At 72.3% G+C, this 114,692-nt stretch carries 100 protein-coding genes, 2 pseudogenes and 1 riboswitch (2 of these 103 cut by a window edge); of the genes and pseudogenes, 38 read left to right on the top strand and 64 right to left on the bottom strand.

Annotated elements, in window-relative coordinates:
- From IF88_RS0113400 to IF88_RS0113380, 6 genes and pseudogenes are all read right to left on the bottom strand, one after another.
- On the bottom strand, positions 1–308 hold the beginning of the coding sequence (locus IF88_RS0113400) for a BMP family lipoprotein (RefSeq protein WP_030710589.1). The gene continues 751 nt to the left of window position 1, outside the view; only the first 308 of its 1,059 coding nucleotides appear in the window; its start codon is at positions 306–308; its stop codon lies off the left edge, out of view.
- Between the two features lie 230 nt (positions 309–538).
- The gene (locus IF88_RS0113395; protein WP_030710587.1) at positions 539–1,783 is read right to left on the bottom strand and encodes an amidohydrolase; all 1,245 of its coding nucleotides are present in this window, start codon (positions 1,781–1,783) and stop codon (positions 539–541) included.
- Between the two features lie 136 nt (positions 1,784–1,919).
- Positions 1,920–3,143 (bottom strand): hypothetical protein, encoded by a 1,224-nt coding sequence (locus IF88_RS0113390; protein ID WP_107050530.1) that lies wholly within the window; start codon positions 3,141–3,143, stop codon positions 1,920–1,922.
- A 49-nt stretch (positions 3,144–3,192) separates the two neighbouring features.
- Positions 3,193–4,101, bottom strand: coding sequence for an N-acetylneuraminate synthase family protein (locus IF88_RS47765; RefSeq protein WP_030710584.1), 909 nt, complete (start codon positions 4,099–4,101; stop codon positions 3,193–3,195).
- A 411-nt stretch (positions 4,102–4,512) separates the two neighbouring features.
- Positions 4,513–4,875: pseudogene (locus IF88_RS47760) on the bottom strand (cytidylyltransferase domain-containing protein); the annotation flags it as partial.
- A complete protein-coding gene (locus IF88_RS0113380) occupies positions 4,872–6,326 on the bottom strand; it encodes a DUF6716 putative glycosyltransferase (RefSeq protein ID WP_037805812.1) in 1,455 nt (484 codons plus the stop codon). The pseudogene IF88_RS47760 and the gene IF88_RS0113380, both read right to left, overlap by 4 nt.
- Positions 6,327–6,502: 176 nt before the next feature.
- On the opposite strand from IF88_RS0113380, the gene IF88_RS0113375 reads away from it, so the two are divergent.
- On the top strand, positions 6,503–7,483 hold the full coding sequence (locus IF88_RS0113375) for a glycosyltransferase family 2 protein (RefSeq protein WP_030710580.1): 981 nt from the start codon (positions 6,503–6,505) through the stop codon (positions 7,481–7,483).
- Positions 7,483–8,838, top strand: coding sequence for a polysialyltransferase family glycosyltransferase (locus IF88_RS0113370; protein ID WP_030710578.1), 1,356 nt, complete (start codon positions 7,483–7,485; stop codon positions 8,836–8,838). Before IF88_RS0113375 ends, IF88_RS0113370 begins: the two co-directional genes overlap by 1 nt.
- Here the strand turns inward: IF88_RS0113370 and leuE are convergent.
- Both leuE and IF88_RS0113360 read right to left on the bottom strand, forming a co-directional pair.
- A complete protein-coding gene (leuE, locus tag IF88_RS0113365) occupies positions 8,831–9,481 on the bottom strand; it encodes a leucine efflux protein LeuE (protein ID WP_030710576.1) in 651 nt (216 codons plus the stop codon). The two genes, IF88_RS0113370 and leuE, sit on opposite strands and share 8 nt — an antisense overlap.
- 45 nt (positions 9,482–9,526) lie before the next feature.
- Positions 9,527–11,107, bottom strand: a complete 1,581-nt coding sequence (locus tag IF88_RS0113360; protein ID WP_030710574.1) for an acyl-CoA mutase large subunit family protein — start codon at positions 11,105–11,107, stop codon at positions 9,527–9,529.
- A gap of 179 nt (positions 11,108–11,286) precedes the next feature.
- On the opposite strand from IF88_RS0113360, the gene IF88_RS0113350 reads away from it, so the two are divergent.
- Positions 11,287–12,165 (top strand): L,D-transpeptidase family protein, encoded by an 879-nt coding sequence (locus IF88_RS0113350; RefSeq protein ID WP_078892870.1) that lies wholly within the window; start codon positions 11,287–11,289, stop codon positions 12,163–12,165.
- A 263-nt stretch (positions 12,166–12,428) separates the two neighbouring features.
- Here IF88_RS0113350 and IF88_RS46475 read toward each other — a convergent pair whose 3' ends face one another.
- Positions 12,429–13,478, bottom strand: a complete 1,050-nt coding sequence (locus tag IF88_RS46475) for a hypothetical protein (RefSeq protein ID WP_030710568.1) — start codon at positions 13,476–13,478, stop codon at positions 12,429–12,431.
- Positions 13,478–14,230 (bottom strand): RNA polymerase sigma factor, encoded by a 753-nt coding sequence (locus IF88_RS0113340; protein WP_030710567.1) that lies wholly within the window; start codon positions 14,228–14,230, stop codon positions 13,478–13,480. Before IF88_RS0113340 ends, IF88_RS46475 begins: the two co-directional genes overlap by 1 nt.
- Before the next feature lie 340 nt (positions 14,231–14,570).
- Here IF88_RS0113340 and IF88_RS40275 point away from each other — a divergent pair, with 340 nt between their 5' ends.
- The 7 genes from IF88_RS40275 (at position 14,571) to IF88_RS0113305 (ending at position 20,639) form a co-directional block, all read left to right on the top strand.
- Positions 14,571–15,176, top strand: coding sequence for a 2-oxo-4-hydroxy-4-carboxy-5-ureidoimidazoline decarboxylase (locus IF88_RS40275; RefSeq protein ID WP_078892869.1), 606 nt, complete (start codon positions 14,571–14,573; stop codon positions 15,174–15,176).
- Between the two features lie 152 nt (positions 15,177–15,328).
- Positions 15,329–15,709, top strand: a complete 381-nt coding sequence (sdhC, locus tag IF88_RS0113330) for a succinate dehydrogenase, cytochrome b556 subunit (RefSeq protein ID WP_078892868.1) — start codon at positions 15,329–15,331, stop codon at positions 15,707–15,709.
- 5 nt (positions 15,710–15,714) lie between these two features.
- On the top strand, positions 15,715–16,215 hold the full coding sequence (locus IF88_RS0113325; protein ID WP_030710561.1) for a succinate dehydrogenase hydrophobic membrane anchor subunit: 501 nt from the start codon (positions 15,715–15,717) through the stop codon (positions 16,213–16,215).
- Positions 16,216–16,238: 23 nt separating this feature from the next.
- Complete coding sequence (gene sdhA, locus IF88_RS0113320) at positions 16,239–17,993, top strand: succinate dehydrogenase flavoprotein subunit (protein ID WP_030710559.1); 1,755 nt, start codon at positions 16,239–16,241, stop codon at positions 17,991–17,993.
- On the top strand, positions 17,993–18,760 hold the full coding sequence (locus IF88_RS0113315) for a succinate dehydrogenase iron-sulfur subunit (RefSeq protein WP_030710558.1): 768 nt from the start codon (positions 17,993–17,995) through the stop codon (positions 18,758–18,760). Before sdhA ends, IF88_RS0113315 begins: the two co-directional genes overlap by 1 nt.
- Positions 18,761–18,914: 154 nt before the next feature.
- A complete protein-coding gene (locus IF88_RS40270) occupies positions 18,915–20,045 on the top strand; it encodes a serine hydrolase domain-containing protein (RefSeq protein WP_051836798.1) in 1,131 nt (376 codons plus the stop codon).
- A 42-nt stretch (positions 20,046–20,087) separates the two neighbouring features.
- Positions 20,088–20,639 (top strand): hypothetical protein, encoded by a 552-nt coding sequence (locus tag IF88_RS0113305; protein WP_030710553.1) that lies wholly within the window; start codon positions 20,088–20,090, stop codon positions 20,637–20,639.
- 45 nt (positions 20,640–20,684) lie between these two features.
- On the opposite strand, the pseudogene IF88_RS47755 reads toward IF88_RS0113305, so the two are convergent.
- Positions 20,685–21,306 (bottom strand): annotated as a pseudogene (locus IF88_RS47755) (Crp/Fnr family transcriptional regulator); the annotation flags it as partial.
- A 157-nt stretch (positions 21,307–21,463) separates the two neighbouring features.
- Between IF88_RS47755 and IF88_RS0113290 the strand changes: the two are divergent.
- Genes IF88_RS0113290 through IF88_RS0113280 form a run of 3 tightly spaced genes read left to right on the top strand, consistent with a single transcriptional unit; the run spans position 21,464 to position 23,055 of the window.
- Entirely contained in the window at positions 21,464–21,868 is a 405-nt protein-coding gene (locus IF88_RS0113290; protein ID WP_030710546.1) for a hypothetical protein, read from the top strand.
- A gap of 21 nt (positions 21,869–21,889) precedes the next feature.
- Positions 21,890–22,297 carry a thiol-disulfide oxidoreductase DCC family protein gene (locus tag IF88_RS0113285; RefSeq protein WP_030710544.1) on the top strand — a complete coding sequence of 136 codons (408 nt, stop codon included), beginning with the start codon at positions 21,890–21,892 and terminating at the stop codon, positions 22,295–22,297.
- An 11-nt stretch (positions 22,298–22,308) separates the two neighbouring features.
- Positions 22,309–23,055 (top strand): TetR family transcriptional regulator, encoded by a 747-nt coding sequence (locus tag IF88_RS0113280; RefSeq protein WP_030710542.1) that lies wholly within the window; start codon positions 22,309–22,311, stop codon positions 23,053–23,055.
- Between the two features lie 182 nt (positions 23,056–23,237).
- Here IF88_RS0113280 and IF88_RS0113275 read toward each other — a convergent pair whose 3' ends face one another.
- Both IF88_RS0113275 and IF88_RS0113270 read right to left on the bottom strand, forming a co-directional pair.
- Positions 23,238–24,395, bottom strand: coding sequence for a metallophosphoesterase (locus tag IF88_RS0113275; RefSeq protein WP_030710540.1), 1,158 nt, complete (start codon positions 24,393–24,395; stop codon positions 23,238–23,240).
- Complete coding sequence (locus tag IF88_RS0113270) at positions 24,392–24,706, bottom strand: SCO4848 family membrane protein (protein ID WP_030710538.1); 315 nt, start codon at positions 24,704–24,706, stop codon at positions 24,392–24,394. Before IF88_RS0113270 ends, IF88_RS0113275 begins: the two co-directional genes overlap by 4 nt.
- A gap of 142 nt (positions 24,707–24,848) precedes the next feature.
- Here IF88_RS0113270 and IF88_RS0113265 point away from each other — a divergent pair, with 142 nt between their 5' ends.
- On the top strand, positions 24,849–26,069 hold the full coding sequence (locus IF88_RS0113265; RefSeq protein ID WP_234323513.1) for a D-alanyl-D-alanine carboxypeptidase: 1,221 nt from the start codon (positions 24,849–24,851) through the stop codon (positions 26,067–26,069).
- Positions 26,070–26,155: 86 nt separating this feature from the next.
- On the opposite strand, the gene IF88_RS0113260 is transcribed toward IF88_RS0113265, so the two are convergent.
- From IF88_RS0113260 to glyA, 4 genes are all read right to left on the bottom strand, one after another.
- Complete coding sequence (locus IF88_RS0113260; RefSeq protein WP_051836796.1) at positions 26,156–27,055, bottom strand: YihY/virulence factor BrkB family protein; 900 nt, start codon at positions 27,053–27,055, stop codon at positions 26,156–26,158.
- 178 nt (positions 27,056–27,233) lie between these two features.
- The gene (locus IF88_RS0113255) at positions 27,234–27,839 is read right to left on the bottom strand and encodes a 2'-5' RNA ligase family protein (protein ID WP_030710531.1); all 606 of its coding nucleotides are present in this window, start codon (positions 27,837–27,839) and stop codon (positions 27,234–27,236) included.
- 97 nt (positions 27,840–27,936) lie between these two features.
- Positions 27,937–28,950 (bottom strand): tryptophan--tRNA ligase, encoded by a 1,014-nt coding sequence (gene trpS / locus IF88_RS0113250; protein WP_030710529.1) that lies wholly within the window; start codon positions 28,948–28,950, stop codon positions 27,937–27,939.
- 254 nt (positions 28,951–29,204) lie between these two features.
- Complete coding sequence (gene glyA, locus IF88_RS0113245) at positions 29,205–30,473, bottom strand: serine hydroxymethyltransferase (RefSeq protein WP_030710527.1); 1,269 nt, start codon at positions 30,471–30,473, stop codon at positions 29,205–29,207.
- A gap of 34 nt (positions 30,474–30,507) precedes the next feature.
- Positions 30,508–30,598, bottom strand: a riboswitch (ZMP/ZTP riboswitch).
- A 134-nt stretch (positions 30,599–30,732) separates the two neighbouring features.
- Between glyA and rocD the strand changes: the two genes are divergently transcribed.
- On the top strand, positions 30,733–31,935 hold the full coding sequence (rocD, locus tag IF88_RS0113240; protein WP_030710525.1) for an ornithine--oxo-acid transaminase: 1,203 nt from the start codon (positions 30,733–30,735) through the stop codon (positions 31,933–31,935).
- Positions 31,936–31,950: 15 nt separating this feature from the next.
- Here rocD and IF88_RS0113235 read toward each other — a convergent pair whose 3' ends face one another.
- Complete coding sequence (locus IF88_RS0113235; RefSeq protein ID WP_030710523.1) at positions 31,951–33,153, bottom strand: glutathionylspermidine synthase family protein; 1,203 nt, start codon at positions 33,151–33,153, stop codon at positions 31,951–31,953.
- 14 nt (positions 33,154–33,167) lie between these two features.
- On the bottom strand, positions 33,168–33,470 hold the full coding sequence (locus IF88_RS0113230; RefSeq protein WP_030710521.1) for a hypothetical protein: 303 nt from the start codon (positions 33,468–33,470) through the stop codon (positions 33,168–33,170).
- Positions 33,471–33,574: 104 nt separating this feature from the next.
- Between IF88_RS0113230 and IF88_RS0113225 the strand changes: the two genes are divergently transcribed.
- Entirely contained in the window at positions 33,575–34,411 is an 837-nt protein-coding gene (locus tag IF88_RS0113225) for a hypothetical protein (RefSeq protein ID WP_234323507.1), read from the top strand.
- A 299-nt stretch (positions 34,412–34,710) separates the two neighbouring features.
- Here IF88_RS0113225 and IF88_RS0113220 read toward each other — a convergent pair whose 3' ends face one another.
- Positions 34,711–36,111 (bottom strand): PLP-dependent aminotransferase family protein, encoded by a 1,401-nt coding sequence (locus tag IF88_RS0113220; protein ID WP_030710517.1) that lies wholly within the window; start codon positions 36,109–36,111, stop codon positions 34,711–34,713.
- Positions 36,112–36,158: 47 nt separating this feature from the next.
- On the opposite strand from IF88_RS0113220, the gene IF88_RS0113215 reads away from it, so the two are divergent.
- Positions 36,159–36,653 carry a carboxymuconolactone decarboxylase family protein gene (locus IF88_RS0113215; protein ID WP_030710515.1) on the top strand — a complete coding sequence of 165 codons (495 nt, stop codon included), beginning with the start codon at positions 36,159–36,161 and terminating at the stop codon, positions 36,651–36,653.
- A gap of 69 nt (positions 36,654–36,722) precedes the next feature.
- Here the strand turns inward: IF88_RS0113215 and IF88_RS42040 are convergent, their stop codons facing one another.
- The 7 genes from IF88_RS42040 to IF88_RS0113180 all read right to left on the bottom strand — a co-directional run bounded on the left by IF88_RS42040 (position 36,723) and on the right by IF88_RS0113180 (position 43,411).
- Positions 36,723–37,727, bottom strand: coding sequence for a hypothetical protein (locus IF88_RS42040; RefSeq protein ID WP_051836795.1), 1,005 nt, complete (start codon positions 37,725–37,727; stop codon positions 36,723–36,725).
- A 3-nt stretch (positions 37,728–37,730) separates the two neighbouring features.
- A complete protein-coding gene (locus IF88_RS0113205) occupies positions 37,731–38,123 on the bottom strand; it encodes a hypothetical protein (RefSeq protein ID WP_158754366.1) in 393 nt (130 codons plus the stop codon).
- The gene (locus tag IF88_RS0113200) at positions 38,110–39,819 is read right to left on the bottom strand and encodes a hypothetical protein (RefSeq protein ID WP_051836793.1); all 1,710 of its coding nucleotides are present in this window, start codon (positions 39,817–39,819) and stop codon (positions 38,110–38,112) included. Before IF88_RS0113200 ends, IF88_RS0113205 begins: the two co-directional genes overlap by 14 nt.
- A 133-nt stretch (positions 39,820–39,952) precedes the next feature.
- Positions 39,953–40,942, bottom strand: a complete 990-nt coding sequence (locus IF88_RS0113195) for a malate dehydrogenase (protein WP_030710506.1) — start codon at positions 40,940–40,942, stop codon at positions 39,953–39,955.
- Positions 40,943–41,295: 353 nt separating this feature from the next.
- Positions 41,296–41,877 carry a hypothetical protein gene (locus IF88_RS43445; RefSeq protein ID WP_234323506.1) on the bottom strand — a complete coding sequence of 194 codons (582 nt, stop codon included), beginning with the start codon at positions 41,875–41,877 and terminating at the stop codon, positions 41,296–41,298.
- Between the two features lie 147 nt (positions 41,878–42,024).
- Complete coding sequence (locus IF88_RS43440; RefSeq protein WP_234323505.1) at positions 42,025–42,561, bottom strand: DUF3017 domain-containing protein; 537 nt, start codon at positions 42,559–42,561, stop codon at positions 42,025–42,027.
- Positions 42,551–43,411, bottom strand: coding sequence for a bifunctional methylenetetrahydrofolate dehydrogenase/methenyltetrahydrofolate cyclohydrolase (locus IF88_RS0113180; protein ID WP_030710500.1), 861 nt, complete (start codon positions 43,409–43,411; stop codon positions 42,551–42,553). The genes IF88_RS43440 and IF88_RS0113180 overlap by 11 nt, the downstream gene beginning before the upstream one ends.
- 245 nt (positions 43,412–43,656) lie before the next feature.
- Between IF88_RS0113180 and IF88_RS0113175 the strand changes: the two genes are divergently transcribed.
- Positions 43,657–44,319 (top strand): hypothetical protein, encoded by a 663-nt coding sequence (locus IF88_RS0113175; protein WP_030710498.1) that lies wholly within the window; start codon positions 43,657–43,659, stop codon positions 44,317–44,319.
- Positions 44,320–44,398: 79 nt separating this feature from the next.
- On the opposite strand, the gene purH is transcribed toward IF88_RS0113175, so the two are convergent.
- Positions 44,399–45,991, bottom strand: coding sequence for a bifunctional phosphoribosylaminoimidazolecarboxamide formyltransferase/IMP cyclohydrolase (gene purH, locus IF88_RS0113170; RefSeq protein ID WP_051836791.1), 1,593 nt, complete (start codon positions 45,989–45,991; stop codon positions 44,399–44,401).
- On the bottom strand, positions 45,988–46,611 hold the full coding sequence (gene purN, locus IF88_RS0113165; RefSeq protein WP_030710495.1) for a phosphoribosylglycinamide formyltransferase: 624 nt from the start codon (positions 46,609–46,611) through the stop codon (positions 45,988–45,990). The genes purH and purN overlap by 4 nt, the downstream gene beginning before the upstream one ends.
- 245 nt (positions 46,612–46,856) lie before the next feature.
- On the opposite strand from purN, the gene IF88_RS0113160 reads away from it, so the two are divergent.
- Entirely contained in the window at positions 46,857–47,435 is a 579-nt protein-coding gene (locus tag IF88_RS0113160; RefSeq protein ID WP_030710493.1) for a hypothetical protein, read from the top strand.
- A 150-nt stretch (positions 47,436–47,585) separates the two neighbouring features.
- On the opposite strand, the gene IF88_RS0113155 is transcribed toward IF88_RS0113160, so the two are convergent.
- The gene (locus IF88_RS0113155) at positions 47,586–49,262 is read right to left on the bottom strand and encodes a DUF6350 family protein (protein ID WP_158754364.1); all 1,677 of its coding nucleotides are present in this window, start codon (positions 49,260–49,262) and stop codon (positions 47,586–47,588) included.
- Between the two features lie 119 nt (positions 49,263–49,381).
- On the opposite strand from IF88_RS0113155, the gene IF88_RS0113150 reads away from it, so the two are divergent.
- Positions 49,382–50,635 carry a helix-turn-helix domain-containing protein gene (locus IF88_RS0113150; RefSeq protein ID WP_030710488.1) on the top strand — a complete coding sequence of 418 codons (1,254 nt, stop codon included), beginning with the start codon at positions 49,382–49,384 and terminating at the stop codon, positions 50,633–50,635.
- A gap of 85 nt (positions 50,636–50,720) precedes the next feature.
- On the opposite strand, the gene sucD is transcribed toward IF88_RS0113150, so the two are convergent.
- From sucD to IF88_RS0113125, 5 genes are all read right to left on the bottom strand, one after another.
- A complete protein-coding gene (gene sucD, locus IF88_RS0113145) occupies positions 50,721–51,611 on the bottom strand; it encodes a succinate--CoA ligase subunit alpha (RefSeq protein ID WP_030710487.1) in 891 nt (296 codons plus the stop codon).
- A gap of 21 nt (positions 51,612–51,632) precedes the next feature.
- A complete protein-coding gene (sucC, locus tag IF88_RS0113140; RefSeq protein ID WP_030710485.1) occupies positions 51,633–52,811 on the bottom strand; it encodes an ADP-forming succinate--CoA ligase subunit beta in 1,179 nt (392 codons plus the stop codon).
- Positions 52,812–53,092: 281 nt separating this feature from the next.
- Positions 53,093–54,280 (bottom strand): VWA domain-containing protein, encoded by a 1,188-nt coding sequence (locus IF88_RS0113135; protein ID WP_051836786.1) that lies wholly within the window; start codon positions 54,278–54,280, stop codon positions 53,093–53,095.
- Positions 54,281–54,422: 142 nt separating this feature from the next.
- Positions 54,423–56,693 carry a DUF5682 family protein gene (locus tag IF88_RS0113130; RefSeq protein WP_051836784.1) on the bottom strand — a complete coding sequence of 757 codons (2,271 nt, stop codon included), beginning with the start codon at positions 56,691–56,693 and terminating at the stop codon, positions 54,423–54,425.
- Positions 56,690–57,802, bottom strand: coding sequence for an ATP-binding protein (locus IF88_RS0113125; protein ID WP_030710474.1), 1,113 nt, complete (start codon positions 57,800–57,802; stop codon positions 56,690–56,692). Before IF88_RS0113125 ends, IF88_RS0113130 begins: the two co-directional genes overlap by 4 nt.
- 134 nt (positions 57,803–57,936) lie before the next feature.
- Here IF88_RS0113125 and IF88_RS0113120 point away from each other — a divergent pair, with 134 nt between their 5' ends.
- Both IF88_RS0113120 and IF88_RS0113115 read left to right on the top strand, forming a co-directional pair.
- A complete protein-coding gene (locus tag IF88_RS0113120; protein ID WP_030710471.1) occupies positions 57,937–59,280 on the top strand; it encodes an SWIM zinc finger family protein in 1,344 nt (447 codons plus the stop codon).
- A gap of 291 nt (positions 59,281–59,571) precedes the next feature.
- Complete coding sequence (locus IF88_RS0113115; protein ID WP_030710470.1) at positions 59,572–61,158, top strand: DUF5691 domain-containing protein; 1,587 nt, start codon at positions 59,572–59,574, stop codon at positions 61,156–61,158.
- Positions 61,159–61,276: 118 nt separating this feature from the next.
- On the opposite strand, the gene IF88_RS0113110 is transcribed toward IF88_RS0113115, so the two are convergent.
- The gene (locus tag IF88_RS0113110) at positions 61,277–61,678 is read right to left on the bottom strand and encodes a cobalamin B12-binding domain-containing protein (protein ID WP_030710468.1); all 402 of its coding nucleotides are present in this window, start codon (positions 61,676–61,678) and stop codon (positions 61,277–61,279) included.
- A 174-nt stretch (positions 61,679–61,852) separates the two neighbouring features.
- On the opposite strand from IF88_RS0113110, the gene IF88_RS0113105 reads away from it, so the two are divergent.
- Entirely contained in the window at positions 61,853–62,635 is a 783-nt protein-coding gene (locus tag IF88_RS0113105; RefSeq protein ID WP_030710466.1) for an esterase/lipase family protein, read from the top strand.
- A gap of 220 nt (positions 62,636–62,855) precedes the next feature.
- The gene (locus IF88_RS0113100) at positions 62,856–64,571 is read left to right on the top strand and encodes a M23 family metallopeptidase (RefSeq protein WP_063754791.1); all 1,716 of its coding nucleotides are present in this window, start codon (positions 62,856–62,858) and stop codon (positions 64,569–64,571) included.
- Here IF88_RS0113100 and pcrA read toward each other — a convergent pair.
- Both pcrA and IF88_RS0113090 read right to left on the bottom strand, forming a co-directional pair.
- On the bottom strand, positions 64,474–66,990 hold the full coding sequence (gene pcrA, locus IF88_RS0113095) for a DNA helicase PcrA (protein WP_030710458.1): 2,517 nt from the start codon (positions 66,988–66,990) through the stop codon (positions 64,474–64,476). The two genes, IF88_RS0113100 and pcrA, sit on opposite strands and share 98 nt — an antisense overlap.
- A complete protein-coding gene (locus IF88_RS0113090; RefSeq protein WP_037805806.1) occupies positions 66,974–67,321 on the bottom strand; it encodes an ArsR/SmtB family transcription factor in 348 nt (115 codons plus the stop codon). Before IF88_RS0113090 ends, pcrA begins: the two co-directional genes overlap by 17 nt.
- A gap of 221 nt (positions 67,322–67,542) precedes the next feature.
- Here IF88_RS0113090 and IF88_RS0113085 point away from each other — a divergent pair, with 221 nt between their 5' ends.
- On the top strand, positions 67,543–67,896 hold the full coding sequence (locus IF88_RS0113085) for a hypothetical protein (protein WP_030710454.1): 354 nt from the start codon (positions 67,543–67,545) through the stop codon (positions 67,894–67,896).
- A 122-nt stretch (positions 67,897–68,018) separates the two neighbouring features.
- Entirely contained in the window at positions 68,019–69,095 is a 1,077-nt protein-coding gene (locus IF88_RS0113080; RefSeq protein WP_030710452.1) for a C40 family peptidase, read from the top strand.
- Between the two features lie 21 nt (positions 69,096–69,116).
- Here IF88_RS0113080 and IF88_RS0113075 read toward each other — a convergent pair whose 3' ends face one another.
- The 3 genes from IF88_RS0113075 to IF88_RS0113065 form a co-directional block, all read right to left on the bottom strand.
- Positions 69,117–70,220 carry an alpha/beta hydrolase gene (locus tag IF88_RS0113075; RefSeq protein WP_030710450.1) on the bottom strand — a complete coding sequence of 368 codons (1,104 nt, stop codon included), beginning with the start codon at positions 70,218–70,220 and terminating at the stop codon, positions 69,117–69,119.
- Positions 70,221–70,310: 90 nt separating this feature from the next.
- A complete protein-coding gene (locus tag IF88_RS0113070; protein ID WP_030710448.1) occupies positions 70,311–71,000 on the bottom strand; it encodes a LuxR C-terminal-related transcriptional regulator in 690 nt (229 codons plus the stop codon).
- Entirely contained in the window at positions 70,997–72,292 is a 1,296-nt protein-coding gene (locus tag IF88_RS0113065; RefSeq protein ID WP_030710446.1) for an ATP-binding protein, read from the bottom strand. Before IF88_RS0113065 ends, IF88_RS0113070 begins: the two co-directional genes overlap by 4 nt.
- 131 nt (positions 72,293–72,423) lie before the next feature.
- On the opposite strand from IF88_RS0113065, the gene IF88_RS0113060 reads away from it, so the two are divergent.
- On the top strand, positions 72,424–73,725 hold the full coding sequence (locus tag IF88_RS0113060) for a PspC domain-containing protein (RefSeq protein ID WP_030710444.1): 1,302 nt from the start codon (positions 72,424–72,426) through the stop codon (positions 73,723–73,725).
- Positions 73,712–73,936, top strand: a complete 225-nt coding sequence (locus tag IF88_RS0113055) for a hypothetical protein (RefSeq protein ID WP_037805804.1) — start codon at positions 73,712–73,714, stop codon at positions 73,934–73,936. Before IF88_RS0113060 ends, IF88_RS0113055 begins: the two co-directional genes overlap by 14 nt.
- On the opposite strand, the gene IF88_RS0113050 is transcribed toward IF88_RS0113055, so the two are convergent.
- The 4 genes from IF88_RS0113050 to guaA all read right to left on the bottom strand — a co-directional run bounded on the left by IF88_RS0113050 (position 73,882) and on the right by guaA (position 78,305).
- Positions 73,882–74,397 carry a TQO small subunit DoxD gene (locus IF88_RS0113050; RefSeq protein WP_030710440.1) on the bottom strand — a complete coding sequence of 172 codons (516 nt, stop codon included), beginning with the start codon at positions 74,395–74,397 and terminating at the stop codon, positions 73,882–73,884. The two genes, IF88_RS0113055 and IF88_RS0113050, sit on opposite strands and share 55 nt — an antisense overlap.
- 18 nt (positions 74,398–74,415) lie before the next feature.
- The gene (locus IF88_RS0113045; protein WP_030710438.1) at positions 74,416–75,672 is read right to left on the bottom strand and encodes a hypothetical protein; all 1,257 of its coding nucleotides are present in this window, start codon (positions 75,670–75,672) and stop codon (positions 74,416–74,418) included.
- A gap of 102 nt (positions 75,673–75,774) precedes the next feature.
- Positions 75,775–76,548 carry a class II aldolase/adducin family protein gene (locus IF88_RS0113040; protein WP_030710436.1) on the bottom strand — a complete coding sequence of 258 codons (774 nt, stop codon included), beginning with the start codon at positions 76,546–76,548 and terminating at the stop codon, positions 75,775–75,777.
- A 170-nt stretch (positions 76,549–76,718) separates the two neighbouring features.
- Positions 76,719–78,305 (bottom strand): glutamine-hydrolyzing GMP synthase, encoded by a 1,587-nt coding sequence (gene guaA / locus IF88_RS0113035; protein ID WP_030710434.1) that lies wholly within the window; start codon positions 78,303–78,305, stop codon positions 76,719–76,721.
- 298 nt (positions 78,306–78,603) lie between these two features.
- Between guaA and IF88_RS0113030 the strand changes: the two genes are divergently transcribed.
- The gene (locus IF88_RS0113030; RefSeq protein ID WP_030710433.1) at positions 78,604–78,867 is read left to right on the top strand and encodes a chorismate mutase; all 264 of its coding nucleotides are present in this window, start codon (positions 78,604–78,606) and stop codon (positions 78,865–78,867) included.
- A gap of 265 nt (positions 78,868–79,132) precedes the next feature.
- On the opposite strand, the gene IF88_RS0113025 is transcribed toward IF88_RS0113030, so the two are convergent.
- From IF88_RS0113025 to IF88_RS0112995, 7 genes are all read right to left on the bottom strand, one after another.
- Entirely contained in the window at positions 79,133–80,776 is a 1,644-nt protein-coding gene (locus IF88_RS0113025; RefSeq protein ID WP_030710432.1) for an LPXTG cell wall anchor domain-containing protein, read from the bottom strand.
- 166 nt (positions 80,777–80,942) lie between these two features.
- Positions 80,943–82,748, bottom strand: a complete 1,806-nt coding sequence (locus IF88_RS0113020; protein ID WP_030710431.1) for a GMC oxidoreductase — start codon at positions 82,746–82,748, stop codon at positions 80,943–80,945.
- Positions 82,749–82,757: 9 nt separating this feature from the next.
- Entirely contained in the window at positions 82,758–84,386 is a 1,629-nt protein-coding gene (locus IF88_RS0113015; protein WP_030710430.1) for a succinic semialdehyde dehydrogenase, read from the bottom strand.
- 93 nt (positions 84,387–84,479) lie between these two features.
- Entirely contained in the window at positions 84,480–86,147 is a 1,668-nt protein-coding gene (locus tag IF88_RS0113010; protein ID WP_030710428.1) for a serine/threonine-protein kinase, read from the bottom strand.
- 125 nt (positions 86,148–86,272) lie between these two features.
- Positions 86,273–88,903: a protein kinase gene (locus tag IF88_RS0113005; RefSeq protein WP_030710425.1), complete on the bottom strand. Its 2,631-nt coding sequence runs from the start codon at positions 88,901–88,903 to the stop codon at positions 86,273–86,275.
- A 78-nt stretch (positions 88,904–88,981) separates the two neighbouring features.
- The gene (locus IF88_RS0113000) at positions 88,982–91,480 is read right to left on the bottom strand and encodes a protein kinase domain-containing protein (RefSeq protein WP_107050526.1); all 2,499 of its coding nucleotides are present in this window, start codon (positions 91,478–91,480) and stop codon (positions 88,982–88,984) included.
- A 161-nt stretch (positions 91,481–91,641) separates the two neighbouring features.
- Positions 91,642–93,348 carry a glycerol-3-phosphate dehydrogenase/oxidase gene (locus tag IF88_RS0112995; RefSeq protein ID WP_030710419.1) on the bottom strand — a complete coding sequence of 569 codons (1,707 nt, stop codon included), beginning with the start codon at positions 93,346–93,348 and terminating at the stop codon, positions 91,642–91,644.
- A gap of 230 nt (positions 93,349–93,578) precedes the next feature.
- Here IF88_RS0112995 and IF88_RS0112990 point away from each other — a divergent pair, with 230 nt between their 5' ends.
- Positions 93,579–94,808: a nucleotide sugar dehydrogenase gene (locus IF88_RS0112990; protein WP_030710418.1), complete on the top strand. Its 1,230-nt coding sequence runs from the start codon at positions 93,579–93,581 to the stop codon at positions 94,806–94,808.
- A 119-nt stretch (positions 94,809–94,927) separates the two neighbouring features.
- Entirely contained in the window at positions 94,928–95,401 is a 474-nt protein-coding gene (locus tag IF88_RS0112985; protein WP_030710417.1) for a hypothetical protein, read from the top strand.
- Between the two features lie 75 nt (positions 95,402–95,476).
- Here the strand turns inward: IF88_RS0112985 and IF88_RS0112980 are convergent, their stop codons facing one another.
- The 4 genes from IF88_RS0112980 to IF88_RS0112965 form a co-directional block, all read right to left on the bottom strand.
- The gene (locus IF88_RS0112980) at positions 95,477–96,601 is read right to left on the bottom strand and encodes a GuaB3 family IMP dehydrogenase-related protein (protein ID WP_030710415.1); all 1,125 of its coding nucleotides are present in this window, start codon (positions 96,599–96,601) and stop codon (positions 95,477–95,479) included.
- Positions 96,602–96,745: 144 nt separating this feature from the next.
- Entirely contained in the window at positions 96,746–98,245 is a 1,500-nt protein-coding gene (gene guaB / locus IF88_RS0112975) for an IMP dehydrogenase (RefSeq protein ID WP_030710413.1), read from the bottom strand.
- Positions 98,246–98,357: 112 nt separating this feature from the next.
- Entirely contained in the window at positions 98,358–98,987 is a 630-nt protein-coding gene (locus IF88_RS0112970; RefSeq protein ID WP_030389108.1) for a sigma-70 family RNA polymerase sigma factor, read from the bottom strand.
- Positions 98,988–99,335: 348 nt separating this feature from the next.
- On the bottom strand, positions 99,336–99,947 hold the full coding sequence (locus tag IF88_RS0112965; RefSeq protein ID WP_003948568.1) for a response regulator transcription factor: 612 nt from the start codon (positions 99,945–99,947) through the stop codon (positions 99,336–99,338).
- Positions 99,948–100,336: 389 nt separating this feature from the next.
- Between IF88_RS0112965 and IF88_RS0112955 the strand changes: the two genes are divergently transcribed.
- Positions 100,337–100,663: a WhiB family transcriptional regulator gene (locus IF88_RS0112955; RefSeq protein WP_030710411.1), complete on the top strand. Its 327-nt coding sequence runs from the start codon at positions 100,337–100,339 to the stop codon at positions 100,661–100,663.
- 185 nt (positions 100,664–100,848) lie between these two features.
- Here IF88_RS0112955 and IF88_RS0112950 read toward each other — a convergent pair whose 3' ends face one another.
- On the bottom strand, positions 100,849–101,748 hold the full coding sequence (locus IF88_RS0112950; protein ID WP_030710408.1) for a LysR family transcriptional regulator: 900 nt from the start codon (positions 101,746–101,748) through the stop codon (positions 100,849–100,851).
- A gap of 91 nt (positions 101,749–101,839) precedes the next feature.
- On the opposite strand from IF88_RS0112950, the gene IF88_RS0112945 reads away from it, so the two are divergent.
- From IF88_RS0112945 to IF88_RS0112935, 3 genes are all read left to right on the top strand, one after another.
- The gene (locus IF88_RS0112945) at positions 101,840–102,526 is read left to right on the top strand and encodes an MOSC domain-containing protein (RefSeq protein ID WP_030710407.1); all 687 of its coding nucleotides are present in this window, start codon (positions 101,840–101,842) and stop codon (positions 102,524–102,526) included.
- A 31-nt stretch (positions 102,527–102,557) separates the two neighbouring features.
- Positions 102,558–103,331 carry an SDR family NAD(P)-dependent oxidoreductase gene (locus IF88_RS0112940; RefSeq protein WP_030710405.1) on the top strand — a complete coding sequence of 258 codons (774 nt, stop codon included), beginning with the start codon at positions 102,558–102,560 and terminating at the stop codon, positions 103,329–103,331.
- A gap of 112 nt (positions 103,332–103,443) precedes the next feature.
- Positions 103,444–104,154, top strand: a complete 711-nt coding sequence (locus IF88_RS0112935) for an ester cyclase (RefSeq protein ID WP_030710399.1) — start codon at positions 103,444–103,446, stop codon at positions 104,152–104,154.
- Between the two features lie 73 nt (positions 104,155–104,227).
- Here IF88_RS0112935 and groL read toward each other — a convergent pair whose 3' ends face one another.
- Complete coding sequence (gene groL, locus IF88_RS0112930) at positions 104,228–105,856, bottom strand: chaperonin GroEL (RefSeq protein ID WP_030710397.1); 1,629 nt, start codon at positions 105,854–105,856, stop codon at positions 104,228–104,230.
- Between the two features lie 112 nt (positions 105,857–105,968).
- A complete protein-coding gene (groES, locus tag IF88_RS0112925; protein WP_030011064.1) occupies positions 105,969–106,277 on the bottom strand; it encodes a co-chaperone GroES in 309 nt (102 codons plus the stop codon).
- An 862-nt stretch (positions 106,278–107,139) separates the two neighbouring features.
- Here groES and IF88_RS43435 point away from each other — a divergent pair.
- The gene (locus tag IF88_RS43435; protein WP_199808068.1) at positions 107,140–107,733 is read left to right on the top strand and encodes a hypothetical protein; all 594 of its coding nucleotides are present in this window, start codon (positions 107,140–107,142) and stop codon (positions 107,731–107,733) included.
- Positions 107,721–109,115 carry an FtsW/RodA/SpoVE family cell cycle protein gene (locus IF88_RS0112920; protein WP_030710396.1) on the top strand — a complete coding sequence of 465 codons (1,395 nt, stop codon included), beginning with the start codon at positions 107,721–107,723 and terminating at the stop codon, positions 109,113–109,115. Before IF88_RS43435 ends, IF88_RS0112920 begins: the two co-directional genes overlap by 13 nt.
- Positions 109,116–109,152: 37 nt before the next feature.
- Here the strand turns inward: IF88_RS0112920 and IF88_RS0112915 are convergent, their stop codons facing one another.
- Both IF88_RS0112915 and IF88_RS0112910 read right to left on the bottom strand, forming a co-directional pair.
- Positions 109,153–110,067: a polysaccharide deacetylase family protein gene (locus IF88_RS0112915; protein WP_030710394.1), complete on the bottom strand. Its 915-nt coding sequence runs from the start codon at positions 110,065–110,067 to the stop codon at positions 109,153–109,155.
- Positions 110,064–111,014 (bottom strand): polysaccharide deacetylase family protein, encoded by a 951-nt coding sequence (locus IF88_RS0112910; RefSeq protein ID WP_037805799.1) that lies wholly within the window; start codon positions 111,012–111,014, stop codon positions 110,064–110,066. Before IF88_RS0112910 ends, IF88_RS0112915 begins: the two co-directional genes overlap by 4 nt.
- 117 nt (positions 111,015–111,131) lie before the next feature.
- Between IF88_RS0112910 and IF88_RS0112905 the strand changes: the two genes are divergently transcribed.
- The gene (locus IF88_RS0112905) at positions 111,132–112,328 is read left to right on the top strand and encodes a THUMP-like domain-containing protein (RefSeq protein WP_030710391.1); all 1,197 of its coding nucleotides are present in this window, start codon (positions 111,132–111,134) and stop codon (positions 112,326–112,328) included.
- A 509-nt stretch (positions 112,329–112,837) separates the two neighbouring features.
- Here the strand turns inward: IF88_RS0112905 and IF88_RS0112900 are convergent.
- From IF88_RS0112900 to tsaD, 3 genes are all read right to left on the bottom strand, one after another.
- Positions 112,838–113,461, bottom strand: a complete 624-nt coding sequence (locus IF88_RS0112900) for a hypothetical protein (RefSeq protein ID WP_037805852.1) — start codon at positions 113,459–113,461, stop codon at positions 112,838–112,840.
- A gap of 62 nt (positions 113,462–113,523) precedes the next feature.
- Entirely contained in the window at positions 113,524–113,796 is a 273-nt protein-coding gene (locus IF88_RS0112895) for a hypothetical protein (protein ID WP_030710389.1), read from the bottom strand.
- A protein-coding gene (gene tsaD, locus IF88_RS0112890) for a tRNA (adenosine(37)-N6)-threonylcarbamoyltransferase complex transferase subunit TsaD (RefSeq protein ID WP_030710388.1) crosses the window boundary here: on the bottom strand, positions 113,793–114,692 show its 3' portion. Its footprint extends 270 nt past the window's final position; 900 of the gene's 1,170 nt are visible here — the last part of the coding sequence; its start codon lies beyond the right edge, outside the window; it ends in the stop codon at positions 113,793–113,795. Before tsaD ends, IF88_RS0112895 begins: the two co-directional genes overlap by 4 nt.

The following is a 114,692-nucleotide window of genomic DNA, read 5'->3' as shown; positions in this document are numbered from 1 at the left end:
TTGCCCTTGCGGGCAAGCTCGGTGAGGCGCTGGACCTTGTCGGCCTCGCCCTCGCCGTCGGTGGGCTCCGCCTCGGCGCCCTTGATCTTGAGATCGGTTTCGGCCTTCTTCAGGCCGGCGTAGGCGGCGTCGTTGAACGACTGGTCGCCGCGGCCGCCGATGTCGTACGCGATGGCAGCGGACTTCTGACCCGACTCCGAGGGGGAGGAGGAGGCGTCAGAGGACTTCTTACCGCCACAGGCGGTAGCAGAGAGGGCCAGCGCCGCGGACGCGATGCCCACGGTGGCGATCCTGGTGATCCGGCGCAAGGGGAGGCTCCTTCAAAACCTGACCGAAGCGCCACGACCGGCGCTGGTTTCGCGGCGATCGTAACGCGCGTAGATGTCAGTTAAAGGCCCGTTCATGAGTCGTTATCGGATCGTCGTGAACCGGACAGTGACCGATTGGTGACTCCTCACGTGTCCAGCCCTTGTGTACCAAGGGCTGGACACGCCCGACGGGAGAATCGTCGATGTTGTAAGGAACGTCGCTCCGGCCGCTACCGGGCGGAGACGGCGCGACGCCCGTCGAGCAGCGCGGCGGCCGTGAAGAACTCCACTCCGACCGCGATCGCGTCCTCGTCCACGTCGAAGTCACCGCGGTGCAGATCGTGCTTGGCGGTGTCCCCCGGAGCGCGGACCCCCAGGCGGGCCATGGCGCCGGGGACGTGCTCCAGGTACCAGGAGAAGTCCTCCCCGCCCAGGCTCTGCTCGGTGTCCTCGACCGACTCGGCGCCGCAGCGGGCCGTCATCGCCTCGCGCAGCAACTCGGTGATCACCGGATCGTTGACCACCGGCGGCACCCCGCGCACGTGGTCGATCTCGAACTTGGCCCCGTGCATGGTCGCGATCTCGTCGATCGCCGCGTAGAGCATGTCCGGCGCCTCGTGCCAGGCGTTCAGGTCCAGGCACCGGACGGTTCCGGACAACTCGGCGTGCATCGGGATGACGTTGCAGGCGTGCCCCGCCTCGATCCGGCCCCAGGTGACCGACATCCCCGAGCGGGCGTCCATCCGGCGGGCCAGCAGGGCCGGGGCGTCCACCGCCACCCGGGCGGCGGCCGTGACCAGGTCGGTGGTCAGGTGCGGCCGCGCGGTGTGCCCGCCGGAGCCGGAGAGGGTGACCTCCAGCCGGTCGCAGGCCGAGGTGATGGGGCCGGCCCGCAGCCCGATCCGCCCCGCGTCGACCCGGGGGTCGCAGTGCACGGCGACGATCCGGCCCACGCCGTCCAGCACCCCGGAGTCGATGGCGTCGGTGGCCCCGCCCGGCAGCACCTCCTCGGCCGGCTGGAAGAGCAGCCGTACGGGGCGGGGCAGCAGCCCCTGCCGGTCGAGCTCGGCGAGCACCAGGCCGGCGCCGAGGACGACGGCGGTGTGCACGTCGTGGCCGCAGGCGTGGGCGCGGTCCGGGAAGGTCGAGCGGTACGAGACGTGCGTCTTGGCATCCGGGATGGGCAGGGCGTCGATGTCCGCGCGCAGGGCCAGCATCGGCCGGCCCCCGTCCCAGGTGCCGACGTCACAGATCAGGCCCGTGCCGGACGTCAGCACCCGTGGTCGCAGGCCGGCTTTCTCCAGCCGGGCCTTGATCGCCGCGGTGGTACGGAATTCCTGGTGTCCGAGCTCCGGGTGCATGTGCAAGTCCCGGCGGAAGGCGATCAGTTCGGTACGCAGGTGGTCCGGAAGTGTGCCGGGCAGCTCGGGCCGGTCGGACGCGGCGGGCTGGGCGGTCTGGGACTCGCGGGACATCAACTGGTTCACCCGTTGAAGGGTAGGCGCACGGACGGGTCAACTGGCCGGGGATCCACAAAAGTTCATGCCGTTAGGGGAAAGAAACACGGCCTCTGGCGCATGACCGGGTGCCCGTGGGGGTAAACTCGCGCGCTCATCCGGCCGTGGGGGCCGCCTGGGCAGGGAGTCTGCGCACATCACGGGCGGTGTCGGTGACCCCGGCGAGGAAGCTGCGGGCGCGCGCGGACGCGGTGCCGGTGAGCCAGGCGGGGTCCACATCGCATACGGCGACGGTCACACCGGTGCCGGTCAGGGCGTACGGCAGCGTGTGGACGACGGTGGACGGAAAGCTGACGATCGTCCGGCCGACGGGACCGCGCCGCGCGATCAGCTCCAGCGGCAGGTCCGGGCGCACGATCTCCAGCCCGGTCGCCCGGCTCAGCGCGCGCAGCTTCTCCGGGGACTCGCGGCGGTGCGCGAAGTAGCGGGTGGCGCCGTGCTCCAGGGTGAGGGCGCGCACCGCCTCCAGGTAGCGGGCCGGGTCCACCACACCGGTCTCCACCAGCGAGGTGCCGACCAGGTCGGTGCCCTTGGTCAGGCGGGGCGGGCCGAAGCGGGCGCGGGTCCAGGCGAAGTCGTTGACCCGCAGGGTCATGGCGCCGTGGGCGGTGACGGGCATCGAGCTGAACACCTCGACGCGGTGGCCGCGGCCCCGGACGGGGGTGAAGCGGCGGCGCGCGGTCGCCGAGACGGGTGCGTACGCCAGCCCGCGGACCCGGCCGGGCAGTCCCCCACCGCCGACCCGGTGCCAGCGTACGAGGCGTTCGCCGCGGGCGGTCTGGGCGACGAACTCCATGGTGGCGGTGCCGTCGTCGACCACCACGAGCTCTTCGGCGCGTACGAGGGTGAGCAGCAGCTGCACGTAGCGCGAGAAGGGGTCGCCGATGACGACCGTGCGCGCCGCGCGGACGTCGCGCGCCAGCGCGGCGAGCGCCTTCAGCGGCGCGAACCGGCTGCCGCGCGCCTCCTGCCAGCACACCTCGTACCCCTCGTCCCGCGCCAGCGCGGCCATCCGGCGCAGCTGGCCCCGGGACATGGGGTCGGTGGGCGGCAGGACGACGATCCTGACGCAGGGCCCCGCGCCCGCCGGAGCGGGTGCGGCGGCCGGCCCGGCCCCGCCGTCCCCGTGCGCCCGGGCCCGGTCCGGGCCGGGTTCCGCCCCGCCGGAGCGGGGCCCGCGCTGGCGCGGGACCCCGTCCAGCTGCGACTGCTGCGGCCCGGGGCCCGCCGGGGCGCTGCGCGCGTACGCCCACTCCAGCACGTTGAGGAGTTGGACCGGGCTCTCGACGAACGCCAGGGTGGAGGCGGAGGGGGTCACCACGTACTCCTTGTCGGGGGGCGGAACTCGTACGCGCCGGACCTGGGGGTCAGACGGCTGCCAGCTCGCCCCGGACTCGGCGGAGCTTCTTCATGGGGCCGAGCTCGGACTCGTAGACCCGCTTGACCCCGTCGCCGAGGGCGGCCTCGATGGTGCGGATGTCGCGGACCAGGCGGGTCAGGCCGCCCGGCTCGACGGAGGCGGCCTGGTCGGAGCCCCACATCGCGCGGTCGAGGGTGATGTGGCGCTCGACGAAGGTGGCGCCGAGGGCGACGGCGGCGAGGGTGGTCTGCAGGCCCGTCTCGTGGCCGGAGTAGCCGATCGGGACGTTGGGGTACTCGTCCCGCAGGGTGTTGATGACCCGCAGGTTGAGCTCCTCGGCCTTGGCCGGGTAGGTGGAAGTGGCGTGGCAGAGGAGGATGTTGGCGCTGCCGAGCACCTCCACCGCGTGGCGGATCTGCTGCGGGGTGGACATGCCGGTGGACAGCACGACGGTGCGGCCGGTGGCGCGCACGGCGCGCAGCAGCTCGTCGTCGGTGAGGGAGGCGGAGGCCACCTTGTGGGCGGGGACGTCGAACTTCTCCAGGAAGGCGACCGCCTCGGTGTCCCACGGGGAGGCGAACCAGTCGATGCCGCGCTTGGCGCAGTGCTCGTCGACGGCGCGGTACTCGTCCTCGCCGAACTCGACCTTGTGGCGGTAGTCGATGTAGGTCATCCGGCCCCAGGGGGTGTCGCGTTCGATGTCCCACTGGTCGCGCGGGGTGCAGATCTCCGGGGTGCGCTTCTGGAACTTCACGGCGTCGCAGCCGGCTTCGGCGGCGGCGTCGATGAGGGCGAAGGCGTTGCCGAGGTCGCCGTTGTGGTTGATGCCGATCTCGCCGACGACGTAGACGGGGCGGCCGGGGCCCGCGGTACGCGCTCCGAAGGTGCGCAGGCGGGGGTCCGGGGTGGAGGTCATGGCAGGGGGCGTCCTTCGGTGCGGGGGTGTGCGGGGTGTGGGCTGCGGGTCGAGGCGTGGCTCGGGGTGTGGAGGCGGTGCGGGGTGCGGGTCGAGCAGGGGCGCGAGCAGGCGGGCGCGTTCCAGGTCGTGCGGGTCGTCGATCTCCAGGACCCGGGAGGGGTCGGTGGCGACGGGCAGGGTGCGGCCGAAGAAGCGGTGGCGGGCGGCGCGGAAGCCGTCGGCGTCCATCGCGTAGGCGGCGCCGGTCTCCAGCAGGTCCTGCGGCCGGTCCTGGCGCCGGGGGCGGTACGCCTGGTCGTGGTTGACCCCGGCTCCGGAGCCGTCGGCCCCGCAGCGCCAGAGGAAACCGTGGAAGGGGGCCACGGTCAGGGCCGAGTCGGCCGCGCCGGAGGTGACGGCCACGGCGACCGACTCGACGTCGGAGGTGGTGAGGAACGGGCTCGTGCACTGGACGAGGAGGACCACGTCCACGCTGACGGAGTGGAGTTCCTCGAAGGCGGCGAGCGCGTGCAGGAGGGCGGCCTCGCTGCTCGCGGTGTCGCCGGAGAGCGCGGTCGGGCGGGCGATCACGTCGGCTCCGGCGGCGCGGGCGGCCGCGGCGATCGCGTCGGAGTCCGTGGAGACCACCACGTCGGTGACGGTCGGCGCGGAGCGGCAGGCCCGGACGGCGCGGGCGACGAGCGGGATGCCGGCCACCTCGGCGAGGTTCTTGCCGGGAACTCCCTTGGAGCCGCCGCGGGCCGGGATGACGGCGAGGACGCGGGGGCTCACAGCTCCCCCAGCCTGCGGATCACCGGGGCGACGCGCTGCACGCCGTGCCGGTACGCGCCGCGGGCGGCCTCGCGCAGGTGGGCGCGGAGCCGGCGGCGCAGCCGGGACTCGCCCGCCGTCGGGCGCACCGCGCCGGGCAGCGGGGTGCCGTCGGGGGCGAGGTGGTGCCGGGCCAGGATCCCGGGCAGGTACCGGGGGGCGGTGGTGAGCGTGTAGTACGGCGCGAGGGCGGGCAGCCGGGTCGCGGCCACCAGCCCGGCGACCTTCGCCCGGGCGACGGCGTAGGGGTCGTGCGCCACGCCGGCGGCGGGCCCGGCGGGCGGACGCGGCGCGGCCGGGTCCGGCGTGCCCGGGGCGAGGCCCCCGGCACGGCCGAGGGCCTCGGGCCACGGTGCGGCCGGGGTCGCGGCGGGCGTGCTCGCCGCGGACGCGCCCGGCGCCGCGGCCCCCGGGAGTACGCCCTGGGCCGCCAGCCAGACCGGATCGCCCTCCGGGAGGAGCCCGGAGTCGAGCTGGTCCCAGGACGCCAGGCAGCCGGAGCCGAGGAAGTGGTGGTTGCCGAGGGTCTCGCGGATGCCGAGGTCGGTCAGGATCGCCGTCGGGATGGACCGGTGCAGGGACTCCAGGGCGGCGGTGGAGGAGACGGTGACCAGCAGGTCGGTGCCGTCCAGCACCTCGCCCATGTTCCCGTACACCAGGCGGCAGTTGGCGGGCAGTCCGCCCGGGATCTTCTCCGCGAGCCGCTGGTACGGCTGCTCCTCCAGGTGCGTGGTGTGCTCCCCGGGCTTGCTGCGCAGCTTGATCAGCACCTCTCGGTCGGGGTGCAGCCGTGCGTGCGCGGCGGCCCGTTCCAGCAGGTAGGCGCGGTCGGCGCGGCTGTCGGGCACGGAGGGCTGGACGGCGAAGACCACCGTGTGGGCCCTGCTCCCGGCCGGCTCGTACGGCGCCCCGCCCAGGAAGGGCAGCGCGGTCTCGGTGACGGCTCCGGCGTCCGCGCCGACCCCCTCGTACACGGCCTGGAAACGCTCCGCGTCGTGACGGGAGTTGGCGAGGACGAGGTCGGCCCCGTGCCGCAGCAGCAGCCCGTCGGCGAGCTTCTCGTATACGACGCCCACGTATCCGGTGACGAAGACGGGCCGCTTCGCGGGGTTCGGCCACAGGGCGCGGGCCCCGTGCAGGACGGCCTGGACTGCTCCGCCGACGAGGGCGAGGACGACCACGTCGTAGCGCTCCCGCTCGATCTCGGCGAGGAACTCCGCGCAGGTCACCTCGGACAGCCGGTCGGCCCGCACCCCCACCTCACCGAGCTGGCGCGCGGTGGGTGTGGCGCGGCCGCGCAGCAGGTATCCGGTGAGCTGGGGGTCGGGGACGAGACGGCGGGCGGTGAGTGCGCCCCATTTCCATCGCGTATCGGAATCGGCGAGTACGGCGACGCTTTTGCGTTCTGGCACGCGGCAGAAGCTATTCCGCAATTTCGGTGATCGGCCCAACGAACGCACAACAGCGGGTTAACAACGCGTCGACGAAATGCGAAAGCGCACGGGTTAACTCGCCCGCCCCGCGCCGTTCACGTGGAATCCGCATCCGGGCCACAGTGAATGCCAGGCGGCGCCCTAATGTCTCGCGAGTGCCCAAGCTCTCTGTTGTCGTGCCGTTCTACAACGTGCAGACGTACGCACCGGATGCCCTCAAGAGTCTCGAACTCAACGCCCGGGAGGATTTCGAGTTCCTGCTCGTCGACGACTGCTCGACGGACGGGACGCCCGGCCTGCTGGAGCGGGCGGCGCGCGAGCTGCCCGGGGCGGTGCACCTCAGACACGAGCGGAACGGCGGTCTGGCCACCGCGCGGAACACCGGCCTGGACGCGGCCCACGGCGAGTACGTCACCTTCCTGGACGGGGACGACTGGCTGGCCCCCGGCCACCTGGCCCGCACGTTGGCCGCCATAGAGGCGCTGAGCTGCGATTTCGTCCGCACCGACCATGTGCGGTGCACGGGCAGGACGCGGAGCGTGCAGCGCGTCCCCCACGGCCCGCAGTCGGTCGTCGCCGATCCGCGCACCGCGATCCTGCCCGTCGACCGGGCCACCTCGGTGGACTATCCGTACGCCTGGGCCGGCATGTACCACCGGCGGCTGCTGGAGCGCGGGGTGCTGCACTTCACGGACGGGCTGCGGACGGCCGAGGACCGGCCGTGGATCTGGCGGCTGCACCGGGAGGCGGAGTCCTTCGCCGCGGTGGGCCTGCCCGGGATCTTCTACCGGCGCGGGGTTTCCACGTCCCTGACTCAGATCGGGGACGAACGGCAGCTCGATTTCATCCGGGCATTTGATCAAGTGCTGGCGGATGTCATCGCGGACCGGGAATCCGGCCTGCTGCTCCCGAAAGCCGTCCGAACGTATTGCGCGATTATCGCGCACCATTTCGGATCCATCGAAAGGTTCGAACCGGCCGTGGCCAAGAAACTCCGTTCGATGAGCGCGGCCGCGCTCGGCCGCATGCCCCAGGACGTATTGGACCAGGTCCTGGACTCGATGGACATCGAACGCTCCACCCTGCTGCGGCGCGTGCGCGGCAGCCGCCGCACACCGTCGGGAGCGGCCACCTGATGCCCACCCAGATCTTCCTGGCCTCCACCCTCTACGGCGCGGCCACGCTCGCGGCGGGCATCGACGCGGGCGCCTTCCCGCCCGCCGGCCGCCGGATCCTGCTGACCAGCAACCACGCCGTCACCGCCGAGGTCACCCCCGGGGTCGCGGACATGCCGGGCTTCGCCGCCCTGCGCACCCGCTTCGACGAGGTGCTCGACTGGAACCGGGTCATCGAGCCGCAGCACCCGAGCACCTGGGCCCCGCGCGCGGAGGACGTCCCGATCTGGGAACGGCAGCTGCGCTCCCTGTGGGGCCTCGGCGAGGACCGCGTCGAACTGGTCGTGGAGTCCCTGCAGGTGCCGCCGGCCCAGACCCTGTGCCGGCTGTTCCCCGGCGCGGCGGTCGACGTCTACGCCGACGGGCTGATGAGCTACGGGCCCACCCGCTTCCGGCTCGACCCGCAGCTCGGGATGCGGGTGCGGCGGGTGCTGCACGTGGACCTGGTGCCGGGGCTGAAGCCGCTGCTGCTGACGGAGTTCGGGGCGCGGGAGGAGCTGGTGCCGACGGAGTCCTTCCTCAAGGTCCTCGCCGAGCTCGCCGAGGCCACCGAAACCCCCGAGGCGCCCGAGGCCCCCAGGGCGGAGCCCCCGGCGCTGCTCCTGGGCCAGTACCTGTCGGCGCTCGACCTGATGACCCTGGCCGAGGAGGAGGAGCTCCACGTGTCGATGGTCCGGGGCGCGCACGCCCTGGGCCACCGCGAGCTGGTCTTCAAACCGCACCCCGGCGCCCCGGCCGCGTACTCCCGCCGGGCCGAGGAGGAGGCCGAGCGGCTCGGCGCGCGGCTGACCGTGATCGCCGCGCCGGTGCTGGCCGAGACCCTCTACCAGCGGCTGCGTCCGGCGCTGGTCGTCGGCTGCTTCTCCACCGGCCTGCTGACCGCCGCCACCCTGTACGGGCTGCCGGTGGCGCGGACCGGCACGGATGCGGTCCTGGCCCGCCTGACCCCGTACCCGAACAGCAACCGGGTCCCGCTGGCGCTGGTGGACGCGCTGCTCCCGGACCTCGCCGACGCGGAGGCCGTGCGCGCCTGGACGCCCCCGACGCCGGAGCAGGTCCGGGCGGAGCCGGCCGCGCTGCTGACGGCCGTCGGGTTCACCATGCAGCCGCAGATCCTGGCCGCGCGCCGGCCGGCGGCCGAGGCCTACCTGGCCCAGCACCTGGACGCGCGCACCCGGCGGTACTTCACCCGGCGCCGGCTGACCTCGCTGGGGCTGCCGGGCGGCATCCCGGCGCAGCTCTCGTTCCTGCCGCGCAGCCGCGCGGTGCGCCGGGCCGTACGGCGGCTCGGCCGGGTGCGCCGCGCTCTCAGCTGACGGCGAGCTTGGCCGCGAAGCCGAGGAAGAGCACGCCCGCCGCCGAGGTGGCCCCGGCCGACAGCCGCTTGCGCCGGCGGAAGGCCTCCGAGAGCCGGGTGCCGCCGAAGATCAGCAGCGTCAGGTACGCGAAGCTGCCGGTCTGCAGCAGGCCGCCGAGGACCAGGAACGACAGCGCCGGGTAGGCGTAGGACGGGTCCACGAACTGCACGAAGAAGGACATCAGGAAGAGGATGGCCTTCGGGTTGAGGAGGCTGATCAGCAGCGCCCGCCGGTAGGGCCGCTCGTTCTCGCCCGGTTCGGCGGGGGCGGCGGCCCGCGCCTCGTCCCGCTCCCGGCGCGTGCGCCACAGCGCCCAGGCGCCGCGCATCATCCCCACGGCCAGCCAGGCCAGGTACCCGGCGCCGAGGAACTTCACCACGGTGAACACGACCGGGCTCGCCCGCAGCAGCGCTCCGGCGCCCACGGCGGTCAGCAGCATCAGCACGGCGTCGCCGGTGAACACGCCGGCGGCGGCCTTGTATCCGGTGCGCACCCCGCGCCGGGCGGCGACGGAGAGCACGTACAGCGAGTTCGGACCCGGCAGGAGAATGATCAGTACGAGGCCGGCGAGGTACGTCGGCAGATCGGTGACACCCAGCATGTGCAGGAGTGTCCCACGAGGACACACCTGACAGTCCAGTGGGTTTCACCATGTGGAATCCGTCGGCTCGTACGTCCCCCACACCTCCCGCAGCGCCCCGCACACCTCCCCCACCGTGGCCCGCGCCCGCAGCGCCTCCTTCATCGGGTACAGCACGTTCTCCGTTCCCGCGGCCGCCTCCCGCAGGGCCCCGAGCGCCGCCGTCACCGCCGCCGCGTCCCGCTCCGCCCGCAGCCGCGCCAGTGCCGCGCACTGCCGCGCCTCGATGGCCGGGTCCACGCGCAGCGGCTCGTACGGCTCCTCCCGGTCCAGCGCGAAACGGTTGACGCCGACCACCACCCGCTCCCCGCCGTCGGTCTCCTGCGCGATGCGGTAGGCGTTGCGCTCGATCTCGCCCTTCTGGAAGCCGTTCTCGATCGCGGCCACCGCCCCGCCCTGGTCCTCGACCCGCCGCATCAGCGCGAGCGCGGCCGCCTCCAGCTCGTCGGTCATCCGCTCCACGGCGTACGACCCGGCGAAGGGGTCCACGGTGTGCGGCACGTCCGTCTCGTACGCGAGGACCTGCTGGGTGCGCAGCGCGAGGCGGGCGGACTTCTCGGTCGGCAGCGCGATGGCCTCGTCGAAGGAGTTGGTGTGCAGGGACTGGGTGCCGCCCAGAACGGCGGCGAGCGCCTGCACGGCCACCCGTACGAGGTTCAGTTCGGGCTGCTGCGCGGTCAGCTGGACCCCGGCCGTCTGGGTGTGGAAGCGCAGCATCAGCGACTTCGGATCCCGCGCCCCGAACTCCTCGCGCATGACGCGGGCCCAGATCCGCCGGGCGGCGCGGAACTTCGCGACCTCCTCCAGGAGGGTGGTGCGGGAGACGAAGAAGAAGGAGAGCCGGGGCGCGAACTCGTCGACCGCCATGCCGGCGGCCAGGGCCGTACGGACGTAGGCGATGCCGTCGGCGAGGGTGAAGGCCACCTCCTGCGCGGGCGAGGCCCCCGCTTCGGCCATGTGGTAGCCGGAGATGGAGATGGTGTTCCACTTGGGGATCTCGGCCCGGCAGTAGCGGAAGGTGTCGGCCGTCAGCCGGAGCGAGGGCTCGGGCGGGAAGATGTACGTGCCGCGCGCGATGTACTCCTTCAGGACGTCGTTCTGGACCGTGCCCGTCAGCCGCTCGCCCGGAATGCCCTGTTCCTCCGCGACCAGTTGGTAGAGCAGCAGGAGCAGCGCGGCGGGCGCGTTGATGGTCATCGAGGTGGAGACGCGGTCGAGCGGGATCCCGTCGAACAGCGTCCGCATGTCGTCGAGCGAGTCGACGGCGACCCCGACCTTGCCGACCTCCCCGTGCGCGAGCGGGGCGTCGGAGTCGTGTCCCATCTGGGTCGGCAGGTCGAAGGCGACGGACAGTCCGGTGCCGCCGCCCGCGATGAGCTGCCGATAGCGGGCGTTGGACTCGGCGGCGGTGCCGAAACCGGCGTACTGCCGCATCGTCCACGAGCGGCCGGTGTACATGTTCGGATAAATCCCCCTGGTGTAGGGGAATTCACCCGGTTCGCCTAGGGCGGCCGCGGGGTCCCACCCCGTCAGGTCGCCGGGCCCGTAGACGGGTTCGATCGGGAGTCCGCTCTCGGTGCGTGCCATGTGACGAAGACCTCCGTAGAGCTACCGGGCCCGGGGCTGGTACAAACTTGCCCGCACATCGCTTCGTAAGGCCGCGGACGGCTGCTGGTCACAATGGCGCAACATCCCGTGGCCCGGTGCAACTCTCCGCGCGCGCCAGGCATCACCTAGATACACGACGTAGAAACCGGGGGACTGCAATGCAGCGCCAGAGATTCATAATCCGCACGATCGGGGTGGCCGCCGCCGTCGCGCTCGCCGCGACCGCCTGCGGGCCGCAGAAGTCGGAGTCCGCCGGCTCCACTCCCTCGGCTCCGTCCTCGCCCACGGCGGGCGCCACTCCCGAAGCCTCCCCGACCACCGACAACAAGCCCGGCGAGGCCTCGCCGTCGCCGTCGCCGTCGGCCTCCGCGTCGGCCTCCCCGTCGGCCTCTCCTTCGCCCACGGTGAAGCAGATCATGGCCAACGGCGACGACACCGACCAGGTGCGCGAGCTCCAGGCCCGCCTGCGGCAGCTCAAGCTGATGTCGGTGGCGCCGACCGGTTTCTACGGCTCGAAGACCACGGCCGCGGTCAAGTCCTTCCAGTCGAAGAACGGTCTGACCGCGACCGGCTCGGTCGACGAGGCCACCTGGAAGAAGATCCAGAGCGCCAGCAAGAAGCCCACCGCCGACGAGCTGCGCCCGCCGACCGTCAACGAGGTCGACGCGCCGGACCCGCGCTGCATGGAGGGCCGGGTCATGTGCATCAGCAAGGAGAGCCGGACCCTCGCCTGGATGATCGACGGCAAGGTCATCTCCACCATGGACGTGCGCTTCGGTTCGGAGAACACCCCGACCCGCGAGGGCGTCTTCAAGGTGGACCGCAAGGAGAAGGAGTGGACGTCCACGCTCTACCACACGTCCATGCCGTACGCGATGTTCTTCAGCGGCGGCCAGGCCGTGCACTACTCGGCCGACTTCGCGGCCCGCGGCTACGCCGGCGCCTCGCACGGCTGCGTGAACGTCCGCGACAAGGGCAAGCTGTCGACGCTCTTCGGCCAGGTGAACGTGGGCGACAAGGTCGTCGTCTACTGGTGATGCGCGCGGCCCCACGAGCCCACGCAGAAGGCCTTCGACCGGGATCCGGTCGAAGGCCTTGTTGTTTCGCGTGCCGTGGGCCGGCCGCCGGGGTCGAGGTAAAGGGCGCGGGCAGGGCCGGGGGAACGTGCCCCGCCCGCGCCGGTTGCGCAGAGCCCAGGGGTACGGGGGGAACCCCGGCTCATGCGCGGCCGATGACCAGTCGGCTCGATATGTACTGCGCCGCCGGTTCGAAAAGTGTTACAGGCGGGTCAGCACATGTGTCAGAGGCCGGTGCGCAGGCCCGTCGAGCCCCGCGGAAGCGCCGGGGCCAGGGTCGGGGCCTTGAGCGTCCCGTCCCCGAGCGGGGTGTCGCGGCGCTTGCCGCCGGAGTCCCCGTCCAGCACCGACTTGCAGTAGTCCGGAATCCGGGTGAGCCCGTCGGCCAGGCGCGAGAGCCGCTCGCGGCGGTCGTCGTCGAGACGTCCCGACCGGTAGTCCTGGCAGAGGTCGAGCGCCTTGAGCAGGGTCTCCCGCTCGCGCCGCTCACGGTCCTTGCCGGTGTCCCCGCTGCCGAAGGTGTCCCGGCCCCGGTCCTCGTCGCCCGTGCCGCCCGCGGCGCTCCGGTCGCTCCCGGTGTCCTTGCCCGCGCCGCCGGTGCCCGATGTGCCCGACGAGGTGCCCGCGCCGGCCGCGGTGCCCGGCACCGTGCGTCCGTCCGGGCCCGGGGACAGTGTGGGACCCGGGGTGACCGTCGAATTCGAGCCGTTGGGCAGCGGGGTGGGCAGCAGCTTCGGGGTGAGCGTCGGGGCTCCGCTGCCGATGCCCGGCTCCGCGTTCTCGCCGGCGCTGACGGACATCGCCGGTCCGGGTCCCGCGGTGTCGTGCCGGCCGCGGTCCAGCAGCCCGGCGCCCGCCGCGGCGGCGAGGCCGCCGACGGCGACGCTCGCCAGAGCGGCCGCCAGGCCGAAGCTCACGGTCCGGGCGCGCCGGGGCGCGGGGGCGAAGGAGGGGACGAGACGGCCGAGATCGACCACGGGCTCGCCGGATCCGGCCGTCGCGGTGCGGTCCGACCGCTGTGCGGAGGGTCCGGCGGCACGCGCCGTGCGGAAGGCGGCCACGGCCGCGGCCTCGCCGGGCAGTTCCGTGCCCGCGGGCGGCAGCTCGCCGCCCGCGCCCAGGGCTTCCAGGGCGTCCAGCGCGGCGCGCAGGCGCGCGGCCTCGATGCGGGCACGCGGTTCGGCGCCGGCCCGCCCCACAGGTTCCGCCGGTTCGCCGCGCAGCAGTCTGTCCGCCGCGGCCTGGTCCAGCCACCTGTTGCGCTCGTCGGCCATCACATGTCCTTCTGCGTCCGCCAACGTGAATGCGTCACACCGGTTTGTTCCACGAAGCCCCCACCTCGGCCGCGTTGTGCGGGTACGGCGTCGAGATCCCTCCCGCCCCCGCCGTCCCACGGCTGGCCACCGGCATTATGGCCGACCGCCGCGCCCGGCTCCGCGCCGGTGCCCGGGTCCGGCCCGAAGCCGCCGTCCGAGCCCTCTTCGCGGAGCAGCTCGGCCAGCTTCTTCAGGCCCCGGTGCGCTGCGGTGCGTACGGCGCCGGGGCGCTTGCCGAGGGTCTCGGCCGCGCTCTTGGCGTCGAGCCCGACCACGACCCGCAGGACGACGGCCTCGGCCTGGTCCTGCGGGAGCCGGGCGATGAGCGCCATGGTCCGGCCGGTGGAGAGGGACTCCATCGCCGCACCTGCGGTGTCGCAGTCGGCGGCCCAGGCGGCCAGCTCGGTGTCGTCGCCGCCGATGGCGGGACGGCGCCCGCGCATGCGGATGTGGTCGAGGGCCCGGTTGCGGGCGATGCGGGCGGCCCAGCCGCGGAAGCGGTCGGCGTCGCCGGTGAAGGAGTCGAGGTCGCGGGCGATCTGCAGCCAGGCCTCGGAGGTCACGTCCTCCGCGTCGCCGTCTCCGACGAGCGTGCGTACGTATCCGAGCAGGCGTGGGTGCACGGCGCGGTACACAGCACGGAACGCGTTCTCGTCGCCGTCCTGTGCCGCGAGCACCGCGGCGGTCAGCTCCGCGTCGTCCCCCAGCAAAGTCCCCAACCCGTTCACTGTCCTGTACGTGTGGCGCAAATCAGCACGTTACGGCTTTCCAGCACCTCCCGTCCACGAGTGATACAACGCGCAACCAACCCTGTGCGGAGCGAGGTGTGACACAAAACGCACTCAGGGCGCTGACAGGGGTACGGGCTTGTCGCACGAGTCCGTGACGGATGGCGGCCGGGGCCTCTCCTGTGGGGGGTGGCGGCCTCGGTCGCCCTCCCCCTCCCGGACGACTTCCCGGGCCTGGCTGTGGCGCTCACGTCATCCTTTCGGCTCACTTCCGGGTGAAATCCCCATATGGGTACGACACACCCTGCCTCCCGTCGCTAGCGTGGCGGTACACCCGCGCCGCGCCCCGAGGAGCCCCCCGCTGTCCAGCCACCTTCCGGCACAGGCCCGCGGCTGCCCCGATCCTTCTCACGGCTCAGGACTGGCGCGGTTCAACGCCCTGTCCCCCGAAGCCGCCCACGCCGTCCTGCTGCAGTGCTGCGGGAGCCGGCGCTGGGCGCACCGGATGGCCACCCACCGCCCCTACCCGGATCCGGACGCCCTGCTCGCCGCCGCGGACGAGGCCTCGTACGACCTCTCGCAGGCCGACCTGACCGAGGCGCTGGCCGCGGAGTCCTCGGCGGAGCTGGACCACGGCGCGCCGTACGCCGCCCTGCTGGCCCTGGACGCGGCGCACGCGGAGTACGAACGGAAGTTCGGCCACGCCTTCGTGATCAGCCTCGCCGGGCATCCGCGGGAGGAGCAGGCGGACCAGCTGCTGGGGGCGATCCGCCGCAGGATGACGCACGAGGTGGACGAGGAGCGCTCGATCTCCGCGGACGAGCTGCGCTGCGTCGCCCAGGACCGGCTCTGGGATCTGACACGCTGGCTGACCTCGACGGATGGGCCGAGTGCCACGGAAATCGGGCTATTCGCCCCTGTGGGATAGTCCGTACGTGCCTGTTTGATCACACCGATGGCCCCCGCGCAAGGGAACCGACAAAGCGTCGCTACGATGTCCGGGGCCGGAGGACCGTACCCGGCCGGGCCCGACCGACAAAGAAGCCGGCTGGCCCCCGCCCCGCTTCCGGAGGGTTTTCCGTGCCGGCTGGAACGTTGTACCGCGGCCGGGAAGGAATGTGGTCCTGGGTGGCTCATCGAGTCACCGGCGTCCTCATCTTCTTCTTCCTGTTCGTACACGTCCTCGACACCGCACTCGTCCGCGTCTCCCCCGAGGCGTACGACGACGTGGTGGCTACCTACAAGACTCCGATCGTCGCGCTGCTGGAGTACGGCCTCGTCGCCGCCATCCTGTTCCACGCGCTCAACGGTCTCCGTGTGATCGCCGTGGACTTCTGGTCCAAGGGCCCCCGCTACCAGAAGCAGATGCTCTGGACCGTCGTGGGCATCTGGATCGTGCTGATGGTCGGGGCCCTGTACCCCGTACTGGGCCACGCCTACCTTGAACTGTTCGGGAAGTGACACGCATGTCTTCTGACACTTCTTCCGTCGACATGACCAAGGGCGCCGGCGACGGCGGCTCCGTGACCGGCGTCTCGCTCTACGACGTCGACAACCCGGCGCCGTACATCGAGGCCCCGCGCAAGCGCACGGGCAAGACCCCGCGCTCGACCCGCGGCAACTTCGAGATGGCCGCGTGGCTCTTCATGCGCCTCTCGGGCATCGTGCTCGTCGTCCTGGTCATCGGGCACCTCCTGATCCAGCTGGTGCTCGACGGCGGCGTCTCCAAGATCGGCTTCGCCTTCGTGGCCGGCCGGTGGGCTTCCCCGTTCTGGCAGGTCTGGGACCTGCTGATGCTGTGGCTGGCGATGCTGCACGGCGCCAACGGTCTGCGTACCGTCATCAACGACTACGCGGAGCGCGCCGGCACGCGGCTGTGGCTGAAGGGCCTGCTCTACACCGCCACGGTGTTCACCATCCTTCTGGGCACGCTGGTGATCTTCACCTTCGACCCGAACATCCGCTAGGCAACGGGGCTGAGGCGAAACCAATGAAGATCCACAAGTACGACACCGTCATCGTCGGCGCAGGTGGCGCGGGCATGCGCGCCGCCATCGAGTCGACGAAGCGCAGCCGCACCGCGGTGCTGACGAAGCTCTACCCCACCCGCTCCCACACGGGCGCCGCGCAGGGCGGCATGGCCGCCGCGCTGGCCAACGTGGAAGAGGACAACTGGGAGTGGCACACCTTCGACACGGTCAAGGGCGGTGACTACCTGGTCGACCAGGACGCCGCCGAGATCCTGGCGAAGGAGGCCATCGACGCGGTCCTCGACCTGGAGAAGATGGGCCTGCCGTTCAACCGCACCCCGGACGGCACCATCGACCAGCGCCGCTTCGGCGGCCACTCGCGCAACCACGGCGAGGCCCCGGTCCGCCGGTCCTGCTACGCCGCGGACCGCACCGGTCACATGATCCTCCAGACGCTGTACCAGAACTGCGTCAAGGAGGGCGTGGAGTTCTTCAACGAGTTCTACGTCCTGGACCAGCTCCTGGTCGAGGAGGACGGCGTCAAGAAGTCGGCCGGTGTGGTCGCGTACGAGCTCGCCACCGGCGAGATCCACGTGTTCCAGGCCAAGGCCGTCATCTACGCCTCCGGCGGCACCGGCAAGTTCTTCAAGGTGACCTCCAACGCGCACACCCTCACGGGTGACGGCCAGGCGGCCTGCTACCGCCGCGGCCTGCCGCTGGAGGACATGGAGTTCTTCCAGTTCCACCCGACGGGCATCTGGCGCATGGGCATCCTGCTGACGGAGGGCGCTCGCGGTGAGGGCGGCATCCTCCGCAACAAGGACGGCGAGCGCTTCATGGAGAAGTACGCGCCGGTCATGAAGGACCTCGCGTCCCGTGACGTCGTCTCGCGCTCCATCTACACCGAGATCCGTGAGGGCCGCGGCTGCGGTCCGGCCGGTGACCACGTGTACCTGGACCTGACGCACCTCCCGCCGGAGCAGCTCGACGCGAAGCTCCCGGACATCACCGAGTTCGCGCGCACCTACCTGGGCATCGAGCCGTACACGGACCCGATCCCGATCCAGCCCACCGCGCACTACGCCATGGGCGGCATCCCGACCAACGTCGAGGGTGAGGTCCTGGCGGACAACACCACCGTCGTCCCGGGCCTGTACGCGGCCGGCGAGGTCGCGTGCGTGTCGGTGCACGGCGCGAACCGCCTGGGCACCAACTCGCTGCTGGACATCAACGTCTTCGGCAAGCGCTCCGGCATCGCCGCGGCCAGGTACTCGCAGGAGAACGACTACGTCGAGCTCCCGGAGAACCCGGCGCAGCAGGTCGTCGACCTCGTCGAGCGCCTGCGCAACTCCACGGGCAACGAGCGGGTCGCCGACCTGCGTCTGGAGCTCCAGGAGACGATGGACGCGTGCGTGATGGTGTTCCGTACGGAGCAGACCATCAAGACCGCGGTCGAGAAGATCGCGGAGCTGCGCGAGCGCTACAAGAACGTGTCCGTCCAGGACAAGGGCAAGCGCTTCAACACGGACCTGCTGGAGGCCATCGAGCTGGGCAACCTGCTCGACCTGGCCGAGGTCATGGCCGTGTCCGCGCTGGCGCGCAAGGAATCCCGCGGCGGTCACTACCGCGAGGACTACCCGAACCGCGACGACGTCAACTTCATGCGCCACACCATGGCGTACCGCGAGGTCGGCGACGACGGCAAGGACTCCGTCCGGCTGGACTACAAGCCCGTCGTCGTCACCCGCTACCAGCCGATGGAGCGTAAGTACTGATGGCCACCCCGACCCTGTCCAAGACGGACGAGATGGAGGCGGCGGCCGCCGCCTCGCCCTTCATCACGGTCACCTTCCGGATCCGCCGCTTCAACCCGGAGATCTCGGAGGAGTCGACCTGGCAGGACTTCCAGGTCGAGATCGACCCGAAGGAGCGCGTGCTCGACGGTCTCCACAAGATCAAGTGGGACCTCGACGGCACGCTGACCTTCCGCCGCTCGTGCGCGCACGGCATCTGCGGCTCCGACGCGATGCGGATCAACGGCAAGAACAGGCTCGCCTGCAAGACGCTGATCAAGGACATCAACCCGGAGAAGCCGATCACCGTCGAGGCCATCAAGGGCCTCACGGTGATGAAGGACCTCGTCGTCGACATGGAGCCCTTCTTCCAGGCGTACCGCGACGTCATGCCGTTCCTGGTCACCAAGGGCAACGAGCCGACGCGCGAGCGCCTGCAGTCCGCCGAGGACCGCGAGCGCTTCGACGACACCACCAAGTGCATCCTGTGCGCCGCGTGCACGTCCTCGTGCCCGGTGTTCTGGAACGACGGCCAGTACTTCGGCCCGGCGGCGATCGTCAACGCGCACCGCTTCATCTTCGACTCGCGTGACGAGGCCGGCGAGCAGCGGCTGGAGATCCTGAACGACAAGGACGGCGTGTGGCGCTGCCGCACGACCTTCAACTGCACCGACGCGTGCCCCCGTGGCATCGAGGTCACGAAGGCGATCCAGGAAGTCAAGCGTGCCCTGATCACGCGCCGCTTCTAGCCTTCTTGACGCGCCTCGACTGAGGCCGGCACCCGCCGTGAGGCCCGTACCCCTTCTCGGGGTACGGGCCTCACGTCTGCTCGGGGGCTCGTCAGGGTCGAGTGGGGGACGTCCCCCATGGCTGGCCGATCATGCTCACGGCAGGCTTACGGCCATGACGACGAACTCCGCGAAGTCCGCTTTCCGCAAGGCCCGTTGGATCACCCTGGTAGCCGCCGGCGCGGCCGTGGCATCGCTCGCGATCAGCGCCCTGCCGGCCTCGGCCCAGTCGCACCCGGCCCCCGCGTCGGGCACCGGCACGGGCACGGTTTTCGGCCACCGCCCGTCGGTCGACGAGGAGGCCCTGGCCAAGGCGATGGCCCCCGGCGGTGTCGCGGCGGGCACGATGGTGCGGGTGTCCGGGCCGGGCGTGCGCTGGACGAAGGCGACAGGTCCGCTCTCCCAGGACCCCGCCGCCTCCTTCCGGATCGGCAGCATGACCAAGGTGTTCACCTCCACCGTGGTGCTCCAGCTGGTCGCGGAGGGCCGGTTCACCCTGGACACCCCGATCCGCGAGGTCCTCCCCGACACCGTCCCCGCGCACTGGAAGCCGATCACCATCGGCCAGCTGCTCAGCCACACCAGCGGCCTGGGCATGCCCTGCGGGACGCTCCAGGACGGGATGGGCCTGACCCCGGACCGGGTCGTGGCCGCCTGGACCCGGGAGGGCTGCCCCGCACCCGAATACCCCGTCACCAGGCAGCAGTACAACGGCGGCAACTACTTCATCCTCGGCCTGGCCATCGAGAAGGTCACCGGCCGCTCGTACGCCGAGGAGGTCCAGCGGCGCATCGCGCGCCCGCTCGGCCTGCGCCACACGTACGTCCCGCAGGCGGGGGACGCCTCCATGCCCACCCCCTCCCTCGCCGCACCGACCCCGAAGGAGCCGTGGGCCTGGGCGGAAGGGGGGATGATCTCCAACGCCCCCGACATGGAACGCTTCATGAAGGCCCTGCTCGGCGGCCGCCTGCTGCCCCCGGCCCAACAGCGACAGCTCTTCGTCAAGCCCGAACTGTCCAAGGCCGCCAAGGAACAGCCGTACAGCCAGGGCGGGTTGACGTTCCACACCCTCTCGGACGGGACCGAGATCTGGGGGAAGACGGGCAGCATGGCCCAGTACTCCAACGGCGTCTTCGGCACGCGGCACGGCGCACGGATCGCCACCTGGTCCTTCCTCCCCACCCCCGAGGCGGCCAAGGAGGACGTCATCGACCGGGTGACCAAGATCCTCGAAGCGGCACTCTGAGCGGCGTACGGGGAGGGGGGTCGTTGTGGAAGGATCGGCCATATGAGCGAGCAGCAGCCGAATCCGTACGCGAACGACCCCAGCGGCCAGGGCGGCCAGCCCGGTACTCCCGGCCAGGGCGACTACAAGTGGGGCCCGGGCGAGGCCAGTTACGGCTACCCGCAGCCCTATCCGGCGCCCCCGGCCTACCAGCCGACCATCGGCGGCGCGGGCCTGCCGGCCCCCGGCTACCCCGCCGCCGCCCCGGCCGGCGGCGCCGGCCTGTCCCTCGGTGACATCACCATCGCCGGGGACCAGATCATCACCCCGTCGGGTCCGATGCCGCTCAAGGGCGCGATGTGGAACGCGACCGACTTCTCGCGCACCGAGGAGAAGATCCCGGCGCACGCGGTCGTGCTCGCGATCGTCTTCTTCATCTTCTGCCTGCTCGGCCTGCTCTTCCTCCTGATGAAGGAGAAGACCACCACCGGCTACATCCAGGTCACGGTGACCAGCGGCGGCCGCCACCACTCCACGATGATTCCGGCGACGAACGCGGGCTCCTACCAGTGGGTGATGTCCCAGGTGAACTACGCCCGCTCGCTGAGCTTCTGACGGGACGGAGCGGGCCGGGGCCCCGGCCGGCGGGCTCCCCCGCCCTCACGCGCGCGGACGGACCTCGACGTTCTCCAGGGACGCCGACGGCGTCCGGGACCAGGACGGCCGCCGAGTAGTAGGCGGTGACGAGCCACGAGATGACCGCCCGCTCGTCGATGCCCATGACGGACGCTGAGCCCCGGCTCGCACTCGTCCGGCAGGCCGGTCTGGCAGAGGGCGATCACGCCGTCGTTGTCCTCGCCCGTGCGCACCGCGATGATCGAGGAAGTGTGCTGCCCGGTGAGCGGGATCTTCCCGCGGGGCAGGATCGGCACCCCCCGCCAGGCGGGGATGTGGTGGCCGTCGACCTCGACAGTGCCGAGGCCGATGCCGCACTTGTTGCACTCGTTGCCGAAGGCGGCGATGTGGAGCAGCACGAACTCCGGGTTGTTGACGAGCTCGTCCTCCTGCCGCTCCCGCAGCTCCTGGAAGGTGAGGCGCAGCTGCTGGTGCGGGTCTGGTTCATCGGCTGGTCGTAGAGGTCGGCGACGCGGGAGTGCACCCTCAGCACGGCCTGGGCCACGCTCAGCTCGTGGTGGCCAGCGCTCAGTTCGACGGCCTTCTCGCCGGCCCGGTCGGTCCCGAAGCCGTTGCGGCCGCCGTTCAGGCCCGCGACGTGCGCGCGCCGGGGGGCGTACTGACCTTGGAGCCGTTCTTGACGAAGGTGACGCGGGCGTCGCCGAGCGTGCAGGAGAGCCTCCGACCGTTCGCTTGAACTTGTTCAAAAAAGGCCCTACAGTCAACGACGTAAGCATTTGAACGCGTTCAAGGGGGCTGGGTCCATGGACCTCACCGTGGTCACGTACGTCATCTACCTGCTGGTCAGCATCGGTCTCACCGTCTGGGTGGCCCGCACGCTCAGCCGCAACGGCCGGGTCTTCATCGGCGACGTCCTCCAGGGGAACGAGAAGCTCGCGGACGCCGTCAACCAACTCCTCGTGGTCGGCTTCTACCTGGTGAACATCGGCTTCGTGACGCTCTACCTGAGGTCGAACGAGGAGATCGACACCGCCCGCGGCCTCTTCGAGGCCCTCTCGGTCAAGCTCGGCGTCGTCCTGCTGGTCCTCGGGGTCATGCACCTCGGGAACGTGTGGGTGCTGAACAAGATGCGCCGCCGGGGCGTCATGGAGCGCCAGCAGACCCCGCCCGTCGCCCCGCAGGGGTGGACCGTGCCGACCGGGGCCTGAGCCGTGGCCCCGACGGGAGCGGTGCGGAAACTGACCGTCCTGTACGACGCGAACTGCCCGCTCTGCGTCCACATCCGGCACTGGCTGCTCGCGCAGCGCTGGCTGGTCCCGCTCGCCCTGGTCCCCGCGGCCTCATGGGAGGCGCACCGCCGGTACCCGCGGCTCGACCACGCGTCGACGCTGAAGGAGATCACCGTGATCGGCGATTCGGGGCAGGTGTGGACCGGGACCGACGCCTTCATCGTGTGCCTGTGGGCGCTGGCGGAACACCGGCCGAAGGCCAACTGGCTGGCCACCGCGGCCGGCCGGCCCTTCGCCCGGGCGGCCATGTACACCGCCTCCGCCTGGCGGCAGGCGGTACGGACCGAAGGAGCGCCCGAAGGTGTGGAGGGACCGGCCTGTGACGACCACTGCTCCGTCCCCCGATAGGCTCATCCACCGTGACTGATCAGAAGGCTCCCAAGAGCGAGCAGACCCGCACGCTCATCCTCGAAACCGCGCTCCGTCTCTTCCAGGAGCGCGGCTTCGACAAGACGACGATGCGGGGTATCGCGAAGGAGGCCGGTGTCTCGGTCGGCAACGCCTACTACTACTTCGAATCGAAGGAACACCTGGTCCAGGGGTTCTACGACCGGATCGGCGCGGCACACCAGGCAGCGGTCCGGCCCATCCTGGACAACGAGACCGATCTCCAGAAGCGGCTCGCGGGCGTACTGACCAGCTGGATGGACATCGCGGCCCCGTACCACGAGTTCGCCTCGCAGTTCTTCAAGAACGCGGCCGACCCCGAGAGTCCGCTGAGCCCGTTCTCGCCGGAATCCGAGACGGCGCGGCAGGCGGCGATCGACATCCACCGCGAGGTGCTGGCGGGCGCGAAGACCAAGGTGCCGGCCGAGCTGGCCGACGTACTGCCCGAGCTCATGTGGCTCTCGCAGATGGGCCTGGTCCTGTACTGGGTCTTCGACCGCTCCCCGAACAGCGAGAAGACGCGGCGGCTCGCCGAGCGCGGCGCGCAGCTGACGACGCGGGGCATCGTCCTGGCCCGGTTCCGGGTGCTGCGGCCGCTGGTGCGGGAAGTGCACGAACTCTTCGCGGACTTCCTGCCGGGCATGGCGCAGACGGCCACGGCCGGGGCCCGGCGCAAGGCGTCGGACCCGGACCCGGACCCGAAGCCGGACCCCGCGTAGGCCCGGGACGCCGTGCTCAGAGCCAGTCGAGTTCCCACAGGCGCCAGACCCCGGTGCCGGCAGAGAGGCACTGGGCACCAGCGACTGCCTCGCAGGCCCTCGTTTTTTCAAGTAGTCCTTCTTCTGCCGGAATCCAGCTTCGGGAACGCCGATTTGCCGCGGGTCATTGCCGGTTCGGGCGGTCAGGCCTGATATGAGGCGAGTTCCACGACCGTGATGTCGGACGGCGCGCCCACCCGGACCGGGGGTCCCCAGGCGCCGGCCCCGCGGGACACGTAGAGCTGGGTGTCCCCGTAGCGCTCCAGCCCGGCGACGGTGGGGTTGGCGAGCTCGGCGAGGTAGTTGCCGGGCCAGAGCTGGCCGCCGTGGGTGTGGCCGGAGAGCTGGAGGTCGACGCCGTGGCGGACGGCGTCGTGGATGACCACGGGCTGGTGGGCGAGGAGTACGGCCGCCCGCGACCGGTCCCGGTCACCGAGGGCCGCCTGGAAGTCGGGGCCCTTCCCCTCCGTCTCCCCCTGGATGTCGTTGACGCCGGCGAGGTCGAAGTGGGGCAGGGCGCGGCGGGCGTTCTCCAGCGGGGTCAGCCCGAGTTCGCGGACGTGGTCGATCCACTGCTGCGCCCCGGAGAAGTACTCGTGGTTCCCGGTCACGAAGTACGAGCCGTGGCGGGCGCTGAGCCGGCGCAGCGGCTCAGCGGCGGGCCCGAGGTCGGGGACGCTGCCGTCGACGAGGTCGCCGACGATCGCGATGAGGTCGGGCTGGGTGCGGTTGACGGTGTCGACGATGCGCTGGGTGTGGGCGCGGCCGAGCACCGGACCGAGGTGGACGTCGCTGACGACGGCGATGCGGAATCCGTGGGCCGCGCGCGGCAGTTTGGCGAGGGGGACCTGCACCCGCCGCACGCTCGGCCCGCGCAGCACACCGTAGGTCCCGGTGGCGACGGTGCCGACGGCCACGGCGGCGGCCCGGGGAACGGTCTGCGGCGCGGGAGGTCCGGCGACCGCCCCGGAGGGGACCCGGTGGGCCAGACGGCGGAGCAACAGCGCGCGGATCGGCTCCGCGACCAGCATCGTCAGGGTCAGGTACAGGAGCACCGCGAGCCAGAGGTACCCCGGCCAGGCCACCGTCTGCTGCAGCCAGAAGGGGGCTCCGGCACGACCCGTGGTCAGGGCGGCCACAGAGAGGAGGGGCAGGGCGATGGTCAGAGCCGTGCCGATGCGGCGGGTGCGGGCGCCGGGCGCCGTGGTGTCGCGGACCAGCCGGATCCACAGCCAGCGGTGCACCAGCACCAGCAGGGCGCAGACCGCGAGCGCGACGAGCGCGAAGACGAGGATCGTCACGCCGGATCACCCGTGCCGGCGGCCGTGCCCGCGCCGGTGCCCGCGCCCGTGCCCGCGCCCGTGCCCGTGCGTGATTCACGCCGCAGGGCCCGGACCCCGCGCAACCCGATCACACCGACCGCCGTCCCCAGGAGAAAGGACGTCACCGCGAGCGTCAGGTGCACCCAGAAGTAGGAAGTGGGATCGCCCGCCGCATCGAAGGCCTGGCCACTGCCGTTCCTCCACAGGTTCCGGACGAAAGACACCCAGATGAACCAGCTCCACACTCCGAAGGCGAGCAGGAACCAGGAGGCGGCACGGCTGAGTTTCATGCCCTCAGTATCGGATTCGTCCCCAGGACGGACGCGCCGGGGTGGGCTGTCCCGGGGGTGGTTGCACCGAAATGGCCGGTCCGCGACGCCGGGCAGCTCATCGGGAGGTACTTTCACCTGCGTGTCTGCCAAGACGACCGCGCTGACGGTCCTTTCCGCCGCGTTGCTGGTGCCCTCCCTTCTGGTGGCCCCCGCCCACGCCGCGCCGACCCCGCCGGCCGACGGGAAGGGCGGCCCCGCCAAGGCACCGCAGGCGCCCGCGCCGCCCGCGTCGATGTCCACGGTCGGCGGATCCCTGCTCGGCCAGCCGGGGACCCAGGTGAACCTGCTGCCCGGTGCTCCCGCCCTGCCGACGAACCTCACCGGGCGGTCCTGGATCGTGGCGGACGCCGAGTCGGGCGAGGTCCTGGCGGCGTACAACGCCCACTGGCGGCTTCCCCCGGCCTCCACCATGAAGATGCTCTTCGCGGACACCGTGCTGCCGAGCCTGCCCAAGGAACAGGTCCACAAGGTCACCGAGCAGGACATGGAGGGCGTGGGCCAGGGCAGCAGCCTGGTCGGCGTCAAGGAGGACCTCGAGTACTCGGTCCACGACCTGTGGCTCGGGGTGTTCCTGCGGTCGGGGAACGACGCCGTGCACGTGCTTTCGGCCATGAACGGCGGCATCGACAAGACGGTCAAGGACATGCAGGCGCACGCCGAGGAGCTCCAGGCACTGGACACCCATGTCGTGTCCCCCGACGGGTACGACGCCCCCGACCAGGTGTCGAGCGCGTACGACCTGACGCTCATCGCCCGCTCCGGCCTGCAGAAGCAGGACTTCCGCGAGTACTGCGGAACGGCCGAGGCGAAGTTCCCCGGCCGCCAGGAGCCCGGGAAGCCGCGTGAGTTCTTCGAGATCCAGAACACCAACCGGCTGATGACGGGCGCGGGCGGGCTCTCCCCCTACAAGGGCATCGCCGGGGTGAAGAACGGCAACACCACCATGGCCGGCGCCACCTTCACCGGCGCCGCCCAGCAGGGCTCCAGGAAGCTGCTGGTCACGGTGATGAACCCGGGCGCGGGCGGTGCGAACTCGGTCTACGAGGAGACCGCGGCGCTGCTCGACTGGGGTTTCGCGGCCGCCGGGAAGGTCAGGCCGGTGGGTGAGCTGGTGCCGCCGAAGAGCGCGGACACCTCCTCCCACGGATCCCCGGCCCAGTCGCACGAGAACAACCCGTCGGCGGCCGGGAAGGGCTCGGGCAGCGTGGGCGCCGCGCTGGGCATCGCGGGCGGCGTGCTGGCCGTACTGGCGGGCGGCGCCTTCGTGGTAAACCGCCGCTGGCCCCGCGGCCGCCGCGGGCGGGGCGAGGACCTGGTGTGACCGCGGTCCGGGCCGGCCCCGCGAGGGGCCCGGCCCGGACCCCTCGGTCAGAACGGCCCGACGCCCGCCGGAGCCGGGCCCGGGATTCACCCGGACGAGTCTGCGTCGGCCCTCACCTGGGGATTCTGGTTTTCGTCCGCGTCTCGGGTGGCCGTCCAGGACGCGACGTACAGCAGCAGCTTCGCCGTGAAGTTGATCCAGAGCAGCAGGGCGATCGGCACGCCGAAGGCCCCGTACATGCTCTTCGCGGCGACCTCCCGCATGTAGCCGCTGAGCAGCAGCTTCAGCAGCTCGAAGCCCGCCGCGCCGATGAGCGCCGCCTCGATCAGGCGGCGGCGCGGCGGTTCCACCCCGGGGAGCAGCGTCAGGAGGTAGAGCAGCAGCAGGAAGGCGGCCACGACGCCGACGAGGAAGGCGGCCGCGCGCAGCCCCACGCCGCCCGCGCCCTCCTCCGGGATGCCCAGCCAGTCGGCGGACTTCCCGACCGCCGAGGCGCCGAAGATCGAGGCGGCGGCCGAGGCCAGGCCCACCCCGCCGAGGCCGAGGAGGACGAGCCCGTCCTTGCCCTTGCGGACGATGGGGTTCCCGTCGTCCTCGTCGTCCCTGTCCCACACGGCGCGCAGGCAGTCGCGCATCGCGCCCACCCATCCGATGCCGGTGAAGAGCAGGAGGGCGCCGGCGACGAGTCCGACGGTGCCCGCGTTCGCGACGAGCCCCCCGATGTTCAGCTGGTCGGAGATCCCCGGGACCTGCTCGGTGAGGCTCTTCTCCAGCTGGTCCAGCTGCTTGTCGCTGAGCAGCGCCGCGCCCACCGCGGCGGCCACGGTGATCAGCGGGAAGAGCGCGAGGAAACTGATGAAGGTGATGGCGGCGGCGAGCCGCGTCCAGTGCACGCGGTCGAGGCGCTCGTACGAGCGCCACGCGTGGGTCCGCATGAGACGGGCCACGAGCGGCCCGATCACCGGGAGTTTCCGCAACCAGTCCATGGGGTCACCGTAAATGAGCCGACCTCAATAGCCGGGATTGTCCGTTTTGGGTACTACGGTCGTCGACTGTGACTTTTTCCGAAGCGCGCCCTGACGGCCGCCCGTTCCACACGCTGGTCCTGCGAAGGCTGAGATTCCGCGCCCGGCGCACCGCCCGGCTGACCCTGCGCCCGCTCCGTCAGGAGGGCAGAGCGGTGGCCCCGGTGGCTCCCGCCGCCTCGCCCGCGGGGCAGCCCGGCTGCGGCGGTACGCCGTTCGCACCGCTCCCGAAGGGGTACTCGCGCAGCTTGCGCCAGACCCCGTCCGAGCCCTGCTCGTAGAGCGCGAAGCCCTCGCACAGCCACTCGGCGGCGTACTCGGAGAGGGCCGTGAACGCCAGGTCCATCGCCTCCTCGGAGATCCCGTGGGCGACGGTGACGTGGGGGTGGTACGGGAAGGCCAGCTCACGGTTGAGCGGCCCGTGGGGGTCGCGGACCTCGCCCTGGAGGCGGGTGCAGCCCGCGGCGCCCTCGACGACCTTGACGAAGACGACCGGCGAGAGGGGGCGGAAGGTTCCCGTCCCGCCCAGCCGCATCCGGAAGGTGCAGGAGGCGGCCGCGACCTCGGCGAGGTGGGCCCGGATCGCCGGGAGCCGGTCCGCCTCCACCTCGGTCGGCGGCACGAGGGTGACGTGCGTGGGGATGCCGTGCGCGGCGGCGTCCCCGAAGCCGGCGCGCCGCTGCTGGAGCTGGCTGCCGTACGGCTCCGGGACCGCGATCGAAACGCCGAGCGTTACGGTCCCCACGTATCTCTCCTCCGGTTGTCGCTGTGGACTGCTGCCGCCCCAGTGTGGCGGCAGCACCCCCGTTCTTGCCAGGGCCCTCTGTCCGTAGTTGCGTTCGTCAGTGCTTGGCGGGCACCAGACCGAGGCGGTCGTACGCCTGCGCGAGGGTCTCGGCGGCGACCGCACGGGCCTTCTCCGCGCCCTTGGCCAGGATGGAATCCAGCGTCTCCGGGTCGTCCAGGTACTCCTGGGTGCGCTGCTTGAACGGTGTGACGAAATCGACCATCACACCGGCCAGGTCGGTCTTCAGCGCGCCGTAGCCCTTGCCCTCGTACTTCGCCTCCAGCTCGGCGATCGTCTCGCCCGTGAGGGTGGCGTAGATCGTGAGCAGGTTGCTGACGCCGGGCTTCTTCTCCGTGTCGAAGCGGATCTCGGCCTCGGTGTCGGTGACCGCGCTCTTGATCTTCTTCTCGGTGACCTTGGGCTCGTCGAGGAGGTTGATCAGGCCCTTGGGGGACGACGCGGACTTCGACATCTTGATCGCCGGGTCCTGGAGGTCGTAGATCTTCGCGACCTCCTTGACGATGTGCGCGGCGGGCAGGGTGAAGGTCTGGCCGTAGCGCTGGTTGAAGCGCTCGGCGAGGTCGCGGGTCAGCTCGATGTGCTGGCGCTGGTCCTCGCCGACGGGGACGGCGTTCGCCTGGTACAGCAGGATGTCGGCGACCTGCAGGATCGGGTACGTGAACAGGCCGACGCTGGCGCTGTTGACGCCGCCCTTCGCGGACTTGTCCTTGAACTGGGTCATCCGGCTGGCCTCGCCGAAGCCGGTGATGCAGTTCATGACCCAGCCGAGCTGGGCGTGCTCGGGCACGTGGCTCTGGATGAAGAGCGTGCAGCGCTCGGGGTCCAGACCGGCGGCGAGCAGCTGCGCGGCGGAGAGGCGGGTGTTCGCGCGGAGGTCCTTCGGATCCTGCGGCATGGTGATCGCGTGCAGGTCGACGACCATGTAGAACGCGTCGTGCGTCTCCTGGAGGGCGACGTACTGGCGAATGGCTCCGAGGTAGTTCCCGAGGTGGAACGAACCGGAGGTGGGCTGGATGCCGGAGAGCGCGCGAGGACGATCAGAAGCCATGGCCCCATTCTCTCAGGTGCGGGGGCGGGCTCGGGCCCGCCACTGGCCGGATCCTTCCGGGTCGCGCCGCGGGTGCCGGTGCGCTGCGGGGGTACCGGGCGGTAGCGGCCCGTCCGGATCCAGCCCCGGCCGAGCGACCGCTTTCCGTTCCGGGACGGGCCAGGCCGACACCGCTGCGCGGGGCTCCGCCAATCCAGCCCCGCCGGCGTTCGAGGCGCGGGGACCGGGGCGGAGCCCCACAACGGCGGCACAGGTCAGGACAGCGGGAGGCCAGGGGCCGGGAAGGCGGCCATGAGGTCGGCGACCTCGGCGCGGACCGCGGCCAAGGCCGGCTCGTCACCCTTCGCGGCGGCGTCGACCGCGCGCGAGATCCAGTCCGCCACCAGCGGCATGTGCTCCGCGGACAGCCCGCGGGACGTCAGCGACGGCGTACCGATCCGCACCCCCGAGGGATCGAACGGCTTGCGCGGGTCGAACGGGACCGTGTTGTAGTTCACCACGATCCCCGCCCGGTCCAGGGCCTTCGCCGCGACCTTGCCCGGCACGTCCTTGCCCGTCAGGTCGATCAGGATCAGGTGGTTGTCGGTGCCGCCCGAGACCAGGTCGAAGCCCCGCTCCAGCAGCGCCGCCGCCAGCGCCTTCGCGTTGGCGACGACCGCGTGCGCGTACGCGGTGAAGGACGGCTGGGCGGCCTCGTGCAGGGCCACCGCGATGCCGGCCGTCGTCTGGTTGTGCGGGCCGCCCTGGAGGCCCGGGAAGACCGCCTTGTCGATGGCCTTCGCGTGCTCCTCGCGGCACATCAGCATCGCGCCCCGGGGACCGCGCAGGGTCTTGTGCGTCGTGGTGGAGATGACGTCCACGTGACCCGCCGGGGACGGGTGCGCGCCACCCGCGATCAGGCCCGCGATGTGGGCCACGTCAGCGACCAGGACCGAGCCCGCCTCCTCGGCGATGGACGCGAAGGCCGCGAAGTCGATGGTGCGCGGCAGGGCGGTGCCGCCGCAGAAGATCAGCTTGGGCCGCTCGGCGAGCGCCAGGTCGCGCACGGCGTCGTAGTCGATGAGCCCGGTGTCGGCCTGGACGCCGTACTGCACGCCCCGGAACCACGAGCCGGTCGCCGAGACGCCCCAGCCGTGCGTCAGGTGGCCGCCCATCGGCAGGGCCATGCCCATCACGGTGTCGCCCGGCTTCGCGAAGGCCAGGTACACGGCCAGGTTGGCCGGCGAGCCGGAGTACGGCTGTACGTTCGCGTGGTCCACGCCGAACAGGCCCTTCGCCCGCTCGACCGCCAGGGCCTCGACGCGGTCGATGTTCTGCTGGCCCTCGTAGTAGCGGCGGCCGGGGTAGCCCTCGCTGTACTTGTTCTGCAGCACGGTGCCGGAGGCCTCCAGGACGGCCGCGGACACGTAGTTCTCACTGGGGATCAGGCGCAGGGTCTGCGCCTGGAGGACTTCCTCCGCCGCGACGAACGACGCCAGTTCGGGGTCGGTCGCGGAAAGGGCGGGATGGCGGCTCGCGGACATGGCGGGCTCCTCCGGGGTCGATGTGATCGGTACCCCGCGAGGCCCAGGCGAGCGGCCCTGAATGCGGTCGAACGCGCACGGCTCCCCCGGAGTTCGTTCTCCGTGCGCCAGTCGCCGTGCGTACCGCCCACCTTAGCCGCCGCGCGACGCGGAAGGTTTCTGCATCCGGCATCGGAGCGACGATAGGAAGACGACGATAAGAAGGGTGACGCCACCCTCGTCACCACCGCACCGGGCAAGACGGACGATCGGAGACCCCGTGTCGACAACTGCTGATGTCATCCGCTCCGCCGACGCGCACAGCGCGCACACCTACCATCCGCTGCCCGTCGTCGTCGCGTCCGCGGACGGTGCGTGGATGACCGACGTGGAGGGCCGCAGATACCTCGACATGCTCGCCGGGTACTCCGCCCTCAACTTCGGACACGGCAACCGGCGTCTGATCGATGCCGCCCGGGCCCAGCTGGAGCGGGTCACGCTCACCTCGCGCGCCTTCCACCACGACCGGTTCGCCGACTTCTGTACCGAGCTCGCCGCGCTGTGCGGCAAGGAGATGGTGCTGCCGATGAACACGGGAGCGGAGGCCGTGGAGACGGCGGTGAAGACCGCCCGCAAGTGGGGCTACGAGGTCAAGGGCGTCCCGGACGGACACGCCAAGATCGTGGTCGCCGCCGACAACTTCCACGGCCGGACCACGACCGTCGTCTCCTTCTCGACGGACCACGACGCCCGCGACCACTTCGGTCCGTACACACCCGGCTTCGAGATCGTCCCGTACGGGGACCTCACCGCGCTGTCCCGCGCCGTCACCGAGAACACCGTGGCCGTGCTGCTGGAGCCGATCCAGGGCGAGGCGGGGGTGCTGGTGCCGCCGGCCGGATACCTGAGCGGCGTACGGGAGCTGACCCGCGAGCGGAACGTCCTCTTCATGGCGGACGAGATCCAGTCGGGGCTGGGGCGGACCGGCAGGACCTTCGCCTGCGAGCACGAGGGGGTCGTCCCCGACGTCTACATCCTCGGCAAGGCGCTCGGCGGCGGTGTGGTGCCGGTGTCGGCCGTCGTCGCCGACCGGGACGTGCTCGGGGTGTTCCGGCCCGGGCAGCACGGGTCCACCTTCGGCGGGAACCCGCTCGCGTGCGCCGTCGCCCTGGAGGTGATCGCGATGCTGCGGACCGGCGAGTTCCAGCAGCGCGCCACCGAGCTGGGCGACCACCTGCACCACGAGCTGGGCCTGCTGGTCGGCGGGGGCGCCGTGACCGCCGTACGGGGCCGCGGGCTGTGGGCGGGCGTGGACATCGCCCCGGGCCACGGGACCGGCCGGGAGGTCTCCGAGAAGCTGATGGAGCGGGGGGTGCTGGTGAAGGACACCCACGGATCGACGATCCGGCTCGCCCCGCCGCTGGTGATCAGCAAGGAGGACCTGGACTGGGGGCTGGACCAGCTCCGGGCGGTCCTGGCCTGAGCCCCCGGACGGGACTCAGAGGATCACGTGGGGCAGGAAGCGGGCGTACTCGTCCGTGACCGGCCCCGCCGATTCGCGGATGCCGAGCCCCGCCGCCTCGTCCTCGACGACCCACGCGCCGAGCACCACCCGGTTGCCGTCGAAGTCGGGCAGCGGGGCCAGGCCCTGGAAGCAGTACCGCTCGCCCTCCTCCGGCACGAAGGGCTCGCCGCCCCCGCCCGGTTCGTGCAGGGTGACGCCCGCGCCCTCGCGGCCGAGGAGCGGCTTGGCGACATAGCCGGCGGATCCGGCCTCGGCCAGCTCGCGCGGTCCGTCGAGGTAGGCGGGCAGCAGGTTCGGGTGCTCGGGGAAGAGCTCCCACAGGATCGCCAGCAGCGCCTTGTTGGAGAGCAGCATCTTCCACAGCGGCTCGATCCAGCAGGTGGTGCCGGTGCCACCGCCGTGGTCGTACGTGCCGAGGACCTGCGGGCCGAACTCGTCCGTGGCCAGCCACTCCCACGGGTAGAGCTTGAAGCAGCTGCGGATGAAGCGGAGCTTCTCGTCCACGAACCGGCCGGACAGGCTGTCCCAGCCGATCTGCTCGACGGAGAGGGCGTGCGTGTCGAGGCCGGCCTGCTCGGCGGTCTCCTGGAGGTAGGCGACCGTCATCAGGTCCTCGCCGAGCTCGTCGGTCTCGGAGTGCGCGAAGTGCAGCGGGCCGGGCGGCAGCAGCTCGGCCTGGCGGCGCCAGGCGTCGACGAGGCGCTCGTGGAGGCTGTTCCACTGGTCGGCGCCGGGGAACCGTTCCTCCATCCAGAACCACTGCGGGCTGGCCGCCTCCACGAGCGAGGTGGGGGTGTCGGCGTTGTACTCCAGCATCTTGGCCGGGCTGCCGGTGCCGTCGTAGCGCAGGTCGAAACGGCCGTAGAGGGAGGGCTGTTCGGCGCGCCGGCGCCAGGACTCGGCGATCAGCGCGGCGAGCCCGGGATCGGTGATGCCGAGGTCGGCGAAGCGGTCGTGCTCGACGATGTGCGCGGCGGCCGCCAGGCACATGGCGTGCAGTTCCTCGACGACGTTCTCCAGGGCCTCGACCTCGGGGAGGGAGAAGGAGTAGTACGCGCTCTCGTCCCAGTAGGGGCGCAGGGTGTCGTCGGGGTAGCGGGTGAGGGGATAGATGAGCCCCTGCTCCTCGACGGTCTTCTGCCAGCCGGGGCGGGGCTCGATGGTGTGCCGCTGCATGGGTTCCGGTTTCCTCAGCCGCCGCTGGAGCCGGAGCTGCTGTGGCCGCCGATGCCGCCGCGGGTGACGGCGGACTTGTCGAAGCTGCCGCCGGAGACCTTGCCGCTGCTGACGTAGCCGCCGTAGTAGTACGCGCCGCGGCCGCCGCTCTTGCACTCCTTGTTGTTCAGGTGCTCCAGCGTGGAGCGGGACGCGCAGCGCTTGTCGGGCTCGTCGCTGCTGCCGCAGGCCACGAGGGTGGCCGCGAGCAGGCCCATGCCGCCGAGGGCGACCGCGCCCGAGCGCATACGGCGCTGGTTGGTGCTGCTGCTGTCCATGTCTGCTGCTCCCCCTGGGGCCTGGCGTGCTGCCGACAGAGTAGAGCGGTGGCCCGGGCCGATGGAATCCGGCCGCCGTGAGATCCGTGACCTAGAGTCAGTTCGTGCTCATTGGGATGATTTGCGCACTCGGTGCGGCGGTCTGCTTCGGTACGGCGTCCGTTCTGCAGGCGGTCGCGGCGCGGGCGGCGGAGCCGGGCTCGGGGTCCGGGGTGGACGCGGCGCTGTTCCTGCGCGCCGTACGGCAGTGGCGGTACCTGCTGGGTCTCGGCCTCGACGCGGTCGGCTTCGTCCTCCAGATCATCGCGCTGCGCCGCATCCCGATCTACGCGGTGGGGGCCGCGCTGGCCGCCAGCCTGGCGGTGACGGCGGTGGTCGCGGCGCGGCTGCTGCGGGTGCGGCTGTCCCGGGCGGAGTGGGGAGCGGTGTGGATGGTGTGCGCGGGACTGCTGATGCTCGGGCTCGCCGCCGGGGAGGAGGGCTCGGGAACGGGGTCGCTCGCGCTGGAGCTGGTGCTGCTGGCGGTGGCGGGGCTGGTGCTGGTGGTCGGCGCGGTGGCGGGGCGGCTTCCGGACGGGCCGCGGGCGCTCGTCCTGGGTCTGGCCGCGGGGACGGGCTTCGGCGTGGTCGAGGTCTCGGTGCGGCTGATCGACTCCCCCTGGGACCTGCGCGATCCGGCGCTGTACGCGCTCCTGCTGGGCGGCGGTGCGGCCTTCCTGCTGCTCACCTCCGCGCTGGCGCGCGGCTCGGTGACGGCGGCGACGGCGGGGCTGGTGCTCGGCGAGACGATCGGCCCGGCCGCGGTGGGCGTGGTCTGGCTCGGCGACCGCACCCGCGAGGGCCTGACCTGGCTCGCCGTCGCCGGTTTCGCCGTCGCGGTCGCCGGCTCCCTGGCCCTCGCCCGCTTCGGCGAACCGGCGGCTCCGTCCCCGGGCGGGTGACCAGGACGGTCGTCTTGGCCGTCTGTCACCTGCGGCCCGTCGTGTCGGGGCTCCGCCCCGAACCCCACGCCTCAAACGCCGGCGGGGCTGCAATTGCCAGGCCCCGTCCGGCCGCGCCGCCGCTGCTGGGGCTCCGGCCCCAGGCCCTGCTCCTCGAACGCCGGAAGGGCTGGATTGTGCCGGCGTCGGCCAAATCCGGCTCCGCCGGCGTTTGAGGCGACCTTTCAGCGCCTCCGGCGTTGGAGGAGCGGGGTGCGGGCCGGAGCCCCGGCAGCCGGGCCGCGGGCGGGTACGGCCCCTTACGGGAGCGCGGCGGCGAGGGCTGCCAAGGTCGGGGACCACGCGCTGTCCGACGGAGTCCCGTAGCCGACGACCAGCGCGTCCCGCGGCGCGACCTCCGCCTCCGGGTGCCGGAAGCTCGACAGGCCGTGCAGGGCCAGGTCCTGCCAGGCGGCCGACTGCACGACCGACCGCTCCGTCCCCGCCGGAAGGTCCAGCACCGCGTGCAGCCCCGCCGCGATGCCCGACACCCCGACCCGGCCCGCCACCGCCGCCACCAGCTCGTCCCGGCGCCGCCGGTACCGCAGCCGCATCCCGCGCACGTGGCGGTCGTATGCCCCCGAGGTGATGAACGCCGCCAGCGTGAGCTGTTCCAGCGCGCTGGAGGCCCAGTCCGTGGGGCCCTTGGCCGCAAGGACCTCGTCCAGCAGCCCCGGTGGGACCACCATCCAGCCCATCCGCAGCCCCGGCGCGAGGGACTTGCTGGCCGTGCCGAGGTAGACGACCCGGTCCGGGTCCAGCCCCTGGAGGGCGCCGACCGGCTGGCGGTCGTAGCGGAACTCCCCGTCGTAGTCGTCCTCCAGGATCAGCCCGCCCGTGGTCCGGGCCCAGTCGACCGCCGCCGCCCGGCGGCCCGGGGTGAGGGCCGCGCCCGTCGGGAACTGGTGCGCCGGGGTCAGCAGCACCGCGCCCGCCGACGCGGTCAGCTCCGCGGTGCGGGCTCCCTCCCCGTCGACCACCAGCGGCCGGGTCCGCAGCCCGGCCCGCTCCAGCAGGTTCCGGTGGAAGTCCAGGCCGTACCCTTCCACCGCCACCTCCCGCACCCGCCGCCCCCACAGCACACCGGCCAGCAGGGTCAGCCCGTGCAGGAAGCCCGCGCACAGCACGATCCGGTCCGGGTCGGCGTACACCCCGCGGGCCCGCGCCAGGTAGCCGGCCAGCGCCTGCCGCAGCTCGACGCGGCCGCGCGCGTCGAGCGCGTAGCCGAAGGCCTCGTTCGGCGCGTCGGTCAGGGCCCGCCGGGCCGCCGACAGCCAGGCCGCGCGCGGGAAGCCGCCCAGGTCCGGGGAGCCGGGCTGCAGGCTGTACGAGGGCCCCTTGCGCGTGGGACGCCGTACGGGGGCGGCCGCCGCGGCCCGGCGCGGACGGGCCCGTTCCGCGACCCGGGTGCCGGAGCCCTGGCGGGCGGTCAGCCAGCCCTCGGCCACCAGCTCGGCGTACGCCTCCGCGACCGTGTTCCGTGCGATGCCCAGGTCGGCGGCGAGGGTGCGGGAGGACGGCAGCCGGGTCCCGGCCGCCAGCCGCCCGCTGCGCGCGGCCTCGCGCAGCGCCTCGGTGAGACCGGCCCGCAGCCGCCGGCCGGCGGCGAGGTCCAGGTGCAGGTGCAGGTCGGCGCCGAAAGTGGCCCACGATTCCGTCATGAATATGGACCATATCCGCGGGCCGCCCGGCTCCTAGGGTGGATCACATGACGACCACACACGAACACGCACCCGAGCACACCCCCCGCATGCAGATGGCGAAGCTCGCCCCCGAGGTCTACAAGGCCGTCCTGGCCCTGGAGATCGCCTCCCGCAAGGGCCTGGACCCGGCCCTGGTCGAGCTCGTCAAGATCCGGGCCTCGCAGGTCAACCACTGCGCCTTCTGCCTCGACATGCACACCAAGGACGCCATCGCGCACGGTGAGAGCGTCGACCGGATCGTGCAGCTGGCCGCCTGGGAGGAGTCGCGGCACTTCTACACCGAGAAGGAGCTCGCGGCGATCGAGTTCACCGAGGCCGTCACCGTCCTGACGGACGGGTTCGTGCCCGACGAGGTGTACGCGAAGGCGGCGAAGCACTTCGAGGAGCGCGAACTGGCCCAGCTGATCGCCGTGATCGCGACGATCAACGTCTGGAACCGCATCGGGGTCACCACCCGCATGGTGCCGGGCCACTACAAGCCGGGCATGTACCAGTCCTGACCGGCGTCGCCGGGCGTCCCGGCCGGCGGACCGGGCCCGCCGACGAACCCGGTCAGCCGACGAACCCGGTCAGCCGGCCGGCCGGAACGCGGCCAGCGCCGCCGCGTGGTGGTCCTGCGTGACCTGCCACTCGCCGGCCGGGCCCGCGGTCAGCACCGCCCACTTGCCGCCGTCCGACGCGAACAGGACGCGTTCGACGCCCCGCCGCAGCCCGTTCGACTCGTCGCTGTCGTACTGGTAGACGAGCTCGGCCGCCCCGGAGCCGCCGGGGACCGGGCCGACGCGCACCTCCTCGTACCCCCGGGTGGCGCTCCGCAGGTACCCGGAGGCCTGTTTGACCGCGTCGAGCGGGCTGAGCTCCGGCTCCGACACCCGGAAGACCTGGATCAGCGCGGTCCGGTCGGGCGATCGGTAGAAGACCCCCTCCTTGAGCTCCTCCCGCACCCAGCCCGCCGGGACGGCGACGGTGAAGCCCGCCGGGTCCTGCTTGGTCTCGTGGGCCCCCGCCCCCGTCCCCGGCCCGGTGCCGGTCGGACTCGGACTCGGGCTCGCACTCCCGCCGGCCCCGGACGTCGGGGAGCCGGAGGCCGTGGGCTTCATCGTCGCCGTGCCGGACGGTTCCCCGCCGGACCACGACGGCGTACCCGAGGCCACCGTCCCGTTCTTCTCCCCCGCGCGGTTCGCGTCGTCCGTGTCCCGGGCGAGGAACCACACCGCCCCGGCGCCGATCGCGACGGAGGCGACCGCGATGGCCGCCGTCACCGGAGTCCGCCACCGGCCGCGCGGGCCGCCGGAGGGCGGCACGTGACCGGACTGCGGCGGTACGGGCGGCAGGTATCCCGGGTCGGAGCCGTACGGCGGCTGCGGCGCGGTCGGGGCCCCGTACGGGGGCGGGGCCGGAGCCCCCGGCCCGAGCGGGTCGTACACCGGCGGCGCGCCCGGCGGCTGCGGCGGGACCGGCGGAAGGCCCGGCGGCGGCCCGGACGGCGGCTCCGCCGGCGCCGGGTCCGCCACCCAGCGCTGTGCCTGCGCGTCCCAGCGGCGCGGGCCGGACGGCGGCTGTGCCGGAGCCACCGCTCAGCCCCCCAGCATGCCGAGCAGGCTGCCCAGGGCAGCGGCCGCGCTCACCGACTCCACCAGCGGAGCCCACCGCTCCAGCGCCGCGCGCAGCCGGGCGGGCAGGCCGGGGCGGATCGTCTCGGCGCCCTCCAACTGCTCGGCGATCCCGTCCAGTTCGGCGTCGAGGGCGGTTCTGTCCTCGCCCCGGGGCACGCGCACGAGGGCCGCGCGCAGGTTCAGTACCGCCTCCAGCAGCTGCGCCGCGCCGGGGGCGGCCGCGTCCGTACCGCCGTGGTGGACGGTGTTGGTGTTGTTGGAGCCGCCGAAACTGACCGCGCTGTCGCGGAAGCTGCCGATCCGCACTCTGGGCTCCGGCCCGCTGCCGCTGCCGCTTCCGCTATCTGCCGCCATGGCTCCCCCTGTGCGTGCTGTTGTGGTTGCCGCTGCCGCCCATGCTGATCGCACTGTCGTACGCCGCACCCACGTAGTTCTCGATGTGGATGCCGGCGCGCCGCGCGAACGCCTCGGTGTGCCAGCCGGCTTCGTGCAGGACCAAGGTAATACCGGCGATGACCCGGTCCTGAATGGTCTTCAAGTACCTGTCGAGGTCCATGAGGTGGAACAGCGAACCGTTGTCCTGCGCCGCGAGTTCGCGCACGGACACGCGCGGCCCCTCCGGCCGGGCGCCGCCGTGACCGCCGGCCGCGATCCGCACCCAGCTCGCGACGCCGCGGCCCAGGGTGACGAGGGAGGCCGTGAAGGAGCCGGGGGTGTGCCGCAGGGCCCAGAGCACCTTCCCGAACCGGTTGTTGTTCAGGTAGCGGTGGGCGTCCGCGTCCGCGTTGTGGAAGGCGACGTGGACGGGCAGCAGCACGTGCGGGGCCATCTCCACCATCATCATCCCGCCCTGGGTGTGGACCCGTACGAACAGGGTGACGACCATGTTCTCGTCCCAGCCGCCGACGCGGATGCGCAGGAAGTGCCGGCGGCGTTCGCCGCCCTCCTCGATGGCCGCGGCCCGGTGCGTCTCGAAGTCCGCCCGCAGGTGCGGGCCTTCGTCACGGTGCCCCAGTCCGTCGCCCGGCAGGAACACGCACTGGTCGACGACCAGCTCCTGCATCCGGTCCAGTACGGCGGCCCGGGCCTCCGGGGACCCGTGCGGCGAGGGCACCCGCAGCCGCTCCACCAGGGGCACGATCGCCTCCAGGATGCGGGCGTTGGTGAGCTGGTCCGGTGCGGTGCCTTCGGGCAGGTCCTCGCGGGGGCGCAGTTCGAAGGACTCCTGCCAGGGGCGGTAGGCCTGACCGGCCCCGGCGAAGGGGTGGTTGATGTCGTACATGATCAGCGGCGAGTGCTGCTCGTCGACGATTCGCCGCCGCACCCGCGCGAACCGTACGCCCACCTCCGCCTCGGCGGGATCGGTCGGCCGGTGGGCGTACCGGTCCCGGTTGAGGTCGTTGGCGATGGTCCGGGCGACATACCCGCGCTGGAGGCCCACGACGGTGACGACCGCGGCGAAGACCGCGGGCACCCACCCGATGACGAATCCGGTCGCCACGCCACCGATGCCCTGCGAGAAGATCAGGGCGCCGAGGCCGATGGAGCCGCCCGTGTCGTCGAAGGCGCCGAGCAGCGCCAGCCAGACCAAGAGGATCAGGAACAGCAGGACGAGCAGGTTCCACCAGGCGTAGATCCGCACCACGATGGACAGGAGGCGCGCCAGCAGTCCGGACCGGGCCCCGAGCCAGCCCGCGAGGCTCAGCAGCAGGAACGGGACGAGCAGCAGCGCGAGGGCGCCCCCGGTCAGCACGGAACCGACGAACCAGGCGCCGAGTACGCCGAGCGCCCAGCCGAGTTCGGCGCGGCGGGCGCGCAGGGCGTGGGCGAGGACGCGCGAGGCGTCGAACCCGTAGGAGGGTGCGACGATCCGCTCCTCGTGGACGTACAGCTCCTTGATCACCCGATCGCGGTACCCGGCGTCGATGTAGGTGCCCGCGCACAGGAAGCGGCCGGCTTCGCTGAACGCCGGTTCGACGGGGGGACGGCCGCGGTGGAGGTCGTCCTGCCGCCCGCCGGTGGGCTGAGGGGGAATCGGGCTCTCGGTCACCGACCGACTTTAGATATCCCTTATTTCAAGCGACAGGCGAAAACACGCCAAAGCGCCCCGGCCGGATGGGGCCGGGGCGCTCGGGTCCGTCCTTCCCGCCGAGGTGTGCGCACTCCTCGGCGGGAAGGGCGGATCAGATCAGGCCGAGCTCGCGGACCGCGTCGCGCTCCTCCGACAGCTCCTGGACGGAGGCGTCGATGCGGGTGCGGGAGAACTCGTTGATGTCCAGGCCCTGGACGATCTCGTACTTGCCGTCCTTGCAGGTGACGGGGAAGGAGGAGATCAGGCCGGCCGGGACGCCGTAGGAGCCGTCCGACGGGATGCCCATCGAGGTCCAGTCGCCCTCGGCGGTGCCGTTGACCCAGGTGTGCACGTGGTCGATGGCGGCGTTGGCGGCCGAGGCGGCCGAGGACGCGCCACGGGCCTCGATGATCGCGGCGCCGCGCTTGGCGACGGTCGGGATGAAGGTGTCGGCGAGCCACAGCTCGTCGCTGACGACCTCGGCGGCGTTCTTGCCGGCGATCTCCGCGTGGAAGATGTCCGGGTACTGGGTCGCCGAGTGGTTGCCCCAGATGGTGAGGCGCTTGATGTCGGAGACGGCGGCGCCGGTCTTCTGCGCGAGCTGCGAGATCGCGCGGTTGTGGTCCAGGCGGGTCATCGCGGTGAAGCGCTCGGCCGGTACGTCCGGGGCGGCGGCCTGCGCGATGAGCGCGTTGGTGTTGGCGGGGTTGCCCACGACCAGGACCTTGATGTCGTCCGCGGCGTTCGCGTTGATCGCGGCGCCCTGCGGCTTGAAGATGCCGCCGTTGGCGGAGAGCAGGTCACCGCGCTCCATGCCCTTGGTGCGCGGGCGGGCGCCCACGAGCAGCGCGACGTTGGCGCCGGCGAAGCCCTGGTTCGGGTCGTCGAAGATGTCGATGCCCTTGAGCAGCGGGAAGGCGCAGTCGTCGAGCTCCATGGCGGTGCCCTCGGCGGCCTTCATGCCCTGGGGGATCTCCAGAAGACGGAGCTTGACCGGCACGTCCGCGCCGAGCAGGTGACCGGAGGCGATGCGGAAGAGCAGCGCGTAGCCGATCTGGCCGGCGGCGCCGGTGACGGTGACATTCACAGGAGTGCGGGTCATGGCCTTCTCCGTTAGACAGCTGGCGGTGGGGCGTCCCCGCCCCATGTGCTGGAGGACGCCGCTTCCCGTGAATCTTGATGTGAAGAGACATCCGGCGGTCAGGCTATCCGACCGTTCCCAGCGATGTCGGCCGGGGTGGGCCGCATCGCCGCAATCCGGACTGGCCGGTTGTCTCCCCGAACGGTCTTGGGAGACGGGGAACAGCGCGAGCTGGTCGCTTCGGCTCCGGCAGGTCTTGGTGCCCTGGTGGGGCGTGCCTGTGGTCCTTGGCGGGCTCGTGGTCCCGCGTGCCCTCGGGCGGGGGACGGTCTGGCCGGTAGCTCTCCGCGCCACGATCCTCTGGTCGTGTGCGGTCACACCTGGCCGACGCCGTATCCCGTGTCCGAGGGCGCGCCTTCGAATGCCGTCGCGGCCGCGTGGTGGCCGGTGACGAGCGTGGTTTTTGACTGCTGCTGGAGCGGGGCCTTCCAGTGCCGGCCGCCCCAGCGGGAGGTGTAGGCCGGATCGACCGCTACGACGACAAGGCCGGCGTGGTGGGCCATGTCGCGCAGCCGTTCCCTGAAGCGTGCGGCGGGGAGTCCGGTGACGATGCGGCGGAAGGTCTTGCTGCGTTTGCCGCGCCCTCGCCGACCGCAGGGCGCCGCCAGACGCTGACGAATCTTCGCGATGGTCCGGCGCAGGGACGCCCGCTCATCGAACAGGCACCGAAGGGACAGCTGGAACTGGTCCTCGGACGCACGAGTGATGGCCCCTGCCCACCGGGACGACGACACTTTCGTCAGTGCGCGTTTACGCTCCGCCCGCCGATTCTGTTTGACCGGCACCGTGCCGATCCGTACCCGCTCAAGCAGATCGGCACGGGCATGCCGGCCAAGGTGCTCGCCGACACTCCGCAGGACCTCGGCACCGCCGGTGGGCCCTCCGCCTACCCCCACCGCGCACCACCAGCAACCCCCTCCCCATCCCCACAACAGCACTGACGTTCTCCACCGAGACTGACGTCTCATTGGAGCCCGCGGGCCTGCAGCGACCCCCGTTCACCCGTACGAGGTAGCGGAAGGCGAATCGCCATCCGGCGTCCCTCACCGCACGGTGAAGCGGACCGCGCTCTCCAGGAACGGGATCTCCAGCAGCGGCTTGGGCTCGATCACCAGTGCGAGCAGCGTGATGGCCACGCCCAGCAGCCCGTACGTGATCATGTCCGTGAAGCGGGAGCGCACCGCGAGCATCCCCACCGAGGGCAGCACCCGCCGCATCACGGAGGCGGCGATCAGGGCCACGCCGATCGCCAGACAGCCGGCCTTCGGGTGCCCCACCGCGGTGGTCAGCAGCCCGGCCGCGGTCGCGGCGAGCACGCTGAGCATCGGCCACTGACGGGCGGGCGTGGACACCGCCCCCGGGACGGCGCGGCCGCTGCCCTCGGGGCGGGCGGTGTCCCGGGTGATGGACGGGAAGCGCCGGGACCGGCGCGCCTCGTCCGCGGGCGAGGCGGGCGCGGCGACCGCGCCCGGGGTGACGGGCGTGACCGGCGCGCCGGACGGGACGGGCGTGCCGTTCGCCGCGGCCGCGCCGCCGCCGCCCGCGCGCCCGGAGTGCTCCGCGTCCCGTTCAGCCTGCACTGGTGGTCCGTTCCGCCGCCTCGACGACATTGACGAGCAGCTGGGCCCGGGTCATCGGGCCGACTCCGCCGGGGTTCGGGGAGATCCACGCGGCCACCTCGGCCACGCCGGGGTGCACGTCGCCGACGATCTTCCCGTCCTGGTCGCGGCTGACGCCCACGTCGAGCACGGCCGCGCCCGGCTTCACGTCCTCCGGCTTGACCAGGTGCGGCACGCCGGCCGCCGCGACGATGATGTCCGCCTGGCGCAGCAGCCCGGAGAGGTCGCGCGTACCGGTGTGGCAGAGCGTCACGGTGGCGTTCTCGGACTTGCGGGTGAGCAGCAGGCCGATGGAGCGCCCCACGGTGATCCCGCGGCCGAGGACGACGACGTGCGCGCCGTTGATCCCGACGTCGTGGTGGCGCAGCAGTTCGACGATCCCGTACGGGGTGCAGGGCAGCGGGCCCGGCTCGTTCAGCACCAGGCGGCCGAGCGACATGGGGTGCAGGCCGTCGGCGTCCTTCAGCGGATCCATCAGCTCCAGGACCCGGTTGGTGTCGATGCCCTTGGGGAGCGGGAGTTGGACGATGTAGCCGGTGCAGTCCGGGTTGGCGTTGAGCTCCCGCACGACCGCCTCGATGTCCTCCTGGGAGGCCGTCGCGGGCAGTTCGCGCTGGATGGAGGCGATGCCGACCTCGGCGCAGTCCTTGTGCTTGCCGTTGACGTACCAGCGGCTGCCGGGATCGTCACCGACCAGGAGGGTGCCGAGGCCGGGGGTGATGCCCCGGGCCTTCAGGGCCGCCACGCGGGCGGTCAGTTCGGACTTGATCGCGGCGGCGGTGGCCTTGCCATCGAGAATCTGGGCGGTCATGCCTCCATCCTCCCGGATGAGGTGGCCCCGGTTCCAGTCAAGGCGCTCACAGGTGTGCAGGGTTCATTGCACTTGCACAACAAGTCACCGGCCGCACCGTAACGAACTGGACAAGCCCCGGCCGCCGGACGACGATGAAAACGACTGAGTGCCGCGGGCAGTGCCGGGGGGCGGACCGCACCGTGCAGGATTCCTCCGCGCTCATTGCCGTGCGTCCCCGCACTTCCACGGAGGAACACCCCAAGATGAGCTTCGGCGACCCGCACCATCCGTACGGACAGCAGCCGCCCCAGGCCCCGCAGGGCCAGCCCGGCTACGGCTATCCGCAGCAGGCCCCGCAGGCCGTCCCGCAGCAGGGCGGCTACGCCTATCCGCAGCAGGCACCGCAGGCATACCCGGGCGGTCCCGTCGGATACCCGGGCGCTCCCTTCCACGAGATGCCCGGCGGCGCGAAGGCGGCCCGCGTCATCCTCTTCATCGTCGGCGGCCTTCAGGTACTGGGTGGCCTGTTCTTCATCGTCGGCGGCGCCGTGTTCGCCACGGCGTTCTCGGAGTCCAGCTCCTCCAGCTCCTCCGCGGAGGACGCGGGGGCCATCGCCGGCACCCTGGGCGTCGCCATCGGCCTCTTCTTCATCGCCGTGGCCCTGTGGCCCATCCTGACCGCGGCCAAGATGGCCAAGGGCCGCGGCGGCGTCCGCGTCTCCGGCATCCTCTACGGATCGCTCCAGGTCCTCTTCGCCGCTGTCGGCCTGCTGGGGAACATGGTCGCGCTCAGCGCCGACGAGCACACCCCGGCCGGCTTCACCGTGATCGCCGCACTGCCGTCCCTGGTCTCCCTCGCCCTCGGCATCACGGTCATCGTGGGCCTCGCGAAGGCGGGCGACTACTTCCGGCGCCCCCAGTACTGAGCTCCTCCCGTACGCACACGGCGAAGGCCGCGTCCCGCAGTGCGGGACGCGGCCTTCGCCGTCACCGGGCCTTCGGGGCTCAGTGGAAGAAGTGGCGGGTCCCGGTGAAGTACATGGTCACACCGGCCTTCCGCGCGGCCTCGACGACCAGCTCGTCACGGACCGAACCGCCCGGCTGGACCACGGCCTTGATGCCCGCGGCCGTCAGGATCTCCAGCCCGTCCGGGAAGGGGAAGAAGGCGTCGGAGGCGGCGTACGAGCCCTGCGCGCGCTCGGCGCCCGCCCGCTCGACGGCCAGCTTCGCCGAGTCGACGCGGTTGACCTGGCCCATGCCGACGCCGACCGAGGCGCCGTCCTTGGCCAGCAGGATCGCGTTGGACTTGACCGCCCGGCAGGCCTTCCACGCGAAGGCCAGCTCGGCGAGCTCGGCCTCGGAGAGGGCGTCGCCGGTGGCGAGGGTCCAGTTGGCCGGGTCGTCGCCCTCGGCCTGGAAGACGTCCGACTGCTGGAGCAGCGTGCCGCCCGAGATCGGCTTGAGGTCGCCCGGCTGGTGCGGGGTGCCGTCCACCTTCAGGACGCGGATGTTCTTCTTCTTGGCCAGGACCTCGACCGCGCCGTCCTCGTAGGCGGGGGCCGCGATGACCTCGGTGAAGATCTCGGCGACCTGCTCGGCGAGCTCGACGGTCACCGGACGGTTGACGGCGATCACGCCGCCGAAGGCCGACAGCGGGTCGCAGGCGTGCGCCTTGCGGTGGGCGGCGGCGACGTCCGCGCCGACCGCGATGCCGCACGGGTTGGCGTGCTTGATGATCGCGACGCAGGGCTCGTCGTGGTCGTAGGCGGCGCGGCGCGCGGCCTCGGTGTCCACGTAGTTGTTGAAGGACATCTCCTTGCCGTGCAGCTGCTCGGCGTTGGCGAGCCCGCCCGGCTGCCCGTCGGTGTAGAGCGCGGCGGCCTGGTGCGGGTTCTCGCCGTAGCGCAGGGTCGACTTGCGCTCCCAGGCGCCCGCGAGGAACTCCGGCAGGACCGCCTCCGGCTCCGGCGCGTACGCGTTCGTGAACCAGGAGGCCACGGCCACGTCATAGGCGGCGGTGTGCTGGAAGGCCTCGGCCGCGAGCCGCTTGCGGGCGGTGAGGTCGAAGCCGCCGCCCTGGGCCGCGGCGATCACGTCGGCGTACCGCTCGGGACTGGTGACGACGGAGACCGACGGGTGGTTCTTGGCGGCGGCGCGGACCATCGACGGACCGCCGATGTCGATCTGCTCGACGCACTCGTCGGGGGTGGCACCCGACTGGACGGTGGCCAGGAACGGGTACAGGTTGACGACCACGAGGTCGAAGGGCTCGACGCCCAGCTCGGCGAGCTGGTTGCGGTGGTCCTCCAGGCGCAGGTCGGCGAGGATTCCGGCGTGCACGCGCGGGTGCAGGGTCTTGACGCGGCCGTCCAGGCACTCGGGGAAGCCGGTCAGCTCCTCGACCTTGGTGACGGGCACCCCGGCCGCGGCGATCTTCGAGGCGGTGGAGCCGGTGGAGACGAGCGCGACGCCCGCCCCGTGCAGCCCGCGGGCCAGCTCTTCCAGTCCCGTCTTGTCGTAGACGCTGATGAGCGCACGCCGGATCGGCCGCTGGGTCGTGGTCGGGTCGTTGCTCGCTGCGATGTCTGCGGCGGTCACTGGATTGTTACCTTTCGTCCCTCAATGCGGTAGCCGTGCCGGGCCAGGCGCCCCACGACATCGACGAGCAGCTGGCGCTCGACTTCCTTGATGCGCTCATGGAGAGCGGCTTCGTCGTCCTCGTCCCTGACCTCGACCACACCCTGGGCGATGATCGGACCGGTGTCCACGCCGCTGTCCACGAAGTGGACCGTGCAGCCGGTGACCTTCGCGCCGTAGGCGAGCGCGTCCCGTACGCCGTGCGCACCGGGGAAGGCGGGGAGGAGGGCGGGGTGGGTGTTGATGAACCGGCCGCCGAAGCGGTCGATGAACTCCTTGCCCACGATCTTCATGAACCCGGCGGACACGACGAGGTCCGGCGCGTGGGCGCCGGTCGCCTCCGTGAGGGCGGCATCCCACTCCGCACGGCTCGCGTAGTCCTTGACCGGGCAGACGAAGGTGGGGATCCCGGCCTTCTCCGCCCGCTCCAGGCCGGCGATGCCCTTGCGGTCGGCCCCCACGGCGACGACTTCGGCGCCGAAGCCCTCGGATCCGCCGGGGTGGGCGTCGATGGCGTCGAGCAGGGCCTGGAGGTTGGTGCCGGAGCCGGAGACCAGCACGACCAGGCGGGAGGCGGCCATGGGAGGCCCTTTCTCGCGGGAATTGCGGTGTTCGTCTTTGTGTGGTCATACGAAACTTCGGGGTACCGATATACGGGGAACCATACGAAGCCACCGACCGCCTGCAACGATACCGGCACACCGGACGGCCCCCGAGGGACGGGGGGACGGCCGGGCGGTAGCGTCTGGCGTACAAGTCGCAAACTGGCCTCACCTCGACACGACGTCACCACGACGTCCATGACACAGGGGAAGAAACACACCCGATGCCGGACCGCCGTCAGCCCGACTCCCCCACCGACGACAACCCCTTCGCAGCCCCGCCGGAAGGCCGGCCCGACCAGCCCTGGCAGCCGCGCAACGGCGGTGGCGGCGGGAACGGGGAGGACCCGGGGGACTCCGACGGCCGACAGGGCCCGGCACGCTGGGACCCGACGGACCCGATCCAGCGCCGTGCCCGCTACGCGCTGCTGGCCGGCATGTGGGGCTTCTTCTTCGGGATCTTCGGCATCCCGTCGATGGGGCTGCTGCTGGGCGCGCTCGCCCTGTACTGGGGCATCAGCGCCCTGCGCGGCAAGCCCGCGGCGGCGACCGGTGAGCCGGGCGCCCCGACGGGCCTGGACGCCCTGGGCCCGGCGGCCCGCCCCCAGCGCACGGCGGCCGTGAGCGGCCTGGTCACGGCTTCCCTGGCGATCCTGCTGGCGATGAGCTCGTACGGCCTGCAGCTCGCGTACAAGGACTTCTACGTCTGCCGCGACGACGCCCTCACGAAGTCCGCGGAACTCCAGTGCAACACCCTCCTCCCGAACAACGTCCTGGGCGACGTCCTGAAGGTCCGCCAGTAGCCTCGCCGACACTCCAGCCCCGCCCCGGCACTCCAGCCCCGCCGGCGTTCGAGGCGCGGGGCCCGGGGCGGCGCCCCGATCTTTCAGCCCCGCCGGCGTTCGAGGCGCGGGGCCCGGGGCGGCGTCCCGGCAACGGCGCCGCACCCGGCCTCAGACGGGCGGCTTCCGCCGGGCCAGCACCCGCGCCCCCACCACCGGCGGAGCCAAGGGCGCAGCCGGAGGCACCGGATCCACCGGAGGCACCGGATCCACCGGCAAATCCACCGGCTTTGCCGCGCTCAGGATCGGCGTCAGATCCAGCCCCCGCCCCGACACGACGGTCACCGCCCGGGGCGCCCGCGCAACCCGCGCAACCCGCGCAAGAGGAGTTGCAACAGGTGCCGCAACCGGAGCCGCGGCAGAAGCCACCACCGCAACCGCCGGAGGCTCCGGCTCGGCCCCGATCTCCGGAACCAGCGCCCCCGCAGCCCTCCGCATCGCCGCCCACCGAACCTCCCGCACACCGCTGTCGTGCCAGCGGTCGTCCACCACCTCGTCCACGTCCAGCGCGGACAGCGCGTCGAGCGCGGCCAACCCCCTGGCCGGCCGGTTCCGCCACGCGTGCACCGCCACCGCGACCGGCACCGCCAGCAGCAGCGTCCACGCGCAGGCCGCCGCCCCGGTGGCCCACCACACCGGCCCGAAGTCGGACAGCCGCCGCGAGCCCAGCGGCCCCGCCGAGGCCACCGCGAGCCCGGTCATCACCAGCCCGCAGACCACGGCGCCCAACGCCGCCGTGAGCGCGGTCTCCCCGTACGAGACCTCGCGCGCCCGGCGGACCGCGAACCAGCCCACCGCCAGCCCGGCGACCACCGGCACTCCGGCGACCGCCCAGGTCAGCGGGGTCCCGGGCCCCTCGGCCGGGAGCGCGGCCAGCAGCGGGAACCGGGGCAGCCCGGGCTGCCCCGCGAAGCCGAGCGGTGTGGCGGTGGCGTCGGCGCCGAGGGCGAAGCCGGGCCCGAGCGCGTAGGCCGCACCCCAGACGGTGGCGTTCGGCATCAGCGCGAGCGCGAGCAGCAGGACCGCGAACCGGCCCGACCACACCCCGGTCAGCGACAGGAACGAGGTCTGGACCTCGGCGCCGTGCCAGGCGAGCGAGGCGCCGACGAGCAGCGCGCCGCCGCCCAGCAGGACCAGCGCCCCGCCCACCCCGGCTCGCAGCGCCAGCGCGTACCGGGGGCGTACGACGGCCCTCCGCACTCCCCCTGGCAGCCAGGGCGGCAGCGGCCCGAGCGGACGCCCCCTGGCCCCCCACGCCCCGCCCAGGGCGGCGAGCGCGGCGACCAGCGGGACGTGCCAGGCCGCGCTGATCGGGTCGGCCGGCATGGGGCCGCCGGCCGCGTACACCGTGGCGAGGGCCCCGACGGCGAGGTACCCGCAGAGCACGGCCGAGAACACGGCGCCGGCGGGCAGCACCTCCTCGTCCTCCTCCTCGGCGCTCCCCAGCCGGGCGGCCCGCCGCATGAGGAGCACCGGCAGGGCGACGAGGAGCAGGGGGATCAGGCCGACGGGCGCGGGCACGCCGGACAGGGTCTCGTACCGCACCAGCTCCGTCCCGTGGGCGAGCAGCCACAGCCCGGCGGCGAGGTGCAGCGCGCCGCCGGGTCCGCTGTCGGGGTAGGGGGAGCTGATCCACAGCACGATGACGAGCACGGCGAGGAAGCCGAGCCCGAGTCCGGCCGCCACGGCGCCGCCCGCCACACATGCCGCGGTGGCGGGCGAACGGCGCCGCGCACCGGCTCGCGGGGCCGTCGGCAACGAGGTCCCGCGTTCGGTCACTTGGGTCACCCCGCCATGGTGCCAACGACACGCGCTATGGACGGGTAACAGGCGAATGTCCGTGGTGTCGCCCAATATACGTTTATGTACTTTTTCGCCCAGAGCGGTCGGGTCGCGGGGAGTGTGGCATGACACGCAGCGTCGATACGACCTCCTCATCGGCCCCGGAGCTGAGCCTGCCCGCCCGCAAGGAGCGGCGCAGGCTGCGCGAAGCGGCCGATCTGACGCACGAGCAGGTCGCGGCGGCGGTGGGCGTCACCGCGGCGACGGTCCGCTCCTGGGAAACGGGCCGCACGGACCCCCGCGGCCGCAACCGCGAGGCGTACGCGGTCTTCCTGGCCGCCCTCGCGGCCCCGGCGGCCGCCCCGGAGCAGGCCGACACCACGTCAGACGGGCCCGCCGGGACGTCATTCGCCGCCGACACGCCCCGGACGGCGCAGCCCGCCGAGCCCGCATCGGCGGAGGCACCCGCCGAACCCACCGCACCCGCCCCGCCCGCCGAATCCGCCGCGCCCGCCGCGCCCGCCGTGCCCGCCGCGCCCGCCGCACTCTCGGCCGCAGGCCGGACGACAGGACCGGCCGCGGACTTCGACGCCCTCTACGACCACGCCGCCCCGGCCCTGGCCCGGCAGACCTACCTGCTCACCGGCCGCCGGACCCTCGCCCTGAAGGCCGTGGAGCGCGCGTTCACCCGTGCCTGGGCCCGGTGGCCCGAGGTGGCCACCGACCCGGACCCGGTGGGCTGGGTGCGCGCGGTCGCGTACGACTACGCCCTCTCCCCCTGGCACCGGTTCCGGCGCGCCCACCGCCGGCACGACGCGCCCCCCGCCGACCCCGCGGACCGCATCCTGCTCGCCGCCGTGCTCTCGCTGCCCACGCGCCACCGCCGGACCGTCATGCTCTACGACGGCGTCGGCCTCGACCTTCCCGACACCGCCGCCGAGACCGAGGCCAGCACCCCCACCGCCGGCATCCGCCTCGTGCACGCGCACGCCGACCTCGCCGACCGGATCCCCCAACTGGCCGAGGTACCGCCCGAGAAACAGTCGGCGCTGCTGCGCGACCTGTTCACCGCGCTGCGGCCGGCCGCCCCCCTCGCCCCGCGCCCGGCGGCGGCCGTACGGGGCGGCGGCGAGCGGCGCGTACGGCTGTGGAGCCGCGGGGCCCTCGGGCTGACCGCGGTGATCGCCACCGCCACCGGCTACACCGCCATGACCGCGCCCAACCACTACGAGCCTCCTCAGGCACCCGGCCAGAGCGTCTCCGGCGTGCCCCCGCTGAGCGGCCCCCAGCAGCTCACCGAGCAGCGCCGGCAGCTCCACGAGAAGCTGCGCGCCGATCCGGAGGCCGGGCCGGCCAGGATCGCCCCGAAGGTCGAATGAGAACGGGCGTGGCCCGCACCCCCCGAGGGGTGCGGGCCACGCCCGTGCTTCCGTGCATCCGTACGTGCGTCCGTACGGGGACTGCTTACTGAGCGGCGTTCAGGATCTCGCGCGCCAGCTTCGCGGTCTCGGTCGGCGTCTTGCCGACCTTCACGCCGGCGGCCTCGAGGGCCTCCTTCTTGGCCTGCGCGGTGCCGGAGGAGCCGGAGACGATGGCGCCCGCGTGGCCCATGGTCTTGCCCTCGGGGGCGGTGAAGCCCGCGACGTAACCGACGACCGGCTTGGTGACGTTCTTCGCGATGAAGTCCGCCGCACGCTCCTCGGCGTCGCCGCCGATCTCGCCGATCATGACGATCAGCTCGGTCTCCGGGTCGGCCTCGAAGGCCTCCAGGGCGTCGATGTGCGTGGTGCCGATGACCGGGTCGCCACCGATGCCGACGGCGGAGGTGAAGCCGATGTCACGGAGCTCGTACATCATCTGGTAGGTCAGCGTGCCGGACTTGGACACGAGACCGATCTTGCCGGGCTTGGTGATGTCGCCCGGGATGATGCCGGCGTTGGACTGGCCGGGGGTGATCAGACCCGGGCAGTTCGGGCCGATGATCCGGGTCTTGTTGCCCTTGGCGGTCGCGTACGCCCAGAAGGCGGCGGAGTCGTGCACCGCGATGCCCTCGGTGATGACGACGGCCAGCGGGATCTCGGCGTCGATCGCCTCGACCACGGCGGCCTTGGCGAAGGCCGGCGGGACGAAGAGGACGGAGACGTTGGCGCCCGTCTTCTCCATCGCCTCGGCGACGGAGCCGAAGACCGGGACCTCGGTGCCGTCGAAGTCGACGGTGGTGCCGGCCTTGCGCGGGTTCACGCCGCCGACGATGTTGGTGCCGTCAGCCAGCATCAGCTTGGTGTGCTTCATGCCCGTGGCACCGGTCATGCCCTGGACGATGACCTTGCTGTCCTTGTTGAGGAAGATAGCCATGTGAGTCTGTGACCTCTGCCCTTACTTCGCAGCCGCGAGCTCGGCGGCCTTGTCGGCCGCGCCGTCCATGGTGTCCACGCGCTGGACCAGCGGGTGGTTGGCGTCCGAGAGGATCTTGCGACCCAGCTCGGCGTTGTTGCCGTCGAGACGGACGACGAGGGGCTTGGTGACCTCTTCGCCCTTGTCCTTCAGCAGCTGCAGCGCCTGGACGATGCCGTTGGCGACCTCGTCGCAGGCGGTGATGCCACCGAAGACGTTGACGAAGACGGACTTGACGTCCGGGTCGCCGAGGATGATCTCGAGACCGTTGGCCATGACGGCGGCGGAGGCGCCACCGCCGATGTCCAGGAAGTTGGCGGGCTTGACGCCACCGTGGTTCTCGCCGGCGTAGGCGACGACGTCGAGGGTGCTCATGACGAGACCCGCGCCGTTCCCGATGATGCCGACCTCACCGTCGAGCTTGACGTAGTTGAGGTTCTTCGCCTTGGCGGCGGCCTCGAGCGGGTTCGCCGCCGCGTGGTCCACGAACTCCTCGTGGCCCGGCTGGCGGAACTCGGCGTTCTCGTCGAGCGAGACCTTGCCGTCGAGCGCGATGACGTCGCCGGAGGCGACCTTCGCGAGCGGGTTGACCTCGACGAGGAGCGCGTCCTCGGCGATGAAGGTCGCCCACAGGGTCACGAGGACCTCGGCGACCTGCTCGGCGACCTCGGCCGGGAACTGCGCCAGGGCGACGATCTCGCGGGCCTTCTCGATGGTCACGCCCTCGTTGGCGTTCACCGGGACCTTGGCGAGCTTCTCCGGGGTCTCCTCGGCGACCTGCTCGATGTCCATGCCGCCCGCGACCGACGCCATGGCGAGGAAGGTGCGGTTGGTGCGGTCGAGGAGGTACGAGACGTAGTACTCCTCCAGGATCTCGGGAGCCGTCTCGGCGATCATCACCTTGTGGACCGTGTGGCCCTTGATGTCCATGCCGAGGATGTCCGTCGCCCGGGCGACGGCCTCGTCCGGGGTGGCGGCCAGCTTCACGCCACCGGCCTTGCCGCGGCCGCCGACCTTCACCTGCGCCTTGACGACCGACTTGCCGCCCAGCCGCTCGGTGGCCTCGCGAGCCGCCTCAGGCGTGTCGATGACTTCACCGGCCAGCACCGGTACACCGTGCTTGGCGAAGAGGTCCCTCGCCTGGTACTCGAACAGGTCCACGCGCGTCCGTCCCTTGTCTTTTTTAAAGATTCGCAGTGATTCGCGGTTGTCTGCTATCTGCGTGGGCGTGCCGCGGAGGGCAACGTGACGGCGCTGTCACAAGGAAGGCGCACACGGTGACCGTGGACGCGGCATGTCCGTCCCGCAGGTTATCCCCGCGGGCCGTAGGTCCCTAAATCGCAGATCACACCTGAGCGGTGATACCTGTCACAGATCGCCTCACGGTTGAACTGGAAGTTCGTGCGATTCACCCATTCACACAACGGACCGGGACGGGGCCTTCAGGGTGTCGGCAGGGGCCTCTTCTCCAGTGCCGCGGCCATTACCTCCGGGAACAGGTCGGGGGTGCAGGCGAAGGCCGGCGCGCCGAGCGCCGCGAGCGCGGCGGCGTGCTCGCGGTCGTAGGCCGGGGCTCCCTCGTCGGACAGCGCGAGCAGGGTCACGAACTCGACCCCCGCCCCCTTCATCGCGGCGACCCGCTTGAGCATCTCGTTGCGGATGCCGCCCTCGTAGAGATCGCTGATCAGGACGACGACGGTGTCGGCGGGCCGGGTGATCTTCGACTGGCAGTAGGCGAGGGCGCGGTTGATGTCCGTGCCGCCGCCCAGCTGGGTGCCGAAGAGGACGTCGACCGGGTCGTCGAGCTGATCGGTGAGGTCCACGACGGCGGTGTCGAAGACGACGAGCCGGGTCGCGATCGAGCGCATCGAGGCCAGCACCGCGCCGAAGACGGAGGCGTAGAGGACGGAGGCCGCCATCGAACCCGACTGGTCTATGCAGAGGATCACCTCCTTCTTCACCGATTGCGCCGCACGGCCGTACCCGATCAGCCGCTCGGGGACGACGGTGCGGTACTCGGGCAGGTAGTTCTTGAGGTTGGCCCGGATCGTGCGGTCCCAGTCGATGTCGTGGTGGCGCGGCCGGCTGATCCGCGCGGACCGGTCGAGGGCGCCGGTGAGCGTCGCCCGGGTCCGCGCCGCGAGCTTCTTCTCCAGCTGCTCGACCACCTTGCGGACCACGGCCCGCGCCGTCTCCTTGGTCGTCTCGGGCATCGCCTTGTTCAGCGAGAGCAGCGTGCCCACGAGGTGCACGTCCGGCTCCACCGCCTCCAGCATCTCCGGTTCCAGCAGCAGCGTGGACAGGCCGAGCCGCTCGATCGCGTCGCGCTGCATCACCTGGACCACGGAGCTGGGGAAGTACGTGCGGATGTCCCCGAGCCAGCGCGCCACGTTCGGCGCGGACCCGCCGAGCCCCGCCGACCGCGCCCCCGATCCCTTACGGGACCCCCCGTCGCCCCCGTACAGCGCCCCGAGCGCGGCATCCATCGCCGCGTCCCGCCCGGCGAGCACGCACCCGGTCCCCTCGGCCTCGCCCCCACCGAGCACCATCCGCCACCGCCGCAACCGCTCGCCTCCGGCGGGGTCCGCGGCTCCGTGTCGTACCCGCGCGCCCATGTCCGTACCACCCATCCGTCAGTCCCCCGGCACTCGTCGTGTCCACCTGGCTCTTCCATCCGGCCCCGCTCATCCAGCCCCGCCGCACCACTCCAGCCCCGCCGGCGTTTGAGGCGCGGAGGTCCGGGGGCCGAGCCCCCGGCAGCGGCGCGGCACCTCACCCGGCAAGCAGCATCCGCACCAGCCCCACCACCGCGTCCGCGCGCACGGGATCCAGCTCGGGGCCGAAACCCGCGGGCGCCAAGCCCGGCACGGCAGCCGCGGGACCGCCCGGCCCCCGCCGCACCAGCTCGCCCAGGCTCCGCCTCACCCCCGACTCGTACGCCCCGAAGGTCCTCCGCAGCAGCGGGAGTACATCGGTGAAGGCCCGCTCCGGCACCCCCACCAGCCAGGTGTCGATGAGCCCCAGCAGCCGGTCGTCGTGGACCAGCAGCGTGCCCCCGCCCGAACTCCCGCCCGCGAAGCCCTCGATCCAGCCCGCCGCGTCGGCCGGAGGGGTGGCGGGGGACAGCGCGAGCCCCATCAGCCGCGCCGTCTCCTCGGCCGGCAGCCGTCCGTCGTCGAGGAGCAGCCTGGCCGCCCGGCCGCGTATGACCCCCGGCACGGTGTCCCGGCCGGCCAGCGTCCGCAGCACCGCGGACCAGCGCTCCCGCAGCCCCTCGTCGGTGTCGGCCAGCAGCGCCACCGCTCCGTGCACCCCGTCCACGTGGCCCCGCAGCTCCGCCGCCGCGTCGGCGTCCAGGCCGGCCGCGCAGGCGGGCGGCAGCGCCACGCATATCCGCTCCGCGAGCCCGGCCGCGACCGTGCCCAGCGCCGTCGCGTCCGTGCCGCGCACGTCCCCGTACCGCAGCGAACGGGCCAGCGCGGGCAGGGCCTTGGCGAGCCGCGCCACGTCGGTGTCCAGCGCGGCCCGGTCCGCGAGGGCCCGCAGTACGGCGGGGAGCGCCTCGGACAGTCCGGCCAGCAGGCACCTCTCGGCGAGCGCCGTCACCTCGCCCAGCTCCTCGGCGCCGGCCGCGTCGGCCTCGGCCTTCGCGGTGGCCGCCGCGAGGACGGTGGTGCCCCAGATCCCGGCCTCGGCGACCCGCACCGACAGTTCGGGCTCCCACCGCAGCCGCCAGGTCTCGCGGAAGGTCCCGGTGCTGCCGCGGGAGGCGGCCGGGGTGCCCCATCCGATGCCGAGCAGCCGCAGCCGGTGGAGCAGCAGGGACTTCGCCGCGTCGGTGTCCTTGCGCAGGTCGAGTTCCAGTTCGCGGTCCTGCGCCTCGGCCTTGAGCCGCAGTGAGCGCTGCTGCCGTGTCAGGTCCCGCTGGAGCGGTACGACGGGCGCCGTGTCCGGGACCTCGCCGAGCACGTCGCCGACCACCAGGCGGTCCTCGATCAGCGCGAGCGGTATGTCAGAGCCGTCGCACATCACCGCCCGGACCGCTTCGAGGGTCTCCGTCAGGCCGGGCAGGGGCCGTCCCCGCATCACGGCGAGGGTCTCGGCCAGCCGGACCGCCTCGATGACGTGCGCCGAGGAGACCTGCCGGTCCTCCGCGCGCAGCAGGCCGGCGACCTTGGTCAGCCACCGCTCGACGGGCCGGTCCCTGGCCTCGAAGAGGTGGGCGTACCAGCCGGGCGAGGTGATCCCGGCGCCGTACCCGCCGGCCCGGGCGAGCCGGCGGTGGGTCCACGGCACCCAGGTGGTCTCCACCTTGACCTTCGGCAGACCGCTGAGCAGTGCCTTGTCGGCGGCCACGGTGGTCTTCGCCCGCAGCGCCGGGACGTGCCAGGCCCCGCACACGACGGCGTACGCGTCGCCGAACTCCCGGCGGGCCGCCCGCATCCGCTGCCGCATGTACGCCTCGCGCACCAGGTCGCGGTGGTGGCCGCCGTCGCCGTACGCCTCGCGCAGGGCTCCCATGGCCTCCCCGAGCGCCTCGAACGCGCCGAGCGCCTCCTCCCCCGCGCTCCCGGCGCCGCCGGCGCCCCGGTGTTCGACCACGTCCTCCCACCAGCGTTCGGGATCGTCGTACCCGGCGGTCTCGGCCAGCACCGCGAGGGGGTCCACCCGGACCGCCCCGGGATCGGCCTGGTCGGCGCCCGGCTCCGCCGCCGCCAGCGAGTGCGCGGCCGGCAGGTCCATGAACCGCACCGGTACGCCGGCCCGTTGCGCCCAGCGGATCGCCACCCACTCCGGGGAGAAGTCGGCGAGCGGCCAGAACGCGGCCCGGCCGGGGTCGTCCGCGGCGTGCGCGAGCAGCGCCACGGGCGGCCGCATCCCGGGATCGGCGGCCAGCGCGAGCAGCCCGTCCCCCTCGGGTGGCCCCTCGATCAGCACGGCCGCCGGGCGGGCCGCGTCGAGCGCCGCCCGCACCGCGCGGGCCGAGCCGGGCCCGTGGTGCCGTACGCCCAGCAGCAGCGGGCCCCCTGGGCTCGGGCTCATACCGTCACCTCCCGGCAGGCCCGGTAGAAGTCCTTCCAGCCGTCGCGCTCGCGGACCACGGCCTCCAGGTACTCCTGCCAGACCACCTTGTCGGCGGCCGGGTCGCGGACCACGGCGCCGAGGATGCCGGCGGCCACGTCGGAGGGGCGCAGCACGCCGTCCCCGAAGTGGGCGGCCAGGGCCAGGCCGCCGGTGACGACGGAGATGGCCTCGGCGGTGGACAGGGTGCCGCTGGGCGACTTCACCTTCGTACGGCCGTCGCCGGTGACCCCGTCGCGCAGCTCGCGGAAGACGGTGACGACGCGGCGGATCTCCTCCAGGCCCTCGGGGGCGGCCGGCAGGTCGAGGGCGCGGCCCATCTGGTCGACGCGGCGGGCCACGATGTCGACCTCTGCGTCGGCGGTGGCGGGCAGCGGCAGCGGCAGCACCACGGTGTTGAAGCGGCGGCGCAGCGCGCTGGAGAGCTCGTTGACCCCGCGGTCGCGGTCGTTGGCGGTGGCGATGAGGTTGAAGCCGCGCACGGCCTGCACCTCTTCGCCGAGCTCCGGTATCGGCAGCGTCTTCTCGGACAGGACGGTGATGAGGGTGTCCTGGACGTCGGCCGGGATGCGGGTGAGCTCCTCTACCCGGGCGGTCATGCCCTCGGCCATCGCCCGCATGACGGGGCTGGGGACGAGGGCCTCGCGGCTGGGGCCGTGGGCGAGGAGCCGGGCGTAGTTCCAGCCGTACCGGATGGCCTCCTCGGGGGTGCCGGCGGTGCCCTGGACGAGGAGGGTGGAGTCCCCGCTGACGGCGGCGGCGAGGTGTTCGGAGACCCAGGTCTTGGCGGTGCCGGGCACGCCGAGCAGGAGCAGGGCGCGGTCGGTGGCCAGGGTGGTGACGGCGACCTCGACGATGCGGCGCGGTCCCACGTACTTGGGCGTGATGACCGTGCCGTCGTCGAGCGTGCCGCCTTGCAGGTACGTGGCGACGGCCCATGGGGAGAGCTTCCAGCGGGCCGGACGGGGCCGGTCGTCGGCGGCCGCGAGGGCTTTCAGTTCGTGTGCGAAAGCGTCTTCGGCGTGCGGTCGCAGCGCTTCGGCCGGGCGTTCGTTCTCGGGCGTGGTCATGGTCCCCCTCCAAGGCTCGGCAGCCGCTTCCGACTGCTGCATCCAAGGTGCACCACACCACTGACAACGGGCCCTGCTCATGACGTCGTTGCAGGTCAGAGCGATTGTCAGTGGGGGTCTCTACGGTGGAACACATGACTGAGCAGGGGGTCCGCTGGACAGCGGAACAGGTACTGGCTCTGGCTCCTGACGATGCCTCACGTAAAGCGGGGAGCAGACTCGGAGGGGCGGGTCCGTGGTCGCAGATCGGAGGTTCCGCTTCCGGTTCTGTGTGGGGGTTGTGCAAGGGCAGCGGCAGCAAGCCGTACCGGACGGTCGTGGACCTCGCCGGACCGGCCTACAAGTGCTCCTGCCCCAGTAGGAAGTTCCCGTGCAAGCACGCGCTGGGGCTGCTGCTGCTCTGGTCCGCCGAGGGGGTCGGCGAGCCGGGCGAGGCGCCGGACTGGGCCGCGCAGTGGCTGGCGGACCGGGCGGCCAAGGCCGCGCGTCCCGCCGCCGGGGCGGGCGGCCCGGTGGACGAGGAGGGGGCGCGCAAGCGGGCCGAGCGGCGGGCGGCCCGCGTCGGCGCGGGCGTCACCGAGCTGGAACAGCGGCTGGCCGATCTGGTGCGCGGCGGCCTCGCGGGCCAGGAACAGGCCGGTTACGCGGGGTGGGAGGAGACCGCGGCCCGGATGGTCGACGCGCAGGCACCCGGACTGGCCTCGCGGGTGCGGGAGTTGGGGACGATACCCAGTTGCGGCCCGGGCTGGCCCGCCCGGATGCTGGAGGAGGCGGCGCTGCTGCACCTGCTGGACCGGGCCTGGCTGGGGGTGGCCGGGCTGCCGGAACAGCTGGCGGCGACGGTGCGCAGCCGGGTGGGACTGCCGGCCTCCGGGGAGGCGGAGGCCGTACGGGACCGCTGGCTGGTGCTGGCCCAGTACGACTCGGTGTCACCGGACGGCCGGCTCACCACCCGCCGGATATGGCTGCGCGGACTGCAGGGCGGAAGGCCCGCCCTGGTACTGGACTTCGGACCGCCCGGGCGGTCGCCGGGCCTGTCGCTGCCGGTCGGGCTGGTGCTGGAGGCGGAGGTCCGCTTCCGGCCCGGATCGGCGGGGCTGCGGGCGGACCTCGGGGAGAGACTCTCGGCGGCCGTTCCGTGCGCCGGGGTTCCGGCCGGGGTGAGCACGGGGGCGGCGCTGGAGGCGTACGGGGCGGCGGTGCGGGAGGACCCGTGGCTGGAGTCCTGGCCGGTGGTGCTCGGCCCGGTGATCCCGATACCGGGCGAGCTCGGCTGGCAGCTGGCGGACGCGGAGGGCACCTGCGCCCTGCCGGTGCCCCTCACCGGGGCCGGCAGCCGTTCCCGCTCGGGCCTTTGGCAGCTGGCCGCGTTGTCGGGCGGGGGCCCGGTGACGGTCTTCGGCGAGTGCGGCCACCGCGGCTTCACCCCGCTGACGGCCTGGCAGCCGGACTCTCCCGAGCCGGTCGCCCTGTCCTGAGCGCGGGCTGACAACACCACACACAGCAGGGGGCCTGGGGGGACGTGTGCCGTCACACAGGGGCGGCGGGGAGGGAACGCGTGGGCGCCGGGGAGCGTCGCACGCGGCACGAGGAGGGTGCGGCGGCGCGGGGGCGCCGGCGCTGTGACGACGAGAAGCCGGGGGGCTTGCATGAACGACAACCACGCCAGTTGAGCGCAGTACACGAACGCACGACAGCCCCGGTCCCGCGGAGGGGGCGGGACCGGGGCGCAGGACGCGAAGAAGGACGAGCGGCGAGGGAGGGGCCCGATGAGCAAGGGTGACGAGGGGTACGGGGAGTGGGAGGAGCTGGTCGGCGCCGCGCTGCTGGGCACCGACCGGCGCGGGGGCGGTGGCCCGGCCGGCTCGCCGGAAGCGCTGCTGGACGCGGCGGCCGTGCACGCCGTACGGCGCAGAGCCGGGCTGCGGCCGGCCGCGGCGGGCCCGCATCCGCAGCCCGCGCCCCGCGATCCGCGCCCGGCGCCACCGGAGGCGGCCGGCCGCCGGCTCGCCCAGTTGCTCGCCGGCCGGACGGCCGCGGGCAGCGGCGGCGGACGGCGCGGGGCCGCCCCGGACCTGACGGAGCTGCTGCCCCAGTGGCTGGCCGCGGCCGGCCGGTACGGCTACCGCGCGCCGGCCGCCCTGGTACCGGCGCTCCTGGACGCGGCCCGGGCCCGTACGGACCTGCGTCCGCAGGCATTGGCCCTGGCCGGCACGCGCGGGCTGTGGCTGGCCCGGCTGAATCCGGACTGGCGGTTCGCCCTGCGCGGCGGGGCGGGCGGCACCGGGGACCTGCCCGAGGTGACCGACCCGGCCGGGGTCGAACGGCTGTGGCAGGAGGGGCTGTTCGCGGAGCGGGTGGCGCTGCTCGGCGCCGTACGGGCACACGAGGCGGCGGCCGCGACGCGGCTGCTGGCGACGACCTGGGCCACCGAACGGGCCGAGGACCGGCTGATGTTCCTCGATTCGCTGCGCGTGGGGCTGTGGGAGGGGGACGAGGCGTTCCTGGAGGCGGCCCTGGGCGACCGCAGCCGCAACGTCCGCGCGACGGCCGCCGAACTGCTGTCGGCGCTGCCGCGATCGGCCCTGGCCGGCCGGATGGCGGAGCGCGCCCTGGCCTGTGTGGGCCCGGAGGGAGTGACCCCGCCGGCCGAGTGCGATGCGGGCATGCTCCGCGACGGGGTGGTCAAGCGGCCGCCCGCCGGACGCGGGGAGCGGGCCTGGTGGCTCGGCCAGATCGTGGAGGCGGCGCCGCTGTCGTGCTGGCGGGAGCGGTTCGGGGGGCTCGGCCCGGCGGAGATCGTGGCGCTGCCGTCGGCCGAGGGCGAGGGATGGACGGAGGAACTGCACGCGGCGTGGTGCCGGGCGGCGGTGCGTCAGCGCGACGCGGCGTGGTCGCGGGCCCTGCTCGGCCCGCCGTCCGCATCGCCCGCCGCGGGTCCGGGCACGGCTTCGCTCGCGGAGCGGGCCAAGCTGCTGGAGACCCTGCCGGATGCGGAGCGGGCGGAGTGGGTCGCCGAGTTCATACGGGCCCACGGGCTGTCGGAGGCGTTCCAGCTGCTCGGGGTGTGCGTCGTGCCGTGGGCGGGGGCGCTCGGCCGGGCGGTGGTGGACGCGCTGGACATGGCCCGCGAGGCCGGCAGCTATCCGTGGAGCTTCAGCGGGGTGATGGGCCTGGCCGAACGCTGCCTCGATCCTGCGGAGGCCGGCCGGCTGGAGGCCCTGACCGCGGCCACGGAGGAGCCGCCGGACGCGGCTCCCGGCGCGGCCGCGTACTGGGCCGAGGCCTTTCAGCGGCTGGTGGCCACGCTTCGGCTGCGCGCGGCCATGCTTTCCGAGCTGGCGCCGGCCGCCTGATCCCTCCCCGGGGGGCGGGCTGGGCGGTCCGGTGCGGCTCAACGACCTGGCGCTCCGCCCCAGACCCTCCCCCAGACTCCGTCCGGGGGGACCCCCGCCTCACACGCCGGCGGGGCTGTCAGGTGCGGACGTTCGCTCGGACCCAGTCCACGATGGACGTCGTCGTCGCGCCCGGGGTGAAGATCTCGGCCACGCCCTTTTCCTTGAGGGGGGCGATGTCGTCCTCCGGGATGATGCCGCCGCCGAAGACCTTGATGTCCTCCGCGTCGCGCTCCTTGAGCAGTTCCAGCACGCGCGCGAACAGCGTGTTGTGGGCGCCGGAGAGGATCGAGAGGCCGATCGCGTCGGCGTCCTCCTGAATGGCGGTGTCCACGATCTGCTCGGGGGTCTGGTGGAGGCCGGTGTAGATGACCTCCATGCCCGCGTCCCGCAGCGCCCGCGCGATCACCTTGGCCCCGCGGTCGTGGCCGTCGAGACCCGGCTTGGCCACCACCACACGGATCGGACCGGTCACACCCATCGCACTGCCTCCCGAGTGAACGAACGTTAAGTACAGCATCGCGCACGCCACCGTTTCGCGGTCAATCACGAGGGGGAAATCACACGTGGGACGGCATTGCGCCACCGCGCCGACAGCCGCACGGCACGGTGGCGCAAGAGCCCCGGGTCCCAAGAGGCTCAGGGGAGGCCGTCGATGGGGCTGCACATACCCGCGTCCATACCCACGTCCGGTGCCGCCCTGCGGGCCGGCGCGCTCGAGGTGGTGGTGCTCGGCGGGCACCTCCTCCTCTATCCGACCGGAGTGTGCCAGGAAAAGCTCACCGCCGCCGCGCCCGCGACACGCCCGCCCCTCCTCCTCCTCCACGGATTCACCGACAACCGGTCCGTCTTCGTGCTCCTGCGCCGCGCCCTCGGGGCGGGCGGCCTGCGGCACGTGGAGGCGTACAACTACTCGCCCTTCACCCTCGACCTGCGCGTCACCGCCCGCCATCTCGCCCGTCGTGTCGAGGAACTGTGCGAGCGCACCGGGCAGGAGCGGGTGGACCTGGTCGGGCACAGCCTGGGTGGCCTGGTCGGCCGGTACTACGTGCAGCGCCTCGGCGGCGACACCCGGGTCCGGACCCTCGTCACCCTCGGCACCCCGCACTCCGGCACGCGGGTCGCACCCTTCATGGACGCGCACCCGCTGGTGCGGCAGATGCGCCCGGACTCCGAGGTGCTGGCCGAACTCGCCGCGCCCGCGCCAGGATGCGCCACCCGGTGCGTGGCGTTCTGGAGCGAGTTGGACGCGCTGATGACTCCCGTCGGGACCGCGCGGATCGAGCATCCGGATCTGCTCGTGGAGAACGTGCAGGTCACCGGGATCGGGCACCTCGCGCTGCCCGCGCACCCCGCCGTCATCGCGGCGGTCCGGCGCATCCTCGACGGGCCCGGTCTGGCCGCCGTCGCGGACTCGGAGGCCGCTTCCGTCGCCTAGCCGCCGCGCGACCTCCAGTCGAACGAATTTCGAACTCAAGGCCAAGGGTGCGTCTTTCGGCGACCGAAAGGCGGCTGAATGCCCGGTTCCGGCAATCCCGAGACCCGGCGAAGATTGTCGTTGCGAGTAACCGACGGGTACAGTCACGCCACTGCTCTCCTCCGGTGAACCACGCGTTCCCGGCCACCCAGGCCCCACTGCCGAGGCGAAAGAGAAGTTGGTGAACGACCGCCCCTCGTCGGGCCAGTACCCGGATGCCGGGTATGACGGCCTTACCACCACCACTTTCGCTGGTGACTCGACCTACGTTTCCTATGAAACGCAGGGCCAGGGGGTCAATTACGCCGCCTACGGCTCCTACGAGACCGGCGCGTACGACACCACCGCGTGGACCTCGCAGGACCCTTACCTGTCCACGATCCCGACCCAGGCCGCACCCGAGGACACCACCGGGACCTGGGACGCGAGCGCCTGGAACACGCAAGGCGCGGACCACTCCGGCTACACCGAGTACCAGCCGACCTCCTTCGGCTACGACGCCTCCGGCGAGCAGACCGGACACTGGGCGATGCCGGGCTACGGCACCACCGGCACCGAGACCGGCGCCTACGACGCCACCGCCTGGAACACCGTCGCGGAGACCCCGGCGCAGCCCGAGGCCGCGTACCCGTACGGATACGAGTACCAGCCCGCGCAGCAGCGGCCGCAGCAGCAGCAGCCGCAGGCACAGGAGTACGCGTACGGGACGACCTCCGTCGGCTACGACGCCGGGACCCAGGCCGGAAACGACGCGTACGCCGACGGCTACAGCCAGACCGCGGTCTTCGATGTGCTCTCCGACGCGAGCGCCGAGGCGCCCGAGGCGTCCCCGGCGTCCGAGGTCCACGAGCTGCCCGAGGTCCACGAACTCCACGCCGCGCACGAGGTCCACGACCTCCCCACGCAGGCCATGCCCGTGACCGCCGCTCCGCGCGCCGCGCGCCGGACCGCAGCCAAGGGCAACGCCAAGGCCGCCGGCAACAGCCGTCGCCGCACTCCGGCGAAGCGTTCCGCCCTGCTGACCGTGGCCGTGCCCTCCGCGTGCGTGATGGGCGTCGCGGGCGTGGCGGCCGCCTCCGTCGGCGGGCTCACCGACACGGACAAGCCCGCCCAGGACACCACCACGATGGCCGCGCCCGACCCGGCCTCGGTGAAGCCCGTCGCGGCGAACACCAAGCTCGACACCCAACTGGTCGCGCTCAGCGCCGACGCGGGCGATTTCGCGGACCGCGCGAGCCGCACGCAGGAGCGCATCGACCTGCGCGAACGCCAGGAAGAGGAAAAGAAGAAGAAGGCGGAGGAGGCAGCGGCCAAGGAGGCCGCCCGTCCCAAGTTCGCCATCCCCGTCACGCAGCAGGGCCTGAGCGCCAACTTCGGCCAGGCCGGCGGCATGTGGATGTCCGTGCACACCGGCATCGACTTCCCGGTTTCCTACGGAACCCCGGTCATGGCCGCCACCGACGGCACCGTGCGCACCCAGTACAACAGCGCCTACGGGAACATGGCCATAGTGACCGCGCCCGACGGCACCGAGACCTGGTACTGCCACCTCAGCTCCACCAAGATCCGCGGCGGCAAGGTCAAGGCGGGCGACGTCATCGCCTACTCCGGCAACTCGGGCAACTCCACCGGCCCGCACCTCCACTTCGAGGTCCGTCCCGGTGGCGGCTCCGCGATCGACCCGCTGGCGTGGCAAGGCGGAGGGCCGAGGCTCGTACTGGACGTACCTGCCCGGTCCGACAACGCGGCGAGGTGCCGTGCCGGGCGTCGCGCCCCGGTGAACCTTTCCGGTCACAGCACTAGAGCTTCTGCACCGGCGCGTAACGCAGCAGCAGCCGCTTGGGCTTGTCGTCCCCGAAGTCGATGGTGGCCTGCGCGTCCGCGCCCGCTCCCTTGACCTCCATGACGGTGCCGAGCCCGAACTGGTCGTGCGTGACCCGGTCCCCGACCACCAGGGCGATGACCGGCTTGTCCGCGGCCCGCCGCGTCGCGAACCCGGACGGGCCCGACTTCGTACGCGACGAGGACAGGAACGCCTCGGGCGAGGTGCCGAAGGTCGCCTTCCCCGAAGCGGAGGACCCGTAGCCGGAGCTCCGCATCGGTCCCGCCGGCTTCTGCGTGGCACCCGTCCGCTTCCACTGGAGGTACTCGGCCGGGATCTCCTCGAGGAACCGCGACGGCGGGTTGTACGAGGGGGTGCCCCAGGCGCTGCGCATGCTGGACCGCGTCAGGTACAACCGCTCGCGGGCCCGCGTGATGCCGACGTAGGCGAGGCGGCGCTCCTCCTCCAGCTCCTTGGTCTGGCCCAGCGCGCGCATGTGCGGGAAGACCCCGTCCTCCATGCCGGTCAGGAAGACCACCGGGAACTCCAGGCCCTTGGCGGTGTGCAGGGTCATCAGCGTGATGACGCCGGTGCCCTCGGTGTCCTCGTCGGGGATCTGGTCGGAGTCGGCGACGAGCGCGACCTGCTCCAGGAACTCGGCCAGGGTGCCGGATCCGGGAGCCGGGGCTCCGGTCTCGGCCGCCTCGGCCGCCGCGGCCTCCCGCGCCTGCTCGAACTCCAGCGCCACCGCCGCCAGCTCCTGGAGGTTCTCGATCCGCGTCTCGTCCTGCGGGTCGGTCGACGCCTGCAGCTCGGCGAGGTAGCCGGTCCGTTCCAGGACCGCTTCCAGGACCACCGCCGGGCCCGCGCCCGAGTCGACGATCGTGCGGAGCTCCTCCATCAGCACGTTGAACCGCTTCACCGCGTTCGTCGAGCGGGCGGCCATGCCGAAGGCCTCGTCCACGCGCCGCAGCGCCTGCGGGAAGGTGATCTTCTCGCGCATCGCGAGGGCGTCGATCATCGCCTCGGCGCGCTCGCCGATGCCGCGCTTGGGCGTGTTCAGGATCCGGCGGAGCGGGACGTTGTCCTCCGGGTTGGCGAGGACGCGCAGGTACGCGAGGACGTCGCGGACCTCCTTGCGCTCGTAGAAGCGGACGCCGCCGACGACCTTGTAGGGCAGTCCGACCCGGATGAAGATCTCCTCGAACACGCGTGACTGCGCGTTGGTCCGGTAGAAGATCGCGACGTCGCCCGCCTTGGCGTCGCCCGCGTCCGTCAGCCGGTCGATCTCGTCGGCGACGAACTGCGCCTCGTCGTGCTCGGTGTCCGCGACGTAGCCGGTGATGACGGCGCCGGTGCCGGCCTCGGTCCACAGGTTCTTGGCGCGGCGGTTCTCGTTGCGCTCGATGACCGCGTTGGCGGCGGAGAGGATCGTCTGCGTGGAGCGGTAGTTCTGCTCCAGCAGGATCGTCGTCGCGTCCTTGTAGTCCTCTTCGAACTGGAGGATGTTGCGGATGGTCGCGCCGCGGAAGGCGTAGATCGACTGGTCGGCGTCACCCACGACGCACAGTTCGGCCGGCGGCAGGTCCGGGTAGCCGGTGCCGACCAGCTCGCGCACGAGCGTGTACTGGGCGTGGTTGGTGTCCTGGTACTCGTCCACCAGGACGTGTCGGAAGCGGCGCCGGTAGTGCTCGGCGACGTCGGGGAACGCCTGGAGCAGGTGCACCGTGGTCATGATGATGTCGTCGAAGTCGAGCGCGTTCGCCTCGCGCAGCCGCCCCTGGTACATCGCGTACGCCTGGGCGAGGGTCTTCTCGAACCCGTCGACGGCCTGGTCGGCGAAGGCCTCCTCGTCGATCAGCTCGTTCTTCAGGTTCGAGATCTTGGCGTTGAAGGACTTCGGCGGGAACTTCTTCGGGTCCAGGTCCAGGTCGCGGCAGACGAGCGCCATCAGGCGCTTCGAGTCGGCCGCGTCGTAGATGGAGAACGAGGAGGTGAAGCCGAGCCGCTTGGACTCGCGGCGCAGGATGCGGACGCACGCGCTGTGGAAGGTGGAGACCCACATGGCGCCCGCGCGCGGGCCGACCAGGCTCTCGACGCGCTCCTTCATCTCGCCGGCGGCCTTGTTGGTGAAGGTGATCGCCAGGATCTGGCCGGGGTGGACGTTCCGCGCGGACAGCAGGTGTCCGATGCGGTGGGTCAGCACCCGGGTCTTGCCGGAGCCGGCGCCGGCCACGATGAGCAGCGGGGAGCCCGCGTGCACCACGGCCGCGGCCTGCTGCTCGTTCAGCCCGTGCAGGAGCGTCGCCGGGTCGATGACGGGCCTGGGGGCGCCGTCCCGGTAGTACGCGTCCCTGCTCATGGGCACGTCGAAGCGCCCGCCGAAGAGATCGTCCGCGCCCGGTTCCGGGGCGCCGTGGTCCTCGGGCGGCGGCGGGACCTCGTCGGAGGGGGTGAGGTCCGCCAGGAAACTGTCGTCAAAGAGGCTGCTCATCGCATTCCGAGTCTAGGGGGCGGGACCGACAGGCCAGGACGAGTTCCAGCAGACCGGGGAAGCACTCGTCCAGATCGTCGCGGCGCAGTGCGAGGTAGAGCTTGCGGCCGCGGGGCCGCTGGCAGATCACTCCGCTCTCGCGCAGCGCCTTGAGGTGGTGCGTGACGCTCGATCTGGGCAGGTCGGGCACGACCTCGCCGCAGAACGCCTCCTCGCCGGAGGCCAGCTTGCGGACGATCTCCAGGCGCACGGGATGCCCGAGCGCGGCCAGCACCTCGACCAGCTCGATGCGGTCGGCGGCGGGGTGGGTCAGGTCAGCAGCGGCAGCCATGCCCCCACTGTACGCAGATCTCGTACGGACATTGTCAGACCGTTCGAAGATCTCGTACAGTTCCGATCGACCGTACGGGATTTCCGTACGGCTACTCCCCCGTGACCGCCCCGCTGCTTCGACGGCAGCGGCCACTACCTCCCGGAGGAGCGGCCGGAGGCCGTGACCGAGGAGCTGGTCCGCTTCCTGGGCTGATCGGACCGCCCCGTACGCTCGTCCGCATGGACGTACTCATCAATGTCTTCGTCGGCCTGCACATCATCGGGATCGCGTCGCTGCTCGGCGGTTTCCTGACCCAGATGAAGGCGATGAGCGCGGGCACCGCCCGCTTCACGCCGGCCATGCTGCACGGCGCGCTCACCATGCTCGTGACGGGCGTACTGCTGGTCGGCTTCAACGAGATGGACGGCACGCCGGTCAACAACGTCAAGGTCGGTGTGAAGCTCGCGATCCTCTTCGTGATCCTCGCCCTCGTCTACGTCAAGCGCGACGAGGAGAAGGTCGAGAAGGCGATGTTCGGCGCGGTCGGCGGACTGACCATGATCAATATTTTTATCGCCGTCCTCTGGCACTGACGGCTATCGATCCGCCACATCCGATCAGTTCGGATCATCTCGACATCGGCCCGTTACTTTCAGGTTTAGCGTCCTCCCCCAAGACCCAGCGTCAGCGACAGGGAAAAGGACGTGAGGCCCCCGTGGCCAGTCATCGAAAGCCCAGGCAGCGCCCGCTCTCCGGCGGCACGGCACGGACGGCCGCCGCCACCCTCGCCCTCGCGGGCGCTGCCACCGCCACCGCCTTCGAAGGCACCTCCCAGGCCGATCCCCGGCCCACCCCCTCCCAGGTCAAGTCGGAGGTGGACCGGCTCTACGAGGAGGCCGAGGCGGCGACCGAGCAGTACAACGGGGCGAAGGAGAAGGCCGACGAGGCCGAGCGCGCGCTGACCGGCCTGCGCGAGGAGACCGCACGCAAGGCCGACCAGCTCAACACCGCCCGCAGCGCGCTCGGCACGCTCGCGGCCTCCCAGTACCGCAGCGGGTCCCTGGGCACCGCCGTACAGCTCGCGCTGGCGGCCGACCCGCAGGAGTACCTCTCCCAGGCCTCCTTCATCACCCGCGCCGGGGACCGCAACGCCGCCGGGATCACCACCGTGCGCCGCCGCCTCGACGAGGTCGGGAAGCTCCGGGAGCAGGCCGCGGGACAGCTCGCCGACCTCCGCGCCAAGCAGGACGAACTCTCCGCGCACAAGGCCGTGATCGAGGACAAGCTCACCGCCGCCAAGCGCCTGCTGGCCAAGCTCACCGCCGAGGAGCGCGCCGCCTACGAGGCCGAGACGCCCGCTGCCTCGCCCGCCGCCTCGCCCGCCGCCCCGAAGAGCAGCACCCCGCCGCCCGGGGGGCACCTCCCGGCGGTAGCCGGGGAAGGTTCCCGCGCGGCCCGCGCCGTGGCCTTCGCGTACGGGGCGATCGGGAAGCCGTACGTCTGGGGCGCGACGGGCCCGGGGTCCTTCGACTGCTCGGGCCTGACCCAGGCGGCCTGGCGCTCGGCCGGGGTCTCCCTGCCCCGCACCACCTACACCCAGATCAACGCCGGCCGACGCGTGTCCCGCGACCAGCTGGCCCCCGGCGACCTGGTGTTCTTCTACTCCGGGGTGACCCACGTCGGCCTCTACATCGGCAACGGCCAGATGATCCACGCCCCGCGCCCCGGGTCGACGGTCCGCCTGGCACCGGTCGACTCGATGCCCTGGGCCGGTGCCTCCCGCCCGGCGTGACCGCATCGGGCCCGGCGCGGCCTACGGCGCCTTGACGATGCCGCTCAGCCAGCCGAACGTCTGCGGCAGCTGCTTGGACCACGATTCGAGGTTGTGGCCGCCGACCACCTTCTCCGCGTGCACCGCGGTCGGCTTCTGCGCGAGGCCCTTCAGGTCCATGCCGGACAGGTAGCCGTCCTGCTCGGCCCCCGACATCCACAGCGACACCGCCGGCGGCGTGGGCGCGGCCTTGAGCAGGTTCTTCAGGTTGTGCGTGGTGCGCAGCTGCGGGTCTTGTGCGACCAGTGAGGAGGGTTCCTGGCCGGGGTCGTTGTAGCCGGACAGGGAGACGGCCGCGCTGTAGCGGTCGGGGTGCAGGATCGCCAGCTTGGCGGCGCAGTAGGCGCCGGCCGAGTAGCCCGCCACGCCCCAGGTGCGGGCCTCCTCCGAGGCTCGGAAGTTGTCGACGACCATCTTGCGGACGTCGACGCTGAACCAGCTGTCCGCGTTGACCTTGCCGGGGATGTTCGCGCAGCCTGTGTCGCCGTTGCCGACGAGCATGGCGCGCGGCGAGACCAGGATGAACGGCTGCACCTTGCCGCTCTTCATCAGCGGCTCCAGCACCTCGTGCGCCTTGAGCCCCTGGAACCAGGACTTGCCCGTCCCCGGTATGCCCGGGATCAGCTCGACCACCGGGAACTTCTTGTCCTTGTAGGCCGGGTCGTCGTACTGCGGCGGCAGCCACACCATGACGTCGCCCTTGACCCCGGATATCCTGCCGTCGAGCTCGGTCTTCCGGACCCGGCCGCCGAGGCCCTCGACGGGCTGGAACTGCTGCTTGACCTTCGGGGCCTCTTCGACCTTCTTCCCGCCGAGCCCGTCCGGGCCGAGGTCGGGGGCTGCGGTGACGTACTTCCCGGTGCCGAACAGGTCGCCCCAGGACGCGTAGAAGTGTTCGGCCCTGTTGACCGCGACGAACACCACCGCGACGGCGGTGACCTGCGCGAACACCATCATCAGCGCGCGTACGGCGGTGCGCATGACGGCGGGCCCGCGCACCTTGCTCCACACGGCCAGCGGCAGGACGACGGCGATCGCGGTCAGCGCGATCACGGTCACGAAGAAGGGGGTCCCCGTCAAGCTCATCACGCCACCGTAGAGGGCGGCGCGACCTGCCCCGGTTGCCCGTCCGACCTGCGGTGTGGGTCACACCCGCAGGTCAGAGCGGGCGGTACGTCACACCAGGCGGCGGGCCGTCGCCCAGCGGGTCAGCTCGTGGCGGTTGGACAGCTGGAGCTTCCGGAGCACGGCCGAGACGTGCGATTCCACCGTCTTCACCGAGATGAAGAGCTGCTTGGCGATCTCCTTGTACGCGTACCCGCGCGCGATCAGCCGCAGCACCTCGCGCTCGCGCTGGGTGAGCCGGTCCAGGTCCTCGTCCACCGGCGGCGCGTCCGTCGACGCGAAGGCGTCGAGCACGAAGCCCGCCAGCCGCGGCGAGAACACCGCGTCCCCGTCCTGCACGCGGAAGATCGAGTCCACCAGGTCGGTGCCGGTGATGGTCTTGGTGACGTAGCCGCGCGCGCCGCCCCGGATCACCCCGATGACGTCCTCGGCCGCGTCGGACACCGACAGCGCGAGGAACCGCACCGGGTTCTCGGCCGCCGCCATCAGCGGGGCGCAGCGGCGCAGCACCTCGACCCCGCCGCCGCCGGGCAGGTGCACGTCGAGCAGGACCACCTCGGGCCGGGTGGCGGTGATGACGGTGACGGCCTGGTCGACGTCGGCGGCCTCGCCGACGACCTCGACCCCGGTCCGCGCGGTCTCGCCGATCTCGGCCTGCACTCCGGTGCGGAACATCCGGTGGTCGTCGACGAGGACCACCCGGACCCTCCTGGTCTCCGTCACAGCGCTGTCCTCGGTCATCCTGCGTTCGCCGCCCTCTCCATCTCCAGCTCGACTTCCGTGCCGCCGTCGGGCGCGGACCGCAGCCGTGCGGTCCCGCCGTTGCGCTGCATCCGGCCGATGATCGATTCTCGTACGCCCATGCGGTCGTCCGGTACCGCGTCGATGTCGAAGCCCGGCCCCCGGTCCCGTACGGACACGAAGACGGTCCGCCCCTCCACCTCCGCGTACACCTGCACGGGCCCGCCCTCGCCACCGTACTTGGCGGCGTTGACCATCGCCTCGCGCGCGGCCTGGACCTGTGCCGCCAGCCTCTCGTCGAGCGGGCAGTCGCCGACGACGACGACCTCGATGGGGACGCCGTGGTGGTCCTCCACCTCGGCGGCGGTCTTCTTCACGGCGTCCGCCAGGGTGGCGGGCTCCTCCCCCTCCTCCTTGCCGGTGCCCTCGGGCTTGTACAGCCAGTTCCGCAGCTCCCGTTCCTGCGCCCGCGCGAGCCGGCGCACCTCGCCGACGTCCTCCGCGTTGCGCTGGATCAGGGTGAGGGTGTGCAGCACCGAGTCGTGCACGTGCGCGGCGACCTCGGCGCGCTCCTGGGCGCGGATGCGCATCAGGCGTTCCTCGGAGAGGTCCTGGGTCATCCGGATCAGCCAGGGTCCGGCGAGCAGGGCGACGCCGACGAGGACGGCGAGGGTGGCGGTGAGGACGTTGCCGAGCTGCGCGGCGGAGCCCCGTACGACGAGGAAGACGGTCAGGCCCACACCGACGAGGGCGACTCCGGCGAGGGCGCGGGCCACCTGGAACAGGCGCCCGTGCCGCCCGGCGGCCGTGGTCCAGTGGGCGCGGCGGGCGTTGTCGGCCTGCCGCCATACGAGGACCACACCGGCCCCGACGAGCAGCGTCGGCCACACGTACCGGCCGGAGGCGCCGCCGACCTGGACCTTCGAGATGAAGATGCCCGCGCCGACGGACAGGGCGATCAGCGCGGCGATCTGCCCGCGGTCGGGCTTGCGCAGGCGGCGGCTGCCGTCGGAGAGCGTCTCGAAGAAGGAGCGGTGCCCGCTGCGGCCGCCGACGCCGAGCGGCACGAAGACCCAGAACGCGGCGTACAGGAGCACGCCCAGCCCGTCGCCCCACATGAACAGGCCGAGGAACGCGAGCCGGACCCAGATCACGGGCAGCCCGAGGTGCCCCGCGAGACCGCGCGCGACGCCGCCGAGCATCCGGCCGTCCGCGCTGCGGTAGAGCTTGCGCTGCGGTGGTTCGTCGACGTCCGGTGCGTGCGGGGTACGGGGAGCGGCGGCTACGGGCATGTCACCAAGGGTCACACGCGCGGCCGCGGCCCGGCATCAGGGCATCCCCCCACTTCTCCACGGGGGATATCAGGGTTGCGCCAGGGTAGGGCCCGGTGCCGGGCGCCACCGCGGCCCGTCACCATGGACCCATGACCGAAGTACACGAAGCCCCGGCGGCGGACGCCGGGGGTCCCCCGGCAGCCGACGCCCGGCCGCCCCTGCGCCGCAGCAAGCGCGACAAGGTCCTCGCGGGCGTGTGCGGCGGCCTGGGCCGGTACTTCGACCTGGACCCGGTGGTCTTCCGCATCGTCCTCGGTGTCCTCGCGGTCACCGGCGGCGTCGGCCTGATCTTCTACGGCTTCGCGTGGCTGCTGCTCCCCCAGGAGGGAGAGGAGGACAGCGAGGCGAAGAAGCTGCTGACCGGCCGGGTCGAAGGCGCCACGCTGGCCGCGGTGTTCGCGGCCCTGGTGGGCTGCGCGCTGTTCCTGTCGATGCTGGACAACGGCGGGCTGGCGGTCTTCTCGGTGCTGGCCGCCCTCGCCCTGGGCGGGGCGGCGTATTGGTCGCAGCGGCACCGGCACACCTTCCCGCCGAAGGCGGAGGACGCGGCGGGCCACCGCCCGCCGACCCCCGAGACCCAGGCCCCGCCGGCGCCCGGCGGACCCTCCTGGTGGCGGGACCCGCTCGTCAAGGACGGCACCACCGGCCCCGTCGGGTCGACCGGCTACCTGTGGGGACCGGACGACGACGCGGTCGCCGGCGCACCGGGCCCGATCGCCGCGGCGGTCCCCAAAGCGGTCCCGACGGCGCCCCGCCCGCGCGGCGGGATCGGCGGCCGGGTGTTCGTACTGGCCCTGCTGGCCGGGATCGTCTCCACCGCCTCGGTGTGGGAGGGCAGCACCCTCGGCCACGCCCTGCAGATCGGCCTCGCCGGCGCGCTGGCCGTCTTCGGCCTGGGCCTCGCCGTCAGCTCGGTCAAGGGCCGCACCGGCTTCGGCACCATCCTGCTCGCGGTCGTCACCGCCGGGCTCCTCGCCGTGGCCTCGGCGCTCCCGAGCGAGATCGGCACCGACTGGCGGCGGACCGAATGGCGGCCCGCCGCGGTGGCCGACGTACGGCCGTCGTACGAGGCGGGCACCGGGCTCGCCGTCCTGGACCTGAGCCGCCTGGACGTGCCGAAGGGCGCGACCGTCCCGGTGCGTGCCTCGCTCGACGCGGGTCAGCTCAAGGTGATCCTGCCGCGCGAGGTGACGGCCGAGGCCGACGTCTCGGTCCGCCTGGGCGACATCCACATGCCCGGGGAGACGAGCCGGGACGTACGGATCCGCAGCGGCGGCGAACACCGGCGGGCGACGCTGGCGCCGGCCGCCGGCACCGAAGCCGGCGGAACGATCGAGCTGCACCTGAACACGGGTGTGGGACAGGTGGAGGTGGCCCGTGCGGCGTCATGAGTTCCAGCCCGGACGGCTCCTCGCGGGGCTGGTCCTCGTCGCGGCGGGCGTGCTGTACCTGCTCGACGCGACCGGCGAGGCCGACCTGCCGTGGTTCCTCGTCATCCCGATGACCTTGGGCGGTCTCTCGTTCGCCGCCCTGGTCGGGATGGTGACCTACGCCGTACGCCGGGACAGGCGCGACCGGATCACGGAGTCCAGCGACAGGTAGGGGGCTCCGGCGAGGATCAGCGGGATCCAGGCCATCAGGTAGATGAGGTCGTTGCCGTAGTAGTACGGGGTCACCGCCCACGACACCGTGAGCCACAGGCTGAGCGCGATCAGCGCCCCGCCGAGGGCCGCGACACGGGTCAGCAGTCCGACCAGGGTTCCGAGGCCCACCAGGATCTCCCCGATGGCCAGGGCCACGGCGAAGCCGACGGGGGAGTTCAGCGACAGGTCCACCAGGGCGGGGACCGCGGAGGTGTCGCGCACCCCGCGCATCAGGTCGCCGATGGATCCGTCACCGCTGGCGGAGAGGAACGCGGAGTCGGTCAGTTTGTCCAGCCCCGCGTATACGAAGGTCACGCCCAGGAAGATCCGCAGGGGCAGCAGCGCGTGCCGGGACGCCAGCTCGCGCAGGCCCACCGCGTCACGAGGGGCTTCGGCTTCAAGAACATCGGTTCGAGTCACGGGACATGTGTACCCCGATCACTCGGCAACGTCGATGGTGCAGCGGTTGGATTCCACTCCGGCGGCCGTGACCACCTGGATCTCGATGCGGCCCGGTTCCACTTCCGCCGGGACCGGCACCGTCAGCACGGTGTCGGAGGGGTTCGTGAACCCGCCCGGCACCGGGACCAGCGGCACGTGCACGTGCACCGCCCCGATCCGCACCACCAGCCGGGCCAGCATCTCCGGCGTCTGCGCCCCGGGCGGCACGAAGCCCACGCCCCGGATCTCGATGTCGTCCCCGGGGCGGACGGCCGCGTCCAGGTCCCCGGGCTCCCGTCTGCGCACCACCGACAGCACGAGCGGGCGGGTGCCCTCCGCGTACTTCGCCGCCAGGTACACCGCCGCCGACAGCGCCACCAGCAGGGCCAGGGCCCAGGGCAGCTGCGGCAGCCGGTCCGGGAAGCGGGCCAGCGACGCCGCCGCGTACGCCAGCACCACCGTCGAGACGAGCACGTACTGCGCGTCCGGGAAGCTCCCGCGGCCCGCGTCGTCCGTCAGCAGGTCCACTCCGCGCGGCCTGTCCGCCGGCAGCTTCTGCAGCCGCTGCCCCATGATCCGTACGGACACCACCCGGCGTACGAGCACCGCCACCCCCGAGGTCAGCGAGACCACCGCCAGCAGCGGCAGCGCCCGGTCCAGTGCGAGGCCCGCGTACAGCGCCTGCCGCTCGGGGCCGGGCACCGAGGCGGCCAGCCGCAGCGCGGGCAGCAGCGTGGCGAACGCCGTCAGCACCACCCAGGCGCCGGGCACCGCCTTGGAGGTGGAGAGCCGGTTGTCCTCACCGACCAGCGGGGCCAGCAGCCCGCCGCGCACCGACTGGGCGCGGGCGGCGACCGTGAGCAGCACGGCCAGCACCACGGCCGCCAGCAGCCCGGCGGTGCGCGCCGGGGACCAGCCGGTGCCGAGCGCGGCGGCGACCTGGACCAGCAGCAGCACCCCGGCGGCGATCCACACGGCGAGGACGGCCCGCCGCGAGAACAGGTACAGCCAGGAGTTCCCGGCCTCCCGGCCCCGGTCGGCGACGGTACGGGCCGACAGGGTCAGCTCGTCGGAGACCCACTGGCGGGAGGCGCCAAGCGAGTGGGCCACGGCGGCGGGCACGCCCAGCCCGGAGGCGAACTCGTCGCGCTTCTCCAAGAACGCGACGACGGCGCGGCGGTGGCCCTCACGTGCGCACTCCTCGCAGGTGCAGGCCGTGGTATGGGTACCTCTGGACATCTCTTGGACAGCCACGGACGTGCCGCCTCTCTGAACTACGGTGCAATGCCAGCGAATTGTGCACCACTGCGGCAGTGCTCCGGATTGCGCACGATGTCAGAGCAGGTGATTAACGGTTCATGATGTTGACGCCACCGGCGTGTCCCCCTCGCGGAGCAGCGGCTGACAGCTCACCCACGCGGCCAGATCGGACCCGAACCGCCCACGGGTGGCGACCGCGGCCCGGTGGTCGATCAGCACCGGCTTCCCGGCCCCCCGCGCGATCAGCTGCACCTGCGCCGCCCGCTCCGCCGCGATGAACCACCACGTGGCGGCGTCCACCGAGTCCCCCACCGTCAGCACCCCGCGGTTGCGCAGGATCAGCGCCTTGTACGGGCCCAGCGCGAGCGCGATCCGGCCGGCCGACTCGGTCCCCGCGTACTCGTCCAGCAGCGCGTGGTCCTCGTAGAAGGCACAGGCCTCCTCGGTGATCGGGGCCAGCAGCTCGCCCAGCGCCGCCAGGGCGCGGCCGTACGGGGCCTGCGCGCGGACCACGGACACCACCTCGGGGCGCTCCCGGTGGACCGCCGCGTGCACGGCGAAGGCCAGCTCGTTGACCCGGCGCTCCCCGCGGACCACCCGCCCGTCCCCGTCCACCAGCAGCAGGTCGCCGGCGGTGAGCGCGGCGAAGGGCAGCCCGAAGGGGTTCACCCAGTAGCAGTCCTCGAACTCCGGGTCCCGCGCGGTGACCTGCCCGGCCACCCCGTCCTCGTACCCCAGCCGGCCCAGCAGCCGCAGCGCCCCGGCGAGCCGCTCCTTGCGGTGGGCGCGCGCCGCCTCGACGGTGTCGTGCACGGGCGGCATCTCGAAACCGAGCCGCTCCACGGGCACGGGTACGGGCCGGTCCGGCATGGGGCCCTCCTTTACGGTCGCTGCGTTCGCCCACGGTCGTCCTCGGGTCGCGGCGCAAAGTACCGGCGCCCCCGCGAACTGGCCATACATACGACGAAGCCGCCGCTCCGGAGGGGAGCGGCGGCTTCGTTTCGTGCGGTGCCGGGTACTGCTCGGGGACTACTCGGGGATTACTCCCACTCGATGGTGCCCGGGGGCTTGCTCGTGCAGTCGAGGACCACCCGGTTCACCTCCGGCACCTCGTTGGTGATGCGGGTGGAGATCCGCGCGAGCACCTCGTACGGCATGCGCGTCCAGTCCGCGGTCATCGCGTCCTCGGAGGAGACGGGGCGCAGCACGATCGGGTGGCCGTAGGTGCGGCCGTCGCCCTGGACGCCGACGCTGCGGACGTCCGCGAGCAGCACGACCGGGCACTGCCAGATCTCGCGGTCCAGACCGGCCGCGGTGAGCTCGTGGCGGGCGATGGCGTCGGCCTCGCGCAGCAGGTCCAGGCGCTCCTTGGTGACCTCGCCGACGATGCGGATGCCGAGGCCGGGGCCCGGGAAGGGCTGGCGCTGGACGATCTCGTCCGGCAGGCCGAGCTCCTGGCCGACCATCCGGACCTCGTCCTTGAACAGCTGGCGCAGCGGCTCGACGAGCTCGAACTCGATGTCGTCGGGGAGCCCGCCGACATTGTGGTGGGACTTGATGTTCGCGGTGCCGGTGCCGCCGCCGGACTCGACGACGTCCGGGTACAGGGTGCCCTGGACGAGGAAGGCGACCGCGGGGCCCTCCTCCTGGAGGATCTCCAGCTGGGCCTGCTCGAAGACGCGGATGAACTCGCGGCCGATGATCTTGCGCTTGGTCTCCGGGTCGGAGACGCCGGCGAGCGCGTTCAGGAAGCGTTCCTGCGCGTCGACGACCTTCAGCTGCACACCGGTGGCGGCGACGAAGTCCTTCTCGACCTGCTCGGTCTCACCCTTGCGCATCAGACCGTGGTCGACGTACACGCAGGTCAGCTGCTTGCCGATGGCCTTCTGGACGAGGGCCGCGGCGACCGCCGAGTCCACGCCGCCGGAGAGGCCGCAGATGGCGCGCTTGTCGCCGACCTGCTCGCGGATGGCCGCGACCTGCTCCTCGACGATGTTGCCGGTGGTCCAGGTGGGGGCGAGGCCGGCGCCGCGGTAGAGGAAGTGCTCCAGGATCTGCTGGCCGTGCGTGGAGTGCATCACCTCGGGGTGGTACTGCACGCCGTACAGCTTCTTCTCGTCGTTCTCGAAGGCGGCGACCGGGACGACGTTCGTCGACGCGGTGACGGTGAAGCCCTCGGGGGCGGCGGAGCAGGCGTCGCCGTGGGACATCCACACCGACTGGTTCTCGGGGGTGCCCTCGAAGAGGGTGGAGCCGGCCTTCGAGACGGCCAGCGGGGTGCGGCCGTACTCACGGGCGCCGGTGTTGTCGACCTGCCCGCCGAGGGTGGTCGCCATCAGCTGGAAGCCGTAGCACATGCCGAAGAGGGGGACCCCGGCCTCGAAGATGGCACGGTCGAGCTGCGGGGCGCCCGCTTCGTACACGGAGGACGGTCCGCCGGAGAGGATGATCGCCTTGGGGTTCTTGGCCAGCATCTCGTCGACGGGCATCGAGCTCGGCACGATCTCGCTGTAGACCCGTGCCTCGCGGACGCGGCGGGCGATGAGCTGGGCGTACTGGGCGCCGAAGTCGACGACGAGAACCGTGTCCGGGGCGCTGTCGTGGGCGGCGGAGGGTGCTTCTGGCACGGGGCGGCCTTCCGGCGGAAGAGGTGGCTGTTTTGTCGATTCTAACGGGGGCCGTCAGTCCCTCTTCGTCTCACCATCCGAATCGGCTTGGCCTGGAGCGGGACGGAAGGCAATAATCCCCTTCATGCGCAAGCAGCTGAGCTTCCTCTTTACCTATGGCACCGGCCGGTCCGGTCGCCATGGGTCCTCGTGATGCTCGCTTGAGCCGCTGACTTCCCAGAGCGCCCCGGTCCGACAGGACCGGGGCGCTCTGGCGTTCCTCCGGACCTGCGGGCCACACCCGACAGGAGAGAAGACCATGACCACGATCACCACCACCCCCGAGCAGCTGATCACCGACTCCCGGATGCGCATCGACGCCATCGACGACCGGATCATCGGGCTGATCCAGGAGCGGATGGCCGTCTCGACGGTCATCCAGGACGCCCGGATCGCGTCGGGCGGCCGCCGGGTGCACCTGACCCGCGAGATGGAGGTGCTCTCGCATTGGAGCGACGCCCTCGGAAAGCCCGGCACGGCCCTCGCCATGACCCTGCTGGAGCTGTGCCGGGGCCGCGTGTGACGGCTGTTCGTCACCCTTCCGGACCCGTGACCGCCCCCAGGACCCTTCGTTGGTGAGGATGACCGCGGCAGCCAGCCGTGGAACCGCATCACCACGCGTGGCTCCGCCGGGAGCGATGAGACGTACGCCCCGTGGAGCGTGCGTCGTGGGACCTCGCTCCTTCGCGTGACCGGACGGCAGGGGACAGCAGCCCGGTCACCCCTTGAGGACGGCCGGCCCTGGGGACGCCCCGGGCCGGCCGTTCTGTTCCGTCGCGCGTACGCGGTTACGCGCGCCCGGCGGCCTTGCGGCGGAACGCCAGGACCAGTGCGCCGCCCGCGGCCACCAGCGCGGCGCCGCCGAAGGCGATCGTCTCGGCCGATGTGCCGGTGGAGGCCAGGCCGCCGTTCGCCTTCGCGCCGGCGCCGCTGCCCGGGGTCGCCGAAGCGGTCGGGGTCGCGGTCGGGGTGGCCGAGGCGCTCGGGGTCGCCGAGGTCGTGGGCGTCGGGCTCGGCGTGGTGCCGCCGCCCTTCGCGTTGATCACGAGGGCCGCCTTGTTGTTGGCGTGGTTCGGGTCCCACCGCTGGGGCTGGGTGCCGCCCGGCGTCCACTGGCCGACCGAGACGGAGCCCTTGGCGTCCTCGACGACCGTCTCGATCTTCAGCTCGAACGGGTAGGCGAAGTTCTCCTTCTCCCCCACGACGTGACCGGTGGAGCAGAAGTAGCGCGGCGCGCCCAGGGTCTGCTCGCGGTGGGTGCCGTCGGCGTTGACCCCCTGGCAGCGCTCCGGCACCTTGGTGACCTTCGCGCCCGCCGGGATCACGATGTCCGTACGGGCGACGTCCTCACCGGAACGCAGGTACGCAACCCACGCGGGGCCGTTGTTGCGGAAGCCGAACTCGGCCCGCACCGTCTCGCCGGCCTTGCCCTTGAGGGACACGGGCGTGGCCACGAGGTCGGCGGTGTTGCGCGTCGCGAAGTCGAACTCCTGGACGTTGTTCCAGGGGTCGAGGTCCACCACCTGCGCGGAGGCCTTGGGCGCCCGCTCCTTCAGGGTCAGCTGCTTGCCGCCGGCGGCCTTGCGGAGCTTGTCGGCCTTCGGCTGGTCGCCGTTCGCGTACACCGCGTAGGTCACCGCGTCGACGAAGGCGTGCGGGGCGGCCTTGAGGGTCAGCGCGCCCTCGACCCCGTAGACCTTGCCCGGCAGGTACTCGCCTTCGAGCAGGCACTGCGCCGTGGTCCAGCCCGTGTTCCGCGACCGGTCCGCGCCCGTGTCCTCGGAGTAGGAGCAGTTGTCGTACCGCTCCACCAGGCCGATGCCGTGCGTGGTGCGCACTTCGAGCAGCACGCCCCGGACGGGCTCCGTGCCCTTGTTGGCGAAGATGATCGGCAGGTCCTGCTTGTCGCCCGGCTTCTGCTCCGCCTTGAGCGCGGCGGGCTCCAGCACCAGGTCGGGGCCGCCGACCCGGACCTTGGTGGTGGCGGCCTTGAAGGTGGCGCCCTCGGCCTTGCCGGTCAGCGTGAGGTCCGCGGTCGCGCCGACCGTGCTGTCCTTGGCCGCGGTGAGCTTCAGGTCCACGACGGTGGAGTCGCCCGTCCACAGCGCCCAGCGCTTGCAGGTGACGGCCGTGGCGGTGAGCGTGCAGTCCGAGCTCTGGTGCTCGGCGAGCGTGACGTCGGCGACGCCCTTGAGCGGGGTGAGGTCGATCGTGAAGGTGCTCTGGCGGTCGAAGGTCTTGTCGGTGCCGTTGAGGACCCGGAACTCGACCGAGGTCTTCTGCGGCTGACCGCCGGCGCCGGGGTGGGGGCGCAGGCCGGTCTCGGCCGGGCCGGCCAGCCGGAATTCGGGGTCCGCCGCGTGTGCGGGAGTGGTGGCCAGCGCCACGGCCGCGAGGCCGCAGGCAGCCAGCAAGGAGATGCGCTTTCTCATGCAGCCGTTGACTGACGAAGATCAGTCGCAGTTGCACACTTCCCTGTGTGATCGACGCCACAGACCGGCCCGCCAGATTCCGGTACAACCATCAAGGCTGAACATCTGTCACCTATGTACCGCGGCGGGTACCGCGCTCGGAGGGGGAGCGCGGTACCCGCCGCCGTCATGACCGGCGCGGCGGAACCTCGGGAACCGCCAGGAACGGCAGGCGCAGCGCGCCGAAGGCCTCCTTCGGGACCGCCGGACGGGCCGGCTCCACCGCCTCCAGGCGGACGTACGCCGCCCCTTGTCCGGGCCGCGGATCCTGCTCGCCCTTGTTCGGCCAGTACGACATCGCCCGTTCCGCTTGCGCCGTGATCGTCAGCGACGGATTGACCCCGAGGTTCGCGGAGACGGCCGAGCCGTCCACCACCGAGATGCCCGGGTGCCCGTAGAGCCGGTGGTAGGGGTCCACCACGCCCTCCTGCGCCGACGCCCCGATCGGGCAGCCGCCGAGGAAGTGCGCGGTCAGCGGGGTCCCCATCAACTCGCCGATGTTGCTGCCCGGGAAGCCGTTGATCTCCTCGGCCAGCAGGGTCGCGGCCCGGGTGGCCTCCGCGATCTGCACCGGGTTGGGGGCGCCGTGGCCCTGGCGGGCGGTGAGCAGGCCCTTCCCGATCCCGCCGGGCTTGCGGTACGTGGTCAGCGAGTTGTCCAGCGACTGCATGACGAGGCCGATGATGGTCCGCTCCGACCAGCGCCGGTTGGACAGCGAACGGGCCAGCTGCACCGGGTGCTTCGCGGTCCTGGCCAGCCAGGCGCGGACCCGGTGCCTGCTGTGGGGGACCTGGAGGATGGTCATGAACCCCATGGCGTTGGAGCCCTTGCCGTAGCGGACCGGCTCGATGTGGGTGTCCGCGTTGGGGTGCACGGACGAGGTGATCGCCACGCCCCGGGTGAAGTCGGCCCGCTGCCCCTTGCCGGGGCCGTCGCCGTGCCGTCTGCGGTAGCGGCGGTCGTCGGTCTGCGCGCCGACCAGGCCCTCGGAGTTGGTCCGGGTCAGCTCCCCGAGCCGCTCGGAGAGGCGCGGGAGCTCTCCGCGGTCCTTCATCGTGTGCAGCAGGGTCTGCGTGCCGTAGGTGCCCGCCGCGACGACCACGTACCGGGCGCGCAGCACCTTGGCCTTCCCCCGGCGGCGGCCGTCGGTGGGGACCGTGCGGACGCGGTAGCCGCCCTCGGGGTGGTCGGCCAGGGCGGTGACGGTCGTCATGGGGTGGATGACGGCGCCGGCGCGCTCGGCGAGGTGCAGGTAGTTCTCGTTGAGGGTGTTCTTCGCCCCGTGCCGGCAGCCGGTCATGCACTCGCCGCATTCGGTGCAGGCCTTGCGGGAGGGGCCTGCGCCGCCGAAGTACGGGTCGGGGACCTCCTGGCCGGGGCGGGCCTTCGCGTGCCCCTCGGCGTCGTCCCCGTCTCCGAAGAAGACGCCGACCGGGGCCATGTGGAAGGTGTCCGCCACGCCCATCTGCTCGGCGGCGGCCTTGAGGTGGACGTCGGAGGGGGTCATGGTCGGGTTGAGGCGCACCCCGAGCATCCGCTGGGCCTGGTCGTAGTACGGGGCCAGTTCGTCGCGCCAGTCGGTGATGGACGCCCACTGCCGGTCCTCGAAGAAGGCGGTGGGCGGCACGTACAGGGTGTTGGCGTAGTTGAGCGAGCCGCCGCCCACGCCGGCGCCCGCGAGCACCATGACGTTGCCGAGCAGGTGGATCCGCTGGATCCCGTACAGCCCGAGGGCCGGGGCCCACAGGTAGTTCCGCAGGTCCCAGCTGTTCTTCGGCAGGCTCTCGCGGGTGAAACGGCGCCCTGCCTCCAGGACGCCGACCCGGTAGCCCTTCTCGGTCAGGCGCAGGGCCGAGACCGAGCCGCCGAAGCCCGATCCGATGACGATGACGTCGTAGTCGTATGCGGCGTCGGATGCGTCGTCGTGCGACACGGATACCCCTTAGCGCAGTCGGAGGGCCTTCATGATCTTGAGGCTGCGGGTCATGAACGCCGCGTACTTCTCGTCGTCCATGCCCAGCGAGGGCGCCATGGGGAGCAGCCGCTGGTGGGCGACGGTCTGGGCCTCGGTGTACTTGAGGATGCCCTCGGAGCCGTGGCGGCGGCCGAGGCCGGAGTCCTTCATGCCGCCCATGGGGGCCCGGGCGCTGCCGTAGGCGGGGGCGTAGCCCTCGTTGATGTTGACGGTGCCGGTGCGCAGGCGGACGGCGACGGAGTGGCCGCGGCGGGCGTCCTTGCTCCAGACGCTGGAGTTCAGGCCGTAGGCGGTGGCGTTGGCCTCGGCGATGGCCTGGTCCTCGTCGGTGAAGCGGTAGATCGAGACGACCGGGCCGAAGGTCTCCTCGCCGCACACCGCCATCGGCGCCTCGACCCCGTCGAGGATGGTGGGCTCGTAGAAGAGGGGGCCGATGTCGGGGCGGGCGGTGCCGCCGGCGACGAGGGTGGCGCCCTTGGCGACGGCCTCGTCCACGTGCCGCTGTACGGTCTCCAGCTGGCGCTCGCCGACCAGGGAGCCCATGTCGGCGCCGTAGGCCAGCGAGCTGCCGAGCCGCATGGCCTTGGTGCGGGCGGCGAACCGCTCGACGAAGGCGTCGGCGATCGAGGCGTGGACGTAGAGCCGCTCGATGGAGATGCAGAGCTGGCCCGCGGAGGAGAAGCAGGCGCGGACGGCGCCCGCGGCGGCCTTCTCCACGTCGGCGTCGTGCAGGACGAGCATGGCGTTCTTGCCGCCGAGTTCGAGGGAGACCCCGACGAGACGGTCGGCCGCGCCCCGGGCGACCTCGCGGCCGGTGCGGGTGGAGCCGGTGAAGGAGACGTAGTCGGCGTGCCGGACCACCTCGGGGCCGACGACCGGGCCCTCGCCGAGGACGATCTGGAAGACGTCGGCGGGCAGCCCGGCTTCGATGAGCAGGTCGCGGGCCCACAGGGCGGTCAGGGCGGTCTCGGTGTCGGGCTTCATGACGAGGGCGTTGCCGGAGACGAAGGCGGGCAGGGCGTCGCCGACCGACAGCTCCAGGGGGTAGTTCCAGGGGGCGATCTGGCCGACGACCCCGCGCGGCTGGCGCAGTTCGGTGACCTTGGTGAGGGTGGGCATGGCGCCCGTGTGGCCCTTGGGGCGCAGGTACGAGGGTGCCTTCCTGCCATAGTGGCGGGCGGCGATGGCGACCGCCTGGACCTCCTCGTGGGCGTGCAGGCGTGCCTTGCCGGTCTCCAGCTGGATCAGGTCGAGGACCTCGGCCTGCCGGTCCAGGACCAGGTCGTGGAAGCGCAGGAGCACGGCCGCCCGCTTGGCGACGGGGACGGCCGCCCAGGCGGGCTGGGCGGCGCGGGCCCGTTCGAAGGCCTCGGCCACGTCCTCGGGGGTGGCCTCGGGGAGCTCAGCCAGCCGGTCCCCGGTGAAGGGTGTGTGGTTGGCGGTGCGCCCGGAGCCGAGCACTCCGCGGGTCAGCCGGGCGACCAGATCGGGGGTCACCACGTCGGCGGCGGTGCGGGCACCGGCCGGGGCCGGGGCGACCGGGTTGGTGGGTTCCGGTGCGGTGCGGAGGGGGGCCGGGGCCTGCGAGTCCGTCATGCCGGTGAGCGTATTGCGCCGGACAGTCTTTGGGTACCCGCCGGTAACCGGATTTTGCCATTTCCGCCAGTGATCGCTGGCAGGATGACGGGATCAGGGCTTCTGGGCGGGCGACTCCCAGCCGCTGAGCACGATGTCGAACTGCTGCTCGGTCGTGGCCCAGTCGGCGACCGGGCTCGACATGTAGATGGCGTACTCCGTGCCGTCCTGGGCCACGTACATCTGCTCCTTGGCCCTGCGCGGACCGGGGTGGTTCTGCTTCTCCGTCCAGCTGAAGTCCCAGAGCGCGGCCCGGGTGCTGTCCCGGAAGGTGTTCTGGTTCATCCGCACCTTCTTGTAGTCGGTCCGCTTCGCCACCTGCTTCTCCAGGTCGACCAGGTGCTCCAACGGGGTCCCGTAGTCCGGGGTGGAGTCGGAGGCGATCCGGATGAAGTGCTTCCCGTCGTCCGGGGTGTAGTCGATCTGGTCGCCGTTCGCCTTGCGCGTCCAGCCCTCCGGGACGAACAGGGTGAAGCCGGCGATGGGGTCGGTGACCTTGGTGTAGCCGGCCGGCGGGGCCGCAGCCTGCGGCTTCCCGCCCCCGTCCTTCACGTCGGGGGCGTTGACGTTCTTGTCCGCGCCGCCGCTCCCCGCGTCGCCGGTGTACTTGAGCACCCCGAACACACCGCCGCCACCGAGCAGCGCCGCCACCAGGGCGATGCCCGCGGCCCGCTTGAGCCAGCCGCTCCCCGGGTCCACGGGCGCGGGTACCGGCGCGGTCGCGGCGGGTTCCGGCAGCGGGGCCGTCTGCGAGGTCGTCTGCGCGGCCGGCTGCGCCGCCGTGTGCCCGCGCTCCGCCGGCGCGGCCGGCTCGGCGGACGGCTCCTGCGCCGGGGCCAGTTCGTCCTGGGTCACCGCGCGCGTCGGCACGTACGCCTGCGCCGCCTTCGGCTCCCGGCCCTCCATCGCCTCCAGCAGCATCCGCTCGGCCTCGTCGGCCGAAGGACGCTCCACCGGGTCCTTGCGCAGCAGGGCCGTGATGACCGGGCCCAGGGCCCCGGCCTGGCGCAGGGCCGGCGGCTCGTCGTTCACCACGGCCTGCAGGCTGGAGATGGGCGACGTACGGCGGAACGGCGAGCGCGCCTCCACCGCCGTGTAGAGGGTGGCGCCCAGCGACCACAGGTCCGAGGACGGATCGGGGATCCCGCCGGTGACCCGCTCGGGAGCCAGGTAGTCGATGGAACCGACGATCTCGCCGGTCCGCGTGATCGAGGAGTCGCCCTCGATCGCGGCGATCCCGAAGTCCGTGAGCAGCACCCGGCCGTCCTTGGCCAGCAGCACGTTGCCCGGCTTCACGTCGCGGTGCAGTACGCCGACCGCGTGGGCGGCGCGCAGCGCGCCCAGCACGTGCAGCCCGATCCGGGCCGCCTCGCGGGGCTCGATCCGCCCGGCCGCCTTGGCCGCCTCGGCGAGGGAGGGGCCGTCGATGTACTCCATGACGATCCACGGCCGGTCGTCGTGCTCCAGCACGTCGTGCACGACGACCACCGCCGGATGCTGGATCCTGGCCGCCGCCCGGGCCTCCTTCTGCGTCCGGGCGTGCATGACGTCCCGGTCCGCCTGGGCGACGTACAGACCCGCCGTCAGTTCCTTGACCGCGACGGTCCTGTGGAGCAGCTCGTCATGCGCGCGCCACACCTTGCCCATGCCGCCGCGGCCGATCGGCTCGACGAGCCGGTACCGGCCCGCCAGCACGGCGCCCCCACCTGTCTGCTGTTCCACGAAATCCCGCCGCTCTCTGCACTTCAGGCCAGATTACGGAGCCCACGGGGGCTGCCGGAACCGCCCGGCCGCCGAAAGGCCGCACTGTGACGCAATCGCCGTACTGATCCGTCGTCAGTATCCGCTCATCCGCCCGACTTGTAACTCGTCGTGGCCTTTTCGAAGACCTCGGTGACCTTGGACTGCTCGTCCTCCGGGCCCGTGACCAGGACGACGTGGTAGCTGCCGCCCAGCGCGACGACGAAGTTGCGGGCGAAGACGTTGCGGCCGGTCCCGTCGATCCACGTGTACCGGCCCGTGGCCTGCAGCTGCTGGCCCACCTTGGTGGTCTTGACGTCCCCGACGGTCGACCAGGTGGACGTGCGGTACGGGGTCAGCTCCGGCTCCTTGTCCTTCTGGTACGCCGCCGGGTCGGGATTGCCCTGGACCTTGTCCCGGCCGGGGACCACCGTCAGGACGAACGGCCCGTTGGTGTACCGCACCTGGCCCGACTCGTTGATCCCGCGCCGCTCCCAGCCCTCGGGGACGGCGATCTCGAAGTGCTCCGGGTCCTGCTGCGTGGTGTAGCCGGGCGGGGCGGAAGCGGGGGCGGCCGGTGACGAGGCGGGCGCGGTCGTCTGCGGCGCGGGCTTCGACTCGGGCGTACCGGTGGGCACCTGCGAGGGACTCGGCTTCGACGACGGCCGCGCGGTGCTCCCGCGGGCGTCACCCTGCTGCTCCGGGGTGCCGGAGCGGGGCATGAACAGCATCGCGTACGCCACGGCCCCGGCCAGCAGGACCAGGATCCCGACGAGCAGGGCCCGGCCGAGGGCGCGCGGCTTGCGGGGCGCGGCGGGATTGCGGTGCCGCCCGTGGACCTCGCCGCGGCGGCGTACGACGGGCAGCCGCGCGGGATCCGGCTCCGGCATCGGGAGCATCCCGAACCCGGCGTCCGGCTCCGGGGCGGACCGTACGAGCGAGCGCAGCCAGCCGCGGAGCTCCTCGAAGTCGGGCCGCTCGGTCGGGTCCTGACGCAGCAGCGACTCCACGACCGGGCGCAGCGCCCCGCACTCCTCGGCGAAGGCGGGCGGTTCGGCACAGACCATGTCGACGAGCTCGGCGACGCTGTCCTCGGGGTACGGGGCGTGCCCCTGCACCGCGCGGTACAGCAGGGCGCCGAGCGCCCAGAGGTCGGTGGCGGGCCCGACGGGGGGCGCCAGCTGCCAGTGCCCGAGGACGGGGCCGGCCTGTTCGGGAGCCCAGCGCTCGGTGACGGCGCCGACGACGGCCATGCGCGTCTGGCGCGCCCGCTCGGCGTCCAGCCCGGTCCGGGGTCCGGCCCAGCCGGCCGCGGCGGGACCGGGACCGGGACCGGGACCGGGACCGGGACCGGGACCGGGACCGGGACCGGCCGGCTGCGGACGATCGGGGTCGGCGGGTGCCGGCACGGGGGCCGAGGACGGGGCCGGGGCCGGGGACGGCAGGTTCGGGGCTTCGGCCTGGTGGTAGCCCTGCGGCAGGGCGAGTTGGGCGGGCAGCGCGGGCGGCTGCGCCGGTGGGTCGGCCCGGCGGTGCGGTTCCGGCACGGGCCCGGGCTGCGGCCCTGCCGGGGGCTCCTGCGGGGCCTGAGCGTCCCGGGCCGGCTCCTGGTCCGGCGCCTCCTGCGGGTCCGGCTCCTGCGGGGCCGGCAGCGCCGGGCGGTTGCGGGGGGTCGCACCGTGCCAGGGGGCGGCGGAGGCCGTCTCCGGGCCGCCGTACGGGTACGAGTACCCCTGCGGGAGGGTCGACCCGTGCGGCCTCTGCTCCGGCACCACGACGGGATCTGTCTGGCGCTGCTCGCCGACCTTGGCGGCGGCGGCCCGCGCCCCGGCCCGGTAGGCGGCGATGGCCCCGGCCCGCGCGGCGGCCTGGAGGTCGGGCCGGTCCTGTGGTCGGTCCGGGGTGATGTGATCGGTGTACCGGGGTCCGGTGTCGTACCCGGGAGCCACGAGCGGGGCGTACCCGGCGGAGGTGTCCGGCGCGGGACCGGGCTCGGGCGCCGGGGCGGGGGCGGCCGTCGGGGCCGGAGTCGGAGTCGAGGCAGGGGCAGGCGCAGGGGCAGGCCCCGGCGCGGGAGTCCACCCCGGACCCGGAGCCGGAGCCGGGGCGGGAGCCGTGGCGGGAGCCGCGCCCCAGCCCCCTCCGCCGTCGGAGTCGGCGGCGCTCGGGACGGGGTCGTAGCCGCACAGGGCCTCCTCCGCCGCGCCGGCCGCCAGGCCCGTCAGCACGACCCGGCCGTCGTCGCACACCAGCACCGTCCGGACGGTGATGTTCCGGTGCGTCCAGCCGTGCGCGTGCAGCACCCGCAGCGCGGTCAGGACGTCCGACGCCACCTCAGCCGCCCTGTAGGGACTGAGCGGTTCATCGGCTATCAGCGCGGCCAGCGGCCTGGCCGGGACGAGTTCGCTCACTATCCACAGCGACTCGCCCTCGGCGAACACGTCGAAGACCTGGTCCAGCCGGGGATGGTCCGGAATCGAGGCCGCCGCCTGCGCCGCCTCGATGGCACGCCGCACGGCCGGCAGATCGCCGGGCGAGCGGCGCGCCGCCGCCGGGACGGGCCGCGGCCCGTCCAGCAACTCGGCGTCCACGACCTCCGGCAACGGCACCTGCCGGACGAGGACTTCCTGCCCGCTGCGCGTGTCGAAGGCCCGGGTCTCGACCAGCTCGTACTCGTCGGACGGCGGCAGCGGCAGACGGTAGCGGCCGGCCAGGATCCGGCCCGCGTACTCCTCCACATCGCCTCCCCCGAGTGCGTCGGGCCCCCCAGGGCCCCGCTGACACGATACGTCGCCGGGGGCGCCCGCGTCCCGGGGTCAGCCGAGCGGCTGGAAGGTCTCGAAGGCGGTGTTGCGCATCTGGGTGCACTCGGCGCCGTCCCACTGGTCGGCGGCGCAGCTGATCATGATGGCGTAGCCGTGCGTGGCGTCCAGCTTGAAGCCGCGGTTGAGCACCCGGACCTTCATCCCCTTCTGCTCCCGCTCGAACTCCCAGTCCGCGACGGTCGGATAGCCCCGGTAGTCCACTTGGTCGATCCGGAGCGTGCGGTATCCCTTGCTGCTGCCGGCCACATTGGCGACCGAGTTGGTCCAGGCGAGGCGCGCGTCGTCGCCCGGCTTTTTGGTGTAGTCGACCTGGATCCGGGGGAAGCCGCCGCTTTCGCGGGCGTATATGCCGCCGGAGTTCTCGCCCGCTATGTCTATGAGCTTGAAGCCCTCGGGCATCGCCATCGAGAAGTGGAACCCGAATTCCTGCATCATGGCGTATCCCGCCGGGAGCGCGGCGCCGCCGGCGCCGCCGGAGGTGGCGCCCTGACCCTGGCTCGCGGCCGGGGACTGCTGGCCCTGGCCGGGCTCGCCGCCTGTACCGGTGGTGGTGCCGGTGCCGGTACCGCCATTGGCACCGGCGCCCGCACTGCCGTTGCCGTTGCCGGCCGAATCGCCGGTGTTCCCCGAGGGCTTCGGGGAGGCCTGCTTGTTGGGGGCGGAGGCGCTCGGCTGCCCGCCCTTGCCCTCGTTCTTGGCGCCCTTGTCGTCGCCGCTCATGGCGTAGGCGATCAGCGAGCCGACCACGGCCAGCACCACGACCACGGCCGCTATCGCGAGCGCGATGGTGCGCCGGGGCATGACGTCGGTGAGCGGCGCCGCGACGGGGGACGGCTTGGCCTTCGGCGGCTCCGCGGCCGAGACGGCCGGCGTGGCCGCCGCGGCGGTGGCCGCCTTGCGGGCCGACTTCAGTGCGGCGCGGGCGCGTTCGCGCTGCTCGCGCTCGCGGCGTTCGCGTTCCTTCTTCGCCGCCTTCTCGGCCGCCTTCTCCGCGGCGGCCTTCTCCGCGGCCGCCTTGGCGTCCGCGAGCGATATCTGCCGGGTCTCCTCGGCGGCGGCCGGGGCGGCCACGGGGGCCGGCACCGGCTCGGGCGCGTTGACCACGGCGGTGAGCAGGGCCCGCGCCCGGGCGTCGTCGAGCCGCAGCGCGGGGTCCTTGACCAGCAGGCCGTAGATGACCTCGGCCAGCGGTCCGGCGTTCTTCGGCGGGTCCACGGGCTCGGTCATCACCGCGGTGAGGGTGGCGAGCGCGGAGCCCTTGTCGTACGGGGGCACTCCCTCGACCGAGGCGTACAGCAGGCCGCCGAGCGACCACATGTCGGCGGGCGGGCCGGGCTTCTGGCCGCGGGCGCGCTCGGGGGAGATGTAGGAGGGGGCGCCGACGAGCATGCCGGTGGAGGTGACGGAGGGGTCGCCTTCCACCTGCGCGATACCGAAGTCGGTGAGGACGACACGGCCGTTTCCGGCGATGAGCACGTTGGAGGGCTTGACGTCGCGGTGGAGGATGCCCTGGCCGTGCGCGGCGCGCAGCACGTCGAGCACGGCGAGGCCGACCTCGGCGGCGCGACGGGGGGTCAGCGGACCGTTCTCCCGTACGAACTCGGCGAGCGAGGGGCCCTCGATGAGCTCCATGACGATCCACGGCCGGCCGTCCTCGTCGACGACGTCGTAGACGGTGACGGCGCCGCCGCTGCGGATCCGGGCGATGGCCTTGGCCTCGCGCAGGGTGCGGGTGATGAGGCGGCGCTTCTCGTCCTCGTCGACGCCGGTGCTGAAGCGGAGCTCCTTGACGGCGACCGTGCGGCCCAGGGTCTCGTCCTGGGCCCGCCAGACGGTACCCATGCCGCCCTTGCCCAGCACGGCTCCCAGCCGGTACCGCCCGGCCAGCAGGCGTCCCTCGTCCTGCCCGCCGCCGGCCGCCTTCGCCGCCGCGGCCTTGACGGCGGCCGCCATGGCATCCGCCTTCTCGACTACGGGGTTGACCCCTTCGCCCGCCTTGGTCGGCGCGGCCTTCCCCGCTCCCGCCCCCGGCTTCGCAGCCGAAGCTCCGGCCACGGGCTTCGCGTCTTCGGGCTCGGCCTCGGACTTGGCCGCAGGCGCGGCCTTGCTCAGCTTCGGCTTCGCGGCGGCCCCCTCGGCGTTGCCGGGCTTCGCCACGTCGGCGGGTACGCCGGAAGGCTCGGCCTTCGCCGCCGCAGGCGCGCCCTTGCTCAGCTTCGGCCTCGCGGACACCGGCCGGGCGTCCTCGGGCTCGGGCTTCGCCGCGGGCGACCCGGCAGCCTTCGCGTCGTCAGGCTCCGCCGCAGGCGCGCCCTCGGCCTCCGCCTGCTCGCTGCTCGGCTTCGCCGCCTCGGCCGCGACGGCCGGCTCCTCACGGACGGGCTTCGCCACAGGTGCCCCGGAAGGCGCGCGGCCAGCCGAAGACTTCACACTGTCAGGCGTCGCCGCAGGCGACCCCGCAGGTGACTCGGTGTGCTCCGGCTTCGACATGCGTCCCCTCTGCGATCCTGCCGCTGCTCCGCCTGCCCCGGCGGCTGAGCGACCCGGCGGCCGGGGCCCGCGATAACCCGCCCCGGCAGAACCCTCATTGTTCCTCACTCCGCAACGGACGGACCCCCCGGGTCCGCGGTTCCCCGTCGCGCATTCCGGAGTTACAACGGAACGATGTCGGGCGCCCCCAGCCGCGCCGCGTCCGCGGTCTGGTCGTCCGGCTGACGCTGCGACTCCCGCTCCGCCTGGACCCGCTTCTCGTAGTGTTCCACTTCCTTCGCGATCTGCTGCTCGTCCCATCCCAGCACCGGAGCCATCAACTCCGCGCACTCCCGGGCCGACCGCGTCCCCCGGTCGAAGGTCTCGATCGAGATCCGGGTCCGGCGCGTCAGCACGTCGTCCAGGTGGCGCGCCCCCTCGTGCGAGGCCGCGTACACGATTTCCGCCCGCAGGTAGTCCTCCGCCCCGGTCACGGGCTCGCGCAGTCCCGGATCGGCGGCGATCAGCTCCAGCAGTTCCTCCGTCAGCGACCCGAACCGGTTCAACAGGTGTTCCACCCGCACCACGTGAAGACCCGTCCGGGCCGCCATCCTGGCCCGCCCGTTCCACAGCGCCCGGTACCCCTCCGCCCCCACCAGCGGGACGTCCTCCGTCACGCACTCCGCCACCCGCTGGTCCAGTCCGTGCACCGCCTCGTCGACGGCGTCCTTCGCCATGACCCGGTACGTCGTGTACTTGCCGCCGGCCACCACCACCAGCCCGGGCACCGGGTGCGCCACCGTGTGCTCGCGCGAGAGCTTGCTCGTCGCGTCCGACTCCCCGGCGAGCAGCGGCCGCAGGCCCGCGTACACGCCTTGGACGTCGTCGCGCGTCAGCGGCACCGCCAGCACCGAGTTCACGTGCTCCAGCAGGTAGTCGATGTCCGCGCTGGACGCCGCCGGGTGGGCCTTGTCCAGGTCCCAGTCGGTGTCCGTGGTCCCCACGATCCAGTGCCGCCCCCACGGGATGACGAACAGCACCGACTTCTCGGTCCGCAGGATCAGCCCGGTGCTGGAGTGGATCCGGTCCTTCGGCACGACCAGGTGGATGCCCTTCGAGGCCCGCACGTGGAACTGCCCGCGCTCCCCGATCAGCGCCTGGGTGTCGTCCGTCCACACCCCCGTCGCGTTGACCACCTGCTTCGCGCGGATGGCGTACTCACCGCCGGCCTCCACGTCCCGCACCTGCGCGCCGACCACCCGTTCACCCTCGCGCAGGAAGCCGATGACCCTCGCCCGGTTGGCGCAGTGCGCCCCGTACGCCGCGGCCGTGCGCACCAAGGTGGTGACGTACCGCGCGTCGTCCATCTGGGCGTCGTAGTACTGCAGGGCCCCCACCAGCGCGTCCTTGCGCAGCGCCGGAGCCACCCGCAGGGCTCGCTTGCGCGACAGGTGCCGGTGCACCGGCAGGCCGCGCCCGTGCCCGCTGGAGACCGACATCGCGTCGTACAGCGCGACGCCCGAGCCGGCGTACAGCCGCTCCCAGCCCTTGTGCTGCAAGGGGTACAGGAAGGGCACCGGTTTCACCAGGTGCGGGGCCAGCCGCTCCAGCAGCAGGCCGCGCTCCTTCAGCGCCTCCCGTACGAGGGCGAAGTCGAGCATCTCCAGGTACCGCAGGCCGCCGTGGATCAGCTTGCTGGACCGGCTGGAGGTGCCGGACGCCCAGTCCCGCGCCTCCACCAGGCCGGTCGACAGGCCCCGGGTGACCGCGTCGAGCGCGGTGCCGGCGCCGACCACGCCCGCGCCCACCACCAGGACGTCCAGTTCCCGCTCGGCCATCCGGGCGAGGGCCTCGGCCCGCTGCGCCGGCCCCAGTGTCGCTGTCCTCACGGCTGCCTCCCGTTGGTGCGGGTGAGATCCCGCTCACATGCCCCCGTTTCACGATTCTGACCGCCCGCACCCACATCAGCCACCGCCTGTGGACAACACAACGATGACCTTTGCCCCGGAATGCGACATATCTGTCATATATACGCCTAGTCTGACATTGCGCCAGCTCCCCTGCCCCCTGGAGAACTTGCGCGGCAGCCCCCTCATGTCAGGGAAGGGACGGCACCCCCATGCCCGCAGATCTCGCCGTCATCGGACTCGGCCATCTCGGCCTCCCGCTCGCCCAGGCGGCCGTAGCCGCCGGGATCGAGACGGTCGGCTACGACAGCGGTCCGGTCACGGACTCCACCCTCACCGCCGCCGAGATCCGCCGCATGTCGGCGGCCGGCTTCCGGGTGACCACCAACCCCGCCGAGCTCGGCAGGGTCCGCACGGCAGTCATCTGCGCCCCCACCCAGCTCGGCGCCGACCGCGCACTGGACCTCTCCGCCATCGGAGAGGCCGGACACGCGCTCGCCGCCCGGCTGCGCCCGCACACCACCGTGATCCTCGAATCCGCCGTCCACCCGGGCGTGACCGAGGACTACCTGCGGCCGATCCTCGAAGCGGGCTCGGGCCTCCGGGCCGGCCGGGACTTCCACCTGGCCTACTCCCCCAGCCGCCACGACCCCGGCAACCGGACCCACGGCATCGCCAACACCCCCAAGGTGATCGGCGGCCTCACCCCCGCCTGCACCGAGTCCGCGCACGCCTTCTACGCCCGCCTCACCGAGAAGGTGGTCCGCGCCCGCGGACTGCGCGAGGCCGAGACCGTCCAGCTCCTCGAAACGAACTACCGGCACGTCAACATCGCCCTCATGAACGAGATGGCGGTCCTCTGCCACGACCTGGGCGTCGACCTGTGGGACGTCATCCGCTGCGCCGAGACCAAGCCGTACGGGTTCCAGGCCTTCCGCCCCGGCCCCGGGGTCGGCGGCCACGGCGTCCCCCTCGACCCGAACTACCTCCCCCACACCACCCGCACCCCCGGTCACCCGCTGCGCATGGTCGGCCTGGCCCAGGAGATCAACAACCGGATGCCGCAGTACGTCATCCAGCGCTCCGCCACCCTGCTGAACGAGCACGGCAAATCGGCCCGCGGCGCCCGCGTCCTGCTCCTGGGCGTCACCTACAAGCCCGACCTCGCCGATCAGGAGGGCTCCCCGGCCCGCGAGATCGCCAGCCGCCTCCTCGACCTGGGGGCGCTGATCAGCTACCACGACCCGTACATCACGGGCTGGCGGGTCAGGGACCAGCCGGTCCCCCGTGCCGAATCTTTGTACGAGGCGGCGGCCAACGCCGACCTGACGATCCTGCTCCAGCACCACCGCACCTACGACCTGCAAGGTCTCGCCGTGAAGGCACAGCTGCTGCTGGACACGCGCGGCGCCAGCCCGGTGGGCGCGGCCCACCGCCTCTGACGGCCGGGAAATCCTCCCTGTGAATGTCCGACGGGACTGCTAGCCTGCGGCGTCACTTATCTCGCACATACGTCCCCAGGACACGTGTGCCCCGCGAATCCCTGGGGGGGATTTCCCACATGAGCCAGAACTTCACGCCGCCCGCGCCCGACTCCTTCAGCCCGGCGCCCGCCCCCGCCCCGGCCCGCACCGGCAACTTCGGTCTCGGCATCGCCGCGGCCGTCGTCGCGGCCCTCGTCGCGGCGGGCGCGTACGGCGGCATCATGAACGCCATCGACCGCGAGATCGGCTACGCCGCGATCGGCGTCGGCCTCCTCGTCGGCCTCGCCGCCGGCAAGGTGGGCGGCCGCAACCCGATCCTGCCCGTGATCGCCGTCGTGCTCTCCCTCGGCGCCGTCTACCTCGGCCAGGTCTTCTTCATCGCGCTGGCGATCGCCGACTACGGCAACGTCGGCGTGGGCGAGGTCTTCAGCGAGGTCGGCGTCGGCGGCCTGAACGACCTCTGGAAGGAGAGCGCGGACATCATGTCCTTCGTCTTCCTCGGGATCGGCGGCTTCGCCGCCTTCGGCGCGGCCAAGAAGGTCGGCGACTGACCGGGCCACACCCCGTACGCCGGAGGGCCGGCACCCCACACGGGGTGCCGGCCCTCCGGCGTACGGGCGGAGCGGTCAGCGGCTGTGCTGCGAGTCCGCGATGGTGACCTCGACCCGCTGGAACTCCTTGAGCTCGCTGTAGCCGGTGGTGGCCATCGAGCGGCGCAGGGCACCGAAGATGTTCATCGAGCCGTCCATGGTGTGCGACGGGCCCGTGAGGATCTCCTCGGTGGTGCCCACCACGCCCAGGTTGACCTTCTTGCCGCGCGGCACGTCCTCGTGGACGGCCTCCATGCCCCAGTGGTTGCCCTTCCCGGGCGCGTCGGTGGCACGGGCCAGCGGGGAGCCCATCATCACGGCGTCCGCGCCGCAGGCGACGGCCTTCGGGATGTCGCCCGACCAGCCCACGCCGCCGTCGGCGATGACGTGCACGTAGCGGCCGCCGGACTCGTCCATGTAGTCGCGGCGGGCCGCGGCCACGTCCGCGACGGCGGTCGCCATCGGGACCTGGATGCCGAGCACGTTGCGCGTGGTGTGCGCGGCGCCGCCGCCGAAGCCGACCAGGACGCCCGCGGCGCCGGTGCGCATCAGGTGCAGGGCCGCCGTGTAGGTGGCGCAGCCGCCCACGATGACCGGGACGTCGAGCTCGTAGATGAACTGCTTCAGGTTCAGCGGTTCGGCGGCGCCCGAGACGTGCTCGGCCGACACCGTGGTGCCGCGGATCACGAAGATGTCCACGCCGGCGTCGACGACGGCCTTGGAGAACTCGGCGGTGCGCTGCGGGGAGAGCGCGGCGGCGGTGACGACGCCCGAGTCGCGCACCTCCTTGATCCGCCGGCGGATCAGGTCCGCCTGGATCGGCGCGGAGTAGATCTCCTGGAGACGGCGGGTCGCGCACTCCTCGTCCAGCTCCGCGATCTCGTCGAGCAGCGGCTGCGGGTCCTCGTACCGGGTCCACAGGCCTTCGAGGTTCAGCACGCCGAGGCCGCCGAGCTCGCCGATGCGGATCGCGGTCTGCGGGGAGACGACCGAGTCCATGGGGGCGGCCAGGAACGGGAGCTCGAAGCGGTACGCGTCGATCTGCCAGGCGATCGAGACCTCCTTCGGGTCCCGGGTACGCCGGCTCGGGACGATGGCGATGTCGTCGAACGCGTACGCCCTGCGGCCGCGCTTGCCGCGCCCGATCTCGATCTCAGTCACGTGTGGTGGCCTTTCCTCTGGGTCTGCCCGTCCAGTATCCCCGAACCCCGGGGGCCCGCGTTCCGGTGACCGCTGTACGGACGAGCGGCCCCACGCCGAAGGGGCGGGCCCCGGTCTCCCGGGCCCGCCCCTCCGGGTCGGCTGCTATCCCTTGCGGGAGTAGTTCGGCGCTTCCACCGTCATCTGGATGTCGTGCGGGTGGCTCTCCTTGAGGCCCGCCGAGGTGATCCGGACGAAGCGGCCCCGGTCCTGCAGCTCGGGGACCGTGCGGCCGCCGACGTAGAACATCGACTGGCGCAGGCCGCCGACGAGCTGGTGCACGACCGCGGAGAGCGGGCCGCGGTACGGGACCTGGCCCTCGATGCCCTCGGGGATGAGCTTGTCGTCGCCGCCCACGCCCTCCTGGAAGTAGCGGTCCTTGGAGAAGGAGCGCTGGTCGCCGCGGGACTGCATCGCGCCGAGCGAGCCCATGCCGCGGTAGGACTTGAACTGCTTGCCGTTGATGAAGAGCAGCTCGCCCGGGGACTCCTCGCAGCCCGCGAGCAGCGAGCCGAGCATCACCGTGTCGGCGCCCGCGACGAGCGCCTTGGCGATGTCGCCGGAGTACTGGAGGCCGCCGTCGCCGATGACCGGGACGCCGGCCGCCTTGGCGGCGAGCGAGGCCTCGTAGATCGCGGTGACCTGCGGGACGCCGATGCCGGCGACGACGCGGGTGGTGCAGATGGAGCCGGGGCCCACGCCGACCTTGATGCCGTCACAGCCGGCGTCGATCAGCGCCTGGGCGCCGTCGCGGGTGGCGACGTTGCCGCCGATGACATCCACGGTGGAGTTCGACTTGATCTTGGCGACCATGTCGCCGACCAGGCGGGAGTGACCGTGGGCGGTGTCGACGACGATGAAGTCGGCGCCCGCCTCGATCAGGGCCTGGGCGCGCTCGTACGCGTCGCCGGCGACACCGACGGCCGCGCCGACGAGCAGCCGGCCGTCCTTGTCCTTGGCGGCGTTCGGGTACTTCTCGGCCTTGACGAAGTCCTTGACCGTGATGAGGCCCTTGAGGATGCCCGCGTCGTCGACCAGCGGAAGCTTCTCGATCTTGTGGCGGCGCAGCAGCTCCATGGCGTCCACGCCGGAGATGCCGACCTTGCCCGTGACCAGCGGCATCGGGGTCATGACCTCGCGCACCTGGCGGCCGCGGTCCGACTCGAAGGCCATGTCGCGGTTGGTGACGATGCCCAGGAGCTTGCCGGCGGCGTCGGTGACCGGGACGCCGGAGATGCGGAACTTCGCGCAGAGCTCGTCGGCCTCGCCGAGGGTCGCGTCCGGGTGCACCGTGATCGGGTCGGTGACCATGCCGGACTCGGAGCGCTTGACCAGGTCGACCTGGTTGGCCTGGTCGACGATGGAGAGGTTGCGGTGCAGCACGCCCACGCCGCCCTGGCGGGCCATCGCGATGGCCATGCGGGCCTCGGTGACCTTGTCCATGGCCGCGGACAGCAGCGGGACGTTCACCCGGACGTTCTTGGAGATGAGGGAAGAGGTGTCGATCGCGTCAGGCGACATGTCCGACGCGCCCGGCAGCAGCAGCACGTCGTCGTAGGTCAGTCCGAGCGTGGCGAATTTGTCGGGCACTCCGTCGGCGGTCATGACACCTTCCCAATGGTCTTGCTCAGCGCGGATGTCCATGCTAACGGGATCCCGACGCGTCTCATTCCACGACCAAGGTCAAGCAGAAGATTCGTCGCTTCCTACGACTCTCCTACTGCTCGGCGAGTGCCCGCAGCCTGCTGAGCGCCCGGTGCTGTGCCACGCGCACGGCTCCGGGGGACATTCCGAGCATCTGCCCGGTCTCCTCCGCGGTCAGCCCGACGGCCACCCGAAGGACGAGGAGCTCGCGCTGGTTCTCCGGCAGGTTGGCCAGCAGCTTCTTGGCCCACGCGGCGTCGCTGCTGAGCAGCGCCCGCTCCTCAGGGCCCAGCGAGTCGTCGGGCCGCTCCGGCATCTCGTCGGAGGGCACGGCCGTGCTGCCCGGGTGCCGCATGGCGGCCCGCTGCAGGTCGGCGACCTTGTGCGCGGCGATGGCGAAGACGAAGGCCTCGAAGGGCCGCCCGGTGTCCCGGTAGCGGGGCAGGGCCATCAGGACGGCGACGCAGACTTCCTGCGCCAGGTCCTCCACGAAGTGACGAGCGTCACCCGGGAGCCGCGACAGCCGCGTGCGGCAATAGCGGATCGCGAGGGGGTGCACGAAGGCGAGCAGGTCGTGCGTGGCCTGCTCGTCGCCCTCGACGGCCCTGCGTACGAGCGCGCTGACACCCCCGGCACTACCGCCTTTGGCGGCGCCGGTGGGGCCTGTGGCCGCGGGTGACCCCAGGGCCTCGTCGTCGCGCATCAATCCATGGTGCCTTGGCGCCGGAGCATCCGCGGCACCGTGGCCCTTGTTGTGCATCGAAGCGTTATGAGCGGGTGCGCCTGAGCTCGTCATCTGCGCCCTCCCCTCCCGCTCGGCCGAATAGTCTCCGAGAGACTCCACACCCTCAAGGATGCGGCATCGCGCACGAAGCGAGACGTCCCCCGGATTGTGCCCCGCCAACCCCCGGGTGCGCACCGGGTACGGCGGGACAGGGCTACACCGGAATCGAGGGCGGCGCGCCGCCCCGTCCGCGCTTGGCGGACGGGACCGCTCTCGACGATCCGCGGTCTGCGGCGGACCGGTCCGGGCCCGGCCCGGACCTGCGGGTCAGCGGACCAGACCCCAGCGGAATCCGAGTGCCACGGCGTGCGCCCGGTCCGAGGCGCCGAGCTTCTTGAACAGCCTGCGGGCGTGCGTCTTGACCGTGTCCTCGGAGAGGAAGAGCTCGCGCCCGATCTCCGCGTTGGAACGGCCGTGGCTCATGCCCTCCAGCACCTGGATCTCGCGCGCGGTGAGCGTGGGCGCGGCGCCCATCTCGGCCGAGCGGAGCCGGCGCGGGGCCAGTCGCCAGGTCGGGTCGGCCAGGGCCTGGGTGACCGTGGCCCGCAGTTCGGCGCGCGAGGCGTCCTTGTGCAGGTAGCCGCGGGCGCCGGCGGCGACCGCGAGGGCCACGCCGTCCAGGTCCTCGGCGACCGTCAGCATGATGATGCGGGCGCCGGGGTCGGCCGAGAGCAGCCGACGGACCGTCTCCACACCGCCGAGCCCGGGCATCCGTACATCCATCAGAATCAGGTCGGAGCGGTCGGCACCCCAGCGGCGGAGGACTTCCTCGCCGTTGGCAGCCGTCGTCACACGCTCGACGCCGGGCACGGTGGCAACCGCGCGACGGAGCGCCTCTCGGGCAAGCGGGGAGTCGTCGCAGACGAGGACGGATGTCATGACCGCCCTCCGCAGCTGCTGATGCGCGTCACCTTGAGCCTCCAGGCTGGTACGTATCGTCACCTGTGCGGTCGATGCCCCCGGACACCTGTCCGAGAACTTATTGGTTCAACCGCCTTCGCACTCTCAACGATGGTCACTCGAAAGAGTTACGGGTCGGACGGACACCTTCGGCACTCTACGTGAGGAAGCGATCACGGCGGTGACGCCACAAGCCACCTGTCCTCCATCTGGAGCTATGCCCTATTTGGCGGCTTTCCTTCCGTTTGGCACGTGTCTGAGGCTAGATTCCCAATGAGTCATATTTACATCTACTCCGACAGTAGGTGTGGAGACCCTTGGAGACATCGACCGTATCCGCCTCAGTACCGGCACCAAGAGGACTACCAATGGCAGATTTCTCCCGCCTCCCCGGACCGAACGCCGACCTCTGGGACTGGCAGCTGCTGGCTGCCTGCCGCGGGGTCGACAGCTCCCTCTTCTTCCACCCGGAAGGCGAGCGGGGCGCGGCCAGGAGCGCGCGCGAGGCCTCGGCTAAAGAGGTCTGCATGCGATGCCCGGTCCGCGCGGAATGTGCCGCGCACGCACTCGCCGTCCGCGAGCCCTACGGAGTGTGGGGAGGCCTGACCGAGGACGAACGCGAGGAACTGATGGGCCGCGCCCGGCACCGTCTGATCCCGGCGTCGAGTGCGATCGGGCCGATCGCTCCGGACTGAGCACTCGACGAAACGTCCGAAGGAACGTTTCTGCGAATCACCTGCACGCCCGGGCGTGTCGCCTCCGGGCCCGGAGTTCACGCGTTCGGCCGTACGCACCCCGCTGAGTGTGTGCGTACGGCCGGTCGCGCGGCGCGACCGGCGCGTGCGCGTGGTCGGCCGAGCCCGGCCGCCCGGCGCGGTCGTCAGCGCGTGGCGGCCCGCTCCAGCTCGGCCAGGGTCGCGGCCACCGCCGGGACCCGGGCCAGGTCGGGCAGGGTCAGCGCCACGACCTCCCGCTCGACGGCCGGCTCCACGACGAGCGTGCTCACGCCCTTGGCCCGTACGGACTCCACCGCGAGCTCCGGCAGCACCGCCACTCCCAGCCCCGCGCCGACCAGGCCGACCACCGCCGGATAGTCGTCGGTGGCGAAGTCGATGCGGGGGGTGAAGCCCGCGCCCTCGCACACCTCCACCAGATGGCGGCGGCAGCGGGGACAGCCCGCGATCCAGGGCTCGTCGGCCAGCTCCGCCATGCCCACGCGCTCCGCCCCGGCCAGCCGGTGCCCGTCCGGGACCAGCCCGACGAGCCGGTCCGTCAGCAGCGGCCGCACCACGAGGTCCTCCCACTCCGCGGCGGAGCCGGCGGCCCCGCCGTAGCGGAAGGCGAGGGCCAGGTCGCAGTCGCCCTCGCGCAGCATCTCCACCGACCGCGGCGGCTCCGCCTCGACCAGCGAGATCCGGGTGCCCGGGTGTTCGGCGCGCATCGCCGCGAGCGCGGTCGGCACCAGCGTGGAGCTGCCGCTGGGGAAGGACACGAGGCGGACCCGGCCGGCGCGCAGCCCGGCGATGGCCGCGACCTCCTCCTCGGCGGCGGTCAGCCCGGCCAGGATCCCGGCGGCGTGCCGGACCAGGGCTTCACCGGCCTGGGTCAGCCGCATCTCGCGGCCGGTGCGGATGAGCAGCGGCGTGCCGGCCGACTGCTCCAGCGCCTTCATCTGCTGAGAGACGGCGGGCTGGGTGCAGCCGAGCTCGCGGGCGGCGGCGGAGAAGGATCCGGTCCCGGCGACGGCGCGCAGAACCCGGAGATGACGTGCCTCGATCACCCTTCGATCATAAGCCCTGCTTTGACTGCCGTGCGAATCCCACTGGGACTCTTTGGGTCCCGCTCGCCGCTAGCGTGTCCCCATGGGCACCATGCAACTGATCTCCGTGAACCTCGGCCGCGCCACGGCCGTCGACTACACCGACGCCGAGGGCGGGGTGACGGGCATCGGCAAGCGCCCCGTCCCCGGGCCGGTCCGCGTCAGCGCCCCCGGCCCGAAGGCCACCGGGCGCGGCAGCGGCCTGGAGGGCGACGCCGTCTGCGACCGGCGCCACCACGGCGGCGATCACCAGGCCGTCTACGCGTACGCGCGCGAGGACCTGGACTGGTGGGCGGGCGAGCTGGACCGCGAGCTGCCCGGCGGGATCTTCGGCGAGAACCTCACCACCTCCGGCATCGACCTGAACACCGCGCGGCTCGGCGACCACTGGCGGGTCGGCGCGGACCTCGTCCTCGAAGTGGCCTCGGCCCGCATCCCGTGCCGGACCTTCCAGGGGGTCCTGGGCGAGGGCGGCTGGGTCAAGCGGTTCACCCAGGCCGCCCGGCCGGGCGCGTACCTGCGGGTGATCCGGGAGGGATCGGTCTCCCCCGGCGACCCCGTCGAGATCGTCCACCGGCCGGACCACGACGTGACGGTGGAGATGTGGTTCCGCGCCTTCACCACCGAACGCGTGCTGCTGCCGCGCACCCTGGCGGCCGGGGCGGCGATGGAGCCGGAGGCCCACGAGCGGGTGCGCCGGTACATGGAGAAGCACGGGGCCGGCGCCGGGGCGCGGTAGCACCGTCACCCGGGGCGGCTAGGTTGCGCCTATGACGACTGCGTTGATTACGGGATCCACGGCGGGCATCGGCGCCGCCTTCGCCCGGCGGCTCGCCGCCCAGGGGCACAACCTGGTGCTGGTGGCGCGCGACACCAAGCGGCTCGGCGAGCAGGCCACCGAGCTGCACGACCGGCACGGCATCGAGGCCGAGGTGCTGGCCGCCGACCTCGCCACCGAGGAGGGCATCGCGGCGGTGGAGCAGCGCCTCGGCGACCGGACGCACCCGGTGGACCTGCTGGTCAACAACGCCGGATTCGGCAACAAGGGCCGTTACCTCGAAGTCTCCATGGCCGACGAGCTGACCATGCTGAAGGTGCACATCGAAGCGGTCCTGCGGCTGACCTCGGCGGCCACCGAGTCGATGCGCTCGCGCGGCCGGGGCGGCGTGATCAACGTGGCCTCGGTCGCCGCCTTCGTGCCGCGCGGCACGTACGGGGCGAGCAAGGCCTGGGTCGTGCAGTTCACCCAGGGCGCGGCGCGGGACCTGGCGGGCTCCGGGGTGCGGCTGATGGCGCTGTGCCCCGGCTTCGTGCGCACGGAGTTCCACCAGCGCGCCGGCATGGGCACGGACAACATCCCGGGCTGGATGTGGCTGGACGCCGACAAGCTGGTGGCGGCGGCCCTGGCCGATCTGGCGCGGGGCAAGACGGTGTCGATCCCGGACCCGCGGTACAAGGCGCTGATGGGCGTGGTGAAGCTGACGCCGCGCGGGCTGCTGGGCGGGGTGTCCTCGCGTACGGGCCGCAAGTACGGACCCCAGTAGCGTTCGTGACCCGTCGGTGCGCGCGACCCGTCGGTAAGCCGCCGCCGGGCCCGCCAAACGGGCGAACCCTCCCTAAACTGGACATGTCCCATCTCCAGCGGGAGGCGACGCGATGACATTCGTACAAGTGATCGATTACGAGACGAAGCGGTTCGATGAGATGAACGCGCTCATCGACCGCTGGGCGGAGCAGAGCAGCGGCCGGCGCACCGCCACGCACACGATGATCGGCCAGGACCGCGAGGCCCCGAGCCACTACGTGGACATGGTGGAATTCGCCTCGTACGAGGAGGCCATGAAGAACTCTCAGCTCCCGGAAACGGACCGGATGTTCAAGGAAATGGTGGCCCTCTGCGAAGGAATGCCGAAGTTCATGAACCTCGACGTGGTCCGCGACGAGCACCTCAACAAGCAGCTCGCCGACCGCGTGTTCCAGGAAGCGGCCATGAAGGGCGACATGAGCGTCCTGGACGAGTGCTTCGCGACGAACTACATCGACCACGACGCCAGCAAGGAGGAATCCACCGCCATCGGACGCGACGCCATGCGGTCGGACATGGAGACCTGGCGCGCCGCCTTCGACATGACCTTCGAGCCGACGGCCCAGCTGGCCGACGGCGACATGGTCACGACGGTGTGGAACTGGCGCGGCACCCACAAGGGGACGTTCATGGGGGTCGCACCGACCGGGAAGACGTACGAGATGTCCGGGACCACCACCTTCCGGTGCCTGAACGGAGAGATCGTCGAGGGCTGGTGGCATTACAACCCCGGAGCGCTGCAGCGCCAGATGGGCGGCTCGGGATCGCCCTACGGATCCTGAGGCCCAGGGCCGAACCACACGGAAGGCCCCGTTCCGCGGCTGCGGAACGGGGCCTTCTCTGCGTGGTGCGCGATCAGTGGCTGTGGCCGTGACCGTGGCCGTGACCGGCGTCGCCCTCGTCCTCCGCCGGCTTCTCGACGACCAGGGTCTCGGTCGTGAGCAGCAGGGAGGCGATGGAGGCGGCGTTCTCCAGCGCGGAACGGGTGACCTTCACCGGGTCGATGACGCCGGCCTTGACCAGGTCGCCGTACTCGCCGGTGGCGGCGTTGAAGCCCTGGCCCTTGTCGAGCTCGGCGACCTTCGAGGTGATGACGTAACCCTCGAGACCGGCGTTCTCGGCGATCCAGCGCAGCGGCTCGACGGCGGCGCGACGCACGACCGCGACACCGGTGGCCTCGTCGCCCGACAGGCCGAGGTTGCCCTCCAGGACCTTCACGGCGTGGACGAGCGCGGAGCCACCGCCGGAGACGATGCCCTCCTCGACCGCGGCGCGGGTCGCCGAGATGGCGTCCTCAAGGCGGTGCTTCTTCTCCTTGAGCTCCACCTCGGTGGCGGCGCCGACCTTGATGACGCAGACGCCGCCGGCGAGCTTCGCCAGGCGCTCCTGCAGCTTCTCGCGGTCCCAGTCCGAGTCGGTGGACTCGATCTCGGCCTTGATCTGGTTGACGCGGCCGACGACCTCGTCGGAGCTGCCGCCACCGTCGACGATGGTGGTGTCGTCCTTGGAGATGGTCACGCGGCGCGCGGAGCCCAGTACGTCCAGACCGGCCTGGTCGAGCTTGAGGCCGACCTCCTCGGCGATGACGGTGGCACCGGTGAGGGTGGCCATGTCCTGGAGCATCGCCTTGCGGCGGTCACCGAAGCCGGGGGCCTTGACGGCGACCGCGTTGAAGGTGCCGCGGATCTTGTTGACGACGAGGGTGGAGAGCGCCTCGCCCTCGACGTCCTCGGCGATGATCAGCAGCGGGCGGGAGCCGCCGGCCTGGATGACCTTCTCCAGCAGGGGCAGGAGGTCCTGGATCGAGGAGATCTTGCCCTGGTTGATCAGGATGTACGGGTCGTCGAGGACGGCCTCCATACGCTCCTGGTCGGAGACCATGTACGGGGAGAGGTAGCCCTTGTCGAAGGCCATGCCCTCGGTGAACTCCAGCTCCAGGCCGAAGGCGTTGGACTCCTCGACGGTGATGACACCGTCCTTGCCGACCTTGTCCATCGCCTCTGCGATGAGCTCGCCGACCTGCGAGTCCTGCGCGGAGAGCGCGGCCACGGCGGCGATGTCGGACTTGTCCTCGATCGGGCGGGCGGTCGCGAGGAGCTCCTCGGAGACGGCCTTGACCGCGGCGTCGATGCCCTTCTTCAGGGCGGCCGGGGAGGCGCCCGCGGCGACGTTGCGCAGACCCTCGCGGACCAGCGCCTGGGCCAGCACGGTGGCGGTGGTGGTGCCGTCACCCGCGATGTCGTTGGTCTTGGTCGCCACCTCCTTCACGAGCTGCGCGCCCAGGTTCTCGTACGGGTCGTCCAGCTCGACCTCGCGGGCGATGGTGACACCGTCGTTGGTGATGGTGGGGGCGCCGAACTTCTTGTCGATGACGACGTTGCGGCCCTTGGGGCCGATCGTCACCTTGACCGTGTCGGCAAGCTTGTTGACGCCGCGCTCGAGGGCGCGACGGGCGTCCTCGTCGAACTTCAGGATCTTCGCCATGGGAGCGGTTCAGCCCTCTCGAAAACTCGGGTTTAACGAACTGCGCCCCTCGCCGCCCGGCAATCAGCGGGGTGACCAGGGGCGCAGCTCAAAGCAGTACTGATGAAGAGAATTACTTCTCGACGATCGCGAGCACGTCGCGAGCCGAGAGGACGAGGTACTCCTCGCCGCTGTACTTCACTTCGGTGCCGCCGTACTTGCTGTAGAGCACGATGTCGCCGACGGTGACGTCCAGCGGGAGACGCTGGCCGTCCTCGAAGCGACCCGGGCCCACCGCGAGGACGACGCCCTCCTGGGGCTTCTCCTTCGCAGTGTCCGGGATGACCAGGCCGGAGGCCGTGGTCTGCTCGGCGTCGAGCGGCTGGACCACAATGCGGTCCTCAAGCGGCTTGATGGCAACCTTGGAGCTGGCGGTCGTCACGATCCGACCTCCCCCTTCGGAGATCCGGGGTTAACTGTCTGAGGTGGCGACCAGGTCGATCCGTCGTCGCGGGTGCCGGATCTGCCTGTCGCTGTGTTGGCACTCACCAGGGGCGAGTGCCAGGTGCGAGACTATTCCGGCGATTAGCACTCGGTCAAGCGGAGTGCCAATTCTGGCCGCCGGGGGTGTCGTTTTCCCCGGGCCCCACCCGGACCCGCGGGTCGCCCTGCGGGCAGCTCGGCAGGACTTCCAGCGGCTTGCCGGCGGGGGTCGGTCCGCGGGCGGTTGCCCTACGGCCAGCCCGGCAGGACTCCCAGCGGGCTAGTCGGCGAGGGTCGGCCGCGACTCGGTTGCCGTACGGCCAGCCCGGCAGGACTCCCAGCAGGCTTGTCGGCGGGGGTCGGTCCATGGCGCGGTTGCCGTACGGCCAGCTCGGCAGGACTCCCAGCGGGCTTGTCGGCGGGGGTCGGTCCGTGGCGCCGCGCCGGGATGTCTCCTCGGCTCGCGCCTGCGGGCATGTCACGGCCACCGAGGGCGGTTGCGCGCTCGTCCTGCGGGGACACCCCGGCACGTCCCCACTCCCCTCCCGCCGTCGAAGCCGGGGCGTGGGGCGGGGACACGCAGGAGGGTCCCCGCAGGACGAGCGCGCAACCCAGGCCGCACAGCTGGACCATCCCCGCAGGCGCGAGCCGAGGAGACCCTCGTGCGGGGCACCGACCCACCACACCACCAAGCCGCCCGCAGGGCACCCGGCACCGGCCCACACCGTCGAGCCGCCCGCAGGGCACCCGGCACTGGTCCACACCGTCGAGCCGCCCGCAGGGCGTGGGTCCCCGCAGGACGAGCGCGCAACCCAAGCCTCATGGGCCTGGACAGCCGCCGGGACCAGAACGGCGAGAAGCTGCCCGAGGAGGTCCTCGACCAACTGCACGCCGGCAGCTCGGACATCGGCGGATACAACGCGAACACCTTCCCCGTGGGGCCGCAGACGCTCGACGGCCGGCAATCGCTCGCCTTCGTGCGCCAGCGGCACGGTCTGGACATGGGCGACCTGGACGTCGGCCGGGACCTTCACCGACCCCGTGGAGCTGCTCAAGCTGGTCGACGCCGCGAAGCAGGACGTGGCCACGGACGAGGGATGGGACGTGCCGGCGTTCGTGAAGCAGGCGAAGAGCCTGTCCGGGGGAAGGTGCAATTCACGACACTTCCCATCGAAGGCTTCGGAAGGAACCATGGGGAGGACATCAACGTCGTAGATGATATGAAGATAAAGCGCCTCATTGCCGAGCAGATCGGACCCAAAGCCGCCGCGAGCCCCGGCGCCCCGGGCGCCGCGTCCGCACCTCCGGCGTCACATGGGGCGTCACCTGAGGCGTCACGCGAGGGGTCGTCCCCGCCCTCTTCGTCCTCCCCGTCTTCCCCCAAGGACGGTGGCGGCATCCCGTGCGTGGACTGAAGCCCCTGACGTCGGCGGGCGCCCGCCGCCGTACGGAGGCGCTGCTCCTGGTCTTCGTCATCGCCATCGCCGTCTTCGGCCACGCCGCCGCGGGCCTCGCCATGAACGGCGAGCTGCCGCCCAACCTCGCCGGCTTCACCATCAGCATGACCCTGCTGTCCCTGGTGGGGCACTTGGGCGTGCGCCGCTTCGCGGCCTACGCGGACCCCCTGGTCTTCCCCATCGCCATGCTGCTGACGGGGCTCGGGCTGGTGCTGCTGCACCGCCTCGACCAGGGCTACATCGAGCGCTACAACTCCGACGCCAACGCCCCCGGGCAGCTGATGTGGACGGTGGTCGGGGTCGCCGCCTGCCTCCTGGTACTGGCGCTGCTGCGCGACCACCGGCTGCTGCAGAGGTTCATCTACATCACGATGGCCGTCGCTCTGGTGCTGCTGATCGCGCCGGCCTTCTTCGGCGCGGACACGTACGGCGCGAAGCGGTGGATCAAACTCTTCGGCTTCTCGCTGCAGCCCGGAGAGTTCGTGAAGATCATGATCGCGGTCTTCTTCGCCGGGTACCTGGTCATCCACCGGGACTCGCTGGCGCTGACGGGCCGCAGGTTCCTGGGCGTGCGGCTGCCCCCGATGCGGCAGCTCGCGCCGATCGTCACGGTGTGGATCGTCTCGATGCTGGTGCTGGTCTTCGAGCGCGACCTCGGCACCTCGCTGATCTTCTTCGGCGTGTTCGTGGTCATGCTGTACGTCGCCACCGAGCGCACCGGCTGGATCGTCTGCGGCCTGGTCATGGCCTCGGTCGGCGCGTTCGTCGTCGGCTCGACCGAACCCCACGTCAAGGCGCGCGTGGCGGCCTGGCTCAACCCGCTGTCGTACTACTGGGAGAACCGGCCGCCGGGGATCACCTCGGACCAGTCGGCGCAGGCGCTGTTCAGCTTCGGCACGGGCGGCATCTCGGGCACGGGCCTCGGGCTGGGCCACCCCGAGCTGATCGCCTTCGCGGGACGCAGCGACTTCATCCTGACCACGGTGGGCGAGGAGCTCGGCCTGGCCGGGGTCATGGCCGTCCTGATCCTCTACGCACTCCTCGTGCAGCGGGGGCTGCGCATGGCACTCGGCGCTCGCGATCCCTTCGGCAAACTGCTGGCGGTCGGCCTGGCCTCGGCGCTGGCCCTGCAGGTCTTCGTGGTCGCGGGCGGCGTGACGGGCCTGATCCCGCTGACCGGCAAGGCCCTCCCCTTCCTGGCCAAGGGAGGCTCCTCCCTCCTGGCCAACTGGATCATGATCGCCCTCCTGCTCCGCATCAGCGACAGCGCGGAACGCCAACGCGAGGCCGACGCCCGCGGCCCGGCGGAAACGACGATCACGCCGGTGGTGCGGGCGTAGGGGGCGGGGGCGGGGCCTGGCTTCGGGAGCCAGGCCCCTACAAGTAGTCCTCCAGGCGGCCTATGCGGTAGCCCTGTTCCTGGATGCGTTGGAGCATGCGCGTCGTCATCTGGGTTTCCGTGGTGCCCTTGAGTTCGGCCGGGCCGCGGAAGTGGGCCAGGACGATGTCGCCCGGGTGGAGGGCGGAGCCCTCGGCGTACTGGAAGTTGTTGATCTGCATCGACACCCGCCACAGGACGAGGGACGAGACACCGCACTCCGAGGCTGCCCGGAGGGTGTCGTCGTTGTAGTTGCCGAAGGGCGGGCGGAAGAGCGGCGGGCGCGTGCCGAAGCGCTGTTGCAGGTGGTCCTGCTGGCCGCATATCTCCTTCTTCTGCGCCGCGAAGGAGAGCGTACGGAGGTTCGGGTGGGTCAGCGTGTGGTTGTTTATCGTGCTGCCGGAGCCGTTGTCGCGGAGCTTCTCGAAGTGCCCGTAGTCTGCCGACGCGACACTGTGCGTCAGGAACATGCTGATGGGCAGCTTGAGGTCGGCCGCCATCTTGAGGAACTCGGGGTCCTTCTCCGCGCCGTCGTCGAAGGTCAGGAAGACCACTTTCTCCCCGGCCGGCACGGGTATTCGGTCTATCACCGGGACCTTGCCGGGGGCCGCCTTCGGGATCTGCGGCTTCTGGGCGGGCTTCGGCGCGTAGGCGAGCGGGGCCGTCAGGCCCCATTTCCGGTACGCCTCGTCGCCCGCGCCCCCCGGCGCCGGCGTCGCGGGCGCCGACGGCCCGGCGGCGTCGGCACCCTTCGGGTCCTTCGAGCCCTTCGGGTCCTTGGACGCGGACTCCGTCCCCTGCGTCGTGCGCCCCAGTCGTCCACTGCTGTCCGCGCTGTCCCCGCACCCCGTCAGGGACAGCGCGAGCGCGCCGGCCGCCAGCGTTCCGGCTACGAACCGGCGCGCGTGCTTCACAGATAATCCTCCAGGCGAGCCACGGCATACCCCTTGTCCGTGACGGTCTTCATGACATGACGGATCATGTCAGGCATCGTGCCCTTCCAGTCCTCCTTACCCCGGAAGTGCGTGAGGATGATGTCACCGGGGTGCAGGTCCCGGTCCCACTCGCGGTAGTCCATGCGGTTCGTGAACGCCTCGGCGTTCCACAGCGGGACGGCCTTGATGCCGCAGGACTTCGCCGCGCGCAGCGTGTCCTGGTTGTAGTTGCCGTACGGCGGCCGGAAGAGGGTCGGCCGCTTGCCGAACTGCTTCTGGATGATGTCCTGCTGACCGCAGATCTCCTCGCGCTGCTGCTCGTACGACAGGCCGGGCATGTAGCGGTGGTTGATCGTGTGGTTGTTCAGGGTGACGCCGGCGGCCTGCATCTCCTTGAAGTACGGGTAGTTGTCCCGCACGACGTAGTCGCTGAGGAAGGCCGTGTACGGGATCTTCAGCTCCTTCATCATCTTCAGGAACTCGGGATCCTTCTCCGACCCGTCGTCGATGGTCAGGAAGACGACCTTGTCCTCGGTCGGGACGGTGGTGAAGACCGGTGGGTACTCCTCCTGGTCCTCGACCTCGAAGCCGTCGCGCGTGGTGATCTCGGGCTTCTCCTTCGGCGCGGCCGGGGCGGTGAGCGGCGTCTTGCGCAGCCCCCACCGCTTCGCCGCGGCGACGCGTGCCTGCTGGGCCGCCTTGGCCTTCTCGGCGGCGCTGAGCGCACCCGCGGCGCCCGCCTCGGCGGCCTTGGCGGCCTTCTCCTTCGCGGCCTTGTCCGGCCCGTCGGATCCGCCGGAGCCGCATGCCGTTCCGAGGGCGGCGACGAGCAGGGCTGCGACGGCCACCCCGAACCGGCTGCGCGAACCCGCCGCGTACCGGTGACCCTGTTGCGAGTTATGTTCCTTTTGTCGTACTAGCTGCATAGCAGCGCATCCTGGCACCCGACACACGGGCTTCCCGGAAGACACCGCGAACGCGGTCGCACCTTCCTTCGACTGGCCCACACCGTCCGGGTCCGCCCCGTCGCCGACAATGGACCTGTGACCCCCGAAGACTTCGCCGCCCTCCTCACCCCCGAGGGCCGCGCCCTCCTCGACTGGCTGCGCGACTACGACCCCGCCCAGGAGCTCGCCGTGGCCACCCGGCTGCGCCGTGAGCACCCCGCCGGGCTGGTCTCCGCCGCGCTCGGGCAGGCCCGGCTGCGGCAGCGCGCGGTGGCGAAGTTCGGCGCCGAGGACGCCTTCCGGATGTACTTCACGCCCGGCGGCGGCGAGATGGCCACCCGCGCGTCCGTCGCCTCGTACCGGGCGGAGCGGCTCGCGGCCCTCGGCGTACGCAGCCTCGCGGACCTGTGCTGCGGCATCGGCGGCGACGCCCTCGCCCTGGCCCGGCTCGGCATCCGGGTGCTCGCGGTGGACCGCGACCCGCTGACGGTCGCCGTCGCGCGGGCCAACGCCGAGGCGCTGGGGCTGGGGGACCTGATCGAGGTGCGGGAGGCGGACGTGACGGAGGTGGACACCTCCGGCTACGACGCCGTCTTCATCGACCCGGCCCGGCGCGGCGGGCGCGGGCGGGTCTTCGACCCGGAGTCGTACTCGCCGCCGCTGTCCTGGGCCGTCGCCACCGCCCGTACGGCGAAGTACGCGGCCATCAAGATCGCCCCCGGGATCCCGCACGAGGCCGTGCCGGAGGAGGCCGAGGCCGAGTGGATCTCCGACCAGGGGGACGTCAAGGAGGCGGTGCTGTGGTTCGGGACCGCGCCCGGGACCGTGCGCGCCACCCTGCTGCCCGGGCCGCGCGGGCTGCGGACCACCGATCCGCTGCCCGATCCGCCGGCCGGGCCGGTCGGCCGCTGGCTGTACGAGCCCGACGGCGCCGTCATCCGCGCCCACCTGGTCGCCGAGGTCGCCGAACAGCTGGACGGCCGGCTCATCGACCCGACCATCGCGTACATCACCGCCGACGAGCTGCGCGCGACGCCGTACGCGACCGCGTACGAGATCACGGACGTGCTGCCGTTCGGCCTGAAGAAGCTGAAGGCCCTGCTGCGCGAGCGCGGGGTCGGCATCCTGACCGTGAAGAAGCGCGGCTCGGCGGTCGAACCGGAGGAACTGCGCAAGAAGGTCAAACCGCAGGGCCCGAACTCCGCGACGGTCTTCCTGACCCGGGTGGCGGGCGCTCCGTCGATGCTGATCGGCCACCCCGCCGGGCCGCCTGCGGCGATGCTCGAACGGTGACTTCCCGCGGGGCCGCCTGCGGGGCCGCCTGCGGGGCCGCCTGCGGCGACGCCTGAGCAGCGACCCCCGCGCGGCCGCGGCCGGGCGACGGGCCTCGCCGACGGGGCGCACACGACGGCCCCGCAACCTGCGCTACCCGGGCAGCCGGCGGAGCAGGTGCGGCGGGCCCGCCTGGCGTAGCCGGCACGGGGCTGGAGCCGCCCGGAACCGGCGCAGCCGACGCAGCCCAAGCGCGGGCACAGCCGAGGCGTCCGGGGCGCCGGCCAGGCGCGGGCACAGCCAGGCGTGAGCACAGCCCGGCGTCAGCACAGCCCAGGCGTGAGCGCAGCCCAGGTACCGGCACAGCCAGGCGCGGTTACAGCCGAGGGGTCCGGGCGCAGCCCAGGCGCGGGCACAGCCGAGGGGCCCGGGCCCAGCCCAGGTACCGGCGCAGCCCGGCCGGCGCGGGCGCAGACGTGGGCCCGGGAGGCCGGCTGGGGGGCGGGGGCTCGCAGGCGTCGGGGCTGTGGTTACGGCGTGGGTGGCGTGCGGGTCGTGCGTAGGGCCCAGCGGTAGTGGGCGGCGGCCTTGGCGATGCCCAGGAGAGCGGTGATCCACAGGATCATGCCGAGGCCCATGTAGTACGTGACCTCGCCGTACGTCTCCTGGCCCGGGCGGGCCGAGACGGCGACGCCGAAGGTCACCCACAGCCCGGCCACGCCCAGGGCGAGGGAGGCCAGCAGCCAGGTCAGGCTCCGGCCGGGCGCGCGCATCCGGGCGTCGGCCTCCGGGTCCCGGCCCGCCTCGGCCCACGCGCACAGCAGCCGCCGCACCTCGCGGTCGCGCCGGGCGCCCCACGCGAACCAGAACCCGGCCGGGACCAGCACGCCGGCGCCCAGTACGAGGAAGACGAGCGCGAGGACGAACGAGACCGGGTCGCCCTGCTCGAAGGCCATCAGGGCCATGCCCACGAAGGACCAGCCGAGGGCGAAGACGGCCGAGACGGCCCAGAGCAGCAGCAACCGCCCGATGCCCAGGCTGCGTTGGGCCAGGTCGTGCAGGAAGCGCGCACGGTCGGCCCGTACGTGGCCCTCGTCCGGCCAGGCGCGCAGGTGCGCGGGCGGCGGCGGAGGCGGCAGGTCACGGCGAGGCATGCACATGACCATAGCCGCAGCCCGGGACCACGCCCGGACCGGGCCGGACCGGGCCGGAACCGTCAGGCCCCGTCGACCTCCACCGACTCGAACCGCCAGCGGTGCACCGCCCGCGTGATCAAGTCGGCCGCGGGCTCCGGCAGTTCGGGAAGGTCCGCCGACACCCCTTCGGCCGCCTCCCACCAGGTGATCACGAGCACGCGGTCCTGCGGCGCCCGGAACACCTCGCGGCGCACCGGCTCCCGGGCCAGGACCTGGGCCCTTGCCCACTCAAGGAGTTCGTTGCCCCGGCCGTCGGCGGCCCGGACCTCCCACATCAGCGCGACGGTGCTCATGAGTAGAGGTTGTCCTTGCTCAGCTCGTGCACGTGGTCGTGGTCGTGACTGTGTCCGTGGCCGTGTCCGTGGCCGTGCGCATGACCGTGGCCGTCGTCGTGACCGTCGCCGCCCCCGTGGGACGTCCCCGGCACATGCGGGTCCGTCACCGGCAGCGAGGAGTCCGCCGACAGGTCCCAGTCGGAGGGCGCCCGGTTCCGCTTGACCATCTCCGCGCCCAGCGCCGCCACCATCGCGCCGTTGTCCGTGCACAGCTTCGGCCGCGGCACCCGCAGGACGATCCCCGCGTCGTCGCACCGCTCCTGCGCGAGCGACCGCAGCCGGGAGTTGGCGGCCACACCGCCGCCGATCATCAGGTGGTCGACACCCTCGTCCTTGCACGCCCGGATCGCCTTGCGCGTGAGCACGTCGACCACGGCCTCCTGGAAGGATGCCGCCACGTCGCGCACCGGCACCTCCTCGCCGGCGTTCCGCTTCGCCTCGATCCAGCGCGCCACAGCCGTCTTCAGCCCGGAGAAGGAGAAGTCGTACGCCGCGTCGCGCGGCCCCGTCAGCCCGCGCGGGAAGTTGATCGCCTTCGGGTCGCCCTCGCGCGCGAGCCGGTCGATGACCGGGCCGCCGGGGAAGCCCAGCTGGAGCACGCGCGCGATCTTGTCGAAGGCCTCGCCCGCCGCGTCGTCGATGGTCGCACCCAGCGGCCGTACGTCGGAGGTGATGTCGGGTGCCAGCAGCAGCGAGGAGTGCCCGCCGGAGACGAGCAGCGCCATCGTGGGCTCCGGCAGCGGGCCGTGCTCCAGCTGGTCCACGCAGATGTGCGAGGCCAGGTGGTTCACCCCGTAGAGCGGCTTGCCCAGCGCGTACGCGTACGCCTTGGCCGCCGAGGTGCCCACGAGCAG

This window comes from Streptomyces sp. NRRL F-2580 (assembly GCF_000720115.1).
Taxonomy (GTDB): domain Bacteria; phylum Actinomycetota; class Actinomycetes; order Streptomycetales; family Streptomycetaceae; genus Streptomyces.
This window is presented reverse-complemented; position numbering and strand designations above follow the sequence as displayed.

Coding starts and splice junctions, on each gene's coding strand:
- IF88_RS0113395 (WP_030710587.1), bottom strand. CDS start 1,783: ATGTCCCGCGAGTCCCAGACCGCCCAGCCCGCCGCGTCCGACCGGCCC.
- IF88_RS47765 (WP_030710584.1), bottom strand. CDS start 4,101: ATGACCTCCACCCCGGACCCCCGCCTGCGCACCTTCGGAGCGCGTACC.
- IF88_RS0113370 (WP_030710578.1), top strand. CDS start 7,483: ATGCCCACCCAGATCTTCCTGGCCTCCACCCTCTACGGCGCGGCCACG.
- leuE (WP_030710576.1), bottom strand. CDS start 9,481: ATGCTGGGTGTCACCGATCTGCCGACGTACCTCGCCGGCCTCGTACTG.
- IF88_RS0113360 (WP_030710574.1), bottom strand. CDS start 11,107: ATGGCACGCACCGAGAGCGGACTCCCGATCGAACCCGTCTACGGGCCC.
- IF88_RS0113350 (WP_078892870.1), top strand. CDS start 11,287: ATGCAGCGCCAGAGATTCATAATCCGCACGATCGGGGTGGCCGCCGCC.
- IF88_RS46475 (WP_030710568.1), bottom strand. CDS start 13,478: ATGGCCGACGAGCGCAACAGGTGGCTGGACCAGGCCGCGGCGGACAGA.
- IF88_RS0113325 (WP_030710561.1), top strand. CDS start 15,715: ATGTCTTCTGACACTTCTTCCGTCGACATGACCAAGGGCGCCGGCGAC.
- sdhA (WP_030710559.1), top strand. CDS start 16,239: ATGAAGATCCACAAGTACGACACCGTCATCGTCGGCGCAGGTGGCGCG.
- IF88_RS0113315 (WP_030710558.1), top strand. CDS start 17,993: ATGGCCACCCCGACCCTGTCCAAGACGGACGAGATGGAGGCGGCGGCC.
- IF88_RS40270 (WP_051836798.1), top strand. CDS start 18,915: ATGACGACGAACTCCGCGAAGTCCGCTTTCCGCAAGGCCCGTTGGATC.
- IF88_RS0113305 (WP_030710553.1), top strand. CDS start 20,088: ATGAGCGAGCAGCAGCCGAATCCGTACGCGAACGACCCCAGCGGCCAG.
- IF88_RS0113290 (WP_030710546.1), top strand. CDS start 21,464: ATGGACCTCACCGTGGTCACGTACGTCATCTACCTGCTGGTCAGCATC.
- IF88_RS0113270 (WP_030710538.1), bottom strand. CDS start 24,706: ATGAAACTCAGCCGTGCCGCCTCCTGGTTCCTGCTCGCCTTCGGAGTG.
- IF88_RS0113260 (WP_051836796.1), bottom strand. CDS start 27,055: ATGGACTGGTTGCGGAAACTCCCGGTGATCGGGCCGCTCGTGGCCCGT.
- trpS (WP_030710529.1), bottom strand. CDS start 28,950: ATGGCTTCTGATCGTCCTCGCGCGCTCTCCGGCATCCAGCCCACCTCC.
- glyA (WP_030710527.1), bottom strand. CDS start 30,473: ATGTCCGCGAGCCGCCATCCCGCCCTTTCCGCGACCGACCCCGAACTG.
- IF88_RS0113235 (WP_030710523.1), bottom strand. CDS start 33,153: ATGCAGCGGCACACCATCGAGCCCCGCCCCGGCTGGCAGAAGACCGTC.
- IF88_RS0113230 (WP_030710521.1), bottom strand. CDS start 33,470: ATGGACAGCAGCAGCACCAACCAGCGCCGTATGCGCTCGGGCGCGGTC.
- IF88_RS0113220 (WP_030710517.1), bottom strand. CDS start 36,111: ATGACGGAATCGTGGGCCACTTTCGGCGCCGACCTGCACCTGCACCTG.
- IF88_RS0113215 (WP_030710515.1), top strand. CDS start 36,159: ATGACGACCACACACGAACACGCACCCGAGCACACCCCCCGCATGCAG.
- IF88_RS0113205 (WP_158754366.1), bottom strand. CDS start 38,123: ATGGCGGCAGATAGCGGAAGCGGCAGCGGCAGCGGGCCGGAGCCCAGA.
- IF88_RS0113195 (WP_030710506.1), bottom strand. CDS start 40,942: ATGACCCGCACTCCTGTGAATGTCACCGTCACCGGCGCCGCCGGCCAG.
- IF88_RS0113180 (WP_030710500.1), bottom strand. CDS start 43,411: ATGACCGCCCAGATTCTCGATGGCAAGGCCACCGCCGCCGCGATCAAG.
- IF88_RS0113175 (WP_030710498.1), top strand. CDS start 43,657: ATGAGCTTCGGCGACCCGCACCATCCGTACGGACAGCAGCCGCCCCAG.
- purN (WP_030710495.1), bottom strand. CDS start 46,611: ATGGCCGCCTCCCGCCTGGTCGTGCTGGTCTCCGGCTCCGGCACCAAC.
- IF88_RS0113160 (WP_030710493.1), top strand. CDS start 46,857: ATGCCGGACCGCCGTCAGCCCGACTCCCCCACCGACGACAACCCCTTC.
- IF88_RS0113150 (WP_030710488.1), top strand. CDS start 49,382: ATGACACGCAGCGTCGATACGACCTCCTCATCGGCCCCGGAGCTGAGC.
- sucD (WP_030710487.1), bottom strand. CDS start 51,611: ATGGCTATCTTCCTCAACAAGGACAGCAAGGTCATCGTCCAGGGCATG.
- IF88_RS0113135 (WP_051836786.1), bottom strand. CDS start 54,280: ATGGGTGGTACGGACATGGGCGCGCGGGTACGACACGGAGCCGCGGAC.
- IF88_RS0113130 (WP_051836784.1), bottom strand. CDS start 56,693: ATGAGCCCGAGCCCAGGGGGCCCGCTGCTGCTGGGCGTACGGCACCAC.
- IF88_RS0113125 (WP_030710474.1), bottom strand. CDS start 57,802: ATGACCACGCCCGAGAACGAACGCCCGGCCGAAGCGCTGCGACCGCAC.
- IF88_RS0113120 (WP_030710471.1), top strand. CDS start 57,937: ATGACTGAGCAGGGGGTCCGCTGGACAGCGGAACAGGTACTGGCTCTG.
- IF88_RS0113115 (WP_030710470.1), top strand. CDS start 59,572: ATGAGCAAGGGTGACGAGGGGTACGGGGAGTGGGAGGAGCTGGTCGGC.
- IF88_RS0113110 (WP_030710468.1), bottom strand. CDS start 61,678: ATGGGTGTGACCGGTCCGATCCGTGTGGTGGTGGCCAAGCCGGGTCTC.
- IF88_RS0113105 (WP_030710466.1), top strand. CDS start 61,853: ATGGGGCTGCACATACCCGCGTCCATACCCACGTCCGGTGCCGCCCTG.
- pcrA (WP_030710458.1), bottom strand. CDS start 66,990: ATGAGCAGCCTCTTTGACGACAGTTTCCTGGCGGACCTCACCCCCTCC.
- IF88_RS0113090 (WP_037805806.1), bottom strand. CDS start 67,321: ATGGCTGCCGCTGCTGACCTGACCCACCCCGCCGCCGACCGCATCGAG.
- IF88_RS0113085 (WP_030710454.1), top strand. CDS start 67,543: ATGGACGTACTCATCAATGTCTTCGTCGGCCTGCACATCATCGGGATC.
- IF88_RS0113075 (WP_030710450.1), bottom strand. CDS start 70,220: ATGAGCTTGACGGGGACCCCCTTCTTCGTGACCGTGATCGCGCTGACC.
- IF88_RS0113070 (WP_030710448.1), bottom strand. CDS start 71,000: ATGACCGAGGACAGCGCTGTGACGGAGACCAGGAGGGTCCGGGTGGTC.
- IF88_RS0113065 (WP_030710446.1), bottom strand. CDS start 72,292: ATGCCCGTAGCCGCCGCTCCCCGTACCCCGCACGCACCGGACGTCGAC.
- IF88_RS0113060 (WP_030710444.1), top strand. CDS start 72,424: ATGACCGAAGTACACGAAGCCCCGGCGGCGGACGCCGGGGGTCCCCCG.
- IF88_RS0113040 (WP_030710436.1), bottom strand. CDS start 76,548: ATGCCGGACCGGCCCGTACCCGTGCCCGTGGAGCGGCTCGGTTTCGAG.
- IF88_RS0113030 (WP_030710433.1), top strand. CDS start 78,604: ATGACCACGATCACCACCACCCCCGAGCAGCTGATCACCGACTCCCGG.
- IF88_RS0113025 (WP_030710432.1), bottom strand. CDS start 80,776: ATGAGAAAGCGCATCTCCTTGCTGGCTGCCTGCGGCCTCGCGGCCGTG.
- IF88_RS0113015 (WP_030710430.1), bottom strand. CDS start 84,386: ATGACGGACTCGCAGGCCCCGGCCCCCCTCCGCACCGCACCGGAACCC.
- IF88_RS0113000 (WP_107050526.1), bottom strand. CDS start 91,480: ATGTCGAAGCCGGAGCACACCGAGTCACCTGCGGGGTCGCCTGCGGCG.
- IF88_RS0112990 (WP_030710418.1), top strand. CDS start 93,579: ATGCCCGCAGATCTCGCCGTCATCGGACTCGGCCATCTCGGCCTCCCG.
- IF88_RS0112985 (WP_030710417.1), top strand. CDS start 94,928: ATGAGCCAGAACTTCACGCCGCCCGCGCCCGACTCCTTCAGCCCGGCG.
- guaB (WP_030710413.1), bottom strand. CDS start 98,245: ATGACCGCCGACGGAGTGCCCGACAAATTCGCCACGCTCGGACTGACC.
- IF88_RS0112970 (WP_030389108.1), bottom strand. CDS start 98,987: ATGCGCGACGACGAGGCCCTGGGGTCACCCGCGGCCACAGGCCCCACC.
- IF88_RS0112965 (WP_003948568.1), bottom strand. CDS start 99,947: ATGACATCCGTCCTCGTCTGCGACGACTCCCCGCTTGCCCGAGAGGCG.
- IF88_RS0112955 (WP_030710411.1), top strand. CDS start 100,337: ATGGCAGATTTCTCCCGCCTCCCCGGACCGAACGCCGACCTCTGGGAC.
- IF88_RS0112945 (WP_030710407.1), top strand. CDS start 101,840: ATGCAACTGATCTCCGTGAACCTCGGCCGCGCCACGGCCGTCGACTAC.
- IF88_RS0112940 (WP_030710405.1), top strand. CDS start 102,558: ATGACGACTGCGTTGATTACGGGATCCACGGCGGGCATCGGCGCCGCC.
- IF88_RS0112935 (WP_030710399.1), top strand. CDS start 103,444: ATGACATTCGTACAAGTGATCGATTACGAGACGAAGCGGTTCGATGAG.
- groL (WP_030710397.1), bottom strand. CDS start 105,856: ATGGCGAAGATCCTGAAGTTCGACGAGGACGCCCGTCGCGCCCTCGAG.
- IF88_RS43435 (WP_199808068.1), top strand. CDS start 107,140: ATGGGCCTGGACAGCCGCCGGGACCAGAACGGCGAGAAGCTGCCCGAG.
- IF88_RS0112910 (WP_037805799.1), bottom strand. CDS start 111,014: ATGCAGCTAGTACGACAAAAGGAACATAACTCGCAACAGGGTCACCGG.
- IF88_RS0112900 (WP_037805852.1), bottom strand. CDS start 113,461: ATGCCTCGCCGTGACCTGCCGCCTCCGCCGCCGCCCGCGCACCTGCGC.
- IF88_RS0112895 (WP_030710389.1), bottom strand. CDS start 113,796: ATGAGCACCGTCGCGCTGATGTGGGAGGTCCGGGCCGCCGACGGCCGG.